Below are 111933 nucleotides of genomic sequence, written 5' to 3'. Positions count from 1 at the left end.
GCCGACGTCGTGATCGAGGCGTTCGCCTGCGAACTGCCGCCCGTCTATATCGCGGCGATGGCAGAGCGCGCGAGCGTGCCGCTCTGGTTCAACCTCGAATATCTGAGCGCCGAGGACTGGATCGCCGATTTTCATCTGCGGCCATCGCCGCATCCGCGCTACGCACTCAGCAAGACCTTCTTTTTCCCCGGACTCGGCCCCGGCACCGGAGGTGTCCTGAAGGAGCGCGATCTCGACGCGGCGCGCGCCGCGTTCGAAGCGTCGCCCGCCGCGCGCACCGACTGGTGGCGCAACATCACGGGCCACGCGCCGCCGCCCGCCGACGCGACGGTCGTGTCGCTGTTCGCCTACGAAAACCCGGCCGTCGACAGCCTGCTCGAACAATGGCGCGACAACGCAAGCCCAATCGTGCTGCTGGTGCCCGAAGGACGCATTTCCGGCGCGCTGGCGCGCTTTTTCGGCCTACCGTCGTTTGCAGCGGGCACCCATGCGACGCTCGGCAACCTCAGCGCGCACGCGCTCGCGTTCACCGAACAGCCTGGCTACGACGCACTGCTCTGGGCGAGCGACGTCAATTTCGTACGCGGCGAGGACTCGTTCGTGCGCGCGCAGTGGGCCGCCAAGCCGTTCGTCTGGCACATCTACCCGCAGGCCGACGACGCCCATCTGCCAAAGCTCGACGCCGCACTTGCGCACTACACCCGCACGCTCCCAGCTGACGCGCGCGCCGCGCTCGAGCGCTTCTGGCACGCTTGGAACGGCGCTGGTCAGCCGGACTGGGCGGAATTCCAGCGCCACTATCCGGCCCTGAAAGGGCGCGCCGCCGGCTGGGCGGTCGAACTCGCGCAAGTCGGCGATCTCGCCGGAAATCTGACCTCGTTCGCAAAAACTCAGTTAAAATAAGCGGTTATCCAACGGCCGACGACGCAAGCGCGGCCCGATTAGACCAACTACCCCATGGTCAGCCCGTCTGACCGGTCCCCTCGAAAAACACAGCACGCGTCCCCAATCTTCCGGTCGGGCACGCGAATGTCAAAAAAGGGACGTATGTTTGGGCGTGTTGCAGATCGGCGCCCCTCGTGTACACGCCCGAACAGGGTAAAAATCAGGTAACGGACAGGTGGAACGCCGAGGCATCACGCTCCCGGGTTTTCGCCGCGAGCCGATCCCGTTTCACGCATCCGGGCTGCGCGGCCGCTTCACGCGGCGCGCGGCAGGCGGTGGGCGAAACGCCGAAGCCGCTTGCGCCGTATGCCGTTGAGCAACAGTTAAGCTATTTATCTCGTACAGGACAGTTTTATGAAGACCGCACAGGAACTCCGCACCGGCAACGTCGTGATGATCGGCGCAGACGCAATGGTCGTGCAAAAGGCCGAATACAACAAATCGGGCCGTAACTCCGCCGTCGTCAAGATGAAGTTCAAGAACCTGCTGACCGGCGCAGGCATGGAAACCGTGTACAAGGCGGACGACAAGTTCGACGTCGTCGTGCTCGAGCGCAAGGAAGTGACGTACTCGTACTTCGCCGACCCGATGTACGTGTTCATGGACGCCGACTACAACCAGTACGAAGTCGAAGCCGAAATGATGGGCGACGCGATGCACTACCTCGAAGACGGCATGGCTTGCGAAGTCGTGTTCTACAACGAGAAGGCGATCTCGGTCGAACTGCCGACCACGCTGGTTCGCGAAATCATCTACACGGAACCGGCCGTCAAGGGCGATACGTCGTCGGGCAAGGTGCTGAAGAACGCCAAGCTGAACACCGGCTTCGAACTGCAAGTGCCGCTCTTCTGCAACATCGGCGACAAGATCGAAATCGACACGCGTACGCACGAATACCGCAGCCGCGCCTAAGCGCCCGCCTGCGTCACCCCGCCAGCGCCGGCGCCCTGCCGGCCTGCACAAAAAGCGCTCAATTTTTGGGCGCTTTTTCTTTTCTGTCGCGCCGTGTATGGTTTAGGAAAACTTTACCGGCAAATTTCTCAAAATTACCATCGCGACATCCGGATTTCGCGTTGGGCGCGCGGCAAGCCCTTGATCGATTTCATCCACGCTCTTTGGCACGATCTCTGCTAGGTGGAGAGAGTTACGCGAGTATCGCTCATTTTCCACTGCTGGGAGAGGCACCATGAACAACGACATCGCTGAAGGTAAATGGAGACAGATGATCGGCAAGGCGAAGACCGCATGGGGCGAACTGACGGACGACGAGTTGACCAAGGCCGAAGGCCGGGCCGACAAGCTCGCTGGTCTGATTCAGGAACGCTATGGCAAAACCCGTGAACAGGCGGAACTCGAAGTGCGCCGGTTTTTCGATAGCAACCGGGATTTCTGACAGGACCAGTGAAGGAACCACAGGCGCCGGCCCGCGCGACTCAAGGCGCAGTGCCGGCGGCTGTCGTTTTTTCACCGCCCAAGGACCGTTGGTTTAGCCCTGTCATCGAGCCCTCAGAGCCCGGAGTGCGCGCCATCAGCGTTGGCGGCGCACCGGGCATTCAACCCATTCATAAAATTGCGCTCGCCATGCCACACGCCCTGATTGTTGAAGACGATCCCAATAGCCTGTCCGGCCTGTCGGCAATCCTCGCCGCCGACGGCTTTTCAGTCGACACCGCGACCACGCTCGCCGAGGCCCGCGGCGCATTGACGCGCTTCATCCCCGACGTCGTGCTCGTCGACCTGAATCTGCCGGACGGCAGCGGCCTCGATCTGTTGCAGCATCTGCCCGCGCATCCGCCGGGCGGCGCGCTTCCGGTGATCGTGATGACCGGCAATGCGACCGTCGAGAGTGCGATCGAGGGCTTGCGGCACGGTATCTGGGACTATCTGCTGAAGCCGGTCAACATTCCGCGCCTGCGCAGCCTGCTCGCGCGCATTCCGCGGCCTTATGAGCTGACCGAGGAGGTCCAGGCGCTGCGCGCGGCGCTGCGCCAGCTTGGGCGCTTCGGCTCGATGCTCGGTCGCAGCGGCGCCATTCAGCACGTGTACGACACGATCGAGCGTCTCGCGCCGACAGAAGCCGCGGTGCTGATCTCCGGCGAGGCTGGCACCGGCAAGCAGATCGCCGCGCGCACGCTGCACGACATGAGCCGCCGCCGCAAGGGCCCGTTCGTCACATTCGATTGCCGCGGCGCGACCGCGGGCGGGCTCAATCGCTCGCTCGACAGCATGCTGCTCGGTCACGAACGCGGAGCGTTCGGCGGCGCCGAGCAGCGCGAGCCGGGCCTCTTCGAACAGGCGAGCGGCGGCACGTTGTTCATCAACGAAATCACCGAGCTGCCGCGCACGCAGCAGGAAGCGCTGTTGCGCGCGCTCGATTCGCAGACCTTCATGCGCGTGGGCGGTACCAGCCAGATCGTGACCGACTTCCGGCTCATCGCGTCGACGCGCAAGTCGCCGCGCGCGGCGGTCGCGGACGGCTCGCTGCATCAGGACCTCTCGCTGCGCCTCGAAGCCGCCGCGGTCATGCTGCCACCGCTGCGCGAGCGTGGTGAAGATCCGCTGCTGATTGCGCAGGCAGCCGTCGACGAACTGAATGTGGAAGCGACCGCGCGCGGTACGGCCGAGGTCGCGAAGCAGGCGGCGCCGAATTTCCTGCGCGAATGCCTCACGTACGACTGGCCGGGCAACGTGCGCGAACTGCAGGAGCGCGTGCGGCGCGCTTATCAGGCATCGGGCGACGTGATCGAGTCGTTGCGCGCCGACGAAGCCAGCACGGCGAACGGCCGCGATCTGAACGGCAGTCGCGTGCAGGTGACCGTCGGTACGCCCCTCGCGGACGTCGAAGAAATGCTGATCCGCGCGACGCTCGACGCGGTCGGCGGCACGCGGCATCGAGCGGCGTCGTTGCTGGGAATCAGCCCGAAGACGCTGTACAACAAGTTGCAGCGCATGCGCTTGAACTGAGCGATCGGATCGCGCGTGCTGCGGTTGTCAAGCAAAGCTCGACGGCGGCTCGCACCGTTCGAAGCTGATAAAAAATGGCGCCTTGAATTGCTTCAAGGCGCCATTTCCGTTTATGCAAACGTACTGCGCAGCAGCCTCTGCGCTTCGGCGTACCGTGGCTCGGCCATCAGCTTGCTCCACGTGAGCGCTTTACCGCGCGGCCGCATGCGCTTCAGCCGCCGCTGCGATTCCCTCGCCGGCGTGACGCGCAGCGCGTCGAGCACCTTCTCCGCTTCGTCCGGCTGGTTGCAGATCAGCACCATGTCGCAGCCGGCCTCCAGGGCCGCTTGCGCACCTTCGGTCAGCGTGCCGCCCTGGCGCGCGGCTTCCATCGACAGATCGTCGCTGAAGATCGCGCCTTCGAAGCCAAGCTTGCCGCGCAGGATGTCCTGCAACCAGATGCGCGAGAAGCCGGCCGGCTTCGCATCGACCCGCGGATAGACGACGTGCGCGGGCAGCACCGCGCCAAGCGACAGACCGAGCCAGTCGTACGGCGCGACGTCGTTGCCGAGGATTTCGTCGATCGGGCGTTCGTCGACGGGCATCGCGACGTGCGAATCTGCCTGCGCGAATCCGTGCCCTGGAAAATGCTTGCCGCAATTGCTCATGCCGGCGAGCGCGAGGCCGTGGTTCAAACTCTTCGCGAGCAGCGCGACCACGCGCGCATCGCGATGGAACGCGCGATCGCCGATCACCTGCGAGTGTCCATAGTCGAGGTCGAGCACCGGCGTGAAGCTCATGTCGATACCGCACGCGCGCAGTTCCGCGGCGAGGATATAGCCGACCGCGGTCGTCACCTTGGTCGCGTGCAGCACGTCCTGGTCCCACAGCGCGCCGAGCTTACCCATCGACGGCAGCACCGTGAAGCCGTCGGTGCGAAAGCGCTGCACGCGGCCCCCTTCGTGATCGACGGCGATCAGCAGATCCGGGCGAATCGCGCGGATGGCAGCGGTCAGCCCGACCAGTTGCGCGCGGCTCTCGTAGTGGCGCGCGAACAGGATCACGCCGCCGGTCATCGGGTGAGCGAGACGCCTTTTGTCATCGCGGTTCAGCGTTTTGCCGACCACGTCGAGCATCACCGGTCCGGGTGTGGTTTTCATCGAATTCCGCGGGAAAACTGTGAGACAACACAAACGCGACCGCCAGCGGCCGCGCTCAACCTTTTCATTCTGTGGCGGAACGGGCGGACGAAGCTCGCGACGCCGCCGCCGCCAACGAACCTTCCGTATCGCCCGGCCGCTGCGTCTCCGCGATCACGAACGACACCGCGTAGTCGCGCTCGTCGCTGATCGTCACGCGCGCCGTGATGCCGCGCGCGTCGAGCCAGTCGGCCAGCTCGCCAGAGGCGACCACCATCGGCTCGCCGCTCGGCCGGTTCAGCGTTTGCAGCGCGCGCCAGCTCATCGGCCAGTGCATGCCGAGGCCGATCGCCTTCGAGAACGCCTCTTTCGCCGAGAAGCGCGTCGCGAGAAACGCGAGACCGCGCGCCGCCGAACGGGCGTGGCGCGCGTGGTACACGCGTAGTTCGTCGGGACCGAGCACCTTCTCCGCGAAACGGCCATTGGTGCGAGTCATCACCGCTGCTACGCGGCTGACCTGAACGATGTCGGTGCCGATTCCGTAGATTGCCATGCGTGCGTCCGTCGCCAGGTTGCGTTACGCGCGCGCGCCGAGACGTGCGGCGACCATGATCGCCTTCATCTCGCGCACCGCGTTGTCCCAGCCCGCGAAGATCGCATGCGCGACGATCGCATGGCCGATGTTGAGTTCGACGATGCCGTCGATCGCCGCGATCTGCTGCACGTTCGTGTAGTGCAGGCCGTGGCCCGCGTTCACTTTGAGGCCGAGCGTCGCGCCGAATTCGACTGCTCGCACGATGCGCTCGTATTCGCGCTGCTGTTCCGCGGGATCATGAGCTTCCGCGTAACGGCCTGTGTGCAGCTCGATCACCGGCGCGCCGGCTTCGTGCGCGGCGCGAATCTGCGTCTCCTCGGGGTCGATGAAGAGCGACACGCGCGAGCTCGCGTCCGCCAGTTGCTTGCATGCGGCGCGCACCGCCTCGAACTGTCCGGCGACGTCGAGACCGCCTTCGGTCGTCAGCTCCTCGCGCTTTTCCGGCACGAGGCAGACGTCGTGCGGTTGCACTTCGCACGCGATGTCGAGCATTTCCGGCGTGACCGCGCATTCGAGATTCATGCGCGTTTTCAGCAGCGGACGCAGCTTGTGTACGTCGGCGTCGACGATATGCCGGCGGTCTTCGCGTAGATGCAGCGTGATCGCGTCGGCGCCGGCTTCTTCGGCCATCAGCGCGGCGCGGATCGGATCGGGATAGGACGTGCCACGCGCGTTGCGCAGCGTGGCGACGTGGTCGATGTTCACGCCGAGGTCGATCGCGGTCGGCGAAGTCAGGAAGAAGCTCATAGGTTCTGCAGGTCGATCAGGATCTGGCGGGTGGCAAGCGGCGCGCCGCCGAGATAGGTGTTGAGCAGGAAGCGCATCAGCGTTTTGCTTTGCGCGACGGTCTGCGCTCGATGGTAATCGTCCTTTTCCATATCGAGCAAGGTTTGTCCCGTCACTACCGGCCACTGCGCGGGCCATTCGTCCGATGCCTCGCGTACCCCGCGCTCGGGATCGAACACGTAGCGGCCGTCGGCGAGCACCGCTTTGCGTGCGACCGTGCGGTCGAGCGCCATCGCGTAACCGGTCTCGCGTAGCAGCACGCGTTCGAACGAGCGCAGCACCTGCACCGGCGGCTCATCGTGCGCGAGCCGCGTCAGCGTGACGACGTAGTGATGGAACAACTGAGGATGCGGGTCTTCGCGCGCGCAGAAGCGCACCAGCAGTTCGTTGACGTAGAAACCGCACAGCAGCGCGTCGCCGGTCAGCGGCAGCATGCCGCCGACCCATTCGGCGCCGGTCAGCGTGCGCATTTCGGACTTGCCCGACCACGCGAGCGACAGCGGCTGGAACGTTTGCAGCACGCCGCGCAGCGCGGAGTGCGGGCGCTTCGCGCCCTTTGCGACCAGCGCGAGACGGCCGTGATCGCGCGACAGCACGTCGATGATCAGGCTGGTCTCGCGATACGGATAGCTATGCAGCACGAACGCGGGCTGCTCGGTGATCCGATATTCGGATGTGGAGGTGCGCGGCGCGCGGCGTGCCGGCGTTTTGCGTGGCTCGCCATCGTCGGCGGGTGCGCTTTTCGCGCTTTTTGGGCTTTTTGCGTCGGCCGACGATTTCCTCGCGCTACGCGCGGGCCGAGACGGTTCGTGCTCCGGCTGATCCGAAGCCTCGTCTGAATTGAGCGTCATCCACGCGTCATTCGTACCCATACGCACGAAGCCCGGCTTCATTGTCGGCCCAGCCGCTCTTCACCTTGACGAAGGTTTCGAGGTACACCGGCCCGTCGAACAGCTTTGCCATGTCGAGGCGAGCCTCGGTGCTGATCTGCTTCAGCTTCGCGCCCTTCTGGCCGATGATCATCGCCTTGTGCATGTCGCGATCGACGAGGATCGTCGCGAAGATACGGCGCAGCCGCCCTTCGGTTTCGAACTTCTCGATCAGCACGGTGCTCGTGTACGGCAGTTCGTCCCCGGTCCAGCGGAAGACTTTCTCGCGCAGGATTTCGGCGGCAAGAAAGCGCTCGCTGCGATCGGTCAGGTCGTCCTCGCCGTAGATCGGCTCGCCTTCCGGCAGGAACGGCTTGACGGTGGCCAGCAGACGTTTGATGTCGTCGGAATTTTTCGCCGACAGCGGCACGATCTCGTTGAACTCGCGCAGCGTGCTCATCTGCTGCATGAACGGGAACAGCGAGTCTTTATCCGACACGCGATCGAGCTTGTTCGCGATCAGCAGCGTCGGGACCTTCGCCGGGATCAGATCGAGTACCTTCTGGTCGTCAGGGCCGAAGCGGCCTGCTTCGATGACGAACAGGATCGCGTCGACCGAGGTCAGCGTCGACGTAACGGCGCGATTCAGCGAGCGGTTCAGGGCGCCGCTGTGTTTGGTCTGAAAACCGGGCGTGTCGACGAAGATGTACTGGGCGTCTTCGAGCGTATTGATGCCGGTAATGCGATGGCGCGTGGTCTGCGCCTTGCGCGACGTGATGCTGACTTTCTGGCCGACCAGCGCGTTCATCAGCGTGGACTTGCCGACATTCGGGCGGCCGACGATCGCGACCATGCCGCAGCGAAAACCAGTGGGAGTGGGAGCGTTCATATTCGGACTACGGCAGGTTCAGTTCGGCGCGCGCGACGCGCACGCCGATGGCAATCAATGGCCCGCATCGGCGACGCGCGTTTGCACCGCGTCGGCGACGCCGGGTTCGTGTTCGGCAGGTGCCGGGGACACCGAGACAACCGACGCGGGCGCGGCGCTCACGCTCGACGCAGCAATCCCCGGCGCGGCTTCGCGGCTGCGCTGACGGTCTGCGCTGCGAGCGTGTGACGACGTGTCGGCTTTGAGGTCGGGGGTTTTGTCCGCTGCTGGTTTTTCGGCCGGCTTGTCGACAGGTTTCTCGCCCGCGTGGATCGAAACCTTGTCGGCCCTCTCCGTCTTTTCGGACTTTTCGGCGCGCTCCGGCTTGTCCTGTCCGCTGTACTCCACATGCGCGGCACGAATTACAGCCAACGGCGCACCGGCGGGACCCGGCGCGGCACGCTCGGCCGCCGGTCTTTCAGCGGCTGATTTTTCCACGAAAGGTTTGTCGGCGTGCGCCTCCAGCGCGACAGCCGCGCGCCCTTCACCGCGCGCGCTCTTGCGATCCGGTGCGCGCAAATCCAGTGCGGCCTGGACGCCGGTCACGCCCGGCACGATTTCCTGCTCGGCATTTTTCGCGGCACGCGCGCCCTTCGAGCGCTTCGGCTTCGCGACCACGGCAGGCGCCGCGGCCATCACTTCGTCGAGCGCCTTCTTTGCGGCCGCCTGCTCCGCCGCGCGACGGCTCGCGCCGGAGCCAGACACCTTGACGTCCAGCTTCGGCACCGTACATTCCACTTCGAACTGCTGATTGTGCGCCGCACCATGCGTGGCGACGACCGTATAAGTAGGCAACGCAATCTTGTGGCCCTGCAGATACTCCTGCAGCAGCGTCTTCGCGTCCTTGCCAAGCGTGCGCGGGTCGATATGGTCGAGAATCGGTACGTAAAGGCGCTTGATGACCGTCTGCGCAGCCTCGAATCCGCCGTCCAGAAATATCGCACCGAGCACCGCCTCGAGCGTATCCGCGAGGATCGATGGGCGGCGGAAGCCGCCGCTGCGCAACTCGCCCTCGCCGAGGCGCAGGCCCTCCGAAATATTGAGTGCCTGAGCAATCTCGTAGAGGGACTGCTGTTTGACCAGATTGGCGCGCACGCGAGACAGGTCGCCTTCGTCGAGTTTGCCGAAACGTTGGAACAAAAGCGCAGCCACCGCGCAGTTCAGAACGGAGTCGCCGAGAAATTCGAGCCGTTCGTTATGCGTGGAGCTATGACTGCGGTGTGTTAGAGCCTGGCGCAGCAATTCCGCATTGCGAAATTCGTAGCGCAAACGGCTTTCCAACGGAGATAGGGGCATGGGCAGAGTATAACGCGGGCGCCTGACCCGGCGGAAACACGGGGGCGCCAGCGGAAAAAGCGTGGTGAAACGACGTTACCGCGAGTTCTTAAAGTAGCATGACAACACGCCGCGGCCGAGATAACCGGGCGCCGGTTATTCGCGCGGCGTGTGAGAAGCGCTCATGAAGCGATCGATGCACGCGACTCACTGGAAAGGGCCGATGCGCCGCAGATCGCTGAAGTTCATCCAGATGAAAAATGCGCGGCCGACGATATTGCGTTCAGGCGCAAAACCCCAGTACCGGCTATCCGCGCTGTTGTCGCGGTTATCGCCCATCATGAACAAATTGCCCGGCGGCACTTTGCAGATCACGCCACGCGCGTTGTACTGGCAGTTGTCGCGATACGGATAATCTTCCGCACCGACGATGAACGGCGGCACCGCCGGATTATTCAGAATCGCGTTCTTGCGGCCGTCGATATCTTCCTGGAACTGCTTCGCATAACCGAGACGCTCTTCGTCGAGATAATCGGGCAACGGCGTTTCAGGCACCGGCTTGCCGTTGATCGTGAGTTTCTTGTCCTGATACTCGATCACGTCGCCGGGCAGACCAATGACGCGCTTGATGTAGTCGACCGATTCGTCTTTAGGATAACGGAACACCACCACGTCGCCGCGATGGACCGGACTGCCCTGCGTGATCCTCGTGTTGGTAATCGGCAAACGTAGACCATATTCGAATTTATTCACGAGGATGAAGTCGCCCACCAGCAGCGTCGGCACCATGGAGCCCGATGGGATCTTGAACGGCTCGATCACGAACGAGCGCACGGCGAACACCACCAGAATCACCGGAAAAAAGCTCGCCGTATATTCGAGCCACCACGGCTGACGCAGCTTGTCGTCGCGCAGACGCGCGCGCGTTTGCGCGGCGTTTTCATCGGCGAAACGCTCGCCGATGCGTGCCTGCTGACGATCGAATTCGGCGACTGCGGCTTCCGCCTCGCGGCGCCGTTTCGGCAGGAAAACCAGTTTGTCCGCGACCCATGCGACACCCGTCAAAACGACGAGCACAAAAAGAATCAGCGCAAAATTCATAGGGTTCCGTTATTCAACTTATTTGTCTTCGACACGCAGAATAGCGAGGAAAGCCTCTTGCGGGATTTCAACCGAGCCCACCTGCTTCATTCGCTTCTTGCCTGCCTTCTGCTTTTCAAGCAGCTTCTTCTTACGCGTGATATCACCGCCGTAGCATTTTGCCAGCACGTTCTTACGCAACGCTTTAATGTTTTCGCGCGCAATAATGTTCGAACCGATCGCGGCTTGAACCGCTACGTCGTACATCTGACGCGGAATCAGCTCGCGCATTTTCGCCGCCACTTCGCGGCCGCGGTACTGGCTTTGCGAACGGTGCACGATAACCGACAGCGCATCGACCTTGTCGCCGTTGATCAGCATGTCGACCTTCACGACGTCCGACGCGCGGTATTCCTTGAACTCGTAATCCATCGACGCATAACCGCGCGAAATCGACTTCAGACGGTCGAAGAAATCGAGCACGACTTCACCCATCGGAATTTCGTACGTAAGCTGAACCTGACGACCGTGATACTGCATGTTGATCTGGTTGCCGCGCTTCTGCGTACACAACGTGATCACCGCGCCGACGTAGTCTTGCGGCATGTACAGGTTCACGGTGACGATCGGCTCGCGCACTTCCTCGATCTTCGACGGCTCCGGCATCTTGGCCGGATTCTCGACCATCAGGGTCGTGCCGTCGCGCTGCAGGACTTCGTAGACCACGGTCGGCGCCGTCGTGATCAAGTCCATGTCGAACTCACGTTCGAGACGTTCCTGCACGATTTCCATGTGCAACAAACCGAGGAAGCCGCAGCGGAAACCGAAACCGAGCGCCTGCGACACTTCCGGTTCGTACTGCAGCGACGCGTCGTTCAGCTTCAGCTTTTCGAGCGAATCGCGCAGCGCGTCGTACTGATTCGCTTCGACCGGATACAGACCTGCGAACACCTGCGGCTTCACTTCCTTGAAACCCGGCAGCGGCACGGCCGCCGGCTGGTTCACGAGCGTAACCGTGTCGCCGACCTTCGCCGCCGCGAGTTCCTTGATGCCGGCGATGATGAAGCCCACCTGCCCCGCCGACAGTGATTCGAGATCCTTCGACTTCGGCGTGAACACGCCGATATGTTCAACCGGATACTGCGCGCCGGTTACCATCAGCCGGATCTTGTCCTTCGGACGCAGCGTGCCGTTGACGATGCGCACCAGCATCACGACGCCGACGTAGTTGTCGAACCACGAGTCGATGATGAGAGCCTGCAGCGGCGCTTGCGGATCGCCCTTCGGCGGCGGCACTTTCGCGATCAGCGCTTCGAGCACGTCTTCGACGCCGAGGCCCGTTTTCGCGCTGCAATGCGTCGCGTCGGTCGCGTCGATGCCGATCACGTCCTCGATCTCGGCGATCGCGTTTTCGGGGTTCGCCGCCGGCAGATCGATCTTGTTCAACACCGGCACCACTTCGACGCCGAGTTCGATGGCCGTGTAGCAATTGGCGACGGTTTGCGCCTCCACACCCTGGCTCGCGTCGACGACGAGCAGCGCGCCTTCGCACGCGGACAGCGAGCGGCTGACTTCGTACGAGAAGTCGACGTGCCCCGGGGTGTCGATCATGTTCAGGTTGTAGAGCTGCCCATCGCGCGCGCGATACGACAACGCGGCGGTTTGCGCCTTGATGGTAATGCCGCGCTCGCGCTCGAGATCCATCGAGTCGAGCACCTGAGCTTCCATCTCGCGGTCGGACAAACCGCCACAAATCTGGATGATGCGATCGGCGAGCGTCGACTTGCCATGGTCGATGTGCGCGATGATCGAGAAGTTACGAATATGATCCATTCAGTGCCGATCAAGCGAAAAGGCGCGCCCCGGACAATAGCGGAGCACGCCTTGTAAGTAGGTGAAAATCCTATCTATTTTAGCCGAAAAGCCCATCGGCCGGCGCATCTTGCGAAGCGCGGGCCTCAAGACGGCGTAGAGGATGCGAGAAAATTACCGCGCGCATCGCAGTGAGCCGCGGCAAAAATGCGCATGGATCGCGCGAAACCAGATGCCCCGCGGGGGCGTATCAGGATGCCGCCGCGACACGCGACGCATGTGCAGCCAATGCTGCCCGCACGGGCGCTTCGTCGAGATGATAGTGGCACAGTTCGACGCCATCGCAAACCAGCACCGGCACCAACTCGTTGTAACGCGCTTCGAGCAACGGATCGCTGTCGACGTCGATGACCGCCAGCTGCGCTCCGAACTCGGCCAGCATTGGCTCGAGCGCAGCGCGCATGTCCTCGCACAGATGGCACCACGCGCGCCCATAGAGCGTGAGCGATGCCGTCTTCGTCATTTCTGCGCGCTGCGCGGACGAATCGGCACGAACTGCGTGTTGTCGCCGCGACGAACCAGCAACGCGACCATCTTCTGCGAATCGAGGTGTGAGGTCAGCTCGTCGAACTGTTTCGTGCTCGTCACATCCGTATCGCCAATCCGCAGGATGATGTCGCCCTTTTGGAGCCCGACACGCGCGGCCGGACCGTCGACCGCGTCGATCTGCACGCCGTTCTGAATCTTCAGCGCTTTCTGCTGATCGGCGGGAATGTCGCTGACCGCGATGCCGAGCGCGTTGGTCGCGCGCTGCTGCGGCGCTTGCGGCTTCTTCTGATCCGCCTTCGCGACCTTGTCCGGCTGCATTTCTGCGATCGTGACCGGCAGTTCGCGCGTTTGACCCTTGCGCCAGATCGTGATCGACGTCTTCGTGCCCGGCTTCGTATCGCCGACCATGCGCGGCAGGTCCGTCGCCGTGTCGACCGAATGACCGTTGAACTTCAGGATGATGTCGCCCGGCTGCACGCCGGCCTTATCGGCGGGTCCGCCCGGCTCCACGCTGCTCACGAGCGCGCCCTGCGCCTTCGGCAAACCGAGCGACTCGGCGACGTCCTTCGTCACTTCACCAATCGCCACCGCGATGCGGCCGCGCACCACCTTGCCCGAACTCTTCAGCTGATCGGCCACGCGCATCGCCTCGTCGATCGGAATCGCGAACGAAATGCCCATGAACCCGCCGGTGCGGCTATAGATCTGCGAATTGATGCCGATCACCTCGCCCTGCATGTTGATCAGCGGACCGCCCGAATTGCCCGGATTGACGGCCACATCAGTCTGGATGAACGGCAGGTAGTCGCCGGTATCGCGTCCCTTCGCGCTGACGATACCGGCAGTCACCGTGTTTTCGAGACCGAACGGCGAACCGATCGCGACGACCCATTCGCCGACGCGCACCTTGTTCGAGTCGCCGATCGTGATGGTCGGCAGGTTCGACGCGTTGATCTTCACGACCGCGACGTCGGTACGGTCGTCGACGCCGATCAGCTTCGCCTTGAATTCGCGCTTGTCGGTCAGCGTCACGTAGATCGTGTCCGCGTCGTCGATGACGTGCGCGTTGGTCATCACGTAGCCGTCCGCCGACAGGATGAAGCCCGAGCCTACCCCGCTGTTCTGTTCGGCGTCCGAGTTGTCCGGTGAATCCGGGCTGCCGCCACTACCGCCGCCGCCGCCCCCGTTATCACCCCCGTGCGGCGATTGCGGTGACTGCGGCAACGGAATCCCGAAGAAGCGCCGGAAGAACTCCGACATGTCGCCGTCGTCCATACCCGGCGGCAGGCCGCCGCGGGAACTACCGTTCGACACGCGCGTTGTCGTGCGAATGTTGACGACCGCCGGGCCAACCTTGTCGACGAGGTCGGTGAAGTCGGGCAGGTTGGCAGCGGGAGCCGCCGATGCCATATGCGGCACAAGCGGCAAACACGCCGCCACCACTACGGCCGCGAGGAATTTGCGCACCGAGAAAGTCGTCATATCGTAGCAAGCCGAGGGATTTCAGGATTCGGAAGGGTTACTTCGGAGCTTTGTATTCTATGGCAGACGCGAACTGCTGCAATGTGGTTTGGGGCACTTCACCGAGCAGGGTAATCCAGAAGTCGCCCTGACGCTTGACCAGTACGTGCGTCGCGCCGCTATCGCCCGTGCCTTCCTTACGCGTATTTTTCTCGACGGGCTCGACGAACACCGAAATCGCTGCGAGGCCGTCGGAAAACACGGCCTGGTCGACCGGGATCGGAGGCTGCCCCGCCTCGCGCGACGCCATCGGACGACGCAACTGGCGGATCATATGGAAGCCCGGTACCGACGGCGTGATTTGCCAACCCTGCGCGGCCATGTCGACCGGCTCGAGTGGCGGACGCACTACCGTCCAGCCCGTGAGATTGCGGATGCCGTTGACGATGCCCGTCTTGTCGACCGGCACGCCGATGCGGACTTGCGAAAACGACAACTGCTCGAGCACCTGACCGCTCGGGTCGAGCGTCTGCGCGCGCAACAGCAGACCGGTCTTTTTGTCGGCCCACAGCTTGTACGCGAACCGGTACGCGTCTTTCGGTTCGAGCTCCATCACGAGGCTGTCGACGCCCGCGACGCGGTCGTCGCCAAGCATCTTCGGCTCGTAGACGGACAGCACCTGCTCGCCGTTCACCGACAGCAGCGCAGGGAATGAGTCCTTGTTCTGCCGTTTTTCGAAGACCACGATACGCCGCTCCGGCAAGAACGTGTACATGTCGTCGTTGTGACGCAGCATTTTGCGCGGCTTGCCGTCGAGGCTTTCGAGCTGCTCGAACTCGCCGTCCGTACGCGTGGAGTAATGTGCGATGCGCGACGTCTGCACGAAACTGCCGCGCTGATAGACGAACGCGCCCTCGTAGTTCTGCTGCTGGGCGGCCTGATGGATGCGATCGAGCAGTTCCGCGGCCGCGCGACGGGCGACGGCAGGATCGTCTTGTGCGAAGACCCGCGGTGCAGCGGACAACAACACGGCTGCGCAGAACAGAAATGCTGGCAACCGCCCCCAGATAGTCGTTTTATTGAACCGCGGAGTCTGCATCAAACTATTGGCCCTGCGTGGAGACTGAGGCAGCGCGAATCACCGGCATCGAGCCTGCCATCGCCGGTTGTTGCGCGAATTGCTGATGAGCTTCGAGGTACTGATCGAGGCTCGCGTCGCGAATGATGTTGGAGTCTTGCGCGGGCACCGAGGCCATGGCGACACGCTGCACCGCGTCGCCGTGCGATTGGAGCGAAGCGAGCTGGGCACCCGGACCACCCGGCACGCCCTGCAGCTGCGGCACGACGATCCAGGTCAGCGTAGCGGCCGCGGCAGCGACGGCAAGAGCCGGCACGACTCTGCGGCGCAGCCCGAGCAGGCGGCGCGCGACCGATGCAGACGCGGCGGCGGGCGCCAGCACATGCGGCTCGCTTTCAAGACGCACGGCAAACCCGCTCAGAAAGGCACTGCTCCGTGCGGGGCTGACTGCCAGATCGTCGGAACGTAGCGCGTCGCCGATCAGGTGGTAGCTCGACCAGGCAGCGCGATCATCGCCGCCCAGCTCCGCAAGAAACTTGTCCAGATTCAGATGCTCTTCGCCGAACAACTCACCGTCGACGAAAGCGGACAGACGCTCGCCGTGCGAGCCTGCTTGCGATTGCATCGAGACCGACCCCATGATGCTCCCCATCTTCCAAATACCCCGTAGTGACACCACTAATCCAGATATTGCACCGCTGCCCCGCCAAGCCAGCTGGACGTTCGGAAACGTCTACCAACGCTTGCCTTCGGGTGTGTCAAGCAACGGTCGCAATTTTGCCGCAATGGCTTCGCGAGCGCGGAAAATTCGTGATCTGACTGTGCCAATCGGGCAACCCATCATCTCGGCGATTTCCTCGTAACTCAAACCCTCAATTTCTCGGAGAGTAATGGCGGTGCGCAATTCTTCCGGTAAAACCGCCATCGCAGCATTGACCGTCTCAGCGATCTGCTTGCTCATCAACATCGACTCAGGCGTGTTGATATCCCTTAGTTGGTCGGCATCGGAGAAAGTTTCAGCTTCTTCAGCATCCGCTTCGGTTGAGGTCGGCGCGCGCCGGCCCTGGGTGGCAAGGTAGTTCTTCGCGGTATTGACCGCAATCCGGTACAACCACGTATAAAACGCCGACTCGCCGCGAAACTGCGGCAACGCGCGATACGCCTTGATAAAAGCGTCTTGCGCGACGTCTTCGACTTCGGCGGGGTCCCGCACGAGACGCGAGATCAGCCGGAGAATCTTGCGGTGGTATTTGGAGACCAGAAGCTCGAACGCGGCCTTGTCGCCCTTCTGGACGCGCTCGACCAGCACCTGATCAATTTCTTTTTCGCTCACCTGATAAATCCGTTAACTTAACTATAGGGCGCATGGCGGGGGACCATTGTAGCGTCCCCCTCGTGAGGGCACGTTACTACGGTAACAGCGGTTACAGTCGTTACAGTCAGGCGCCGGCCGCACGCCGGCCCAGCACGGAAAGTTCGCGGAAAACAGTGGACGGCAGCGCGTCCGCGGCGAGCAGCAGGGAGCGCCTGCGACCCGTCGGTGCGCGGATGAGGCCGCGCCTTCGACCACCCTCGGGATCGAGCTCAAGCACCAGCAAACGGCCGCTCCACTGCGCGCAACCGACCATGCGGCCCCGCGCGAGCAACTCACCCGCGTGGTTCCAGGCGGAAATCTCGCCCATCGCGACATGCAGCGCGATGGCCTGCGCCGCGTCATGCCTCGCCGCGCAGAGCATGAGCAGTGCTGCGACGGCGAGCGTCAACGGAGCGGCCTGCCAAGCGCCCACTCGCGGCGCGAGACAGGTATAAACGGCTAACGTCGCAATCAGCACGAACGCTCCCACCGCGGCACGCATTGCGATGGAGCGACGCAGCGTGATCCGCTGCGCTGCCCTACCCAACGTTGCCGGTGCGGGGGAAAGCGCCGGCGAAGCCGGCGTCGTGAACCGACGCGTCACCCGAGATCAGGCGATCCGGCGCGCTTGAACACCAGCGTGCCGTTCGTGCCGCCGAACCCGAACGAGTTCTTCAGCGCGACGTCGATCTTCATTTCCCGCGCGGTGTTCGCGCAGTAATCGAGATCACAGGCCGGGTCCTGGTTGAAAATATTGATGGTCGGAGGCGACACCTGGTGATGCACGGCGAGCACCGTGAACACCGACTCCAGACCGCCAGCGCCGCCCAGCAGGTGACCCGTCATCGACTTGGTCGAGTTGACGACCATGTTCTTCGCGTGGTCGCCGAACGCCCGCTTGATGCCGGTCGTTTCCGCCAGATCGCCGAGTGGCGTGGACGTGCCGTGCGCGTTCAGGTAGCTCACCTGATCGCCGTTGATGCCCGCGTTCTTCAGCGCTGCGAGCATGCAGCGGCGTGCGCCGTCACCGTCTTCGAGCGGCGCGGTCATGTGATACGCATCGCCGCTCATGCCGTAGCCGCCGATTTCCGCGTAGATCTTCGCGCCACGCGCCTTCGCGTGCTCGTATTCTTCGAGCACCATTACGCCGGCGCCTTCGCCCAGCACGAAGCCGTCGCGGTCCATGTCCCACGGACGGCTCGCGGTAGCCGGATCGTCATTGCGTTGCGACAGCGCGCGCGCCGCCGCAAAGCCGCCGATACCGAGCGGCGACACGGTCGATTCCGCGCCGCCCGCGATCATCACGTCGGCGTCGCCATATTCGATCAGGCGCGAAGCCTCGCCGATGCAGTGCAGACCGGTCGTACACGCGGTAACGATCGACAGATTCGGACCCTTGATGCCGAACTTGATCGACAGGTGGCCGGAGATCATGTTGATGATCGAAGCCGGCACGAAGAATGGCGAAATGCGACGCGGGCCGCGATTGAGCAATTCGGTTTGGGTGATTTCGATCATCGGCAGACCGCCGATGCCCGAACCGACCACTACGCCAATGCGCTCCGAATTCTCGTCGGTGACTTCGAGGCCGCTGTCCCGCATCGCCTGGATGCCCGCAGCCACGCCGTAATGGATGAACGTATCCATGTGGCGCGCTTCCTTACCGGGGATGTAGTCCTCGATATTGAAGCCCTTCACCTCGCCGGCGAAACGAGTCGAGAAGTTCGACGCATCGAACTTCGTGATATTGGCAATCCCAGACTTGCCGGCGACCAGATTGGCCCAGCCATCGGCAACATTATTGCCAACAGGCGAAATCAGCCCCAGGCCTGTAACAACAACACGACGGCGGCTCACGGTAACCCCTTTTTCATAGATGACAAAAAGCAAAAGCCACAGCGGCCACAGGAATCGCCCTGTGTGCCCTGTGGCTGTTTAAGTCGGCAATCGCGCGGAAAGTTGCGCTGTCAACATCGCTGGCTCCTGCGTGGCAAGCGGCGCGACGTATGGTGTGCCAATGGACACGCCCGATAGCGTCGACCCTGCTGGCGCCGGCAAGCGGCACGGCAGGGCGTCATGCGCGGCCCGTGCAGAAACGCAGGCGCGAATGACCTTAGGCCTTGACGTTTGCGCGAGCGTAGTCGATCGCTTGCTGAACGGTGGTGATCTTCTCGGCTTCTTCATCTGGAATTTCCATGCCGAATTCGTCTTCGAGGGCCATCACGAGTTCAACGGTGTCGAGCGAGTCGGCGCCGAGATCGTTCACGAACGACGCTTCGTTCTTGATTTCCGCTTCCGCAACGCCCAGTTGTTCCGCGACGATCTTCTTGACGCGCTGTTCGATATTGTCCATTACCCCTCCAAGGGAAAAGAAGTTCAAAAATACAGGTGCGCGCATTTTATCAGGTTTGACCCGGCAAAAAAGCGGCGCATCGGGTTCCTGTCAACGCATGCGCCTCGTGCTTTCCGCAAACGCATCAAGGCGCGGATAGTAACCGAAATTGGTTACTGCATATACATGCCGCCGTTCACGTGCAGCGTCGTGCCGGTGATGTAGCCCGCTTGCGGCGACGCGAGGAACGCGACCGCGTGCGCGATGTCTTCCGGGCTGCCTAGACGGCCGAGCGGAATCTGCGTTTTCAGCGCGGTCTGCTGCTCTTCGGGCAGCGCCTTCGTCATGTCGGTATCGATGAAACCAGGTGCCACGCAATTGACCGTGATGCCGCGGCTGCCGATCTCGCGCGCGAGTGCGCGCGTCATGCCCGCGACGCCGGCCTTCGCGGCCGCGTAGTTGATCTGCCCCGGGTTGCCGGCCGAGCCGACCACCGACGTAATATTGATAATCCGACCGCCCTTCGCTTTCATCATCGGACGCAGCACCGCACGCGACAGACGGAACACCGACTTCAGGTTGGTGTCGACCACGGCGTCCCAGTCGTCGTCCTTCATGCGCATCGCCAGTTGATCCTGCGTGATGCCGGCGTTGTTCACCAGCACGTTCAGCGCGCCGAATTCCTTGACGGTGCCGTCGATCAGCGCTTCGGCCGCGGCCGCGTCGTTGACGTCGAGCACCGCGCCGCGCCCGTTCACGCCCGCCGCCTTGAACGCTTCGGTGATCGCCGTCGCGCCGCTTTCGCTCGTCGCGGTGCCGATCACCGTCGCGCCCTGACGCGCGAGTTCCATCGCGATCGCACGGCCGATGCCGCGCGATGCGCCCGTCACGATTGCGATCTGCTTGTCGAGAGTCTTTTCCATCTGTCAGTCCGGATGCCCTTCAAATAGGGCTCATTGATTCTTGTTGATTCGTCTGTCGAGGGATGCCGCGCCAGCGCGGCATTGCGTTCGCGAATGCTCGCTCAGTCTGCCGTCACGAGCTTCAGCGTTTCTTCGAGCGACGCCGGATCGAACACCGACGCGCCGACGAGATTGCCGTCGATGCGCCTCGTCAAACCCGCAAGGACCTTGCCCGGGCCGCATTCGATCACGTGCGTGACGCCCTGCGCTGCCATTGCCTGTACGCATTCGACCCAGCGCACCGCACCAGCCGCCTGGCGCACGAGCGCGTCCTTGATTTTGGCCGGCTCGTTGACCACGGCGACGTCGACGTTGTTGATGACGGGAATCGACGGCACCTGCACGTCGATGCTCGCGAGGTATTCGCGCAATTGATCCGACGCCGGCTTGAGCAGCGACGAGTGGAACGGCGCCGACACCGGCAGCGGTAGCGCGCGCTTCGCGCCCTTCGCCTTCGCGACTTCGCAGGCTTTCTCGACCGCGGCTTTGTGGCCCGCGATCACGACTTGCGCCGGCGCATTGAAATTGACCGCTTCGACGACGCCCGCCGCCGACGCTTCCGCACAGACCGCGCGCACCGTGTCGTCGTCGAGGCCGAGAATCGCGGCCATGCCGCCTTCGCCCACCGGTACCGCGGTTTGCATCGCCTGCGCACGGAAACGCACGAGCGGCACCGCGTCGCGGAACGCAAGCGCGCCGGCCGCGACGAGCGCCGTGTATTCGCCAAGGCTATGGCCGGCGACAAGCGCCGGCGCCGGGCCGCCCGCCTGCTGCCACGCGCGATAGATAGCGTAGGCCGCGGTCAGCATGACCGGCTGGGTATTGGTGGTGAGATTGAGATCTTCGGCGGGGCCTTCGGCGATCAGCTTGCCGAGGTCCTGGTTGAGTGCGTCGGAGGCTTCCTGAACCGTCTCACGCACGATCGCGTAATCGGCGAATGCGTTGAGCATGCCGACCGCCTGCGAACCCTGCCCAGGAAAAACGAACGCGAATTTCATATCGTCCCCAAAATCTGTTTAATCGGATGTGGCGGCCGGCCGCGGCTGCCAGATGGCGCGCGGTGTTATTCCGGCCGCACGGGCGCCGCCAGCGACGCCCCGGAATGCGTCGTCCCGCTCAGTAGCGGATGACCGACGCGCCCCACGTGAAGCCGCCGCCGACGCCTTCGATCAGCACGTTATGGCCACGCTTGATGCGGCCGTCGCGCACCGCGACGTCGAGTGCAAGCGGAATGGACGCCGCCGACGTATTGCCGTGCTCGCCCACCGTGACGACCATGCGCTCCTGCGGCAGGCCGAGCTTGCGGCAGGTGCTTTGCATGATGCGGATGTTGGCCTGATGCGGAATCAGCCAGTCGATCTGCTCGGGCTTCAGATCGGCTTTTTCCAATGCTTCGATCGCGACCTTCTCGAGCACGTTGACGGCAAGCTTGAACACCGCCTGACCGTCCATGTGCAGGAAGGCGCTGCCGGCGACCACGCCGCCATTCACGTTGCCCGGCGTGCACAGAATGTTCGAATGGCTGCCGTCCGCGTGCAGCGCGCTCGAAAGCACGCCCGGTGCGTCGGACGCTTGCAGGATCACTGCGCCGGCGCCGTCGCCGAACAGCACGCAGGTGGTGCGGTCGTTGAAATCGAGAATGCGCGAGAAAGTTTCCGCGCCGACCACGAGCGCCGTGCGATGCTGGCCGCTGCGAATCAGGGCGTCCACCGTCGCCACCGCATAGGCGAAGCCGGAGCAGACCGCCTGTATGTCGAACGCGGCACCGTGATTCTTGATCCTGAGCTTGTTCTGCAGCAGGCAGGCGGTGCTCGGGAACACGAAGTCCGGCGTGGAGGTGGCGACGACGATCAGGTCGATGGACTGCGGATCGATGTCCGCCGCTTCGATCGCTCGCTGCGACGCGATCAACGCGAGGTCGCTGGTCGTGACGTCCGGCTCGGCGAAGTGACGCGCATGGATCCCCGTGCGCGCGACGATCCATTCGTCGCTCGTTTCAACGCCTTGCCTGGCGAGACGCTCAGCCAGATCCTGATTGGTGACGCGGTTGGGCGGCAGACAGCTGCCGGTGCCCAGCACGCGGGAGTAGATTGTGGATTGAGCCATTATGCCTTCGAGGATTGCGCAGCGTAGGGCTCGGCCGGCTGGCCTGCGATCGGGCTTGCGTGACCCGCACCGCTTGCGTCGCGCGCCGCCTGTTCGAGAGAACTCGCATTCTCTTCCATCGCTCGCGCAAGGCGCTCCAGCACGCCGTTTTTGACGGCATCATACCCGCGTTTGATAGCCCACTCAAACGCGTAGGCATCGGCTGAACCGTGGCTTTTGATCACGAGACCGCGCAAGCCGAGCAGCGCGGCGCCGTTATATTGCCGATGATCGACGCGTTTCTTGAAGCGCATCAATACCGGCAGCGCGAGCACCGCCATCACCTTGGTCAGCCACGAACGGCCGAACTCTTCCTTGATGATGTTGGACAGCATCTGCGCGAGACCTTCCGACGTCTTCAGCGCGACATTGCCGACAAAGCCATCGCAGACGATCACGTCGACGGTGCCCTTGTAGATGTCGTCGCCTTCGACATTGCCATGAAAGTTGAGTGTACTCGCACGCAGCAGTTCGCCGGCGCGCTTGATGATGTCGTTGCCCTTGATGACTTCTTCGCCGATGTTGAGCAGGCCGATGGTGGGCCGCTCTTTTCCTTCGAGCGCGGACACGAGCGCGTGCCCCATCTCGGCGAACTGCAGCAGATGCTGCGGCTCGCAGTCGACGTTGGCGCCCAGGTCGAGCATCATCGTATAGCCGGTGGGATTAGGCAGGGCAAACGCGATGGCCGGGCGTTCGATGCCCGACAGCGTTTTCAGCACATAGCGCGAGACCGCCATCAACGCGCCGGTATTGCCGGCGGAAATGCAGGCTTGCGCCTCGCCTTCCTTGACGCGGTTCAGCGCCACGCGCATCGACGAATCTTTTTTCTTGCGCAGCGCGACCTCGACCGGGTCGTCCATCGCGACGACCTCGGTAGCAGGTACGACGGTCAGCGCCGGCAGATCCTGAGCCTTGAGCTTCTTCAGCTGCGCACGAATCGCACTTTCAATGCCGACGAGCAGCAACTGCGCGTCGGGATGCGAACGAACGAAGTTGACGGCAGCGGGAACGGTCACGGACGGGCCGTGGTCGCCTCCCATGCAATCTATCGTGAGCTTTACTGTCATGGAGTGCGACGAATTTCAGACACAAAAAAGCGGCAGTTGAATGCCGCCTTTTTGCCGAACCGGGAAAATGTCAAGCGAGCCGATCGCTACGCGAAACGCCACAGGGCGCATCGCAGTCAACGATTAGTCGTTCTTCGTCTTGACGACTTTCTTGCCGCGATAGTAGCCGTTCGGGCTAATGTGGTGACGTAGATGCACTTCGCCCGTGCTCGGCTCGACGGCCATCGGCGCTGCCGTCAGGAAATCGTGCGAACGGTGCATGCCGCGCTTCGACGGCGACTTCTTGTTTTGTTGAACTGCCATGACTAAAACTCCAAAAAATTTTCCGAATTCTAACACAGCCCGACACGGACTTAACCACTGGCCGAATGGCCAATGCGCCCGCATCGCGCCCCCTGCAACTGTTTAGCGCTTCTTGCCGCCCGGTTCGTCGCGTTTCAGACGTTCGAGCGCCGCGAACGGATTGCGCCGCTCGCTGGACTGGTCCGGCTTGCTGGCATCGCCAGCTTCTTCCTGCGCGGCTTCGTCGCCCTCGCCTTCGCTACCGTCCGTGCCCGAGACAAGGCTCTCGTGCACTTCGGGACAGACCTCGTGTTTGGGCACGAGCGGCAAGGAAAGCAGCAACTCTTCTTCGATCAAGTCGATGAGATCGAACTGGCGCGAGCCGACGACCACCTCGACTTCATCCTCGTCCAGCGGAAACTCTTCGGCTTCCGCCTCCGTATTGACGATCCGGTAAGTTGCATCGACGTTGAACGCCTGCGAATACGGCGTCAAGCACCGCTGGCATTCGAGCCACGCGGCACCGTGAATCGCCAGCCGCAGATAAGGCTGGGAACCTTCGGTGCCATCGTCCTGCAATTCCGGCTGCATCGTCCCTTCGGCCTGCCATGTGAACGCGGTGTCGCGATCTGGCGCTTCCGCCGGGACTTCGTTTAACATGCGCGGCAGTTGCGAGACGCGCACGACACCCGCGGCCTGACGCCCGCTCCGCGCAAACTCGAACAGATCGAGTTCATGCGGGTCGGACAGACCTGCAGGTTTGCCAGGATGTTGAGTCATGTGCGCTCCTGCGTCGGCAAACATGTTGCCGGGGTGATTCGCGAAGGATGATCAGATCCGCCGCGAAGATAATCCGGTGTGCGGGGCAGCCAGTGGGGCCCGCGGCCGTTGCGTTCACCCTGCCGGGCTTTCTTCAACCTTCCGACTGCCGAAAGCCGCTGAACGCGCCGAGACCCTTCAAGTGCAAGCATACCGTGAAAAGCCCAAAATCATATCCGTTTTGTCTTTTCGAGTCAAACACTTAAGCCCGTACGTACGGGAGCCTCGCGCGACCCCGTACGACCCGCCGCTCCCGTTGCCCGCAAACTATGCCTGAATCCTCCAAACGCCCGCCACGCCTGATTCTGGCGTCGAGTTCGCGGTATCGCCGCGAGTTGCTCGAACGCCTGCGCGTGCCGTTCGACGTCGTCGTGCCTGCGATCGACGAAACCCCGCTCGCCGCCGAAACGCCCGAAGCCACTGCGCTGCGCCTCGCCGAAGCCAAAGCGCGTGCGGTCGCCCAAGGCCTCGCCGCCGACGCACACGCGCTCGTGATCGGCTCCGATCAGGTCGCCACCTACGACGGCCTGCAGATCGGCAAACCCGGCACGCACGACAGGGCGCTCGCGCAATTGCAGGCGATGCGCGGCCGCGACGTGTTGTTCCACAGCGCGCTGTGTCTGTTCGACAGCGCGACGGACAGCGCGCAAACGATCGACGTGATCACCCGCGTGCGCTTTCGCGATCTGCCGGACGCGACGCTCGACGCCTACCTGCACGCTGAAACGCCGTACGACGTGGCCGGCAGCGCCAAATCCGAAGGGCTTGGCATCGCGCTGCTGGAGGCCATCCATTCCGACGACCCGACCGCGCTCGTCGGCCTGCCGCTTATCGCGCTGTCGCACATGCTGCTCGCGGCCAACTACCCGCTTTTGGGGGCCCGATGACCGGTACGCTCTATCTCATTCCCAACACGCTCGGCGAAGGCGACGCAAGCGCGCTCGATCTGGTACTGCCCGCGCCCGTACGCGCCCGCGCGGCGTTGCTGCACTATTACATTGGCGAAAACGCCAAAACCACGCGCGCGTTCCTGAAGAAAGTCGGCCCCGATCGGCCGATTCAAGAAATCGAGATTCGCGAACTGAACGTCAATACGCCGGCCGGCGAAATCGACAAGCTGCTCGCGCCGCTGCTGTCGGGCACCGATGCGGGCCTCGTCTCCGAGGCTGGCTGCCCGGCAGTCGCGGACCCGGGCGCGCTGCTGGTGCGACGCGCGCACGAGCGCGGCGTAAAGGTTGTGCCGCTGGTCGGGCCGAGTTCGATTCTGCTCGCGCTGATGGCATCGGGGCTGAACGGCCAAAGCTTCGCGTTTCACGGGTACCTGCCCGTCGACTTCACCGAGCGCGCCAAACGTCTGCGCGATCTCGAGCAGCAGTCGCGCAAGAGCAAGCAAACGCAGATCTTCATCGAAACGCCGTACCGGAATCGCGCACTGCTCGATACCTTGCTCGCAACCTGCGCGCCGTCGACGCTGGTCTGCGTGGCGGTCGATCTGACGCTGCCGAGCGAAGTGATCGCAAGCCGGAGCGTCGCCGACTGGAAAAAGAAGGCGGAGATCGACCTGCATAAGCGGCCGGCGATTTTTCTGATTCTGGCGGCCTGAACGTAGACACCGGCCAGGCAACTGAGGGCGACCAGGGCCTGAAACTCAAAACGCAAAGTCCGCGCGATCGGCCAAAACCGACCGCGCGGGCGTCTTTTTAAAACTGTGGATTCAACGCAGATTCATTTTCGCGCCGAGCGCCATCGCCCGAACCGCGCCGGCGCCGATGGCCGCGCCGAACTTGCGGGCAACGCGATCCGTAATGCTCTCTTTCACCGTGTAATCGACGATATCCGGCGCCTTGAAGATCTCACGCGCGACGTAATCTGCATCGCCGAAACCGTCCGCGAGTCCAAGTTCGACGCTCTTCTGCCCCGTCCAGAATAGACCCGAGAACATGTCCGATGTCTCATGCAGACGCTTGCCGCGCCCTTGACGCACCGCGTCGATGAACTGCGCGTGGATCTGATCGAGCATAACCTGCGCATGTTCGTCCATCTTCGGCGTTTCGGGCGAAAACGGATCAAAAAAGCCTTTGTTCTCACCCGATGTGTGCAGTCGGCGCTGAATCCCCAACTTGTCCATCAGGCCGGTGAAACCAAAGCCGTCCATCAGCACGCCGATCGAACCGACGATACTCGCCTTGTCGACATAGATCTTCTCCGCCGCCGCGGCCGCGTAGTAGCCGCCGGACGCGCACATGTCGCCGACCACGACATACAGCGGAATAGACGGATATTTGCCACGCAATCGCCGAACTTCGCTGTTGATAATGCCCGCTTGCACTGGACTGCCGCCCGGGCTGTTGCAATAAAGAATCACGCCGGCTGTATCGGAATCCTCAAACGCGGAATCGAGTGCAGTGTTGATATCTTGGGCGTTCGCACTCGCATCCGTCGCGATCTCGCCATCAAGCGAAACCATTGCCGTATGACGCCCAGTCGTGGCGACCCGCTCGCCCGAGAAGTTCAGCGCACCCCATACCGCCAATGCGAGCACTGCGAGGAACAGGAAGCGGAAGAAAATCCGCCAACGTCGCGAGGCGCGTTGCTCGTTGATCGCGGCCAGCGCGATGCGCTCGAGCGCGGCCCTTTCCCAGCCGGACTGCTCGGCGGGTGCACGGGAGCCGCCTCCCGAGGCAGGGTCTTTTTCGGGGGTCAAGTTGTCGGACATGCGGACAGTGGAAAATTGGAAGAGGAAATCAGCGCGTAACCGGCAGCAAATCGCCGTCAGGCAGCCAGAATACCGCACGGCCCTCGAGCGTATCGCGTTCCTCGACCTGCACGCGACGCAATCTGCCCCCGCGACACGGACCACCGACGCATTTGCCAGTATCCGGCGCGTAAATCGCGCCATGTGTCGCGCACATCAAGTATAAGCCGGACGATTCGAAGAACTGCCCTTCCTGCCAGTCGAGCTCCATCGGCACATGAGCGCAACGGTTCAAATAGCCGTAGGCGCAGCCATCATAGCGAACGAAAAACACCACGGCATCCTGCCCGCCGAGCCGCGCGTCGCGCCGGATGCCGTCGCCACCGTCGACCAGTTCGTCGGCCGCGCAAATGCGCACTGCCTGCGCAGCCGCGGCAGTAGCAGTATCCACGCCGTCGGCGCTCATGCGTTCTCCCGCAGCCAACCGGACAGATCGCTGATGCTCGACGCCACGAACTTCGGTGACATCGCATTCAGCGAATTCGCCGGATGCGCGCCATAAGTCACGCCAATGCCCGCCACGCCGGCGTTGAGCGCCATCTGCAGATCGTGTGTCGTATCGCCGATCATGACCGTGCGCGCCGTATCCTGCCCCAATTCGCGGGTGAGCTCGTGCAGCATGGCCGGATGCGGTTTCGAGAAGGTTTCGTCAGCGCAGCGTGTGCCGTCGAACAGGCTCGTCAGGCGCGCCTGGTCAAGCGCGCGATTGAGCCCGACGCGGCTCTTGCCGGTCGCGACCGCGAGCAGATAGCCGACGTCGCGCAACTCCTGGAGCATCTCGCGCACGCCGGGGAACAGCTCGGTAGTCTGGTCTTTTACAAGAAAATGAAAGCGGTAACGCTCGGAAAGCCGCGGGTAGTCAGCCGGATCGAGCGTCGGCGCGGCAATCTGCAGCGCGTCGCGCAGGCCGAGGCCGATGACGTAGCTCGCGGCTTCGTCCGCGGGAACCGGCAGGCGGAGATCGCGGCACGCCGCCTGGATGCTGCGGGTGATATGCGCGGTGGAATCCATCAGCGTGCCATCCCAGTCAAACACGATCAGATCGAATTGCTCTCTAGCCATGCAAGGTCGTCTCCGGGTTGAACCCAGTGCGTAGTTCGTTGAGTTGTTCTATAAAGCCGCGGCAGTCGGCAGGCAGCGGTGCCTCCAGCTGCAGCGGCGCGCCCGTCGCAGGATGCGTGAGCTTGAGCCGGTAAGCGTGCAGAAACATCCGCTTGATGCCGGGCTTCGCGTTGGCGCGCGCAAGCGCCTTGTTCAGCGCGAAATCGCCATATTTGGCGTCACCGACAATCGGTAGTGCCAGATGCTGCAGATGCACGCGAATCTGGTGCGTACGCCCCGTCTTCAGTTCCGCCTCCAGCAGCGCATATTCCGGCCAGCGCTCGACCAGATTGAAGATCGTGTGCGAAGCGAGGCCATCGGCCTGCACGCGCACGCGGCGCTCGCCGTCGGCGGTCAGGTACTTGTGAAGTGGCTCCTTTACCGCGCGGCGGCGACCCCAGTCGCTCGCCCATTCGCCGTGCACGCACGCGTAGTAGCGCTTGTCCATCCGGTTATCGCGAATCTGCTCGTGCAGATTGACGAGCGCCGCGCGCTTCTTCGCGAGCATCAGGATGCCCGAGGTCTCTCGATCCAGCCGATGCACGAGTTCCAGGAATTTCGCCTGCGGCCGCGCCTCGCGCATCTGCTCGATCACACCGAACGCGACACCGCTGCCCCCGTGGACCGCAACGCCGGCCGGCTTGTCGATCACGAGCAGATGCTCGTCTTCGAACAGGATGTGAAAGCGCGGCGCGGGCACGGGCACGCGGGCTGCGGCCTGATTCGGCTGCGCGACGCGGATCGGCGGCACACGCACCAGATCGCCCAGTTCGAGCCGGTACTGCGCGTCGATCCGGCCCTTGTTCACGCGCACTTCACCGCTGCGCAGGATGCGATAAATATGGCTTTTCGGCACGCCCTTGCAGACGCGCAGCAGGAAATTATCGATGCGCTGACCAGCCGACCGGTCGTCGATTTCGATCAGCGAAACCTGGTCGCTTGAAACCGAATCTTCGACCGCGCCTGCAACCGATCTCTGGGATGTTTTGCCTAACTCTTTCATTCTGAATATAATTTGCCCAGCAGTCCGCGACGGCCGGCGCAGTGTCCGGAATGCGGCGGATTGCGCGAGCGCAAGCGATAAACCGTTATTTTACTTGCGCCGGGGTCTGGTTGCTCGCCCTGAAAATGAGATGCAACAAGTTGCACGCACGAAGTCAGCTCCCGGCAGGGACGGCGCCCGCAGGCGCGTTCGGTCAAGGTCGGCTTCGACGGTAACGGAATTTTGGTAAAAAAGAATTTAGCTTTCAGCTTCGTGATCCGGGTGGTATGACGCCCAGCTGGACGAAGCTGCAAGTCGCGAAAATACGGCGTGCGCCCAAGGCGTCTTGTAGAAAGTACAAGACATGGCGACGTCAAAAGAAGGCGAGACACCCCCAGCAGGAAAAGACGCGCCGCCTGCGCGAACTTCCCGTTGCGGCATGACCGCGGACTTCGGCCCTTTGCTCGCGCGCCCATTTGGCGCGCCGGCTTCAGAGGGCGAAGACTTATGAAGGTCTGCTGGCTAAACGCGGCGTGTCAGGCCATGATTTGAAGCCGTGTTCGCATGTGCCCTGCGGCACCGTGCCCTTTTTTTATCGGGCTGGGCCCTCTCAGGCAATTCTCCCGCCATCTTTCCCGCTCCAGCGTGTTTGTGAAAACACAATAAGACGCGGCACGCCTACTCTCCCCGCTCTCGCGACTGACAACCGCGCGGCTGGGCCGGCGAGGCCGCTCTGGAGCCGTTCAATGAAACGAATGTTGTTCAACGCGACGCAGCAGGAAGAGCTGCGCGTCGCCATCGTCGATGGGCAAAAACTCATCGACATCGATATCGAAACCGCCGGTCGCGAACAGCGCAAAGGCAATATTTACAAGGGCATCATCACGCGCATCGAGCCGTCGCTCGAGGCCTGCTTCGTCAACTACGGCGAAGACCGTCACGGCTTCCTGCCGTTCAAGGAAGTCGCCCGCCAGTACTTCCGCGATGGCGTCGACATGCGTTCCGCACGCATCCAGGACGCACTGAAGGAAGGTCAGGAACTGATCGTCCAGGTCGAAAAGGAAGAACGCGGCAACAAGGGCGCAGCCCTGACCACGTTCATTTCGCTCGCCGGCCGCTATCTGGTGCTGATGCCGAACAACCCGCGCGGCGGCGGTGTGTCGCGCCGGATCGAAGGCGACGACCGTCAGGAACTGCGCGAAACCATGGCGCAGCTGCAACTGCCGGAAGGCATGAGCATCATCGCGCGCACGGCCGGCATCGGCCGCAGCGCCGAAGAGCTGCAGTGGGACCTGAACTACCTGATGCAGCTGTGGCGCGCAATCGAAGCCGCGTCGCAAAGTGGCACGGCCGGCCAGCCGATGCTGATCTATCTCGAATCGAGCCTCGTGATCCGCGCGATTCGCGACTACTTCCAGCCCGATATCGGCGAAATCCTGATCGACACGACCGAAATCCATGACCAGGCCCGCGCCTTCATGGACATCGTGATGCCGGACAACGTCGGCAAGGTAAAGCGCTACCACGACGACGTGCCGCTCTTCTCGCGCTTCCAGATCGAGCACCAGATCGAAACCGCGTACTCGCGCACCGTGCCGCTGCCGTCGGGCGGCGCGATCGTCATCGACCACACCGAAGCGCTCGTCGCGATCGACGTGAACTCGGCGCGCGCCACCAAAGGCGCGGACATCGAGGAAACGGCCGCGCGCACGAACCTCGAAGCCGCCGACGAAGTCGCTCGCCAGTTGCGTCTGCGCGACCTGGGCGGCCTGATCGTGATCGACTTCATCGACATGGAATCGGCCAAGAGCCAGCGCGAAGTCGAACAGCGCCTGAAAGACGCGCTCAAGCACGACCGCGCCCGCGTCCAGATGGGCAAGATCTCGCGCTTCGGCCTGATGGAGCTGTCGCGTCAGCGTCTGCGTCCGGCGCTGTCGGAAGGCAGCCACGTCACGTGTCCGCGTTGTAACGGCACGGGCCACATCCGCGATACCGAATCGTCCGCGCTGCAAGTGCTGCGGATCATTCAGGAAGAAGCAATGAAGGAAAACACCGCGGCGATCCACTGCCAGGTGCCGGTCGAAGTGACCGCCTTCCTGTTGAACGAGAAGCGCGCCGAAATCAACAAGATCGAGTCGCGTTTCAAGGTCAACGTCGTGCTGATCCCGAACAAGCACCTCGACACGCCGCACTACAAGCTCGAGCGTCTGCGTCACGACGACGCGCGCCTCGACGAGCCGCGCGCATCGTGGAAGATGGCCGAAGAAGCGGCCCGCGAACTCGAATCGGAAACCGGCTACAGCAAGCGCGCTGAGGAAGTGAAGCCGAAGCAGGAAGCGGCGGTCAAGGGCATCACGCCCGAGAAGCCGGCTCCGAGCGCGCCGGCCCGCCCGGCGGCTATCCCCGCTCCGGTCGCGGTGACGCCGGCCAGTGGCGGCTTCATCGGCTGGCTGAAGAATCTGTTCGGCATGCAGCCGGCTGCTCCGGCGCCCGCCGCGCCGGCCACCACCGACAAGCAGGCCCGTCCGCAACGCGGCGAGCGCACCGAGCGCGGTGAGCGCACGGGCGAGCGCGGCGGCGATCGCAACCGCAATCGCCGTGGCGGCGCAGGCGGTCGCGACGCGGCAGCGCGTGGCGAAGGCGTGACCGGCGGCCGTCAGGCGCAAGGTCAGCAGCCGTCGCCGCGTCGCGAGGAACGCGAAGGCCGCGAGGCACGCGAGGGCCGCGAACCGCGCGCGCCGCGTGAGCAACGCGAACCGCGTGAGGCCCGTGAAGGCCGTGAACTGCGTGAGGCTCGCGAGCCGCGTGAAGCGCGTGAACCGCGCGAGGCTCGCGAACGCGACACCCGCAGCGCCGAGCGCGCGGAAGCCGTCGAAGGCACGGCACGCGGTGAGCGTCGCGAGCGTGGCGAGCGCGCTGAACGCGTCGAGCGTGGCGAGCGTCGCAAGCCGCAGGCGGAAGCCGCCTCGGCGCTGACGCAAACCGACACGCCAGCTGCCGACGAACTGGCGCGCAACCGCGCCGCAGCGGGTGAAAACGGCGTGCCGGTCGATCAGGAAACAGTCGCACGTGACGGCGAAGAGCGTCGTCGTCGTCGCCGCGGCCGTCGTGGTGGTCGTCGCGAGCGTGAAGAGGACGTGAATGGCAATCTCGCGGCGGATGTCGCGGAAGCCGAAGGCGACAACGTTGCCGCCAGCGACGAAGCGCCGGTGCGCACCCAGCAGCCGGTCGAGCACACGCCTGCAGCCAGCGAAGCGAAGGAAGTGACCCCGGTCGAAGTGGTGGTCGCCGCTGTCGCAACGGAAAGCGCCGTCGTGGCCGAACTGCATGCGGCAGCCGAAACGCCGGCTCTCGCCGCGGAAAATGCCGCGAAGACCGAAAAGGTCGTGCCGGTCGAAGAGGCCCCGGCCGCGTCCATCGAACCCGTGGCGGCGGAGCCGGCTATCGAAGCGCCAGCGCAGGCAGAGCAAGCCGCGTCGGCCGTGAGCGAACCGGTTACGCCGGCCGCTTCGGTCGAATCCGCCGCGCATGCCGAATCCCCGGCAGTCGAGCCGGCCCTGGAAGTGCAGCCGACCGTCCCGACCGAACCGCGAGCCGTCCCGGCTGCGCTCGACACCGCGGCTCCGGCCACGATCGTCGAGGCGCCGGCAGCCGTGCCGGCACCGCAGGCCGAAATCGTCGAGCCGCAACCGGTCGTCGCAACGGAACCGGCCGTGGTCGAACCGGCGCCCGTCGCCGCGGCCCCGCAGCCGGCCCCCGTCCGCAGCGCAGCCCCCGCCGCCGCATCGGCCGACGCCTTGCAGCCGATCCTCGAGCAGGCTGGCCTGATCTGGGTGAACACCGACGCCGACAAGCTGCGTGCCGCGCAGGAAGCGGCGGCGCAGACGGTCAAGCCGCCGCGCGTGACCCGTGAGCGCAAGGCGCTGCCGCCAGACGACCACACGCCGATGCAACAGGTCGAAACGATCAAGCATCCGCAGTAAGCCGCGTCGTTGTTCGTGAAAAAGCCCGCCCTTTCCGGCGGGCTTTTTCTTTGGGCGGTCATTTGTCGCCGCGAGCCGCGCCGCTCCGCTCCCCGTATACCCCGATAACGTCCGTCGCGCATCTGCCGCCACCGGCATTTCCGATAGAATCAAATCATCCCCGTCCGTTAAAGCACCTGACGAAGCATTTCATGTCACGACGCATCATCCCTGTTGCCGATCTCAGCGCGGCGCCGGTCATCACCGGCCCAGTGCAGACACCTAGCGGCGTGCTGCACGATGCGCTCGCGCGTCCGCTGCACGATCTGCGCATCTCGGTGACGGACCGCTGCAACTTCCGCTGCGTGTATTGCATGCCGCGCGCAGTGTTCGACAAGGACTATGCTTTCCTGCCGCACAGCGCGTTGTTGAGTTTCGAGGAGATCGAGCGGCTCGCGCAGTTGTTCGTCGCGCATGGCGTCGAGAAAATTCGCCTGACCGGCGGCGAGCCGCTACTGCGCAAAAACCTCGAATTCCTGGTCGACCGGCTCGCCCGGTTGACCACGCCTGCGGGCCGTCCGCTCGATCTCACGCTGACCACCAACGGCTCGCTGCTCGCGCGCAAGGCGCGCAGCCTGAAGGACGCCGGCCTCACCCGCGTGACCGTCAGCCTCGACGCGCTCGACGACGCGCTGTTCCGCCGCATGAACGACGCCGACTTCGCAGTCGCCGACGTGCTCGATGGCATCGCCGCCGCGCACGCGGTCGGGCTCGCGCCGGTCAAAGTCAACATGGTCGTCAAACGCGGTACCAACGACGGCGAAATCGTCCCCATGGCGCGTCATTTCAAAGGCACGGGCGCGGTGCTGCGCTTCATCGAGTACATGGACGTCGGCACCTCGAACGGCTGGAACATGACCGAAGTGCTGCCTTCCGCCGAGGTCGTCACGCGCATCGCCGAGCATTTCCCGCTGGTGCCGCTCGAAGCGCACAGCGCCGCCGAAACTGCGCAACGCTGGGGTTATGTCGACGGCGGCGGCGAGATCGGCGTCATTTCTAGCGTCACCCGCGCGTTCTGCGGCAATTGCACGCGCGCGCGTTTGTCGACCGAGGGCAAGCTATACCTGTGCCTGTTCGCATCGACCGGACATGACCTGCGCGCGCTGTTGCGCGGCGGTGCGAGCGATGCCGGGATCGCCACCGCCATCGCCGAAATCTGGCAGGGCCGCGGCGACCGCTACTCGCAGCTGCGCGGCAGCCAGCCGGCCGATCAGGGCGAGCCGGCCAAGCGTCGCGTCGAAATGTCCTACATCGGCGGCTGAGCGGCCGACGCATGTCCATCCCCCGCGAACAGATCACTGGCCTCGTGCTCGCGGGCGGGCGCGGCACGCGCATGGGCGGCGTCGACAAGGGGTTGCAGCCGCTGCACGGCGAACCGCTCGCCGCTCACGTGCTGCGGCGCCTCGCGCCGCAGACCGGCCCGCTGATGATCAGCGCGAACCGCCATTCCGACACCTACGCGGCGCTCGGCGCGCCATATCGCGCAAGGCTCGTCGCCGACACCCTCCCCGACTTTCCCGGCCCGCTCGCCGGCATGCTCGCCGGACTGCGCGCCGCCGGCACGGCGTACCTGCTGAGCGCGCCCTGCGATTCGCCGTGGCTACCGGCCGACCTCGCCGCGCGCCTCGCGGATGCGCTCGACGCGAACCACGCCGACATCGCAACGGTCACCACCGTCGACACCGGTGGAGAAACCTCCCTGCACCCGGTATTCGCACTGATGCGCACCGCTGTCGCGGACGACCTGGCCGCGTTTCTGGCCTCCGGCGAGCGCAAGGTCCGCGCGTGGTACGCGCGCCACAAGACGGTCGAAGTCATCTTTGCCGACGAGCGCGCGTTCTACAATGCCAACTCGTTACAAGAACTCGCCGACCTCGAACGCAATCGGGGCCCCGGCTGACATCCGCTCCGGCCGCACGGCAACAGCCGCGCCCGTCACCGGTCGCGACGCCCAGCCATTCATGACCACGCTCAACGACTTTTCCCGCTGCGTCGCGCAGTACGATCCTCATGCGCTACCCGTCCCGGCCGCTCAGGCGATCGTCCGGCAGTGGGCGACGCCGGTCGCGGCCGTCGAGCGCCTGGCGTTGCGCGATGCACTCGACCGCGTGCTAGCCGCCGACATCGTGTCGCCGATCGACGTGCCCGCGCACGACAACTCCGCGATGGACGGCTACGCGTTCAATCACGCGGCGCTCGCGGCCGCTATGCGAGGCGGCGCGGACAGCGTCGAGCTGACGGTCGCCGGCAAGGCGCTCGCCGGTCATCCGTTCGCGGGCCGCGTCGCGGCGAACCAGTGCGTGCGCGTGATGACGGGCGCCTGCATGCCCGCCGGTTGCGACACCGTCGTGCCGCAGGAACAGGTGGAGCGCGACGGCGCGGATTCCACGTCGATCCGCTTCGCCGCCAGCGCGGTGGCGGCGGGCGCGAACCGCCGCCGCGCCGGCGAAGACCTCGCGCGCGGCCACGTCGCGCTGCATGCCGGCCGCATCGTGCGCGCGTCGGACCTCGGCCTGCTCGCGTCGCTCGGCATTGGCGAAGTCAGCGTGCGGCGGCGTTTGCGCGTCGCGTTCTTTTCGACCGGCGACGAACTGCGCTCGCTCGGCGAGCCGCTCGACGCGGGCTCGGTCTACGACAGCAACCGCTACACGCTGTTTGCGATGCTGCGGCACCTGAACATCGACGCGCTCGATCTCGGCGTCGTGCGTGACGAGCCGGCCGCGCTCGAAGCCGCGCTGCGCAGTGCCGCGGCCAACGCCGACGTGGTGCTGACTTCGGGCGGCGTGTCGGTGGGCGAAGCGGACTTCACGAAGCAGCTGCTACAGACCTTCGGCGACGTCGCCTTCTGGAGTCTCGCGATGCGCCCCGGCCGGCCGCTCGCGTTCGGCCGCCTGTGGTCCGGCGCACAGCCCGGGCTCGGCAAACCTGCGCTATTCTTCGGCCTGCCCGGCAACCCGGTCGCCGTGATGGTGACGTTCTATCAGATCGTGCGCGAAGCGCTGCTGCTGATGGCCGGCGCGACGCCGCGGCCGCTGCCGGTGATTCACGCGACGAGCCGCGTGGCGGTGGGCAAGCGCGCGGGCCGCACCGAATTCCAGCGCGGCATCGCCGAACAGGACGCGCACGGATACTGGCACGTGAGCCCGACCGGGTCGCAAAGCTCAGGCGTGCTGAGCTCGATGAGCGAAGCGAACTGCTTCATCGTGCTCGGCCACGACGAGGGCGACATCGACGTCGGCGATCGCGTGTCGATCATGCTGTTCGACGGTCTCATCTGACGTTCCAGGCGGCGCATCGATCGCACGACATCGGCACCACAGCAGCACTTCATCGACACGCCACCCACTATCACTACTACGACACACGGGTTTGACTTACATGAAAAAACAGATCTCGTTCATCGCACCGGGACAGACGGCCAAAGCGCTGATCCTCGTGTATCTGACATTCTCGGTGCCGATCGTGCTGCTCGGCGTGGTGGTCGCGTTCGTGCGATATGGCTCGGTCGAGCTGAGCACGGTGTTCAGCGCGCTGCTGCTGAACGCGATCCTCGGCTTCGTGCTGTTGTGGATCGCGTGCCACGCCTACAACTGGGTCGCGTCGCGCTTCGGTGGTATCGAAATCCATCTGGCCGACGCGCCGGAAGAAGCGTAATGCCCGCGACGATCCGCGCCGCCAAGCCCGCGGATACCGGCGCGATCTTCGCGCTCACCTACGAACTCGCGCAGTTCGAGAACCTCACGCACATCTTCGTCGCGACGGAACATAGCCTGCGCGACGCGCTGTTCGGCGCGCGGCCGTCGATCGAAGCGCTGGTTGCCGAAGACGCGGGGAGCATCGTGGGCTATGCACTGTTCTTCCACAATTTTTCGAGCTTCGCGGGCCGCCGCGGGCTCTATCTCGAAGACGTCTACGTGCAGCCCGCGCAGCGGGGCAGCGGGCTCGGCACCGCGCTTCTGCGACACGTCGCGGCGCTGGCGGTGGAGCGGCAATGTGCGCGCTTCGAGTGGACCGTGCTCGACTGGAATCAGCCGGCGATCAGCTTCTATCAGAAGATGGGGGCGACGGTGTTGCCGGACTGGCGCGTCGTGCGCGTGACGGGCGATGCGCTGGTGCGGCTGGCTGCGAGGGCCTGAATTCCAGCGCCTCGCCCCTCATTGCTCATCAGGCTCCACATTCGACAGCGCATCGCCGAGCAATCCGCTCGCCTCGTCGCCCGGTAACGCCTCGACGTCGCGCAGCTTGCGGTTCATCATGCGCGTGCGCGTTTCCGCGGCCTCGATCGAACGCGTGACGGTTTCGAGCTGCGCCTTGGTCTTCGCGAGCACGTCGCCGAATTTGCCGAACTCCGTCTTCACCGCGCCGAGTACCTGCCACACCTCGCTCGAACGCTTTTCGATCGCGAGCGTGCGGAAACCCATCTGCAGACTATTGAGCAACGCGGTCAGCGTGGTCGGCCCCGCAATCGTCACGCGATAGTCCCGCTGCAGCAGATCCGTGAGTCCCGGTCGGCGCAGCACTTCCGCGTACAGGCCTTCGGTCGGCAGGAACAGCAGCGCGAAGTCGGTCGTATGCGGCGGCGCCACGTACTTCTCCGCGATCGTGCGCGCCTCCGCGCGAATTCGCACTTCGAGCGCGCGCGATGCTTCCTCGACCGCGACCGGATCGGCGCGCTCCTGCGCTTCGATCAGCCGCTCGTAGTCCTCGCGCGGGAATTTGGCGTCGATCGGCAGCCATACCGGCGTATTCGCGCCGCCGGGCTCCGGCCGCCCCGGCAGACGAATCGCGAACTCCACGCGATCGGCGCTCTTCGGCACCGTCGCGACGTTCTTCGCGTATTGATCGACGGTCAGCACTTGTTCGAGCAAGGCTTCGAGCTGCACTTCGCCCCACGTGCCGCGCGTCTTCACGTTGGTCAGCACACGCTTCAGATCGCCGACGCCGGCCGCCAGCGTCTGCATTTCACCGAGGCCGCGATGCACCTGTTCGAGCCGGTCGGACACGAGCTTGAACGACTCGCCGAGACGCTGCTCAAGCGTTGCGTGCAGTTTTTCGTCCACGGTGCGGCGCATTTCCTCGAGCCGCGTCGCGTTGTTCGCCTCGATGTCCTTCAGACGCTGCTCGATCGTCGCGCGCACTTCGGCGAAGCGCCGGTCGTTCGCCTCGGTTAGTTGCCCGAGTTGCAGGCTCAGCGTGTCGCCGAACTGCTTCAGCGAGCGGCCCTGCTCGTCGCGCGCCTGCTGCGCCTGTGCCTGCAGGCTGTGACGCACGGCGTCGAGCTGTTGCGCGAAGCCGTCGATCTTGCCGCCCTGCACCGTCGTCATGCTGCTGAACTGCGCGGCGAGCGTCTGCTGAAAATGCGCGAAGCCGCCGCTTTGCTCGGTGCGCGACACGCGCGCGGTCTCGGCGATGTCGTTGCGCAGTTGCCGCTCGAGCCGCTCGGCGGTATGCGCCTGCGCGTCGACGACGGCATCGACGCGTTCGTTCAGCATCTCGAACTGTTCGCGCTGCTCCGTGCGGTCGTGACCGCGTAGCAGCAAGGCCAGTGCGATCACGAGGGCAACCGCCAGCACCGCGACGGCCGCCACCAGAATCATTGTCATGAACGCGCCTTGCCGATCACGTCGGGGTTGATCGGATTCGGCGGCTGACCGGCGCGCGGTCCTGCGCCGAGGCCGGCGATCAGGTTGTCCGCGGCGAGATTCGCCATGGCGCGGCGCGTGGTTTCGGTCGCGCTCGCGATGTGCGGCGTCAGCACGACGTTCGGCACGTTCAGCAGCGCCGGGTGCAGTTGCGGCTCGCCTTCGAACACGTCCAGACCGGCCGCCGCGATGCGCCTGTCACGCAGCGCATCGGCCAACGCCGCATCGTCGACGATGCCGCCGCGCGCGATGTTGGTGAGCGTCGCGCTCGGCTTCATCAGCGCCAGTTCGGCCGCGCCGATCGTGTGGTGGTTGCCTTTGTTGTACGGCAGCACCAGCACGACGTGGTCGGCGCGCCGCAGCAGATCCTCTTTCGACACGTACTCCGCGTTCAGCTCGGCCTCGATTTGCGGCGCGACGCGCGAGCGATTGTGATAGATGACCCGCATGTTGAAGCCCTGCGCGCGCCGCGCGAGCGCCTGGCCGATGCGGCCCATGCCGATCACGCCGAGCGTCGAACCGTATAGGTCGCTGCCGAGGAAGCCGTCGTAGCTCCACTTCTGCCAATGTCCGGCGCGCAGCCAGTGCTCCGATTCGGCGATGCGGCGCGCGGCGGCCATCATCAGCGCCCAGCCGAAATCGGCGGTCGATTCGTTCAGCACGTCCGGCGTGTTGGTGCCGAGTACGTTCGCCGCGTTGAACGCGGCCATGTCGAAGTTGTTGTAGCCGACCGCCATGTTCGACACGACGCGCAGACGCGGCGCCGCGGCGAGCACGCCCGCGTCGATCATCTCGCCGGCCGTCAGCGCGCCGTCCTTGTCCGCGAGACGGCGCTTCAGTTCGTTGGCGGGCAACACGTCGCCCTCGTTCCAGTCGACGTCGAAGTACTGCTTGAGCCGGTCGATCACGTCGGGAAAGATCGAACGGGCAACGAGGATTTTCTGCAATGCAAGTCTCCGTATCGCACGTCGAGGGATTGTCTCGGCGTTGCAGAGTCAGCGTTCAAAAAAGAGCCAGCCGGTCAGCGCGAACAACGGCAGCAGCACCGCGCCGGACCAGCCCAGATACGCAAAAAAGCTCGGCATGCGCACGCCGCGCGATTGCGCGATCGCCTTCACCATGAAGTTCGGCGCGTTGCCGATGTAGGTGTTCGCGCCCATGAACACGGCGCCGGCCGAAATCGCCGCGAGCGTGGTCGCGCCGGTGGTCATCAAGGTCTGCGCATCGCCGCCGGCCAGGTTGAAGAACACGAGGTAGGTCGGCGCGTTGTCGAGAAACGAAGATAGCAGGCCGGTCGCCCAGAAGTACATGATGTCGCGCGGCTCGCCTGACGGATCATTGACCAGATGGACGATGCCCGCGAACGCGCCGGCTTCTCCCGCGCGCAGGATCATGATGACCGGCACGATCGTCACGAAGATGCCGGCGAACAGTTTGGCGACTTCCTCGATCGGCGCCCACTTGAAGTCGTTGCCCGCGCGGGCCGCGCGCGGTGTCCACGCGAGCGATAGCAGCGTGACGACGATCAGCGCGGCGTCGCGCACGATGTTTTGCAACGCGACGTGCGTGCCGAGCACGTCGAATGTGATTTGCGGGCGCCACAGTCCGCTCATCAGCACGAACGCGATCAGCGCGGCGAGCAGCACGAAATTGATCTTGCCGTCGATGCCGAGCGGCGCGCCGTCGGGCGTCGGATCGAGGAAAGCTGAACGCACCTCCTCGCGCTTGTGAAAGTAGTACGAGTCAAGCGCATAGAACGCGGCGAGCAGCATGCCGCTCACGAACAGCATCGGCCGCGCGAGATGCGTGGTGGTCCAGAAAAAGCTCACGCCTTCGAGAAAACCGAGGAACAGCGGCGGGTCGCCGAGCGGCGACAGCGAGCCACCGACGTTCGCGACGAGGAAGATGAAGAACACGACCACGTGGGTCACGTGGCGGCGATTGTCGTTTGCGCGCAGCAACGGGCGGATCAGCAGCATCGCCGCGCCGGTCGTACCCATCACGCTCGCGAGCAAGGTGCCGAGCGCGAGAATCGCGGTGTTCAGACGCGGTGTGCCATGCAGGTTGCCGCGCACGCAGATGCCGCCCGCGACGGTATAGAGCGCGGTCAGCAGGATGATGAATGGGATGTACTCGTCGAGCATGGCATGCGCGAGCGCGCCGAGCGCCGCGCTCGCGCCGAAGCTCACGGCAAGCGGCACGATGAACGCGAGCGCCCACGCCGCGGCGATCTTGCCGAAGTGGTGATGCCAGAGGGCTGGCGCGATCAGCGGAAGGATCGCGATCGACAGCAGCACACCCGCGAAGGGCAAGCCCCACAACGCCGACAAGCGCGCGCCGTCGAGGAGCGTCTCAGCCTGCACGGACGGCGAGCACAGCGCAAGCATCGACGCAACGGCGAGCCACCGGCCCGCGCGGCCGGCCTGCGAATTCATGCCGATACAGGCCGCGCGACGGCTTGCAACCGCACGCACGACAGATAACGCGTGTGTCGCGTATGCGCTGGCACGCCGCCGCGCGACGCGTTCAAGCATCCTGCACGACGATCGCATGCACCCGGTAGGGGCCGTGCGCGCCCAGCACGATGGTCTGCTCGATGTCGCCGGTGCGCGATGGTCCCGACACGAAATTGACCGCGCGCGGCAGCTCGCCGCGTTCCTTGCGGATCAGGTCGAACGCCTCTTCATGACCCGCGACGATCCGCGAGCCCGGCACGATCGCGATGTGCGTCTCCGGCAGCAGCCCGGCCGACGCATACGTCTCGGGACCGGACAGCAACACGAGCGTGCCGGTCTCCGCGGTCGCGCAGAAACAGCCGGTGAGACCGACCACGTCATTGTCTTGCGGTTTGCGAAATTCGACGGCGAGGCCGGCTGCGGCCCACGGCAGATCGCGCAGCGTTTGCCACGCGATGGCCTGCAACGGCAAACCGTGTTGCGTCAGATAGCGATGCGCGGCGGCGGGTACATCGGCGAAGGTCTGAACGGTGTCGACAGTACTCGCCATTTTCTGCGCTTCCTCGATGAAGCGCGCGCGCAGATCGGTGGGCATGTCCGGACGCGGGCCGGCCGGATGACGCGCGAGATAGTCCGCCGCGGCTTCGCGCTCGGCGGCGCTCGGTTCGGGCTCGCGCCCTTGCGCGGCGCGGATGCGCGTCAGGATGTTGCGGCGGGCAATCGATGTGTCCATGGGCGAAATCCTCGTGTCGACGGCCGTGCGATATGGCGAGGATTATACCGGCCGCGCTCCGCGCGAACACCCTGGCCGAACGGCATATTGCCGCCAGTCGATAGCGCGGCGACACTGTTCGCCGTGCCCCCGAACACGAGCAGATCATGGTCAGGCGACGAACCGAAAAGCAGTCCGCAAAGCGCGCTACCTGGCCGCCTCTTCTTCCGGCTGCGCGATGCCGAACACCTGGCGCAGATACGCGAGATACGCCTTGTCCTCGCACATGTTCTTGCCCGGCGAGTCCGACAATTTCGCGACCGGCTGACCGTTGCAACGAACCATCTTGATCACGATCTGCAGCGGGTTGTAGCCGAGGTCGTTGGTCAGATTGGTGCCCACGCCGAACGCGAGCTTGCAGCGGCCGCGGAAGCGCTCGTATAGCTGCAGCACCTTCGGGATGTCGAGCGCGTCGGAGAACACGAGGACCTTGGTGCGCGGGTCGCAACGATTCGCCTCGTAGTGTTTGAGCAGGCGCTCGCCCCAGTCGAATGGGTCGCCGGAATCGTGGCGAGCACCGTCGAACAGCTTGCAGAAGTACATGTCGAAGTCGCGCAGGAACGCCTGCATGCCGTACACATCGGAGAGCGCGATCCCGAGGTCGCCGCGATATTCCTTCGCCCACATCTCGAAGCCGAAGATCTGCGAGTCGCGCAGCCGCGGACCGAGCGCCTGGCAAGCCTGCAGGTACTCGTGCGCCATCGTGCCGAGCGGTGTCAGGCTGTGCTTCATCGCGTAGAAGACGTTGCTCGTGCCGGCGAACTGCTCGCCGAGACCGTCCTTGAGCGTGAGGATCACTTCCTCGTGCCACTGCTTCGAGAAGCGGCGGCGCGTGCCGTAATCGGCGATCTTGCAGTCGGCGAACTCCGGACGAGCGCCGAGCAGTTGAATCTTGTCGAGCAGACGGCCACGGCCTACGTGATAGTCGGGCGTTTGCTGGGTGTTGCGGAAATAGACTTCGTTGACGATCGCGAGCACCGGAATTTCGAAGAGGATCGTATGCAGCCACGGCCCCTTGATGTCGATGTCGATTTCGCCATTGCCCTTCGGCGACGGCGTGATCGAAATGTACTTCTCGTTCAGATGGAACAACGCGAGGAACTCGATGAAGTCGCCCTTGATGAAGCGCATGCGGCGCAGGTAGTCGAGTTCGTCGTCGGCGAAACGCAGTTCGCAGAGCTTGCGCACTTCGTCGCGAATCTCGTCGACGTACGGCACCAGATCGACGTTCGGCGTGCGGCAGCGGAAGCGGTACTCCACGTTGGCGGCGGGGAAGTGATGCAACACCACCTGCATCATCGTGAACTTGTACAGATCGGTATCGAGCAGCGAAGTAATAATCATGATGGTACGAACTGGACCGCTGAAAAACGAAAAGGGCTCACTGCACCCTTGCAACGGACGCGCTGAGCCGAGCGGCGCGCCAACCTGATGCATGTTACCCGAATGCGTCCGCATCCAGCGTGCCACCGGGCCTTCGCCGCCATTGCGCGGCCGCTCGCGGCACCCCATAAACTAATCACAAAAACATATAAGACGCACGGCCCGATGCTTTATGCGCCTGTTGACGTTACGTTACAATAGTGCTTTTGGCGTCCGCGCCCTCCCCGATTCCGCATGCAGGAGCTGCCTGAATGACTCACGTTGTGACCGAAAGCTGCATCAAGTGCCGCTATACCGACTGCGTCGATGTGTGCCCGGTGGACTGCTTTCGCGAAGGTCCCAACTTCCTCGCGATCGACCCCGATGAATGCATCGACTGCGCCGTGTGCGTGGCCGAGTGCCCGGTGAACGCCATCTATGCCGAAGAAGACGTGCCGGGAGACCAGCAGGACTTCATCGCGCTGAACGCCGACCTGGCGAAAGCGTGGCCGAGCATCACGAAGACCAAGGCACCGCTGCCGGAAGCCGAGGAATTCAAGGATGTGAAGGAAAAGCTCGCGCTGCTCGCGCGCTGAGCGCGAGCCGCCTGTCACCTGCCTTGGCCGTTCAGATTCAGTATCAGGATGAACGCCGAGGTATTGACAGACGTTTCAGCTGCCTCTAAAATTTCGTTTCTCTGCTGTTGTTGTTCTGTTCCTCGATAGCTCAGTCGGTAGAGCGCCGGACTGTTAATCCGTAGGTCCCTGGTTCGAGCCCAGGTCGAGGAGCCAAGAATTGCAAAAGCCCGTTAATCAGACGGGTTTTTTTATGTAGATCAAGTTGTACTGCTGTTCCTCGATAGCTCAGTCGGTAGAGCGCCGGACTGTTAATCCGTAGGTCCCTGGTTCGAGCCCAGGTCGAGGAGCCAAAAATTTTGAAAGGCCCGCATCCATGCGGGCCTTTTTGTTTTTGTGCCACGACGGACAGCCTCACGCGCGCCGCGCGCCGTTATACGATGGCGCCTTCACGGCGCACGTTTCGCCCCGCTCTGGCGCCGGCCCACTCCAGACACTCAACCGGCACGCTCATGAAATCCACCTCGCTACGCATCGCGCTCGCGGCCGCCGGCGCCCTGCTGCTTTCTTCGGCGCGCGGCGAAGAAATCGCCAGCGTCAATACGAATTTTCACGTTACCGGCTCCGACCGCGTGGTCGTGGAGGCCTATGACGATCCCATCGTGCAAGGTGTCACCTGCTACGTGTCGCGGGCGCGGACGGGCGGCGTCAAAGGCACGCTCGGCATCGCCGAAGATCCGACCGAGGCGTCGATCGCGTGCCGCCAGATCGGGGAGTTGCATTTCACCGGCCCCGTCAAGCAGAAGGACGACGTGTTCTCGGTCAGCATGTCGCTGATCTTCAAGTCGCTGCACGTGGTGCGCGTGGTCGACACGAAGCGCAACGCCCTGGTCTATCTGACCTACAGCGACCGCGTCGTCAGCGGCAGCGCGAAAAACAGCGTGAGCGCCGTGCCGATGCCCACTGGCACGACGATTCCGGTCAAGTAAGGCAAGTCAGGACAAGTACCGGCAATTGACGGCACCCGCGGCACGCGGCGCGGCGCTGCACACCCGCCGCCGTCCCCGACAACGACGCGTTAAACTGACCGGTCCAGCCAGACTTTCGTCATGACCGCCACCCCTCGTTTCCGCGATTCCGCCCGCTACTGGCGCACGCCGCTACTGCCCGGCGCGGATCTGCTCACCGCCGAATATCACGATCACGAGTTCGCGCCGCATTGGCACGACGCCTACACGATCCCGGTGATCGTCGCGGGTGCGGAATGCTATCGGTATAACGGCGAGCACCATGTCGCCGAAGCGGGCAGCGTGCCGGTCATCAACCCGGGCGAGTTGCACACGGGGTCGAAGGCGGTCGAGGCGGGCTGGCGGTATCGCGTGATGTACGCGCCGGTCGGGTTCCTCTGCGCGCTGGCCGACGAAGTCGCCGGCAAGCCGCAGGCCTTACCGTGGTTCGCGCCCGGCGTGATCCGCGATGCCGATCTCGCGACGCGGCTCGCGCACGCCCACCGTCTGCTCGAAGCCGGCGACGACGCGCTCGCCGCCGAAACCGCGATGCTCGACGCGCTGTCCACGTTGCTGGTCCGCTATGCGCGGACGCGCCCCGCCACCGCTCGCGTCGCCACCGACGACACTCGCGTCGCACTGATGCAGGAGCGTCTGACCGGCGACCTCGTCGAACCGGTGACGCTCGCCGAGGTCGCGAAGGCAGCGGGTCTGTCGCCGTTCCACGCGGCGCGGCTATTCACCCAATCGACCGGCCTGCCGCCCCACGCGTGGCGCAATCAGGTGCGCCTGCAGCGCGCGCTCGCGCCGTTGCGCGCCGGCGTCCCGGTGACCGACGTCGCCGCCGCGAGCGGCTTCACCGATCAGAGCCATTTCACGCGGCATTTCCGGCGCATGTTCGGCGTGCCGCCGGGCCAATGGCAAGGAACGCAGCGCGGTTCGTAACGCGATGCGGCACCGCCGGCGCCTGCACCGCGCGCCGCGAGCGTGCCGCCGCAATCCGTCAGCCGGTCATCAGCCATCCCCCCGCTACACCGTAGCACCCCATCCGCAACCCGCCGCAAGAACGTACAAGTCCGAACGCCGGTCAGCCGCTATGCTTCCGACATCAAGGAGGCTTAGATTGACCGATTCCACCCAAGGCCAGCCCACCCGGGGCGGCCATCTCAAAGAATTCGCCGCCGGCGCGCGCGACATCATCCCGATGATGGTCGGCGCCGCGCCGTTCGGCGTCATTTTCGGCACGCTCGTGACCTCCAGCCCGCTGCATCTGTGGCACGGCCAGTTGATGTCGCTCGTCGTTTTCGCGGGCTCCGCGCAGTTCATCGCGCTCGGCCTGATCGCCGGGCATGCGAGCTTCGCCGTGATCTGGGCGACCACGCTCGTCGTCAATCTGCGTCACGTGCTGTATAGCGCGACGCTCGCACCGCACGTCGCGCATCTGCCGAAGCGCTGGCGTTGGGCGCTCGGCGCGCTGCTCACCGACGAAGTCTTCGCGGTCGCGTGGGAGCATTACCGGCATCGCGAGCCGGGCACGGTCGGCCCGTACTACTTCTTCGGCGCCGGCGTCGCGATGTATCTGAACTGGCAGCTATGGACCGTCGCCGGCCTGCTGTTCGGCGCGGCCTTCCCCGGCCTGCAGTCGCTCGGTCTCGACTTTGCGATGGTCGCGACGTTCATTGCGATCGTCGTGCCGCAACTGGTCGCGCTGCGCTATATCGCGGCGGCCGTCACCGCCGGCGCGCTGGCGTTTTTCTGGCAGGCGTGGCCGTATAAGCTCGGCCTGCTCGGCGCGGTGTTCGCGGGAGTCGCGGTTGGCGTGCTGCTGTCGATGTCGCGTCTGAACCTGCGTGGCGCGCGCCGTCCCGTGGAGGCCGCGCGATGAACTACGTCGTTCTGATCGTCGGCATGGCGGCGATTACATGGTTGATCCGCGCGGCCGTGTTCGTGCTCGGCGACCGGCTCGTGTTCCCGCCGCTTCTGCGCGCCGCGCTTAGCTTCGTGCCGGTCACCGTGCTGACCGCGATCATCGTCCCGATGGCCGTGTCGCCGCACGGCAACAACGCCGAGCTGAGCTGGCGCAATCCGCAACTGGTCGGCGCGCTCGCCGCGATCGTCGTTAGCGCGCTGACGCGCCGGCCGCTGCTGACGATCGCAGTCGGTCTAGGCGTGTTCTTCGTCTGGCAGTGCGTGGTGCTGAAGTAAGCGCGCCCTGTCTCTACGCTCATCGACTCATCAGCGGTCCCGTCGACACCTCGCCGCGTCGCGGGCCGCGCACTCCCGTTCAAGCGACTCCCAAGCGGGCCATTGCCCGAAGCTTCCCTCCGAAGCGCCCGCGCGTCGCCGGGCCGCCCTCAAGTTTCCCGCCACCCCGCCGATATGCAGTCGAGGTCCGCTCATCGGGAGTCGTCCCGCTGGTTACGCGGCAACAGGCTGGAATCAAGCGCGTCGGCAACCGGCGTCGCATCGCCTCGGTCCGCGAGCGGCCGGGCGATCTTGCGACGGCGCGCCGCGCGCGGCCGCATTAAACGGGATAACACATGGGTCAAATCACCCTGAAGCTCAAGGACGAGACCGTCGCGTCGCTGCGCAAGGACTTCGAGGCCTTTTTACGGGTCTCGCTGAAGCTCGATCCGCAGTTCGCGACGCCGTCGTTCGAGGATTTCTTACGCGCCAAGCTGCTCGACAACATGGTGCCGCTCACCGAGCACGCGGTACAGCGGATGCTGCAAGGCGGCCAGTACGCGTGGGCCAAACGCACGCTCGACAAGGAATTCCCGGACGTCGTGTCGATCCTGATGCGGCAGGCGGGCGAGTTCGGCTTCGGTTTCGCGGCGCGCTCGGAATGGACGCCCGAGGAGCTCACCAAGCAATGCCGCGACTGGGCCGCCGCAATCGTCAAGGAAGCGGAAGGCGACGCGACGCTGGTCGACCCCCTCGCCTCGCAGATCAAGAGCACGGTGCAGGACATTCAGGCGCTCGAGGAAGTGATGCAGACGCCGGCATGGCGGCTCGTCGAATCGCTGCGTCAGCGCGTCTACGAGGCGAAGGTCGCGTGCGAGATGAGCGTGGGCAGCACCGCGCGCGAGAAGCTCGGCGAACTGCGTGGGCTGTTGCGGCTAGGCATTTCGCACGGCACGTTCCAGAAGCAGGAAGCGCAGCAGATCATGGAGTATCTGCGGCTCTTGAAGCCGGAGATTTTCGTCGAGGAGCCGTACGACGTGTTCTCGCGGCTCGCGGCATGGCTGCGCAATTTCTTCGTGCCGGCGCCTCCGGTCGCGCAGCAACAGCAGCGGCAGTCGCGCTGAGCTTCCACTGACCCGCGCGGCGCGCGTCCCTTCGTCGGATCAACGCGCCCCCTGCCCGCGCGTCGATCCCAACGCGCGGTGCTAGCCGCTCAATCCCACATCTTCCTGAGCTTCGCCGCGATCTCGATCTTCGCCTGCGCGGCCGCGGCGAGCCCCGCCGCGCTCGGCGCGCTCGCCACCGCAATGCGCGGCCACGCATAGGCGTCGAACAGCGGCAGCATCGGCGTGGCGATGAAGCGCGTGCGCGACGCCCACACATGGCGGTCGCCCAGATGCGTCTGGTTGTGCACGTAAAAGCGCTGCGGCACGACGATGTGCAAGTCTTCCTTCGCGCGCGTCATCGCCACGTAAAGCAGGCGCCGCTCCTCGTCGATTTCCTCGTCGCTGCCGGTGCCGAGATCGGAAGGAATGCAGCCGTCGACGCCGTTCAGCACGAACACGTTGCGCCACTCCTGACCCTTCGCCGAATGGATCGTCGACAGGATCAGGTAGTCCTCGTCGATCAGCGGCACGCCGGATTCGTCGCTGGTCGCGTCGGGCGGATCGAGCGTCAATTCGGTCAGGAAGCGTTCACGCGACGGATACGTACCCGCGATGCTTTCCATCTGCAGCAGGTCCGCGTGACGGATCGCGGCGTCCTCGTGATTACGCTCCAGATGCGGCTCGTACCAGCGCCGCACCATCTCGAACTCGGCGGGCCACGGCGTTTGCCGGCCGTACACGCTCGACATCAGCTTGACGAACGGATGCCAGTCTTCCTGCGTGCGCGCGGGCGCCGCAAACGCGGCCAGCACACCGCCCGCAGTCGCGACCGGATCGCCGCCGTCCGCGCGCGCGACGATGTCGTCGAGCACCTTCGCCGCAGTGGCCGGGCCGACGCCCGGCAGCAGCTGCACGACGCGAAAGCCGGCGACGCGATCGCGCGGATTCTCGGCCCAGCGCAGCACCGCGAGCACGTCCTTCACATGCACCGAGTCGAGAAATTTGAGCCCGCCGAACTTGACGAATGGAATGTTGCGGCGCATGAGCTCGATCTCGAGCGCGGCGCTGTGATGCGCCGCGCGAAACAATACCGCCTGCGACTTCAGCTTCACGCCCTGCTCGCGCGCCTCGAGCACCTGCTCGACGACGTAGCGAGCTTGCGCGGCATCGTCGGCGACCGTGACGAGGCGCGGGCGCTGCGCCGACGCCTTGTCGGTCCACAGATTCTTGGTGTAGCGCTCGCTCGCGAGTTCGATCACCGCGTTCGACGCGGCGAGAATCGGCTCGGTCGAGCGATAGTTGCGCTCGAGCGTGACCTGCCTGGCGGGCGGCTCGAACTGCGTGGGAAAGTCGAGGATATTGCGCACCGTCGCGCCGCGAAACGAATAGATCGACTGCGCGTCGTCGCCGACCACGGTCAGGCCACGGCCGTCCGGCTTCATTGCGAGCAGGATCGACGCCTGCAGGCGGTTGGTGTCCTGGTATTCGTCGACCAGAACATGATCGAAACGCGCCGACAGATCGGCCGCGATGCTGGGCTCGGCGGCCATGTGCGACCAGTAGAGCAGCAGATCGTCGTAGTCGAGCACGCTCTGCTTCTGTTTGGCGTCGACGTATGCGGCGAACAGCCGGCGCAGATCGTCCTCCCACTCGCGACACCACGGAAACGCGCGGTCCAATACCTGGCCGAGCGATGCGCCGGTGTTGACGACACGCGAGTAGATCGCGAAGCAGGTGCCCTTCGCCGGAAAGCGCCGCTCCTTCGCGGACAGTCCAAGCTCGTGGCGCACGAGGTTCATCAGGTCGGCGGAGTCTTCGCGGTCGTTGATCGTAAACGCGGGCGCGAGGCCGATCAGATCCGCGTATTCGCGCAACAGCCGCGCGCCGACACTATGGAAGGTACCCGCCCACGTGAGCCCTTGCGCGAGCGCGGCGCGTGGGCCGACGGTAGTGGCCGCGGCGCCCGCGATGCGGGTCACGCGGCGGATCATTTCGAGCGCCGCGCGGCGCGAGAAGGTCAACAGCAGGATGCGCTGCGGATCGGCACCCTTCACCACCAGATTGGCGACGCGGTGCGCGAGCGTGTTGGTCTTGCCGGAGCCGGCGCCCGCGATCACGAGCAGCGCGCCGGGCAGCGCGTCTGGCGTGTCGGTCCCGTATTCGACGGCTTCGCGTTGGGCGTCGTTGAGCTTCGCTAGCCAGGCGGCGGTATCGAACGACGGAGCGGATTCGGCGACGGTGGACACTGATCGGTTTCGCGGGTTGGATGGATCTTCAGGATGCGACGCACACTGTATATCCATACAACCTCATGCGACAAGCGCCCCTTTTTTCGGGCGCCTATCCGCCGGTTTACGCCGCGGCATCCAGCAGGGCTTAGTGCTTGACGTCCGCGCCATCGCCCTGCGCGGCACCCTGCCCTTCCATGTTCATCTTCATTTCGTTATTGGCGGTCTGTTTGTCCGCCTTCTGGTTCAGCTTCGCGCCGCGCACCTGCTCCTTGTACTGGTCCTTCGCGGCCTTCTGCTCCGCCTTCAATTCCGCTTTCGAGGACTTCCTGGCCGCGCGATACTCGGCGTTGGCCTTCGCATCGGCGTCGCGCTTCTGCACGAGCGGGTCGGTGGAGCCCGAAGCCGTCAAACGGGCCGGCGGCGGCGCCTCGACCCCTTGCGCGGCGGGTGCGCCCGGGACTTGCTGCATGCCTTGCGTCGAAGACGCCACCTGCATGCGCTGGGCGCCAGCCGCGGACGGCGGCGCCATGCCGGCGGCGCCCTGGCTCTGGATCTGCGCCTGAGCGCCGATGCCTGCTGCCGGCTGCGCGGTCTGCGCAATGGCCGCCGTCGCGGCAAAGGCAGTGAGGGCGGTACCGATCAGGAGCGAACGAATCTGGGTCATGGCTATCCTCTCTGGATGGAGTTGTTGTGACACGGGCGGACTCTCTGGCGTCGTGATGACGGAACGTCGCGCGCGCCTCGTCCGGTCTGTGCGTCGCTGGATGGGCGGCCGGGGAGCGATCCCGGAAGCCAGCGGGCTTTGCTGCTGAACTGCACTCTAGGAGTGAAATCCATTCGGTGCGACCAGCGTTACGGAACGTTTCACTTTCCGACAACTGAATAACATCTACTTTCATTTGCTTGCGCGAAGGGCTCGCTGGATGGCCGCGCCGCCGCTCCGGGTGCGCTTGCCTTATGATGCGAACCCCAACGCGACCCCGTGCCCAAAGGTGCAAACGCCATGCCCAACCTCAATTTCACGCTGACCGGCGAATACGTCGAACTCCACAATCTGCTGAAGATCACGGGCCTCGCGGATAGTGGCGGCTCCGCGAAAATGATGGTTGCCGACGGCGCCGTGATGGTCGATGGCCGGGTCGAGACGCGTAAGACCTGCAAGATCCGCGCGGGCCAGGTCGTGCTGCTCGGCGATACGCGGATCGCGGTCCACGAAGGCTGACGGCAGTCCGGAAAATCGCAGGACGGCACGCACCAGAATTGTGCGTCGTCCATCGACAGCGGCCGGGGGAGGCAATAAGCTGTCGGTTTCGACAGGTAAACGACGGACCGCGCCACGGGCGAGGAGTCGGCTGACCGGCTCGGCGCCGTGTCGCGGTTTTTTCCCGCCCGCTGCCCGGCCGCTCCAACGCCCGTCGGCGCGCGCGGCGAGATGCAATGCGGCGCCGCTTGCGCCCGCCTTTCGCTGTTGCCACCGCTGTTGCCACCGCTGCCACTTTTCGCCGTCAGGCATTCGATGACTCAACCCAGCTTCGCTCGCGTGGCCAGCCGGCCGCCGACCCTATCCCGCCACGCGGCCGACACCGCGCGGCTCGCCGCGCCGCTCGCGATCGCGCAACTGTCGCAAATGGCGATGAGCGTCACCGACACGATCCTGCTCGGCTCGCTCGGCCCCGATGCGCTCGCCGCCGGCGGCCTCGGCGCGAACCTCTTTTTCGTCGTCGTCACGCTGCTGCAGGGCGTGCTGACCTCGGTCAGCGTCAGCGTCGCGCACGCGCGCGGCGCGCGGGACGACGGCCGGGTACCGCATATTTACTGGACCGGTTTCGTGCTGTCGGTGCTGCTGTCGGTGCCGGCGTTCATCCTGCTGTCGTTCGCGTCGAGGATCCTGCTCGCGGTCGGCGAGCCGGGCCTGCTCGCGCACAACGTCGGCCGATACGCGGCGGTGTTGCGCTGGGGCGCACCCGCGAGCCTGATCGGCGTCGGCCTGATGCGCTCGTTTCTGCCGGCGATCGGCGCGGCACGGCGCCTGTTGTGGGTGTCGATCGCGAGCGTCGGCGTGAACGGCTTCCTGAACTACGGGCTCATCCACGGCGCGTACGGGCTGCCGCGGCTGGGTTTTCTCGGCTCGGCGGCCGCGACCACGATCACCGTGTGGCTGACCGCGCTCGTGCTGATGGCGCTGCTGCATCTGCGGCCGCGCTTCCGCCATTTCGTCGTCGCGACGCGGCCGAAGCTGCCGTTGATGGGCGAATTGTTCGGCATCGGCTGGCCGGTCGCGATCACCTATGGCGTCGAGTCGACGCTGTTCCTCGCCACTGGCCTGATGGTCGGCCTGCTCGGCGAATCGCAACTGGCCGCGCATCAGATCGCGCTGAACGTCGCGTCGGTCGCGTTCATGGTGCCGCTGTCGATCGGCCAGGCGGCCAACGTGCGGGTCGGCTACTGGGCCGGCGCCGGTCAGCCGCTCGCCGCGCGCCACGCGGGCTTCGTCGCGCTCGCACTCGGCGTCGGCTTCATGTCGATGTCGGGCCTCGTGCTGATCACCGCGCCGCACTGGATCGTCGGTCTGTATCTGCATCTGGACGACCCGGCCAACGCCCCGACCATCGCGCTCGCCAGTTCGCTGCTCGGCGTGGCGGCGATTTTCCAGATCGTCGACGGGATGCAGGCGGTGGGCTCCGGTTGTCTGCGCGGCCTGAAGGACACGCGCGTGCCGATGATCGCCGCCGCGTTCGGCTACTGGGTGATCGGTTTTCCGACCGGCTATCTGCTCGCGTTTCACGCCGGCCTCGGCGCGCGCGGCTTGTGGTGGGGGCTCGCCGCAGGTCTTGCGAGCGTCGCGCTGCTGATGACGCTGCGTTTTCACAGGCTGAGCCGGCGGCAGGCGCCGACGGCGGCATCGGCCACGCCGCCCGCGCGCTCGGTTTGAGCGAAGTAGCGGCAAGCCCCACTCCTGAAGCACTCCCTGTAAAAGGTAAAATGGCCGCCGCGGCACGCGAGCGCTAACCCGCGCTCACGCGCCACGAACCGCACGACGGCGCGCCTCACGAAGGCAGGCGCCGGACTGGCGCCGCTCGCGCGCTCACCATTGCCCGCTTCGCGTGCGGCTTCAATTGGCCGCCCGTTTTTGCCGCGCTTTCGCCACGGCGCTTGCCGTAGCCGCTTCACCCGCTTTGGCGCGGCAAACGCCGCAACGCCAGCCGCCAGCCGACAACCGGCCGCGCCGCAGCCCCACTTTCCCGCGATACAACATAACCAAGGACCACCCGCCATGCTTGCCCGCGTCACCCGCCTGTTCCCGCTCTGGGCCGTGCTCGTCTCGGTCGCCGCGTACTTCTCGCCGGCCTCGTTTTCCGGCGTTGCGCCGCACGTCACCACGCTCCTCACGATCATCATGCTGGCGATGGGCGTCACGCTGTCGGCCGGCGATTTCCTGCGCGTGTTTTCGCGGCCCGCGCCGGTGATCGCCGGCATCGTGCTGCACTACCTCGTGATGCCGCTCGCCGCGTGGGTCATCGCCAAGGCGCTGCGCATGCCGCCCGAGCTGACCGCCGGCATGGTGCTGGTCGGCAGCGTCGCGAGCGGCACCGCGTCGAACGTGATGATTTATCTCGCGCGCGGCGACGTCGCGCTGTCGGTGACGATCAGCGCGCTGTCGACGCTCGTCGGCGTGTTCGCGACCCCGCTGCTCACGCGCCTTTACGTCGACGCGTCGATCGTCGTCGACGTGCACGGCATGCTGATGAGCATCCTGCAGATAGTCGCGCTGCCGATCGTCGTCGGTCTCGTCGTCAATCATCTGTTCGGCAAGCTCGTGCGCAAGATCGAACCGATCCTGCCGCTCGTGTCGATGGTCGCGATCGTGCTGATCATCGGCGCGGTGGTGGGCGGCACGCAGAAGAGCATCGCGTCGGTGGGCCTCGTCGTGATGGTCGGCGTCATCCTGCACAACGGCATCGGCCTGCTCGGCGGCTACTGGGGCGGCCGTCTGCTCGGTTTCGACGAAGCCGTCTGCCGTACGCTCGCGATCGAAGTGGGCATGCAGAACTCCGGTCTCGCCGCGACGCTCGGCAAGCTCTACTTCACGCCGCTCGCCGCGCTGCCGGGTGCGCTGTTCTCGGTCTGGCACAACCTGTCGGGCTCGCTGCTCGCGGGAGTGTGGGCGGGTCGCCCGGCGAAAGGCTCGACCCATCCCGATGGCGAGCGCGCGCTGCGCGCCGGGCGCGTCTGATAGAGCGTCCGCGCGCCGCGGTTCGCATCAGTTGATGGATCACCGAACCGCGGCGTCCTCCCGACCGACGCGCGGCACGCTGCTGCGTTTGCAGACGAACGACGAACACGCGCCCCAATTCCCTTAGAATGGTTTTCTCGACAGCGTGCGCAGGCCTTCGCTGTCGCCACGCGAAAAGCTTGCAAAACAAGGGGGAAACGGCGTGCAGGGCCAATTCGAACAACATCGGCGGGCCGCGCGCCGCCATTCGATAGTCAGCACGACGAGGCAATTTTTCCTGCTCTGTTGCGCGGCGGCATTGGTGACCGCCTGCGCGACGAAGCCGCCCGCCACCGCGTTCGACCGCCAGCTCACGCACGCACTCCCCGCCACCGCGGATACGCCGCTGCGCGAAGCGCTCGCGCCGTTCGAGGCGAAGCATCCGGAGCAGTCGGGCTTTCGCGTGCTGGCGAACGGCACCGACGCGCTGCAGATGCGCATCGCGCTCGCGCGCGCGGCGACCAAAACCCTCGACATGCAGTACTACATTGCCAACGAGGACACCACCGGCAAGCTGCTGCTCGGCGCCGCGCTGTATGCGGCCGATCACGGCGTGCGCGTGCGCATGCTGGTCGACGATCTGAACTTCAAGGACATCGACCGCATCATGGCGGGGCTGAACTCGCACGACAACATCGAGATTCGCGTCTTCAATCCGTTCGGCAGCGCCCAGCAGGGCATGTTCGAGCGCACCACGAACGTATTCACGCAGATCGGCCACTTCACGCGCCGCATGCACAACAAGGCGATGATCGCGGACAACCAGCTCGCGATCGTCGGCGGGCGCAATCTTGGCGACGAGTACTTCAGCGCCAGCGAAACGCTGCAGTTCCGCGACATGGACGTGCTCGCGGCGGGCCCGATCGTCGCCGACGTCTCAGCGAGTTTCGACGACTACTGGAACAGCGACCTCGCCTATCCGCTGCGTGCGCTGAACAAGCAGAAATTCGACCAGAAAGAACTCGACCAGACGCGCGACGACCTGCGCCACCACTGGCGCACCCATGCCGATCCGTACAACGCGAAACCGCTGAACGCGACGCCGCTCGCCGCGCAGATTACGAGCGAGCAGCTCGGCCTCACGTGGGCGGGTGCGGAATTCAGGGCGGACCTGCCGGAGAAGATCGCGCATCCGTCGCCGGACTACGTGAGCCCGCCGCTCGCGCGGCTGCGCGAACTGATGCGCGACGCGCAGCACGACTTCCTGATCGTGTCGCCCTACTTCGTGCCGCACGCGTCGGGCGTGCAGGCGGCCGGCGAGCTCACGCGCCGCGGCATCCGCATCGCAGTGCTGACCAACTCGCTCGCGGCTACCGACGCGGTCGCCGTGCAGGCCGGCTACAGCCCGTTCCGGGTGCCGCTGCTAAAGGCAGGCGTCGAACTGTACGAATTCAGGTCATACCAGGACACGCCGAACGTGGGGCTGGTCGGCTCGCGTTCGCGCGCGAGTTTGCATGCGAAGACTTATGTGATCGACCACCAGATTCTCGTCATCGGCTCGATGAACCTCGACCCGCGCTCGGCCAATCTGAACACCGAGCTCGCACTCGTGATCCACAGCCCCGAACTCGCGAATCAGGTCGCCGGCATCTTCGAGCGCGCCATCCAGCCCGATCACAGCTACCACGTGACGCTCGCCGACGCGGCCCAGCTCGCCTATCTGCGCTCGATCGGCGCGCCCCTGTCGCCGCTCGTCTGGACCGACGTCGAGAACGGCCAGACACGCACCTACATTTTCGATCCGCAGGCCGGTTTTTACCGGAATGCGCTAACGGGTCTATTCTCGTTATTGCCTGTCAACTCGGAACTTTGAGAAGCGGAGTCAACCATGACTGAAGACGTACGGATGGAGCGCGACACGTTCGGCGAAATCGCGGTGCCGAACGCCCGCCTGTGGGGCGCGCAGACGCAGCGCTCGCTGCAGAACTTCAGGATTTCGACGGAAAAGCAGTCGCCCGAGCTGATCACCGCGCTCGCGGTGATCAAGCGCGCGGCCGCCGAGGTCAACCTCGGCCTCGGTGTGCTCGACGAGCAGAAGGCCCACGCGATCATGCAGGCGGCCGACGAGATCATCGACGGCAAGCATCCGGACGAATTTCCGCTGGCGGTCTGGCAGACCGGCTCGGGCACGCAGACCAACATGAACCTGAACGAGGTGATCGCGAACCGCGCGAGCGAGCTGCTCGGCGGCGAGCGCGGCGAAGCGCGCAAGGTGCATCCGAACGATGACGTGAATCGCGGGCAGTCGTCGAACGACGTGTTTCCGACCGCGATGCACGTGGCTGCCGCGGATGCCATCGTCAAGCATCTGCTGCCCGCGCTGAAGACGTTGCGCGACACGCTCGACGGCAAGGCGAAAGCGTTCACCGACGTCGTCAAGATCGGCCGCACGCACCTGCAGGACGCGACGCCGCTCACGCTCGGCCAGGAATTCTCGGGCTATGTCGCGCAGCTCGAGCACGGCATCCGGCACGTCGAGTCGGCGTTGCCGCATCTGTACGAGCTTGCGCAGGGCGGCACCGCGGTCGGCACGGGACTGAACGCGCACCCGAAGTTCGCCGACGGCGTCGCCGCCGCGATCGGCAAGCTGACCGGTCTACCGTTCGTGTCGGCGCCGAACAAGTTCGAGGTGATGGCAGCCGCCGACGCGCTGGTATTCGCGCACGGCGCGCTCAAAACGGTGGCCGCGAGCCTGAACAAGATCGCCAACGACATCCGCTGGCTCGCGAGCGGCCCACGCTGCGGTCTCGGCGAGCTGTCGATCCCCGAAAACGAGCCGGGCAGCTCGATCATGCCGGGCAAGGTCAATCCGACCCAGTCCGAAGCGTTGACGATGCTGTGCGCGCAGGTGTTCGGCAACGACGTCGCCGTGAACATCGGCGGCGCGAGCGGCAACTTCGAGCTCAATGTGTTCCGTCCGATGATCGCGCACAACGTGCTGCAGTCGGTGCGCCTGCTCGCCGACGGCGCGCACAGCTTCAACGACAACTGCGCGGCCGGCATCGAGCCGAATCACGAGCGCATCGATACCTTGCTCAACGAATCGCTGATGCTGGTGACGGCGCTCAATCCGCACATCGGCTACGACAAGGCCGCGCAGATCGCGAAGAAGGCGCACAAGGAAGGCACGACGCTGAAGGCGTCGGCGCTGGCGCTCGGCTATCTCACCGAGCAGCAGTTCGACGAGTGGGTGCGACCGAAGGATATGGTCGGACGCACCGCATGATGATGCGCGCTTAGATCTTTCCCTGCGCGACTTCTTCCGGCTTCAGCTCGACGATCGCGTCGAGCGCTTCCTTCACGTCCATCGCGTACCTGGCGAGGCGTTTCTGTTCGTCGGTCTCTGGCAGGAAGGCGGGCACCGGCACCGGATGGCCGTTCTCGTTGACGGCGACCATGACGACGAGACAGTCGGTGGTCTGCAGCAGCTCGCCGCCCTTCGGGTCGCCCGCGTGCACCGACACGTGGATGTGCATGCTGGTGCGGCCCGTCGCGACGACGCGCGCGCGCAGCTCGACCAGATTGCCGACGAGGATCGGCCGACGGAAACGGATATTGCCGACGCTGACCGTCACGCAATAGCGCCCAGACCATACCGCGGCGCATGCGTAGGCGGTTTCGTCGATCCACTTCATCAGCGCGCCGCCATGCACCTTGCCGCCGAAGTTGACCGAGGTCGGCTCGGCGAGAAAGCGGAAGGTGGTTTCCGAACGGTCCAGCGGTGCGGTGGGAACAGTGCTCATCTTGACTCCGGTCAATCGGATGCATTGAAAGGAGGCGATTATACGAGCGCAATATTGCGCGCGGCGCGGCGTCGATTGGGGACGCGGCGCGAAGCGCGCCGATGGGCCGAGGATGGGCCTAGTTGTGGACGCTGATCCCTGTGTCGACGGTGCCGTACATGTTGATGCTGCCGCTGCCGGCCGACCCCGAGCCGGCTCCGCCCCCCGCGCAGGCGCTGGACAGCAGAACCGCCGCGGCGACGGCGAGAAGAGTTTTCATCACATCGATTTCCTGCAAGGACAGGCTTCGATTCTAGCCTGGCGGCTCGCGACGACGCGCAAACGCGGACCGAGCCGGACACGTCCGTCGCATCGATTGTTCACGCGAAGCTGAAACATCGAATACCCGATGCGCGTAGAGTAGGAATCGTGGCGGCGGGCTTTGCGATTGGACCGCGCTGCCCTGTGCCGCCCATTCAGGAGACGCGCCATGACCGCCCCCCTCTTAGACGACCAGAACCACTTCCCCGGCCTGAGCCGCATCGGCGCGCTACTCGCCGATCCCGGCCGCGCCGCGATGCTGTGGGCGCTAATGGACGGCAGCGCCCGCCCAGCCGGCGAACTGACGATGATCGCGGGGCTGTCGCCATCGGCGGCGAGCGCCCATCTCGGACGGCTCACCGACGGCGGGCTGCTCGCGCTCGAAGTGCGCGGCCGGCATCGCTATTTCCGTATCGCGTCGGCGGACATCGCCGCATCGATCGAAGCACTCGCCAACGTCGCGCAGGTCAGCGCGCCACAGCGCTCCGTGCCGCGTCCGGCACGCACCGTGCCACTGGAAATGCGCTATGCGCGCACCTGTTACGACCACATGGCAGGCGAGCTGTCGGTGCGCATGTTCGAGCGCATGCTCGAGCGCGGACTGCTGACGCAAGACGGCGCATCGCTCGAAGCGACTGCGCAGGGCGTCGCCCGCTTCGCCGACTGGGGCATCGATATGGCCGCGCAGAAGACCCGACGGCGGCGCTTCGCTTGCACCTGCCTCGACTGGAGCATGCGCCGGCCGCATCTGGGCGGCGCGCTCGGCGCGGCGTTGCTCGATGCGTGGTCGGCGCATGGCTGGGTCGAGCGGACCGAGCGGCCGCGCGTGCTGCGCGTCACGCCGGCCGGCCATCAACAGTTCGATGCGTTTCTGGCCGGATAGACCGTTCACCTGGCGGCGGCCCGACGTGGCGAGACCTTTTGTTACACGCCAGCGAATCCACCTTACAAATGAGCGAGTCTTGAAACATAGGCGGCGGGTACAGTGAGTGAACGGACCCGGCCCATTGCCACGTCCGTCGGAGATCAGTCATGACACACGCCAAGCAACCCGTGCAGCATGCCGGGATCCGACGCCGGATGAGCGGCTATACGCTGATCGCGGCCGCCGTCGCGCTCGCGGCGCAGAGCGCCCTGGCGCAGCAAGCGACACCCACGCCACAAGCCGCGGCGGCCGTCGGGCCGGGCGGCGATCCGTCGGGCGGCGCTCCGTCGGGGGGCGATCCGCCGGGGCGCGTCGCGCGGCTGAACTACACGGCCGGCGCTGTGACCACCGAGCCCGCCGGCGCGACCGACTGGTCGTACGCGCAGATCAACCGGCCGCTGACGACCGGCGACCAGCTATGGAACGACCAGAATGCACGCTCCGAGCTGCACATCGGCTCGACCGCGGTGCGCCTCGGCCAGAACACGAGCCTCGACGTGCTCAATCTCGACGACACGACCGCGCAACTGAAAGTCGCGCAAGGCACGCTATCGACGCGCGTGCGCGAGCTCGCGCCGGGCTCGTCGTATGAAATCGACACGCCGAACCTTGCGCTCGGCGTAAATGGTCCCGGCGACTACCGTGTCGACGTCGCGCCGGACGGCAGCAGTACGACCGTCACCGTGCGCAGCGGCAGCGCGATCGCATACGGCGACGGCGGCCAGGTGCCGGTCGCGGCGGGTCGGCAGATCCGCTTTGCCGGCACCAGCCTGCAGCAGCTCGCCGACAACCGCGCCCCTGCTCTCGACGAACTCGACCAGTGGGCCGCCAGCCGCGACGCCACCGAAGACCGCTCGCTGTCGGCGCGCTACGTGTCGCGCGACATCCCCGGCTACGAGGACCTCGATGCCAACGGCACATGGCGCGAGACGCCGCAGTACGGCGAAGTGTGGGTGCCGAGTGCGACGCCGGCCGGCTGGGCGCCGTATAACGACGGCCACTGGGTCTGGCAGGCGCCGTGGGGCTGGACCTGGGTCGACGACCAACCTTGGGGCTTCGCGCCGTACCACTACGGCCGCTGGGCCGAGCTCGACGGCACGTGGGCCTGGGTGCCAGGTCCGCTCGAAGCGGACGCGACGCCGGTCTATGCGCCGGCGCTGGTCGCATTCGTCGGCGACGACGACGGCGGCGTCGACTGGGGTGTGAACCTGGCGGTCGGCGGCGTCATCGCGGCGGGCGTCGCGTGGTTTCCGCTCGGGCCGGGCGAGCGGTGGCATCCGCATTGGGGCGGTCACGACCGCTGGAGCGCTGGGTACTACGACCGCGTGAACCGCACGACGATCGTCAATGACTACCGCCGCAACGTGAACATCCACAACACATACGTGAACTATCGCGTGCCGGGCGGTGTGACAGCCGTGCCGGCGACAGCGTTCGTGCACGGTCAGCCAGTCCGACGCTTTTCGCAGAAGGTCGATCCGGCGCAGTGGCGCAACGCGCGGATCAACCCGGGCGCACCGGGGATCGCGCCGGTGCGCGAAAGCTTCGGGTCGGATCTGCGGCGCGCGAACTACCGGCCACCGGCGAGCGTCGTCGGCCGGCCGGTCGTCGCGACTCGCAATCCCGTCGTGCCGGCCGCTTATCACGACGAGCTCGCGCAGCGCTTCGCGCAAAGCGGCGGTCGGGTGCCCGGCGGCGGCCAGCCGGTCGTGCGCACCGCGGTGCCGGCGCATATGACCGGCGCACCGAGCGCGCTGCCGATGGCGAACGTGCGGGTCGTGCAATCGCATGTGCCGGGACGTCCGCCGGGGATGGCCGCGGGGGCGCCTGGCGCGCCCAGCGCAATGGGCGGTAACGGCCCGCATGGCGTCGAGCAGGCTGGCCAGCGGCCCGGCGAAGCCGGCGTCGTGGGGCCGCATGGCGAAGCGCCGCAAGCGCGTCAGGGCATGCCGCCGCAGATGGTCGGCAAGCCGCGTCCGCCACAGCCTGCCGAGAGCGGGCTCGCGGGCAATATGGGCCATCCGTCGAATGGTGTGCCGCGGCCGCCGCAAGCAGCCGGTGGGAATTCAGCCAACGCGGCGGCGTACGCACGGCAGCGCGGCGCGCCGCAGGAATGGGGCGCGGTCGGTAGGTCTCAGCCGGCATGGACGCAGCCGCATACCCCGATGGCGCAGCAGGCACCGCGCATGGCGCAACCGGGCGGCCCGCAACAGCCGAGCTTCGCGCAACAGGCCGGTGTGCCCCATCCGCCGGACAACCCGGCTGCGCAGCAACAGGCGCGTGTGCCAAACTCGCATCCGCCTGTGACGCAACAGGCGCCGCACGCCCTCCCGCCGCAGCAACCGCGTCCCGAACCACAAATGCAGCAGGCGCAACAGCGGCGTGTCGAACCGCGTCCGCAGCCGATGCCGCAAGCCCCTCGCCCCGAACCGCAGTTCCGGCAGGCGCAGCAGCCGCATTTCGAACCGCGTCCGCAGCCGATGCCGCAAGCCCGGCCCGAGCCGCGTCCGCAGATGCAGCAGCCGCGCCCCGAACCGCGGCCCCAGCAGGTGCAGCAGCCACGTCCGCAACCCCAGCCGCAACCGCAACATGCCGAGCAGCACCAGGGCGGAGGCAATCGCGACGAGCATCACAAGAGCTGAGCAGCACGCCTGCCGTCCCGGCAACAATAAAGCCCCGCGATGCAAACCCTCGCGGGGCTTCTGTTATTCGACGACGACGCGGGCGAGCGCTACCGCCCCGCTCCCACCGACATCAGATCGCCATCGGCGCCGTCAGCGGCTCGTGATGCCGATAGCCGACCAGAGAGAAATCCGCAGGCTCGATCGTCTCGAGCCATTCCGGCTCGTACACGCCGGTCTTCGCGTAGTCGGGCACGCGATCGGAAATCGCGAGCCGCGGACTCTCGTACGGCTCGCGCTCGAGCTGCTGGTGCAGCATATCGAGCTGATTCTCGTAGATGTGCGCATCGCCGATGAAATAGCTGAACCAGCGCGGCGTATAGCCCGTCAGCCGTCCGACCAGATGCAGCAGCGCCGCGCCCTCGGTCAGATTGAAGGGCGTGCCAAGCCCGACGTCGTTGCTGCGGATATACAGGCACAGCGAAATTTCGCGGCGCGTAACGTTCGGCAGAAACTGGTACAGCAGATGGCAAGCCGGTAGAGCGATCTGGTCGAGCACGGCTGGGTTCCAGGCATGGAACAGAATGCGTCGATCGGCGGGGTTCTGCATGATCGTGTCGAGACACTGGCGCAGCTGGTCGATCGCCTTGTAAAGCAGGACCTTCAAGCGGCCTTCTTCGTCGAACTGCGTGATCACGCGAAAACCGCGCGCCTGCGCGTCAGCGAGTTGCGCACTTGCGCTGGCGTCGAGCACCTTGTAGGCCGGCCACTTGCGCCATTGCACGCCGTAGACATCACCGAGATCATCCGGGCCCTCGCGATACGGATTGGCGAGCCACTGCGCGTTCTGATTCGCGTTCCCGTCCCACACCTTGCAGCCGAGCTCGCGGAAATCCGCGGCGCTGCGCGAAGCACGCAGAAACCCGACCAGCTCGCCGATCGCCGACTTGAACGCGAGCTTCTTCGTCGTGACCGCTGGAAAGCCTTGTTGCAGATCGAAGCGCAGCATCGCGCCGGGCATGCTGATGGTGCGGATGCCGGTGCGGTTTTCCTGCCACGTGCCGGTGTCGAGAATCGTACGGACGAGGTCCAGGTATTGTTTCATGCAGTTTCCTTCGGCGCGGCGCGAACCCGATCAGGCGCGCACACGGAATTGAGCAAAACCCGATTCTAGCAAGCGCGACCGCACGCCGCCGGGGCATGGCGCGCCGCATGGGGAATATCGAGGGATATATCAGACGGAAAGGAAAACACCGCGGTACGCGATATACGGGCGGCAAATACGTGCATGCAAAAGTGCTTCGACGCGACGCTTGGCCGATGGGCGTCGCTGCGCCCGGAAGGCACAGTCAATCCGTCCGAACCGGCACAGCCCGAGACCCCCGGCGACGCGCCAGACCTTCACATGCCACGTCGCCCGTCTCGCCGCTCGCCCGCGCCACCTACAGATGCTGCACCGACGCCGGCAAATCGCCGTGCGGCGGCGCCATCGGCTCACCTTCCATATGACGCATGCCGTGCGAGCACAGCAGCCGGTACAGCGTTACTCGCGAGATGCCAAGTTCCTGCGCCGCGTCTCCGAGCCGCCCGCGATGCCGCAGCAACGCAAGCTCGATCGCCTGACGCTCGGCCGCTTCGCGCGCCTGCGCGAGCGACACCGGCACGATCTCGACGTATTCGGCAAGTTCGAGGTCGCGCGCGGTGATCGCGCGTCCCTCCGACATCACGATCGCGCGCCGCACCCGATTGATCAGTTCGCGCACGTTGCCGGGCCAGCCGTAGTTATGCAGCGCGGCGATCGCGTCGGGCGCGAAGCCACGCAGGCGGCGGCTCGCATCCTTCTTGAAACGTTCGAGCATGTGCCGCGCGAGCAGTTCGATGTCCTTGCCGCGCGCGCGCAGCGGCGGCTCGTCGATCTGCAGCACGCAGAGGCGGTGATAGAGGTCGGAACGGAAGCGCCCTTCGATCATCGCTGCGGTCATGTCCACGTGCGTGGCCGAAATGATGCGCACGTCGACGTCGATCGCGCTATGGCCGCCGAGCCGCTCGACCTTGCGCTCCTGCAGGAAGCGCAATAGGCTCGCCTGGCTTTCGAGCGGCAGATCACCGATTTCGTCGAGAAACAGCGTGCCGCCGTTGGCCGCCTCGACCCGGCCGATCTTGCGCTGGTTCGCGCCGGTGAACGCACCGCGCTCATAGCCGAACAGCTCCGATTGCAGAAGATGCGGCGGGATCGCACCGCAATTGATCGGCACGAACGGCGCGTTGCGCCGCGCCGAGCGTTCATGAATGGCGACTGCCGTCAGCTCCTTGCCGGTACCCGATTCGCCGGAGATGAACACCGGCGCGTCGGTCATCGCGACCTTGCGGATCGAGCGGAACAGCGCGAGCATCGCGTCGCACGAGCCGACCATCTCGCCCTCGGCGCCTTGCGAGCCGTCGTGCGACGCCGTTTCGCTCAGCGAGATCATGCCGTACGCATGACCGACCGAGTCGACAATACGGTCGCCAGAAGACGGCACAGTCACGTAATCGAAACAGTAGTCGCGCACGAGCCGGCGCAACGCGGCGTCCTGGAGTTGGCCAGGCGTAGTGGCAGCGACCCAGCCGACGTTCGGCATGGTCAAACAGGATTCAAAAGCGGCGATTTCGTGCGGCTGGAAATCACTGGACAGATCGAGCAGGCCGCCAGCAGCCGTGCCGGTGCGCACTGCCCGGCGCGCGTCGCGCGCCGATCCCACGACTTCGACATGCCAGCCACGCTGCATAAAACGCGTATTCAGTTCCGCGCTCGGGTCACGCGAAACGTAAATCAGTTGCCGCGTTGCGGGTTCCATTATTCAGATCCTCTCGCCAACGAACGTTAAGGACGACGCATGCACCTGAAATTGCGGTTCAGACACGCTGACTCGTCCAGGATTCGCGAATCGCAAAACCCGAACGGCCATTCCATTCCGTGCGGACAGCTGATCCCCAAGAAAGCGGCGTGTGTGTTCGAGACGGCCCGATATGGGCCTTTTTTAAATCTGAAGCTGTTTTCGAGAGCTTACTATACGCGCGCCGCTTCGAAAACAATTATGCGAATTTAATCGATTGATCCGTTGCCCATCAAGGCTTAGCGGCCGATCGCGATTTATTCAGCCGACAAATCAAACATTAGTGGAAGCGCTTTTCGTGGCGTTCTCGCGACAGTATTTCGTACCTCGCGGATTAACGAATTATAGGTATTTTCTGCTGATCCGTTTCAGGGTTGCAACGTTTTTTCCCGATTTGGAACGCATTAGTCATGTTTGCGCTGGTTGGCGCCAGACGTATCAATGGATTGCGAGCGATGGCACACGTTTCGCTAATTGGCGTGCACCAGGGAGACACATCATGCGACTCGCATTGCGCATCGATCTGATAAGCCGCCGCGCACCATATTTCGCGATCTGCGCAGCTCTCGCGTTCAGCGCCCTGCCGGCGAGTGCCGGCACGCCGACAGCGCAAGCCGCCCCGGCGCGATTCGCCACGCTGACGGATTCCAGCGATGCCGCCGACCCCGCCTCCGCCAGCCTGCAAGCCACCACGCCGGTTGCCGCGGAGGACGACAGCCAGGTTGCCGCCAACCCGTCGACCCCGGCTGCCGATGCTGCATCCATGAACGATATTTCGCTCGACGACCAGATGCTGTCGCGGCAACGCGGCGGCGCGCTCGGCATGTTGATGGTCGCCGCGACGCCCCGGTTGATGCAAAGCGGCGGCAACCAGGTGACGTTGTGGGACGAGATCGCGCCACCCTCGCCGCTGCCGGTGCCCGTCGATGCCGCGCGCGCCGCCCAGGGCAACGTCGCGACATACCAGCGCAAGTAAGCAGGACAAAGCCACGAACAGACGGCAAATAACCAGGCAATGCAGGACCGGTGGCCGCGCGAGCAGTGACGCGCCCCACGACGGCGGGACACAGGCAACAAGAGAGAAGGGACCGGGACATGAGTACGAACCAACAGACGCCGCACGCCCTCGGGCTGCCGGCGGCGTCGTTCAGCAACGCTCCCGTCTTGCCGCGCGCCGCCTCGGCCGGCACCGCCCTTCTCGCCAGCGTCCTCGTCACCGTCTGCTTCACGAGCCATGCCTATGCCGAGCAGGTTGCCAATCCGGGCGACCTCGTCGTCGAGCGCAGCGTCACGCCGCGCGACGCGTTCGTCCCCGTGCCGCGCGACCAGGACCCGGTCGCCGTGCGCGCCACCACGTTCCCAGCCAACTCGTTCGATCCGACGATCGCGACGCTCGTCGGCGACACCGATCTGACGAACGCGCACGGCTCGAACGGCGTCGCCGCCGGCGGCGTACTCGGCGGCACCGGCATGCAGGCCGTCACGCAGATCCTCTCCGGCAAGGCGACCGGCAACACGATCCCGCTGAACTCGGGCGGCATCGGCGGACCGGCGACGGGCGTCGGCGGCACGATCAGCTCGTCGGTGACGGGCGCGCTCGCGCCGCTATCGAACGTCCTCGGCGGCGCGCTCGGAGGTCTGAAATGAGCACATGCCTGCGCCCCTCGCTGCACTCGCGGCAAATCGCTGCGGCACGCCCGGCCCTGCGCGTCTGCGCGTGCCTGTGCATGGGCGTCGCTGCGTTCGTCGCCGGCGCGGCTCACGCGCAGGCGCAAGCGGTGCCCATCGTCGGCGCCATCGCGACGATCGGCACCGGCGCGGGCATGGGCGCGACGGGCGCGCTCACGGTCAACGAAACGGCTGGCCTCGACAACGCGCAGGCCAACCAGATCACGGTGACGAACGGCGCCGCGGTCGGCAACGCGAACGCGAGCGTGCAAAGCGCGTCGGTGGCCGCGAACGTGCCGCGCGCGCAGGCGTCGATCGAAGCCAATGCGTTTTCGAACACATCCGGCGCGGTGCTGGTGAACCAGTCGGCCGGAGCAGGGAATCTGCAGCGCAACAGCACCCAGATCGGGACTGCGGCGCTCGGAGTCGAGACCGTCTCGGATGGGGAGCTATCCGCGACGGCCCCGAAAAACGGCAGTCCGGGGCAGTCGAACGCGATTCACGGCGTGCGCGAGGCAAGCATTTCCAGCGATGCCTTGCGCAACGCGAACGGAATCGTGCAGATCAACCAGGCAGCCGGCGCCGGTAATGCCACGGCAAACAGTTTTGTGCTCCGTCCCCCGGCGGGCACTTTTTTTAACTGACCACACTTAAGTATCGGAGCGAATCATGAAGCGCACTCTTATTGCCACGGCCGTTCTCGTTGCCGCGTCCGGCAGCGTGCTTGCCGCGCCGCAGAAGGCCTACCTGTTCAATACGACGGTCGTCGGCGAGATGGTCGGCGTCGAAGGTCTGGTCGGACTGTTTGGCTGCGTGCATGTCTCCAGCACGGCTAACGCGGTGATCAACAACAATCAGACCGTCAACGTGAATGCGACGCTCGATCCGCAGGCGCAGACCTACACCAGCGGCAACGTGACCACGACCCTGAACAACAGCAGAACGTCGGTCAGGGGCGGCGGCTCGGCATTCGCGTTCACGACGCAAAACCATACGTCGTCGAGCTCGGGCTCGCAGGGCTTCGAAGCCTCCGGCGGCTATGCGTACGGCAGCCAGAGCGCGAGCGTGACGAGCGGCGGCTATGAAACCAGCCAGCAGGCAGCCGGCATTGCGGGCAGCTTCTCGCACACAAGTCAGAACTCGGGCGGCCATCTGTCGGCCGGCGGCTCGATCGGCGGCAGCTACAGCTATCAGGACCACAACACGTTCTCGCACGGCAGCGGCTCGTTCAGCGCCCGCGGCGGCCTGCAGGCCGGTTATCGCGAATCGAGCTACGCGAACTCGTCGGGCGTCGCCGGCGGCTTCGAAGCGAGCGAAGCGTCCGGGCAAAGCCGTTCATGGGGCTTCAGGGCGAGCGAAGGCTCCGGCTATGCGATGGTCGGCGAGCAATCGTCGGGCTACTCGCGCAGCCGCTCGTCGTCGAGCGACTCGTATGGCGCCGCCTGGGGCATCGACGCAGGCATGTCGACGACCGACGTGACGACGCGCGGCTCGATCACACAGCACATCAACAACGAAGCTGCCGCCACGCTGAATGCAACCACCGGCACCAACGCAGCCAGCAACGTGTCGGGCAACCTCGGCATCAACATCGCGGAAGGCATCGACAACGCGCAGAGCAACGACGTGTCGCTCGCCTCGGTCGACGTCGGCAACGTGTTCGGCAACGCGCAGGCCTTCAACGTGCAGTCCTCGGGCGGCAGCGCGACGATCCACAACTTCAATCTGAACGCGTCGGTCGGCAACGGGTCGCTGTCGGGTGTGACGGGCAACGTCGGTGTGAACATCGCTTCCGGTATCGGCAACGCGCAGGACAACGCGCTTGCCGGCGCCGTGACGACGACCTCGCCGGGCAAGGCGCTGACCACCGCGATGGATGCGACGGACGACAACTCGCAATCCGCGACGATGACCGTCCACGGGCAATTCCAGGGCACCGCGAGTCTGGGTGCCGATACGCTGAAAGGCGCCTCCGGAAACATCGGCGTGAACATCGCCGGCGGCGCGGGCAACTTGCAGCACAACGGCCTTGCCATCGCGGCGCTGAACAGCGGCAAGTAAGCCGACGACGCGGCGAGCGCGGGCAAGCAGAAGAAGCACAAAGCAGTCGGAAGGGCGCGCCGGCAGCCATCGAAGCTGCCGGCGCGGATCGGGCAGGAGACCAGCATGACCGGGTTCAAGGGGTTCCCGGCGCTACCGTTCGCCGTAGCGCTGGCAGGGTGCGTGCTGTGCGCGGATCACGCCGCCGCACAGTCGAGCATCGACACGTCCACGTTCGTCGGCGTGCCGTTGACGAAGACGGTCCGTTCGATGAAGGACCTGCGCTACAACCACATCGTCAATCAGCAATTCGATTACAGCTGCGGCGCGGCGGCGCTCGCCACCCTCCTCAAGTACGGCTACGGCATCGATATTCCGGAAACCGAACTGATTCGCCGGATGATGGTCTTTTCAACCCCCGAAGTCGTCGTCAAGAACGGCTTCTCGATGCTCGACATGAAGCACTTCGTCGAGACCATCGGACTGCGCGGCCGTGGCTTTCGCGTCAACGTCGAAGCGCTCCACCATCTTCAGATCCCCGTGATGGTCCTGATGAACATCGACGGCTACGAGCATTTCGTGATCGTCAAACATGCGCAGGACGGCCGCGTGTTCATCGCGGATCCGGCGCTCGGCAATCGCATCGTGCTCGAAGAGGACTTCGCGAAGACCTGGAACGGTCTCGTGTTCGCGGTCCTCGGCAAACCCTTCAAGGAGGATTCACCGCTGTTGCAGGACAACGAGTCGCTCGCGCTGAAGCTGCGCGCCGCTGCGCTGGCAGCCGGCACCGCCGCGACTCCCTTTTTCGAGTACGGCTTGAACAAGGCAGACATGTTCTGATCCCGCCATGAAGTCACACTTCACACAGCTTGGGTTCGTGCTCTGCGCCGTCGCCTGCGGCGCAGGCGGCCTTGCCCACGCTTCGGAGGGCGCCGCCTCGCCACCGGCTCCCGAACTTTCGATACCGCCCGAGCCAGGCGCCGCGCCCCTGCGGGTGCAACTCGTCGGCGACGACGTGCTCGCGACCCAGACCGGCAAATACGCCGGCGCGACGATGATCTCCGGCTTCGTGCTGAACGTCATTTCGCAATGGCAGTTGCCCAACGGCGCGAGCGCGCTCGCCCAGGGATCGCTGAGCGCGGTGCAGAACGGCGGCGGCCAGCTCACGAGCTCCGTCAGCACGTTCGCCAGCGTGAGCGGCGGCGCGCACGGCCAACCAGGCGATTCGGGCGCCAACCCGAATGCCCAGGCGCGCGGCGGCCAGAGCGTCGGCGTCAATGGCGTGTCGCAGATCACCCAGGTCGCGGGCGATCGAAACAGCGGCACCAACACCGCGCTAATCGACTTCAACAACAGCGCCGTGACGCTGACGGGCTCCGCCAACGCGCCGTCGGCATCGGCCAGCAATTCGACCGGCTCCGTGAAAGCCGGCATTTCGTTCGGCAGCAACGGCGTGAACGTGGCGCTGCAGACACCCGCTGGGCTCGCCACCCAGACCATCGCGCCGAGCAACGGGCAGATCGCCCAATTGCTGCAGATTGCAGGCAATAACCAGCAAGTCGCCAACGCCCTGCAACTGCATCTGCAAACCCAGCAGATGTCGGCTTCGATGCTTCGTCAGTTAGGCGTACTGCAGGCACTGCAAAACAGGAGATGACGAAGCGGGCCGCCACCCGCCAGTTGCAGCAAAAGCAGTAAAGAAACGGCCGCGCAGTCGGCACCGCGCGGCCGGACCACCGGGGGAGCAAAAATGAAAAAAGTGTCATCGACCAAGGCACCGCGCATGGCTCTCGCGGCCATTCCGGCCGCCGTCATGCTGTGGGCTCTTTCTCAGACGGCGAGCGCGCAGGCGCTCGCCGGTCAATCCGTGGAGGACCGTCTGAACACGCTGATGCGCGTCGTCGATGAGCAGCAGCGGCAGATCCATTCGCTCGAACGGCAGGTCACCGAACTCGAGATGGCGCAGCGCGGACGCGGCGTGCCGGGCGCCGGCGCCCCGGCGGGCAGCGACACGGTGGCCGAGCAGCCCGGCGCCGACGGCCTGCCGGTGCCGCTGCCGCCGCTCGCGCAGATCGCCCCCGGCGCGCCCGCGCCGGCGGGCACCACCGGCACCGCGACCGGCGTGCCGGTCAATCCGCCGACGCCGAACGGCAGCAATGCAGGCAACGCCAGCGCCGGCGGCCTGCCCGCCGCCACGGACGGCAGCGGCGCGGTCGGCCGGACCCAGCGCGCGAACGAACCGGTGCGCACGCAGGCCGAGCAGGCGGTCGTGCAACGCGAGCATGCGCCGCTCTTCGACCACAAGCTGACGATGGACTTCGGCATCAGCGACACCTACTACGACCGTCGCCAGTTGCAGTTGTCGGGCTTCCTCGCGCTCGACGCGATTTTCCTCGGCAACATCAACCTCGGCCAGACCAAGTCGCACCAGGTGATGGCGGACCTCGACACGCGCTACGGCGTGTCCGACCGCATCAATGTCGACGTCGACGTGCCGTACGTGTATCGGCGCAGCACCTTCATCGTCGGCGGCGCGGGCGGCGCGGCGAGCACGCTGTCGGACGCGACGGTGTCGAGTCACGACATCGGCGACGTGAACTTCGGCATCTACTACCAGTTCGTCAGGGAAACCAATGCCTTGCCGGACGTGGTCGGCAGTCTGCGCGTGAAGGCGCCGACCGGCAGCTCGCCGTTCGGCGAAAAAGTCGTGCAGGTCGACGCGGACAACACCAACCTCGTCGCGCCGACCAGGCTGCCGACCGGCACCGGCTTCTGGAACATCACGGCGGGTCTGTCGGTGCTGAAGACCTACGACCCGGTCGTGCTGTTCGGCAGCGTTTCCTATACCTACAACCTCGCGCGTTCGTTCGCGGACATCTCGTCGGTGCAGGGACAAACCGAACCGGCGACGGTCAAGCTCGGCGACATCGTGCAGTTCGGCGGAGGCGTCGCGCTCGCGTTCTCCGACAAGGATTCGGCCAGCGTGTCGTTCACGATGGCGCTCGAACCCGCGTCGCAGACCAAGTCGCCGGGCGGCAGCTATCAGAAGGTGCCGGGCAGCGAAACCACGGCCGCGGCGATGAATTTTGGCCTGAACCACGTCGTGAACAAGCATCTGACCATCAACGGCTCGGTATCGATCGGACTCACACCCGACGCGCCGAACTTCGTGGTCGGCATGCGCTTTCCGTACACCTTCTGACGTGCCAACGATACGAGGTCGAACGTGCGTGAATCACCTCATCTGACCAGTGTGGCTTCCGTCGCGGCAGCGGGATCGCATCTGTCGCTCGCGGTGCCGAAGCAGCGCGCCGCAATGCCGTCCGCCGAGTCCGCGGCGGCGCCGGGCGTTCCCCCACCGGCAAGCAACGAAGCCGGCGCCCCGGCGAGCGCCGCGGTGCGCGGCGTCGAGCGACAGTTGCTGTACGTCGCGCGCACGCCCGACGAAACGCTGATCGCGCATCTGAAAAGCCGCGGCTGGCAGGTCGCGGCGGCGCGCTCGGCGCACGAACTCGGGCGGCTCGTGAAACCTGACATCGCATGCGCGGGGATCGTCGATCTGGCGAGCTTCGCGCCGCGCGACATCGGCGGGCTCGAGGCGAGCCTGCGTCAGCAGCAGATCGGCTGGATCGCGCTGGCGACCAACGAGCGGCTCGACGATCCGCTCGTGCGACGCCTCGTGCGCCACTACTGCTTCGACTTCGTGAAGCTGCCCGTCGCGCACGCCACGATCGACTATCTGGCCGGCCACGCGTTCGGCATGGTCGCGCTGTGCGACCCGGAACTTCCGCCCCCCGTCAGCGAAGCGGGCGACGAGGAAATGGTCGGCACCTGCGAGGCGATGCAACAGCTTTTTCGCACGATCCGCAAGGTCGCGAACACCGACGCGAGCGTGTTCATCGCGGGCGAATCGGGCACTGGCAAGGAGCTGACCGCGCTCGCGATCCACGAGCGCTCGCCGCGCCGCAAGGCGCCTTTCACGCCGATCAACTGCGGCGCGATCCCGCCTCATCTGCTTCAATCCGAACTGTTCGGCTACGAGCGCGGCGCCTTTACCGGCGCGAATCAGCGCAAGATCGGCCGCGTCGAGGCGGCAGACGGCGGCACGCTGTTTCTCGACGAGATCGGCGATCTGCCGCTCGAAAGCCAGGCGAGCCTGCTGCGCTTTCTGCAGGAAGGCAAGATCGAGCGGCTCGGCGGACGCGAATCGATTCCGGTCGACGTGCGCATCATCTCGGCGACCCACGTCGATCTCGACGGCGCGATGCGCGAGGGCCAGTTCCGTGCGGATCTGTTTCATCGCCTGTGCGTGCTGCGCGTCGATGAGCCGCCGCTGCGCGCGCGGGGGCGGGACATCGAGATTCTCGCGTACCACATGCTGCACAAGTTCAAGACCGACAACGCGCGCAAGATTCGCGGCTTCACGCCGTCGGCGATCGAGGCGCTCTACAACTACAACTGGCCCGGCAACGTGCGCGAGCTGATCAACCGCGTACGCCGCGCGATCGTGATGGCCGAGAACAAGCTGATCTCGGCCGACGACCTCGACCTCGCGGGCTACACCGAGCAGGAAAGCATGACGCTCACGCAGGCGCGCGAGGCTGCCGAGAAGCGCGCGATCGAGGCCGCGCTGCTGCGCCATCGGCACCGGTTGAACGAGGCGGCGGTGGATCTGAACATCTCCCGCGTGACGCTGTATCGGCTGATGGGCGTGCACGGCTTGCGCGAACCGGGCAGCGCCGACGACAAGGGAGCGCTCCCCGCGGACGGGCCGGCGCGGGCGTGAGCGGCGGGTACGCGTCGGTGTGGATCGACGGCTCGGGTAGAATCGCCCGGTTACCCTCCTCTTTCCATTCGATGACGACGCTCACCCTGATCGTCGCTCGCGCCAGCAACGGCGTGATCGGCCGCGACAACCAGTTGCCCTGGCGACTGCCCGAAGACCTCAAATTCTTCAAGCGCACGACGATGGGCGCGCCCATCATCATGGGCCGCAAAACGCATGAATCGATCGGCCGGCCACTGCCGGGACGCCGCAACATCGTCGTCACGCGCGATGCCTCGCGACGCTTTCAGGGCTGCGACACCGCGACCAATCTCGACGAAGCGCTCGCGCTCGCCGCGCAGGACCAGGCGCCGCAGGCGTTTCTGATCGGCGGCGCAGAGCTCTACGACGAAGGGCTGCGCCATGCGGACAAGCTGATCGTCACCGAAATCGCCGCCGACTTCGACGGCGACGCGACCCTCCCCGCGATCGACCCGCAAGTGTGGGAAGAAATCGCGCGCGAAGCGCATCACTCGAATGCGCCCAACGACTTCGATTACGCATTCGTCACTTATCAGCGCAAGGACGTCTGAGGGCGCGCGCCGCGCAAGCGATAAAAAACGCCACGCAACGTTCAGTTGCGTGGCGTTTTCGTTTGATACGGGGCTGCGTTGGAACGCGCCGTGCGGCTTACTGCCCCGCGATCGTCATCCGCTCGATCAGCACCGAGCCGGTCTGCTTGGTACCGCGCGTGATCGTATCCGCGCCGATCGCGACGATATGGCGGAACATCTCCTGCAGCGTGCTCGCGACCGTGATTTCCTCGACCGGATACTGGATCTTGCCGTTCTCGACCCAGAAACCCGACGCGCCGCGCGAGTAGTCGCCGGTCACGTAATTGACGCCCTGCCCCATCAGCTCGGTCAGCAGCAGACCCGTGCCGAGCTTCTTCAGCATCGCCTCGAAGTCGTCCTCGGGGCGCGTGTTCGAACTGAGCAGCGACAGGTTGTGCGAGCCGCCCGCGTTGCCGGTGGTCTTCATGCCGAGCTTGCGCGCCGAGTAGGTGGACAGGAAATAGCCCTCGACGACGCCGTCCTTCACGACCGAGCGCTGGCGCGTGCGCACGCCTTCCTCGTCGAACGGCGCGCTGCCCATCGCGCGCGCGACGTGCGGGTCTTCGACCACCTGCACGTGCGGCGCGAACACCGGCTTGCCGAGGCTGTCGACCAGAAACGAAGTCTTGCGATACAGCGCGCCGCCGCTCGTCGCCTGCACGAATGCGCCGAGCAGGCCCGCCGCGAGCGGCGCCTCGAACAGCACCGGCACCTTGCGCGTGTCGAGGCCGCGCGCGCCGATGCGCGCGAGCGCGCGCTGCGCCGCGTAACGACCGACCGCTTCGGGATCGGCGAGTTCGTCGGCGCTGCGCGTCGACGTGTACCAGTCGTCGCGCTGCATGTTGCGGCCGCTGCCGGCGATCGGCGCGCACGCGACGTAGTGGCGCGAATACGGATAGCCGGAGAGGAAGCCGCGCGAGGTCGCCAGCACGAACTGCGAGTGCTGTGCCGACACGCTCGCGCCTTCCGAGTTCTTGATCTGCGGATCGGTCGCGAACGCGGCGTCTTCGGCGCGGCGCGCGATTTCGACCGCTTCGTCGGCGGACAGATTCCACGGGTGGTACAGATCGAGGTCGCGCGGCGCGGTTTCGAGCAGCTCCGCTTCGGCGAGGCCCGCGCAATTGTCTTCGGCGGTGAAGCGCGCGATGTTGTAGGCGGCCGCGACCGTGTCCTTCAATGCCTGCGGCGAGAAGTCCGAGGTGCTCGCGTTACCGCGTTTGTTGCCGATGAACACCGTCACGCCGACCATCTTGTCGCGGTTGTGCTCGATCGTCTCGACTTCGCCACGCCGTACCGAGACGGACAGGCCGTCGCCTTCGGAGATTTCGGTCGCGGCGTCGGTGCCGCCGAGCGCCTTCGCGTGACGAAGGATGTCCGAGGCGATTTCCTTCAGCTCATCCTGGGTATGCGGAAAAAAGCGCTGCTTGACGTCCATGTCTGCTGCCATTGTGGTTGCCGTCCTGTTGGGGCCGCGCGGCCCTGGGTATGCACACCGTATTCGGGGCAGGCGCGCGGGTGCGGGATAGATGCATCCCGCGATCATAGCAAGGTACGCGCCGCCGCGGGTCGGGCCGGCGCGGCAAGTTACAATACCGGCATGACACGCAAAACCCGCATTCAACCGATCGAATCCGTCGTCACGGAAGTCGACGAAAACGGCTACGATCGTCCGAGCAAGTCCCAGGTCAAACGCGAAATGCAGGCGTTGCAGGATCTGGGCTTGGAACTCGTCGCGCTGCCGAAAGACGCGCTCAAGCGCATGCCGATGCCCGAAAAGCTCGACGAAGCCGTGCGCGAAGCGCGCCGCATCACCGACCACGAAGGCAAGCGCCGCCAGATCCAGTACGTCGGCCGCGTGATGCGCTCGCTGCTCGACACCGAAACCGCCGCGCTGCGCACCGCGCTCGACACCTACAAGGGCATCAACAAGTCGGAGACGGCGAAGCTCCATTGGATCGAGCGCACCCGCGAAAAGCTGCTGGCCGACGACGCCGCGCTGACCGAGTTCATCCGCCAGCACCCGAGCGCCGACCCGCAGCAGGGCCGCACGCTGATCCGCAACGCGCGCAAGGAAGCGGAGCAGAGCAAGCCGCCGCGCTACTTCCGCGAGTTGTTCCAGTGGATCAAGAGCGCGGCCGGCACCGACGACGAAGCGCAAGAAGCGCACGACCCCAACCTCGCCGCGGAAGACGACGATGACGACCGCGACGCCTGATCGACGTAAGCAACGTCAGCACCCCGACGAAATCGTGATCGGCCTCGTGTCGATCAGCGACCGCGCGTCGACGGGCGTGTACGAGGACAAGGGCATTCCGGCGTTGCAGGAGTGGCTCGGCGCGGCCTTGAGCTCGCCATGGCAGGTGGTCACGCGGCTGATCGCCGACGACGCGCCGACCATCTCGGCGACGCTGATCGAGCTGGTCGACGAAGTGGGCTGCGATCTGGTGCTGACGACCGGGGGCACCGGACCGTCGCGCCGCGACGTGACGCCCGAGGCGACGCTCGCTGTCGCGACCAGGGAGATGCCCGGCTTCGGCGAGCAGATGCGGCAGATCAGCCTGAATTTCGTGCCGACCGCGATCCTGTCGCGCCAGGTCGCGGTGATCCGCGAAACCGAACGACACGCCGCGCTGATCATCAACCTGCCCGGCCAGCCGAAATCCATCAGGGAAACGCTGGAAGGCCTGCGCGATGACGGCATGGTCAAGGTGCCAGGGATTTTCGCGGCGGTGCCGTACTGCATCGACCTGATCGGCGGCCCTTACGTAGAAACGAACGTCGACGTGGTCAAGGCGTTCCGGCCGAAAAGCGCGCAACGCGCGCCGCGGCAAGACTGAGGTTCGAGGTTCGGGGCCTGCCCGTGCAGGCCCGCGCTTTACTGAGCGCTCGCGGCGGCGTCCGGCGCCGACGGCACGAGGAAATGCTCGCGGTAGTACTTCAGCTCGTCGATCGACTCGTGGATATCGGCCAGCGCCGTGTGCATCGCGCGCTTCTGGAAGCCCTTGTAGATGACCGGCTGCCAGCGCCGGCACAGCTCCTTCAGCGTACTCACGTCGAGGTTGCGGTAGTGGAAGAAGCTCTCCAGATCCGGCATCCAGCGCGCCATGAAGCGGCGGTCCTGGCAGATCGAGTTGCCGCACATCGGCGACTTGCCCGGCGGCACGTACTGGCCGAGGAACTCGCGGATCTGTGCGGTCGCGTCGGCCTCGCTGACCGTCGACGCCTTCACGCGATCGATCAGCCCCGAGCGGCCATGCGTGTTCTGGTTCCACGCGTCCATCTTCGCGAGCGTTTCATCGCTCTGATGAATCGCGAGCACCGGACCTTCGACCATCCTGTCGAGCGTCGAATTCGTCACCACCACCGCGATCTCGATGATGCGGTCGGTGTCGGGCTCGAGCCCGGTCATTTCCATGTCCAGCCAGACGAGATTCATGTCGCTGCGCACGAGCGGCGGCTGTTCGGTGGATGCGAGGATGTCAGTCATGAAGGCAACCCTGAGGGCCGCGCGGCGGGCTTCGCTGGAAACCCGCGCGGCGCGGCATGTGTTCGTTTGAAATCGATTGGCGCGGTTCGAGCCGGGCCGGCCGCGCCAAAGCGCCGCCCTGAACTGCTACCCGGAGCTCTTGCGCTGAACCGTCGCTTTAAACCGTATCTCCGCCGCAAGGCGGGAAGAAACATATAATTCTCGCATAGATACCACGGAATCCCCGGATGCCTACCCTGTACTTCACCGCCCTGTTCGTCGTCGCCGTCGTCGCGATGGTCGGCACCAAACTCTGGCTCGCGTCGCGGCAGATCCGCTTCGTCGTCGCGCATCGCGAACAGGTGCCGAGCCAGTTCGCGAACACCATCGCGCTCACCGCGCATCAGCGCGCGGCCGACTACACGGTCGAGCGCACGCGGCTCGCGATGGTCGAGATCGTCGTCGGCGCGGCCGTGCTGATCTGGCTCACGCTGCTCGGCGGCGTGCAATTGCTCGATCTCGCGATCTCCGACTGGCTCGGCCGCGGCTACGTCGGTCAGATCGCGCTGGTTGCCGCTGTGATCGCGATCACGAGCGCGATCGACCTGCCGTTCGATTACTACCGGCAGTTCGTCGTCGAGCAACGCTTCGGCTTCAATCGCATGAGCAAAAGCCTGTTCTTTTTCGACCGTCTGAAGGGCGCGCTGCTCGGCATCGCGTTCGGCCTGCCGTTGTTGTTCGTCGTGCTGTGGCTGATGAACCGCGCGGGCAACCTGTGGTGGCTGTGGGCATGGGTCGTGTGGGTCGCGTTCCAGATGTTCGGCCTGCTGATTTTCCCGACCTTCATCGCGCCGCTCTTCAACAAGTTCGAGCCGCTGAAGGATGAAGCGCTCGTGACCCGCATCGAGGCGCTGATGAAGCGCTGCGGCTTTGCCGCGAAGGGCCTGTTCGTGATGGACGGCAGCCGCCGTTCGGCACACGGCAACGCGTACTTCACCGGCTTCGGCGCGAGCAAGCGCATCGTGTTTTTCGACACGCTGCTCGCGCGCCTGTCGGGCCGCGAGATCGAAGCGGTGCTCGCGCACGAGCTCGGCCACTTCAAGCGTCGTCACGTGATGAAGCGCATGCTGGTGACGTTCGCGATCAGCCTCGCGATGCTCGCGCTGCTCGGCTGGCTGACGCAATGCGTGTGGTTCTACGAAGGGCTCGGCGTGCGGCCGTCGCTCGTCGGCGGCAATAGCGGACTCGCGCTCGTGCTGTTCTTCCTCGCGCTTCCCGTGTTCATGTTCTTCGTCACGCCGCTTGGCAGTCTCAGCTCGCGCAAGCACGAGTTCGAAGCCGACGCGTTCGCGGCGACGCAAACCGACGCGCACGATCTCGTCAACGCGCTCGTCAAGCTGTACGAGGACAACGCGTCGACGCTGACGCCCGATCCGATCTACACCGCGTTCTACTATTCGCATCCGCCGGCCTCGCAGCGGATCGACCGACTGCTGCAGCACGCATGAGCGGCCGCGCTCCGAAGAAGGCGTCGCGCGGCGCGTCGGCCACCGCATCCGGCATGTACGGCGTGCGCACGGGCGGCCTCGTGGTGGCCGCGCACGGCCGCCACTATCTGGTCGCTCCTGAAGACGGCGGCGCGTTGCTGCAATGTTTCCCACGCGGCAAGCGCAGCGAGGTCGCGGTCGGCGATCGCGTGATCTATGAGCCGACCTCGGCGGATCAAGGCGTGATCGTCGAGATCGGCGAGCGGCGCAATCTGCTGTATCGCTCGGATCAGTACAAGTCGAAGCTGTTCGCCGCGAACCTCGACCAGTTGCTGATCGTGCTCGCCACCGAGCCGCATTTCAGCGAGGATCTGCTCGGCCGCGCGCTCGTCGCCGCCGAGGCGAACGAATTGAAGCCGCTGATCGTGCTGAACAAGATCGACGTCACCGATGCTCTGGACGGCGCGCGCAAGCGGCTCGAGCCGTATCGCGCGCTCGGCTATCCGGTGCTCGAAGCGTCGATCCGCATGCAGCCCGAGGCGGCACGCGCCACGCTGACCGAACATCTGCAGGGTCACGCGACGCTGCTGCTCGGCCAGTCCGGCATGGGCAAATCGACACTCGTGAACCTGCTGATTCCCGATGCCGAAGTCGCGACGCGCGAGATCTCGACCGCGTTGAACAGCGGGCGCCATACCACGACGTTCACGCGTCTTTATCCGCTGCCGCAGTCGGAGGGCACGACCGGCGTGAATGGCGTCAACGGCGCGGCCGGCGCGCTGATCGACTCGCCGGGCTTTCAGGAATTCGGCCTGCATCACCTGACCGAAGGCCGGCTCGAACGCGCGTTCCCCGAGTTCCGGCCGCTGCTGCCAAACTGCCGTTTCTATAACTGCCATCATTTGCACGAGCCTGGCTGCGCGATCCTCGAAGCCGTCGCCGACGGGCGTATCCGCCGCGAACGGCATGCGCTTTATGCGCAGCTCGTGCACGAGGCGAGCCAGATTGTCCGCTGACATGAAACTGATGCGCGCGCCGAACCTGATCATCGGACAGCATTGGGTCAACGTGCTGGAGACCGCGGGCATCGCTTGCGAGCTGCACAACCGCTATCTGAACGGTGCGCTCGGCGAGATTCCGGCCGACCAGTGCGCGCCGGAGTTGTGGCTCGTCGATGAACGCGATGAGGCGATCGCGCGGCGGCTGATCGAAGCGGCCTCGCGAGGACCGGCACCGGGCGCGCCTCCATGGCAATGTCAGCAGTGCGGCGAGGTGCTCGAGGCGCAGTTCACCGTGTGCTGGCAATGCGGGACCGTGCGCGATCCGTTGAAGGGGTGAAGCGGAGTCGGGAATTGAAGAAGCCGGGCATTGCCCGGCTTCTTCTTGTGCTGCGCGCGTGGCCTCGCCGCTTCAGGCGAGCCACACCGCGATGGTCAGCATCAACAGCAGGATCATCCACAGTACGACTGCACGCCACACCAGCCCCACTGCCGATTGCAGCGTGCGCGGCGTGCAGTCGTCGCCGACCTGCATCGGACCGCCGTCGCCGGTGGCGAGCGCGTCGAGGCTCGACGGCTCCGCGAGTGGCCCGGCCAGGCGCGCGCCGAGCGCCCCGCTGCCCGCGGCGAGCAACACGCCGTCGTTCGTATCGGGCCACTGCCGCGCATGATTGCGCCACGCGTAAATCGCATCCTCGAAATTGCCGACGATCGCAAAGCCCAGCGACGTCAGCCGCGCCGGCACCCAGTCGATCACGAAGAACGCGCGCTGCGCGAAGCTCGAAAACGCGACGGTGCGGTCGTCGGCCGGCCGCGCCCATGCGCGCGCGAGATATTCCGCGCAACGGTACAGCACCGCGCCAGCGGGACCGGCCGGAATCAGGAACCAGAAGAACACGCCGAACACATGACGATGCGACGCGACCACCGCGTGGATCAGCGTGTGACGCACGATCTCGCTGACCGGCATGTCGACGGTCTCGAGCCCCGTCCATTCGTTGAGAATTTCGCGCGCGCGTGGCACGTCGTCGTTGTTCAACGCGAGATGGATGTCGGTGAAGTAATGGCTGAACTGCCGGAAGCCGAGCGTGAAGTACAGCACCACGACGTTCCACAGGAACGCGAGCATGAAGTGAATGTGATACAGCACGTAGTAGACGAGCGCGGCCGCGAGCGTCCAGGGCACCACCACGACGAGCCACGCGAGCAGACCGTGACGTTGCTTGCCAGCATCGAATCCGTGCGCCGCCGACTCCGCATGGTATTGAAGCAACGCGGACAACGGATTGTTCGGCGACAGCGCGCGTACCTGTTCAATGATCAGAGCCAGCAATACGGAGAAAAAAGTCATGCGATGCGCCGTGCTTTTTAAGTTTTTTACGATTGTTTTATAACGATAGCACAGGGTCGGATGAGTCTGAACGCGGACGCTGACAAAGCGCCGACAAGTGCGTCGTTCGCGCAACTGTGCATCGTCGACGCGGCGATGCGAGTCACGTAATTTATGCGGCGAGGAACCGATACAGGTTGCGCAGCATCGCCGCCGTCGCGCCCCAGATGAAATGATGGCCGCCTTGCACGGCTGCTGGCGTGACCGTCTGCGCGTGGTGCGCGCCGCGCTGCTCGGCGGCCTCCGGAGCCGCCGTCAATTCGCCGCGCGGATACGGCATCGCGAAGAAGCGGCGCTCTCCGCCCTCGTAGCGGAACAGGCGCTCTTCGTGGTTGGACGGGTCCATCAGGAACGCGAGCGGCACTTCGAAGACCTCGGCCACTTCGAGCGTATCGATCTCCAGCGAGAACGGCGGGTGCACAAGAGCGACGACCGGCGACACGCGAAAGCCGGTGCCAGTGAGATAGTCGGGCAACGCGCCGAGAACTTCGACGCGCGACGCGTCGAGGCCCACCTCTTCGCGCGCTTCGCGCAGAGCCGTAGCAGTCGCATCAGCGTCGAACGGTTCCTGGCGGCCGCCGGGAAAACTCACCTGACCGGCGTGATCGTTCAGATGGTCCGCGCGCTGCGTGAGCAACACGGTAAGACCATGCGCGCGCACGACGAGCGGCACCAGCACCGCGGCCACGCGCGGATCGAGGTCGGTATTGCGCCACGGCGCATCGGCAATTTTCTCGGGTGTCCAGGCAAGCTGCCGATCAAAGCGCGCCCGCAGTGCATCGGGCGTCAGACGCTCGCGCGCGACCGGTGGCAGATCGGCGCCTGTCGCGATGACAGGCAGAGTTTCGGGCTCAAAGACGGGGCGGATCAACGGGTCTCTCTGATGAGCGTGGACATGCCGCTATTTTGACCTGGCCAACAAAAAAGCACCCGCGAGGGGTGCTTTTTCTTACAGCATTTACGCTTGGGAAGCAGCGCGGTCTTTCGAGACCAGCTTTTCCTTGATTCGAGCCGACTTGCCCGAACGCTCGCGCAGATAGTACAGCTTCGCACGACGCACATCGCCGCGACGCTTGACGACGATGCTAGCCAGCAGCGGCGAATACGTCTGGAACGTACGCTCGACGCCTTCGCCCGACGAAATCTTACGGACGATGAACGACGAATTCAGACCACGGTTACGCTTGGCGATCACGACGCCTTCGTAAGCCTGCACACGCTTACGCGTGCCTTCAACCACGTTCACGCTTACGATGACCGTATCGCCCGGACCAAAATCCGGAATGGTCTTTTCGCCGAGAACGCGCGCGATTTCTTCCTGCTCGAGTTTTGCAATCAGATTCATCACTGACTCCTAGATCCATCTTGTCGGCGTTCGTACCTGCCTCACGCGCTTACTGCGTTCGGCTACGGCCCCGATAGAGGATGGGTTCACATCTGGTACCGCACACGCATGCACGGCACCGCCTTGTGTCCGCTCGAAAGACCGGGGCCTCAGGCCTTCGGCTCTTCCTTCGCGAGACTCGCGAGCCACGCCTCGTCGGCACGGCTCAGCATTCTGTTCTTTCTGGCCTTCACGATCAGATCGGGCCGCTTGTTCAACGTGTTGCGCAATGCTTCGCGCCGCCGCCACGCTTCGATTTCCGCATGATGGCCGCCGAGCAGCACATCAGGCACCCGCACGCCCTCGTATTCCTCGGGACGCGTGTAGTGCGGACAATCGAGCAGCACATCGACGAAGCTATCCTGCACCGCCGACTGTGAGTCGTTCAGCACGCCAGGCAACTGACGCACGACCGCATCCATCAACGCCATCGCGGGCAACTCGCCGCCCGACAGCACGAAGTCGCCAAGGCTTACTTCTTCGTCGACTACACGGTCCAGCAGACGCTGGTCGATCGCTTCGTAACGCCCGCACAACACGATCAGACCGGGTTCGGCCGCGAACTTCATCACGCGCTCGTGATTCAGTGTGGCGCCTTGCGGCGACATCATCACGACGCGCGCCGCGCCGATGCCCTGCTCCGACTGCGCCGCTTTCGCGGCACTGATCGCGTCTTCGAGCGGCCGGGCCAGCATAACCATGCCGGGGCCGCCGCCGTATGGGCGATCGTCGATCGTGCGGTAGTTGTCGGTCGTGAAATCGCGCGGATTCCACGTACGCAACCCATAGCGCTGCTGCTTCGCGGCCCGGCTGGTGATACCCCAGTCAGTCAGCGCGCGGAACATTTCTGGAAAGAGCGTCACGACATCGAACTGCATCGCTCTCCCCGCTCAACGATAGATTTCAATAGTCAGCTTCCCAGTCGACGACGATATGCTTTGCCGCCTGGTCCACCGTTTTGACAAAGACGCCGACGAACGGGATCAAACGCTCGCCTGCGACCGGCTTGCCGTTTTTGTCGGTAGCCGGATATTCGATGCGCAGCACCGACTGCGCGCCGTTGTCGATCATGCTGGCGACTTTGCCGAGGTTGAGCCCGGCGAGATTCACCACGTCCAGGCCGATCAGATCGACCCAGTAGAATTCGTCGGCTTCGAGCGCCGGAAATTCGCTACGGCCGATGTATACGCGGGAACCGCGCAAAGCCAACGCCGTATCGCGGTCAGCGACGCCACCCAGACGGGCGACCACGCTGTCGCTATGTGTTTTGGCCTGCAAGGACGGCGCCGATTTGCGCTCCTGGCCTTTCACCAGCCACCAGCGTTTCGCGCTCAGCAAGACGTCGCCGCCTTGCCCGGCATCCGCATGCGCGGCTACCTTGACCCAGCCTTTGAGACCATAGGCGTCGACGATTGCGCCGACTTCGACCGCATCGGCCGGCCAGCTTGCCGCCGTTTCGATGCGCATTTCTGCCGCTTCGAAATCGGCGTTCGCGGCATTGGCTTGCGCCTCTTTCGCCTTGCCGTCGGTTCGTTCGACCGGCTTGCGGACGAATGCACCGAACGACGCCTGACCAGACGCCTTTGCGCGCGAAGCTGCCTTGACGCTACCAGAACTGCCGGAATCACGCTCAGACATCGAATAACCTCGACAACAACTTCGCAGCCTGCTTTGGCGTCTGCTTCAGTAAAACAAATTGCGCATCGGACTGCTCACGCGAGTTGCGCGAGCCGCCGGCCGAACCGACGACGATACGCCTGCGGGCCGCCATATCAAGCAGCCGGCTGCGCCTTTTGCGCTTCCTTCACGAGACGTTCGACGGTCGGCGACAGTTGCGCGCCAACACCTTGCCAGTACGTCAGGCGATCCTGAGCGATACGCAGGGACTCGCCCTTCGTAGCGACCGGGTTGTAGAAACCGACGCGCTCGATGAAGCGGCCGTCACGACGGCTGCGCGAGTCGGTGGCGACGATGTTGTAGAACGGGCGCTTCTTGGAGCCGCCGCGAGCCAAGCGGATGATGACCATACTAGAATCCTTGAAAACCGGGGTTCGGAACGACTGAAACACGCGATTATAGCGGGAAACCGACGCCATAACAAACACTTACCGGGATAAACTGCGGAACCGGGCTGCACCCACCTTCTACAAGAGGTGCGAGAACCCGTTCAAACGCCCGAATTACCTGAAGGAGCGCCTGTGCAACGCCAGCCGAAACTCCCGTTTCCGTTCGCCTTTTGTGCCTTTTTCGTACGCTTTGCTGGACTTTCGCGCACCTCGTGCAGCCGGATTCTACGTGCGGTAGCGGCCGCGGTTATCGCCGCGCAGGCGTTGACGGCAATCGCCGCGCTGCCCATCGAGAAAATCAAGCTGCCGCCGGGCTTTCACATCGAAGTGTTGTCGGACGAGGTGCCGAGCGCGCGCGCGATGACGTTGTCGCCCAAGGGCATTCTCTACGTGGGCAGCGACGATGGCCATGTGTATGCGCTCGAGCTGCGGAACGGCCGCGTGACGGGTCACCACGTGATCGCGTCCGGGCTGCAGATGCCCGCCGGCGTCGCGTGGCGCGACGGCGCGCTGTATGTGTCGGCCGTGTCGAAAATCGTGCGCTTCGATGCGATCGACTCGCACCTGAACGATCCGCCGAAACCGGTCGTTGTCACCGACAAGCTGCCGACGGACACGCATCACGGCTGGAAATTCATTGCGTTCGGCCCGGATGGCAAGCTGTACGTGCCGCAAGGCGCGCCGTGCAACATTTGCCAGAGAGATCCGGACCGCTTTGCGATGATTGGCCGCATGAACCCGGACGGCAGCCACTACGAGGTCGTCGCGCGCGGCATCCGCAATTCGGTCGGCTTCGCGTGGCATCCGGTCACCCACGAACTGTGGTTCACCGACAACGGTCGCGACCTGCTCGGCGACGATATTCCGAGCGACAAGCTCAACCGCGCGCCGCATGTCGGCATGAACTTCGGCTTTCCGTACTGTCACGGCGGCGACACGCCCGACCCCGAGTTCGGCAAGGATCATCCGTGCAGCGAATTCACGCCGCCAGTGGTCAAGCTTGGCGCGCACGTGGCGGCGCTTGGCATGCGCTTCTACGACGGCCCGATGTTTCCAGCCGACTACCGCAACAATATCTTCATCGCCGAGCACGGCTCGTGGAACCGCAGCAAGAAGGTCGGCTACCGCGTCGTGCGCGTGATCACCGACCCTGACGGCAGCCACGCACGCCAGCAGGTCTTTGCCGAAGGCTGGCTGCAACCCGGCGAATCGGTCTGGGGCCGCCCCGCCGACGTGTTGCCGCTGCCAGACGGTTCGCTACTGATCAGCGACGATACCGCCGGCGCAATCTATCGCATCACGTATTCAGCGCCGTAACGCGCGGATGCACGCATGCCCGGCTGAACTCACCCTGAGCCAGGTCCGGCGCATCTCGCCGCCCCGCTTTCAGCCTGGGCGATCGTCCTCCACGTGACCACCCGCGCGCCGCAGGCGTAGAATGCGCGTCGGTCCGCGCCCCCCGCGGCGCGCCGCTCCTTTCGACCGCCCGTCACTCTGCCCACGCGTTCATGCCCACCGCTGCCTCGACTTCCCCGCGCTTCAGATCCAAGACGCTCACCGCCGCGTTGGCGTTCCTGTTCGGCAGCCTCGGCGCCCACCGCTTCTATCTGTATGGCACCCGAGACATCTACGGCTGGGCGCATCTACTCGGCACGCTGATCGGCATTCCCGGCGTGATGCTGCTGGTCGCGACCGAGCGCGCGTCGATCCTGGGCTGGGTGCTCGCGCCGATCGGCGCGGTTTCGCTGTTTGCCGCGTTTCTGGCGGCGCTCGTCTACGGGCTGCGTCCTGATCAGAAATGGGATGCGCAATTCAACACCCACACGCAACGCAAAAGCCGCTCCGGCTGGACGGTCATTTTCGTCGTGATCTTTTCGCTGCTGATCGGTGCGTTTCTGCTGATGACCGGTCTCGCGCTCGCGTTCCAGACCTACTTCGAAAGTCAGGTCGAAGCGGCCAAAGCGATTTCGCAGTAATGCCCCGTGGCGGGACCCGCAGACGTTCCTGCGCGCTAGAAAAGCCTCAGTTGCGGATTGTCGCGCGCCGGTGCGCTCACCTGTTCGGCGCGCGGCGGCTCGATCCGGCGGAAATGCGACATGTCGAGAATGCCGCGGTCGCGCCCGTTCAACCCTAACCGGCGCACGGCCTTGTGAAAGCGCTGCCTGAGCAGATCCGCCCATAAGCCCTCTCCCTTCATGCGGGTCGAGAACGAAGAATCGTAATCCTTGCCGCCTCGCATGTCGCGCACACGGCTCATCACGCGCTCGGCCCGATCCGGGAAATGTGCGCCCAGCCAATCCTTGAACAGCGGCGCGACCTCCCACGGCAGCCGCAGCACGATATAGCTCGCATTGCTGGCGCCCGCTTCGGCGCATGCTTCGAGCACGCGCTCCATATCCGGTTCGGTGACGAACGGGATCACCGGCGCGATGCTGACGCCGACCGGAATGCCCGCCTCGCTGAGCGTACGGATCGTGCGCAGCCGGCGCGACGGCGTGGCCGCGCGCGGTTCGAGCGTGCGCGCGATGTCGGCGTCCAGCGTGGTGATGGTGATCGCCGCCATGAATTGCCCGCGCTCGGCCATCGGCGCAAGCAGGTCGATGTCGCGCTCGATCAGCGATGATTTGGTGATCGCCGCGAACGGGTGGTTGCGCTCGCTGAGCACCTCGACCACACGACGCGTAAGACGCAAGTCACGTTCGGCCGGCTGCCATGCATCGGTGGCGACGCCGAGCGCGATCGGCTCGGGTACATAGGATTTCTTCGACAGTTCCCGCTCGAGCAGTTCGGGCGCGTTGATCTTCGCGTAGATGCGGCTTTCGAAATCGAGCCCGGGCGACAAGCCCAGGTAGCTGTGCGTGGGCCGCGCGAAGCAATAGATGCAGCCGTGTTCGCAGCCCCGGTAAGGATTCAGCGACACATTGAACGGAATGTCCGGCGACGCATTGCGTGTGAGGATGGTTTTTGCGCGCTCCTCGAACACCTGCGTGCGCAGGACCTTCGGCTCCCCGTCTTCGTCGGCCGTCTGCCAGCCGTCGTGGACGGCTTCGCGCTGGTCGACTTCGTAGCGGCCTTGCAGGTTCGTGACCGCGCCGCGCCCCTTGCGAGGCGCCGGCGGCGCGATCGGAAATTCGGGAATGTCAGGGGTGTCGGGGTCATCCACGGCGGGCCACGCAAAGCAAACACAAACGGGAAGCGCCAAAGGAAAGCGGCGCAAAATACCTGTATAAATATACAGTGTTTACGCCGTTTGTCGAGCACTTCGTTGGTCGCTTGATGCGCGTCCAACCCCGTCAGTGAACCGGCACCTACTCGCCCACCGCGATCGTCAGCGTCTCCTTGATTTCCTCCATCACCACATAGCTCTTCGACTGCACCGCGCCCGGCAGTTGCAGCAGGATATCGCCGAGCAACTTCCGGTAATCGGCCATTTCGCCGATGCGCGCCTTGATCAGATAGTCGAAATCGCCCGACACGAGGTGGCACTCGAGCACCTCGGGGATCTTCTGCACCTCGCGCCGGAACAGATCGAACATGTTGCCACTCTTGTGATCGAGCGTGATCTCGACGAACACGAGCAGCGCCGCGCCCAGCTCGGCCGGGTTCACGCGGGCGTAGTAGCCGGTGATCACGCCGTCGCGCTCCATCCGCTTGACGCGCTCGATGCACGGCGTCACCGACAGACCGACCTGCTCCGCCAGGTCCTTCATCGCCATACGGCCGTCCTGCTGCAGGAGCCGCAGGATCTTGTGATCGAGCTTGTCGAGAGCCCGCACGGGCTGGCGCTGGGTACGCATGGTGTTTTTTCTAAAAATGATGAAAATACAATAACAAAACCTGCCTCACTGTTAATAGTATAGCGGTTAACACTGGGCAAACGGCATTTCACCTCACATTGCAGCTCGCCGAATCGAATCAGATCGAAGCTCCGACGAGCGCCTTGCCTTCACTCAATTTTTGGATATCTGGAGCAGCTATGCGAGTCGTCGTTTTGGGCAGTGGCGTCGTCGGCGTGACGAGTGCGTATTACCTCGCGCGCGCCGGTCACGAAGTGACCGTTATCGATCGCGAGGCCGGCCCGGCGCTCGAAACCAGTTTCGCCAACGCGGGCCAGATCTCGCCGGGCTACGCTTCGCCGTGGGCCGCCCCGGGCGTGCCGCTGAAGGCCGTCAAGTGGATGTTCCAGAAGCACGCGCCGCTAGCGATTCGCGTCGACGGCACCGCGTTCCAACTGCAATGGATGTGGCAGATGCTGCAGAACTGCACGGCGCCGCGCTATGCGGTGAACAAGGGCCGTATGGTGCGGCTGGCCGAATACAGCCGCGACTGCCTGCAGGCGTTGCGCGCCGACACCGGCATCGAGTACGAAGGCCGCACCGGCGGCACGCTGCAGGTATTTCGCACGCAACAGCAGTTCGACGGCGCCGCGAAAGACATCGCCGTGCTGCAGGAAGCCAACGTGCCATACGAACTGCTGACGGCCGACGAACTCGCCAAGGCCGAACCAGCCCTCGCCGCGGTGTCGCACAAGCTCACCGGCGGCCTGCGCCTGCCCGGCGACGAAACCGGCGACTGCCAGATGTTCACGACGCGCCTCGCGGCGCTCGCCGAGGATCTGGGCGTCAAGTTCCGCTACAACACGTCGATCGACGCGCTCGCGATGGCGGGCGGCCGCATCGCCGGCGTGCAGTGCGGCAGCGAACTCGTGCGCGCGGATTCGTTCGTGGTCGCGCTCGGCTCGTATTCGACGCGCTTCCTCGATGGCATAGTGAAGATTCCGGTCTATCCGCTGAAGGGCTATTCGATCACTGCGCCGATCGTCGACGCGGCTGCCGCGCCGGTGTCGACCGTGCTCGATGAGACCTACAAGATCGCGATCACGCGCTTCGATGACCGGATTCGCGTCGGCGGGATGGCCGAGATCGTCGGCTTCGACAAATCGCTGCGCCAGGCGCGCCGCGAGACGCTCGAGCTTTCTGTGAATGACCTGTTCCCGGGCGGCGGCGACACGTCGAAGGCGACGTTCTGGAGCGGTCTGCGGCCGATGACGCCGGACGGCACGCCGATCGTCGGCCGCACGCCGGTGCCGAACCTGTTCCTGAACACCGGCCACGGCACGCTTGGCTGGACGATGTCGTGCGGCTCGGGCCAACTGCTCGCCGACTTGATGTCGGGCAAGCAGCCCGCGATTCGCGCGGACGATCTGTCGGTGCATCGCTATCTCGGCGAGACCGCGGGCGAGCATCGGCCGGCGTATGCGTGAGTTTGAGTGCGTGCGCTGACGCGGCCCTGGCCGCGGCGCAGGCCGCAACAAACAGCAGCCGTACAAACAAACGGCGCCTCGCGGGGCGCCGTTTGCATTTCAATGTGCTGCCGCGATGGCGGCCGGCATCGAGGCATGCTCAGAACTGGTCTTCCGACAAAGCCAGCACGCCCTCGCCCCCCTTCGCGCTGACGATCGCCACTTCGAGCGCCGTCGCCTGTGGCAACACGTGCTCGGCGTAGAACCGCGCGGTCGCGATCTTCGCGTCATGAAACGCTCGGTCCTCGTCGCGCTTCGTCGCCGCGGCAAGCTGCGCACGCGCCATCTGCCAGCCGCCCAGCACGATGCCCGCGAGCTTCAGATAGGGCACGCTGCCCGCGAACACCGCATTCGGATCGCCCTTCGCATTGGCGACGACGAAATCGACGACTGCGCCAAGCGCGCGCTGGCCCTGCGCGAGCTGTGTGCGCATCGATGCGAACGCCGCGCCCTGCTGCGCGCCAAGCGCTTCAACCGTTTCGGCGACGCCAGCGAGCAGTTCCTTCGCGACCTTGCCGCCGTCGCGCAGCGTCTTGCGACCGATCAGGTCGTTGGCCTGGATCGCGGTCGTGCCTTCGTAAATCGGTAGAATGCGCGCGTCGCGGTAGTACTGGGCAGCGCCGGTTTCCTCGATGAAGCCCATGCCGCCATGCACCTGCACGCCGAGGCTCGTCACGTCGATCGACAGCTCCGTGCTCCAGCCCTTCACGATCGGCACGAGGTATTCGTAGATCGCCTGATGCTTCGCGCGCGTCGCATCGTCCGGATGACGATGCGCGATATCGCAGTGCGAGGCCGCGAGGTAGGCGAGCGCGCGCGACGCCTCGGTGAGGCTGCGCATCGTCGACAGCATGCGGCGCACGTCCGGGTGCTGGATGATCGCGACCGACTGCTTCGCGGAGCCGTCCACGGGACGGCTCTGCACGCGCTCTTTCGCATACGCGACCGCCTTCTGATATGCGCGATCCGAGATCGCGACACCTTGCATGCCGACCGCGAAACGGGCGGCGTTCATCATGATGAACATGTATTCGAGGCCACGATTCTCTTCGCCGATCAGCTGACCGAGCGCGCCGCCGTGATCGCCGAACTGCAGCACGGCGGTCGGGCTCGCCTTGATGCCGAGCTTGTGTTCGATCGATACGCAGTGAACGTCGTTGCGCTCACCGAGCGAACCGTCTTCGTTGACGAGAAACTTCGGCACAAGGAACAGCGAAATGCCTTTCACGCCATCGGGCGCGTTCGGCGTGCGTGCGAGCACCAGATGCACGATGTTCTTCGCCATGTCGTGCTCGCCCCACGTGATGAAAATCTTCGTGCCGAACAGCTTGAACGAACCGTCGGCCTGCGGCTCGGCGCGCGTGCGTACGAGCGCGAGATCGGAGCCGGCCTGCGGTTCGGTCAGGTTCATCGTACCGGTCCATTCGCCGGAAATCAGCTTGGGCACATAGGTCTGTTTTTGCGCTTCGCTGCCAGCGGTTAGCAGCGCTTCGATGGCGCCGTCGGTCAGCAACGGACACAGCGCAAAAGAGAGGTTAGACGCGTTGAGCATTTCGATGCAAGGCGTCGCGATCAGCTTCGGCAGGCCCTGGCCTTCGTAGTCGAGCGGATGTTGCACGCCCTGCCAACCGCCTTCGGCAAACTGGCGGAAGGCTTCCCTGAAACCCGGCGTCGCAGTGACCACGCCATCCTTCCAGCTGCTCGGATTGCGATCGCCGTCGACGTTCAGCGGCGCGAGCACTTCGCCGCATAGTTTCGCCGACTCGTCGAGCACGGCCCGCGCGGTGTCGAGGTTCGCGTCCTCGAAGCCGGGCAGCTTCGCGATGTCTTCGAGTCCGGCCAGTTCTTTCATCACGAACAGCATGTCCTTGATGGGCGCCGTATAGCTCATTTCGGTTCTCCTCCCTTGATATGAAAAAAGGGCGCGGGACTTGGTCGGTCCTGCGCCCTTCGCTTGCTTTCGGCGGCCTCTTTCAGGCGCCGCGGCGCTTAGCCGAGTTCGCGCACGAGTTCCGGCACGAGGGTGAACAGATCGCCAACCAAGCCGTAATCGGCCACGCTGAAAATCGGCGCTTCTTCGTCCTTGTTGATCGCGACGATGACCTTCGAGTCCTTCATGCCGGCCAGATGCTGGATCGCACCCGAGATGCCGACCGCGACGTACAGTTGCGGCGCCACGATCTTGCCGGTCTGACCGACCTGATAATCGTTCGGCACGAACCCCGCGTCGACCGCCGCACGCGATGCGCCCAGTGCCGCGCCGAGCTTGTCGGCCAGCGGTTCCAGCACCTTCATGTAGTTCTCGCCATTGCCCAGACCACGGCCACCCGACACGATGATCTTCGCGCTCGTCAGTTCCGGACGATCGAGCTTCGTCACTTCGCGGCTCACGAACTGCGAGAGGCCTGCGTCGGCTGCCGCTTCGATCTTCTCGACCGCTGCGCTGCCGCCTTCGGCCGCGACGGCATCAAAACCGGTCGAGCGCACGGTGATGACCTTGATCGGATCAGCCGATTGCACGATCGCGATCGCGTTGCCCGCGTAGATAGGACGCTCGAACGTGTCGGCGCTATCCACTGCCGTGATGTCGCTGATCTGCGCGACGTCGAGCTTCGCGGCGATACGCGGCGCGATGTTCTTGCCGTAGGCGGTAGCCGGCGCGAGGATGTGCGTGTAGTGCTTCGCCGCATCTTGCACAAGCGTCAGCACCGTCGCTTCGACGTTTTCCGCGAGGCCTGCGGCCAGTTGCGGCGCATCGGCAAGCAGCACCTTGCTGACACCCGCGATCTTCGCGGCCGCATCGGCCGCGCCCTGCGCGTTATGTCCCGCGACCAGCACGTGAATATCACCGCCGATCTTCTGTGCCGCTGCGATCGTGTTCAGCGTCGCGGCCTTGATCGACGCATTGTCGTGTTCTGCAATTACCAGGTTCGTCATTTCTCGGGTCTCCTCACAGCACCTTCGCTTCGGTCTTCAGCTTCTCGACCAGCGTCTTCACGTCCGGCACCTTCACACCGGCGGAACGCTTCGGCGGCTCGGCGACTTTCAGCGTCTTCAGACGCGGCGTGACATCGACGCCGAGGTCTTCGGGCTTGAGCGTTTCCAGCGGCTTTTTCTTCGCCTTCATGATGTTCGGCAGCGTTACGTAACGCGGCTCGTTCAGGCGCAGATCGGTCGTGACCACGGCCGGCAGCGTCAGCGACAGCGTTTCCGCGCCACCGTCCACTTCACGCGAGACCGTCGCCTTGCCGTCCGCCACGACAAGCTTCGACGCGAACGTCGCCTGCGGCAGATTCGCCAGCGCGGCGAGCATCTGGCCGGTCTGATTGGAGTCGTCGTCGATGGCCTGTTTGCCGAGGATCACCAGTTGCGGCTGCTCCCTGTCGACGAGCGCCTTGAGCAGCTTCGCGACGGCGAGCGGCTGCAGGTCTTCGTTCGATTCGATCAGGATCGCGCGATCCGCGCCGATGGCGAGCGCGGTGCGCAGCGTTTCCTGCGCCTGCGCAACACCGGCCGACACGGCGATCACTTCGGTCGCGACGCCCGCTTCCTTCAGACGCACCGCTTCTTCAACCGCGATTTCGTCGAACGGGTTCATCGACATTTTCACGTTCGCGATATCGACGCCCGTACCGTCCGATTTCACGCGGACCTTCACGTTGTAGTCGACCACTCTTTTCACTGGCACCAGAATTTTCATGCACACGCTCCAAAGTTACGAATACGTCAACCCGATGAACATTATAGCGACTGCCCTCATGACAGCCGTGTCGCGGGCGCTTTGCGGGAGGATATCGCTCCTCAGCGGCGTAATGGCAATATCGAACGATCGTTCTATTTTAATCTCCAAAAAACCCGGGAGACAACCCCGGGTTCCGACTCAGACCTCTAATTTCGCATTGCCGTCGTGTTCTGCGAGGTCCGCGGGCGTTGCATCACCAGGAGGTGATTACCGAGCCGCCGAATTTGCTGTCGACGAACTGCTTCACTTCCGGCGAGTGGTACGCCGCGACGAGCTTCGCGACCCACGGCTTGTTCTTGTCCGCTTCGCGAATCGCGATCACGTTCACGTAGGGACCTTTCCGGTCCTCGATCGCAATAGCGTCCTGAGTTGGCTTGAGGCCCGCTTCCATCGCGAAGTTGGTGTTGATCGCGGCGGCATCGACATCGTCCAGCGAACGCGGAATCTGCGCCGCGTCAAGCTCGACGATCTTTAGTTTCTTCGGATTGTCGACGATGTCGAGCGGCGTCGCCTTCAGGCCCGCCTCGGCGCGCAGCTTCAGCAAGCCCTGCTTCTGCAGCAACAGCAGCGCGCGGCCGCCGTTGGTCGGGTCGTTCGGCACGGCGATCTTCGCGCCCGGCTGCAGTTCGGCGAGCGACTTCACCTTCTTCGAGTAGATACCCATCGGGTACGTGACCGTATCGGCGATACGGATCAGCTTGTAGCCGCGATCCTTCACCTGCGCCTGCAGGTACGGCTCGTGCTGGTAGCTGTTCGCGTCCAGATCGCCGCCCGCGAGCGCCGCGTTCGGCTGCACGTAGTCGGAGAATTCGACGATCCTGATGTTCAGGCCGTTCTTCGCCGCGACCATCTTCACGACGTCCATGATCTGCGCGTGCGGGCCGCCGGTGACACCAACCTTGATCGTGTCTTCGGCATGCGCCGCGGTGGTGGCGAAGAGCGTTGCCGCGCCGAATGCGGCGGCCAGCTTGAGAATGAAGCGACGTTGCATGATGGACCTTTTCCGAATCTTTATTAGCGGGCTTCCGAACGCCCTTGTTTATTTGTGGCTCAGACGACGCACGAGCCAATCCCCAAACGACTGCACCAGTTGCACGAACACGATCAGTATCAGCACGACCGCGAGCATCACTTCTGGCAGGAAGCGCTGATAGCCGTAGCGGATGCCGAGGTCGCCAAGACCGCCGCCGCCGATCGCGCCGGCCATCGCCGAATAGCCGACCAGCGACACGAACGTGATTGTCAACCCGGCGACCACCCCCGGCAGCGATTCCGGCAACAGCACCTTGAAGACGATCTGGCTGGTGGTCGCGCCCATCGCCTGGGCCGCCTCGATGAGCCCGCGATCGACCTCGCGCAGCGCCGTTTCGACCAGACGCGCGATGAACGGCGCCGCGGCGATCGTCAGCGGCACGATCGCGGCCGCGGTGCCGATTGACGAACCGACGACCAGTCGCGTAAACGGAATCACCGCGACCAGCAGGATGATGAACGGCGTCGAGCGCACCGCGTTGACGATCACGCCCATCACGCGATTCAACGCGACGTTTTCGAGCACGCCCTGGCGGTTGGTCAAATACAGCAGCACGCCGAGCGGCACGCCGACCACAGCGCCAATCAGTCCGGAGATGCCCACCATGATGAGCGTCTCCCAGAACGACTGGACGAACATATCGAACATTTCACTCAACATGCGAGAGCTCCTCCACTACGACACCCTGCTCGCGCAGAAACGTGATCGCCTGCGCGACCTTGGCCGGATCGCCGCCCGCGAGTACCGCGAGCGAGCCGAACGCCTGCCCCTGGATTTCGTCGATCTGGCCGTGCAGGATGTTGAAGTCGAGCTCGTAGCGGCGAATCGTCTCCGACAGGATCGGCTGATCGACGCCCGAACCGGTGAACGCGAGGCGCAGCAGATGGCCGCTGCCGGTCTTCAACCGCTGCGCGACGCGCGCCTTCATGGCGGGCGGCAGCTCCTGCGCGATCACGTCGCCGATCAGCGCGCGCGTGACTTCGTGGTGCGGCTGCAGGAACACGTCGATCACCTTGCCCTCTTCGACGACGCGGCCCGCGTCGAGCACCGCGACGCGATCGCAGACCTGCTTGATCACGTCCATCTGGTGAGTGATCAGCACGATCGTCAGGTTCAGTTCGCGGTTGATGCGCTTGAGCAGATCGAGGATCGCGCGGGTGGTTTCGGGGTCGAGCGCGGAGGTCGCCTCGTCCGACAGCAGTACCTTCGGCTTGCTCGCGAGCGCACGCGCGATGCCCACGCGCTGCTTCTGCCCGCCGCTGATCTGCGCCGGATAGCGGTCCTTCTGCGCCGACAGACCGACGAGCTCGAGCAGCGGCAGCACGTTCGCCTCGATCTCGTCGCGCTTCATGCCGGCCAGTTCGAGCGGCAGCGCGACGTTCTCGTACACGGTGCGCGACGACAACAGATTGAAGTGCTGGAAGATCATGCCGATCTCGCGACGCGCGTCGCGCAGTTGCGCGGCGGGCAGCGTCGTCAGATCGCGGCCGTTGACGAGGATGTTGCCCTCGGATGGGCGCGTCAGCAGGTTGATCGTGCGCACGAGCGTGCTCTTGCCCGCGCCGCTGCGGCCGATGATGCCGAACACCTCGCCCGCCGGAATCGTCAGATTGACGTTGTGCAGCGCCTCGACCCACCCCCGGGGCCCGGCAAACCGCTGGGAAACATTGCGTATTTCGATCATGGACAAACGAAAACGGCGGAGGCTGCCGGCGAGCATCGTGCTCCCGACAAGCGGCCGCCGTTTCTTTTATTGGGATTTGAGGTCGTCATTCTACCGCAGCGACGACATGCCCTTTAATAATCAATTTCGATCTTTTCATAACCTGCGGGCATTAGAGCCGCACCTTATGCACGAAGCTCACGCGCTTCGCGCCGCGACGACTATGATCGAGCCACCCTTCCTCAGCACAGGCCGCCGCCATGCAGACTTCTCCGAGCCACACCGTGCGCGCGAGCGCCGGCAGTCTCAATAAAGATGCGCCGCAGCGCGGGTCGGTGACGACCGGCGATGGCATCGAGTTGCCGCTGTATCGCTGGCGGCCGAACGGGCCCATACGCGCGACGGTCGCGCTGCTGCACGGCCTCGCCGAGCACGCCGGCCGTTACGCCGCCGTTGCGGGCCGGCTCAACGCGGCGGGCATCGAACTCGTCGCGATCGATCTGCGCGGCCACGGCCACGCGCCCGGCAAGCGCGCCTATGTGAAACGCTTCGACGACTACCTGCTCGATGCGCAGGCGCTGCTCGATGCCGCCGCGCAAAGCTGTGCGCCGTTATTCCTGATGGGTCACAGCATGGGTGGCGCGGTGGCGGCGCTGTATGCGATAGAGCGCCTCGACGCGAGCGGGCGGCGCCTCGCCGGCCTGATCCTGTCGAGCCCCGCGCTCGCGCCGGGCCGCGACGTGCCGAAGTGGATGCTCGCGCTAAGCCAGGTGATCAGCCGCGTCTACCCAACCTTCCCGGCGATGAAGATCGACCCTGCGCTGCTCTCGCGCCTTCAGCCGGTGGTCAAAGCCAACCTCAACGATCCGCTCGTGCATCACGACGCGATTCCGGCGCGCACGGGCGCCGAGCTGCTGCTCGCGATGGCGCGCATCGAACGCGGACGCGCGAGGCTGCGCATGCCGCTGCTCGTGTTTCATGGCACCGACGACAAAGTGACCGAGCCCGACGGCAGCCGCGCGTTCGGCGAGCACGCGGGCTCGCCGGACAAGACGCTCACGCTGCACGAGGGTAGCTACCACGAGACGATGAACGACCTCGATCGCGATCGGGTGATCGAGGCGTTGGTCGAGTGGATCGAAAGGCGGGCGGTTGGACCGGGTTGACAAGACGCGGCGCTTGCTGGCCGTCGACTAGCGCTTCCACTCCGGCGCGCGTTTGTCGATGAAAGCCTGCACGCCTTCGAGCGCCGAGTCGTCCATCATGTTGCAGACCATCGTCTGCCCCGCGAGCTGGTACGCGGCTTCGATACCCATTTCGAGCTGCCGGTAGAACAGACCCTTGCCCGCGCTGACAGCTTCGACCGGCTTCGCGCAGATGCTCGCGGCGAGCCGCGCGACTTCGTCGTCGAGCGCATCGGCTGGGGCGACGCGGTTCACGAGCCCCTGCTTGCGCGCTTGGGCGGCGTCGATGAAATCGCCGGTCAGCAGCATTTCGAGCGCGGCCTTGCGCGACAGGTTGCGCGACAGCGGCACCGACGGTGTCGCGCAGAACAATCCGAGGTTCACGCCCGATACGGCGAAGCGCGCGGTATCGGCGGCGACCGCGAGATCGCACATTGCGACCAGCTGGCAGCCGGCGGCGGTCGCGATGCCATGCACGCGCGCGATCACCGGCTGCGGCATGCGCTGGATCGTCAGCATCAGCTTCGTGCAGCGCGCGAACAGCTGCTGGTAATAAGCAAGCGATGGCGCCGCGCGCATTTCCTTCAGGTCGTGCCCCGCGCAGAACGCGCGGCCAGCGCCGGCGATCACGACCACGCGGGCATCGGTCTTCGCGATCCCGGTCAGCGTCTGCAGCAGTCCGTCGAGCAACGCTTCGGACAGCGCATTGAACGCATCGGGCCGGTTCATCGTCACACGCACGACGCCCGCTACGCGATATGCGTCGTGTTCGATCGTGACCGGCGACGCGTCGCCGGTGCTGGCGGGACTGGTGTTCATGGCTCGCTCCTCGGTGCGTGAATGTCGATTTTCGCTCGCTGGCTTTCGAGCCACTGTCGCCGCGTGCAGTCGGGCAACCTCAGATCTCCGCCAGCGACCGCACGTGCGCGACCACGCTGCGCCCGAGCGCCGACAGGTTGTAGCCGCCCTCGAGACAACTGACGATGCGCCCACGCGCATAACGCCGCGCGATCTCGCGCATCTGGTCGGTGATCCACGCGTAATCGTCTTCGACGAGGCCCATGTTGCCGAGGTCGTCCTCGCGATGCGCGTCGAAGCCGGCCGAGATGAACAGCATCTCCGGCCTGAATTCGTGCAGGCGCGGCAACCACAGCATATCGACCGCTTCGCGCACGGCCATGCCGTTCGAACGCGCCGGCATCGGCACGTTGCACATGTTGGACGCCTGGTTGTCGGCGCCCGTGAACGGATAGAACGGGTGCTGGAAGATACTGCACATCAGCACGCGCGGGTCGCCCGAGAACGCGGCCTCGGTGCCGTTGCCGTGATGCACGTCGAAGTCGATGATGGCGACGCGCGCGAGACCATGCACGTCGAGCGCGTGGCGCGCGGCGATCGCGATGTTGTTGAAAAAGCAGAAGCCCATCGCACGCGCCGGCTCCGCGTGATGGCCCGGCGGCCGCACGCTGCAGAACGCGTTGTCGTAGCGGCCTTCGATCACCGCGTCGGTGGCGGCGACCGCCGCGCCCGCCGCGCGCAACGCGGCCTGCCACGTGTGCGGATTCATCGTCGTGTCGGGATCGATCTCGGCGACGCCCTCGACGGGCGAGCGACCGCGGATGTAGTCGACATGCGCCTGCGTGTGCACTCGCAGCAGCGCGGCCTCGTCGACGAGCGGCGGCGATTCGCGCTCGATCAGCGCGTCGATGCGGCTTGCGATCAGTTGATCCTCGATCGCCTGCAGGCGCGCGGGACACTCGGGGTGCCACTGCCCCATGTCGTGCAGCAGACAGTCGGGGTGGGAATAGAAGCCTGTTGCCATAGTTCGTGTTGTGCGTCTCTTCTACGGCGCGACGCATGAACTGCGCGCGCGGCGTGTCTCCGTCGAGCGGCGCGCGCCCCCGCGCGCCTCCATTCGTCAAGTTACCACACGACGCCGCTGTCGCCGATTCAGCACGGTTTTGCGGAAGTCGTCGGATATACTTCCCCGACCCGTTATTCGCCGTTTCGTTCCTGCAGCTTTCCGACTGCTTCCAGCCTTTCACGCATCGCGCTCACTGCTCACCATGACCGTCAAGCTTGCTCTGTCCGCAGGATCCCCACGCAACCGTCTTCGCCTCGGCACCCACGCCGCCTCACTGATCGTCGCATCGTGCATGTTCATCGCAGCAAGTCCCGCGAGCGCGCAAAGCGCCACAAGGAAAGCACCGGTGCAACTCGCGCAGAGCCAGCCGCAGCAGCCGGTACCGCAAGGACAGACGTTCGAGGAAGAGATCATTCCGCAGCGCTATGCGCACAACGCGAACGTCGATGCGTTCATCAACGAGATGGTCGCACGCTACGATTTCGACGAAGCGTCGCTGCACGCGCTGTTCACCGGCGTCAGCTACTCGGCGACCGCAGTGAAGCTGGTCACCCCGTCACCGACGCCGTCGGTCAAGAACTGGCGCTCGTATCAGGCGCGCTTCCTCGACCCGGTGCGCGTCAATGCCGGCGTGCAGTTCTGGCGCGAGAACCGGGCCACGCTGCAGCGCGCGTATCAGGAGTTCGGCGTGCCGCCGGAGATGATCGTCGGCATCATCGGCGTCGAGACGATCTACGGTCGCTACATGGGTAATTTCCGCGTGCTCGATGCGCTGACCACGCTGAGCTTCGATTATCCGAACACCGCGAATCGCGCGGACCGCCAGGCGACCTTCCGCAAGAATCTCGAAGACTACCTGGTGTGGACGCGCGACGCGCAGATCGACCCGAACACGGTGCTCGGCTCGTACACCGGCGCGATCGGCATTCCGCAGTTCCTGCCGAGCAGCATCGTCCAATACGCGGTGGACTACGAAGGCAACAAGCGCATCGATCTGCGCACGAGCGATGCGGATGCGATCGGCAGCGTCGCGAATTATCTGCGCCAGAACGGCTGGGAAAGCGGCCGGCCGGTGGTATGGCGAATCGGCTCGGACGCGGGCAGCCTCGGTGTCGCCCAGGCCGCGGCCAATGGGCAGCCGGAGCCGCACTGGCCGCTCGACCAGTTGCTGCGTGCCGGCCTCGTGCTGAACGAGCCGAACGTCGACATTGCTTCCGAAGCGGGCACCCCGGTCACGGTGGTCGATCTGCCGACACCGGGACGCGGCACCGAGTTCGTGCTCGGCCTGAAGAATTTCTACGTGCTCACGCGCTACAACCGCAGCTTCTTCTATGCGCTCGCGGTGTATCAGCTGGGTCAGAAGGTCAAGGCGCAGATGCAAGCGATCGACGCGGCGAATGCCGCAAAAGCGGCCAACAACGGCAGCGCGTCGCAAGGCCAGGCGGATCAGTCGAACTCAGATTCGCAGTGAGTCGCGGCGCGAGTCGCCGTGCGCGCCTCGCGTTGAAAGACGCAAAAAAAAGCGCCGGCTCGACCGGCGCTTTTCATTCGCTCGTGTGCCCGCGAAGGCGCCCGGCGAACCGCTTACGCGGGAAATACCCCCGTGGACAGATAACGGTCGCCGCGATCGCAGACGATGAACACGATCGTCGCGTTCTCGACCTGACGCGCGATGCGCAGCGCGACTTCGCACGCGCCACCCGACGAAATGCCCGCGAAGATGCCTTCGACCGACGCCAGGCGGCGCGCCATCGCCTCGGCCGCGGATTGGCTGACGTTCTCCACGCGGTCGACGCGGCTGCGGTCGAAGATTTTCGGCAGATACGCTTCCGGCCATTTGCGAATACCCGGAATACGCGAGCCCTCTTCCGGCTGCGCGCCGATGATTTCGATCTGCTGGTTCTGCGTTTTCAGATACGTCGACACGCCCATGATCGTGCCGGTCGTGCCCATCGACGACACGAAGTGCGTGATGCGCCCTTCCGTGTCGCGCCAGATTTCCGGGCCCGTGCCTTCGATGTGCGAGGCCGGATTGTCCGGGTTCGCGAACTGATCGAGGATGATGCCCTTGCCTTCGCGCTGCATCTGCTCGGCGAGATCGCGCGCGTACTCCATGCCGCCTTTGACAGGCGTCAGGATGATTTCCGCGCCGTAAGCGGCCATGCTCTGGCGGCGCTCGACCGACAGATCTTCCGGCATGACCAGTACCATCTTGTAGCCGCGGACTGCGGCGGCCATCGCGAGCGCAATGCCGGTGTTGCCGCTCGTCGATTCGATCAGCGTGTCGCCCGGCTTGATGCGTCCGCGCGCTTCGGCCTTCTTGATCATGGACAACGCCGGCCGGTCTTTCACCGACCCCGCAGGATTGTTGCCCTCAAGCTTCGCGAGGATCACATTGTTGCGGCTACGGATCTCGTCGTCGGGAAGCCGGACGAGTTGTACGAGCGGCGTATTGCCGATCGTGTCTTCAATCGTTTGGTATGCCATATGGGGTCTAGCGATCGATGCGCGAAAGAGTGTCTTCAATCCATCGATTCTAAACCACGATCTCCGGCCGCTGCCCTGCAGCCCTTCTGCCCGCATGGATGCATGGTGTTGCCACGCAAAAGCCCGCGGCTGCGAGCCGCGGGAACACGTGTGTACCAATCGATGCAATGGAACGTTCGCGAACCCTGCGCGCCGCAAGCCGCTCGTCAGCATGGCACGCGCAAGGCTCGCGACCGCTTACTTCTTCACCGCCACTGCGGCGGCGCCCTTCTGCGTGGCGGCGGACGCGGCCGTAGCGGCCGGCTCCTTGCCCGCCGCAGCTGCCGCAACCTGCGTGCTAGCAGCCGCACCAGCCGGTCCGACAGCGAGACCCTCCGCCTGCAGGCGCTCGATGGTGTGCCCGCCCATGCCCTTGACGCGCTTGCCGAAATCCGCCGCGTCCTTGAACGGGCCGTGCGCATTACGTTCCTCGACAATCGCTTTGGCTTTTGCCGGACCGATGCCCTTGATGCCGCGCAGCGCGTCTTCGTTAGCCGTGTTGACGTCGACCGCCGCATATGCGTGGCCGAAAGCGGCGAGCATCGCCGCGGTAACCAGTACTTTTCGAAACATATTGGAATCTCCCTGTTGCCACTGGCCGGCGACCATCACCGGCCAGGAGATTCCAGTTTAAAGAGGATGACGTACGAATCACACCTGGCCGAACAGCCAACGCACGTAACGATCGACACCTTCCTGCACGCTCAGAAACGGCGCGTCGTAGCCGGCCGTGCGCAGTTTCGACTGATCGGCCTGCGTGAAGCACTGATACTTGCCGCGCAGCGCGTCGGGGAACGGAATGTATTCGATCAGCCCGCGTTGCACCTGATCCGCGAGCGACAGCGCCGGCTCGTTGTTCAGCGCGCGCAGCGTGTTGACCACGGTGCTCGCGATATCGTTGAACGGCTGCGCGCGGCCGGTGCCGAGATTGAAAATGCCTGACTTCTCCGGATGATCGAAGAAGAACAGGTTGACCTTGACGACGTCTTCGACCGAGATGAAATCGCGCGTCTGCTCGCCGGCCGCATAGCCGTTGTACTCGCCGAACAGCTTGACCTTGCCCTCGGCGCGGAACTGGTTGAAGTTGTGAAACGCGACCGACGCCATGCGCGCCTTGTGCGTTTCGCGCGGACCGTAGACGTTGAAATAACGGAAGCCCACGATCTGGCTCTTCGCGGTGGGCAGCACGCGGCGAATCACCTGATCGAACAGGAACTTCGAATAGCCGTACACGTTCAGCGGCTGCTCGACCTCGCGCTCCTCGACGAAGCGGCTCGAGCCGCCATACGTCGCCGCCGACGACGCGTACAGGAACTGGACGTTCTGCGCGAGGCAGATGTCCAGCACGTCGCGGCTATAGCGGTAGTTGTTGTCCATCATGTAGCGGCCGTCGGTTTCCATCGTGTCCGAGCAGGCGCCTTCGTGGAGTATCGCGCGCACCTTGCCGAAGTCGCCGCGCCTGAAGCGCTCGACGAATTCGGTTTTGTCGAGATAGTCGTCGATTTCGCAGTCGACCAGATTCCTGAACTTGTCCGCACGCGTGAGGTTATCGACGGCGATGATGCGCTGTTCGCCGCGCTCGTTGAGCGCCTTCACGAGATTGCTGCCGATAAAACCGGCCGCGCCGGTGACGATGACGGTCATGGTGATCCTGCGGTAGTGAGCTTCGTTCAGTCAACGCCGCGCGGGGTCCGCTGGTCCGTCGGACGACGGCGCCCCGCGGGCTGCATCAGGAAAAGAGTTCGTCGTAGTCGACGGTGGCGGTGCCCAGTTTGCCGACCACGATGCCGGCCGCGCGATTCGCGAGTCCAACCGCGTCAACAAGCGAAAGACCCGCGCCGAGCATCGCGGCGAGTGTCGCGATCACGGTGTCCCCCGCGCCCGAAACATCATACACTTCGCGCGCAACGGCCGACGCGTGCAGGATGCCATCGTCGGAGAACAGCGTCATGCCCTCCTCCGAGCGCGTCAGCAGCAGCGCCTCGAACTGGAGCTCGGCGCGCAGCTTCGTGACGCGCGCGATCAGATCTTCCTCGGACTTCCACTGTCCGACGACCTCGCGCAATTCCGCGCGATTCGGCGTGATCAGCGTCGCGCCGCGATAGCGCTCCCAGTCGTCGCCCTTCGGATCGACGAGCACCGGTTTGCCGGCCGCGTGCGCCTTCGCGATCATTTGCGTGACGTGCGTGAGGCCGCCCTTCGCGTAGTCGGACATCAGGATCACGTCGTACGATGGCAGCAGCTCGTCGAAACGCGCGAGGCCCGCGAGCAGCACCTCGTGTGCCGGCGAGTTTTCGAAATCGACGCGCAGCAACTGTTGCTGACGCGACAGCACGCGCAGCTTGATCGTCGTCAGCAAGGCCGGATCGCGTTCCAGATGCGGCGTGACGCCGCTTTCGCCGAGCAGCTGCACGATACGCTCGCCGGGCTCGTCATGACCGACCACGCACAAAAGACCCGCCTGCGCGCTGAGCGCGACCGCGTTGCGTGCGACGTTCGCCGCGCCGCCCAGCCGATCTTCCTGGCGCTGCACGTGCACGACCGGCACGGGCGCCTCCGGAGAAATGCGGTTGACGTCGCCGAACCAGTATCGGTCGAGCATCACGTCGCCGACCACCAGCACGCGCGCCGCGTTGAGCTGCGCGCGCGGCACGACCGTGAGCTTCTGCGCCGTCGTGGACGCGGGCGCCGCGGGCATCGCCTCAGGCATCGACCGGAAGTTCAGAGGGTTGGGCATAGGGGCGTCCAATGGCGTGGTAGTCAATACCGAGCTCGGTCATCGCGTCCGGTTCGTACAGGTTGCGGCCGTCGAAAATCAGCGGTGTCTTCAGCACCGATTTCAGATGCACGAAATCAGGACTCTTGAACTCCTTCCATTCGGTCACGATCACGAGCGCGTCGGCGCCGATCAGCGTTTCGTCCTGAGTGCTCGTGAACGTGAGACGCGCCAGTTGCTCCGGCGCAGCGTGCAGATCCATCGCGAATACGCGACGCGCCTCGGTCACGGCGACCGGATCGTACGCACGCACGTTCGCGCCGCGCGCAAGCAACTCGCCGATCACGCGACGGCTCGGCGCCTCGCGCATGTCGTCGGTATTCGGCTTGAACGCGAGACCCCACACCGCGAACGCGCGGCCGCTCAAATCCTCGCCGAGCTTCGCGGTGATCTTGTTCACGAGCACGTCCTTCTGCTGGTAGTTCACTTCCTCGACCGCCTCGAGAATCCGCAGGTTGTGGCCGCTCTCGCTCGCGGTGCGAATCAACGCCTGCACGTCCTTCGGGAAGCACGAGCCGCCATAGCCGCAGCCCGCATACAGGAAGTGATAGCCGATGCGCGGATCGGAACCGATGCCGCGGCGCACCGCTTCGATGTCGGCGCCGACCTTGTCCGCGAGATTCGACATCTCGTTCATGAACGAGATGCGCGTCGCGAGCATCGCGTTGGCCGCGTACTTGGTGAACTCGGCCGAGCGAACGTCCATGTACAGCGTGCGTTCGTGATTGCGGTTGAACGGCGCGTACAGACGCTTCATCATTTCGCGCGCCCGCACGCCCGGTTCGTCTTCGTCGATACCGATCACGATACGGTCGGGGCGCATGAAGTCGTCGACGGCCGCACCTTCCTTCAGGAACTCCGGATTCGACACGACCGAGAAGCGATGCTGCGCGCTGCCGGCGAGCCCGCGTTTCGCGAGCTCTTCATTGATCACCGCGCGCACGCGCTGCGCGGTGCCGACCGGCACCGTCGATTTGTCGACGATCACCTTGAAACCATTCATCGTGCGGCCGATGTTGCGCGCGGCCTCGAGCACATATTGCAGATCGGCGGAGCCGTCTTCGTCGGGCGGCGTGCCGACCGCGATGAACTGCACGTCGCCGTGCGCGACGCTCGCGGCGACATCGGTCGAGAACGTGATGCGGCCAGCCGCGCGCGTGCGGGCGATCATCTCCTGCAAGCCCGGTTCGTGAATCGGCACGCCGCCTTTGTTGAGGATGTCGATCTTGCGCTGATCGACGTCGAGACAGAAGACGTCATTGCCGATTTCGGCGAGACACGCGCCGGTGACAAGGCCCACATAGCCGGTGCCGATAATGGTGATTTTCATACGCTTTCCGGTGGAAGGTTCCGGTAATGAATGCCGCTCATGAGGCCGGCGATAAACTCGTTGCGAAATTCGCGGAGCGGTTGCGTCGCAATGAACGCCGACGCGGCCAAAGCCGCGCGTGCGGCGTCAACTCGGCGCGGTAATCGGCTCGACGCGGCGCGGTGCATAGGTTTCCCAACCGCTGCATCCGGGGCACTGCCAGTAGAAAAGCCGCGCCCGGAAACCACAATTCTGGCACGTATAGCGTGGCAGATTCTTGGTGCGCTGGCGGATCAGTGTGTGCATCAGTTCGAGCTCGCTGCGCCGCGGCTCTTCGGCGACGGCCTGCTGCGCTTCGAGCAGACGCGTCATGCCGGCCAGATTCGGCGACTTCTGCATCTGCGTGCGCGCGAGCGCATGCGCGGCATCGGCGCCGCGCAGCAACGCGACGTGCTGATACGCGACGTCGAGCAGATCGTTGCTCGGATGATGGTCGACCCACGTGGTCAGCAGATCGGCGCCCTCCTGCGCGCGGCCGAGCGCTTCATACGCCTTCATGATTTTCTCGGCGACGAGCGGCAGATACGCGGGGTTCTGCTCCTCGACGCCGCGCCATTGACCGATCGCCGCTTCGGACGCGCCGCCGGCCGCGTCGACGTCGCCGAACAGGATCGTCGCCCGCACGTTGGTCGGGTTCGCCTTCAGCGCGAGACCGAGCTGATGACGCGCTTCGTCCGGTTTCTTCTGCTGCAGCGCTTCCTGAGCAAGTTCGCAATGGAACTGCGCGATTTCCTTGTCGAGCGACGGTGCGCCCATCGTTTCGAGATGTCGCGCGGTATCGATCGACTTGACCCAGTCCTTCTCGATCTCGTAGATCGTCAACAGCGCGCGTTGAGCACCGAGTGCGTAATCGCCCGCCTGCAGCGAGCGGAAGGTTTCCTCGGCACGGTCGAGCAGACCCGCTTTCAGGAAGTCCTGGCCGAGTTCGTACAGCGCGTGATCGCGCTCACTGACAGGCAGGTCCGCGCGGCTCAGCAGATTTTGATGCACGCGGATCGCTCGATCCGTTTCGCCGCGCCGGCGGAACAGATTGCCGAGCGCGAAATGCAATTCGACCGTTTCAGGATCGAGCTTGACGACCTCGATGAATGCGTCGATCGCCTGGTCGGGCTGCTCGTTGAGCAGGAAGTTCAGGCCGCGAAAATAGGACCGCGGCAGGTTCGCGCTTTCGGACAGCAGCGTCTTGAGGTCGTAGCGCGCCGCCATCCAGCCGAACGCGAATGCGACGGGTATGACCAGCAGCCACCAGAAGTCTAGATCCATGCGATTAATGCAAATGTGCGGGAAAGCGAAAACGAAAAGCCGCGCTCAGAGCGCGCGGCGCAACGGAGTTCAGATCAGCGGCGGCATCGGCGGCTGCTCGACGACGGCTGGAGTTTCGCGCGCCACGCGCAACTCGCGCCTGAGCCGGCCATTCTCCATGCGCAGACGTACGACGGCCGGCACCGCCGACACGAGCCCCGCGAGCAAGCCGATCACGAAAAACGCGAGACCGATCAGAATCAGAGGCGCCGACCAGACGTAGCCGGCGAGGAAATTCAGCGTAGCGGGTTGCGTGTTGGAGAGCGCCAGCACCAGCAGCAGCACGAACACCAGCACACGGATCAGCCAGACGATAAATTTCATGAATAGATCTCTTGACGGCAGTTGCGGGGTGACGCCGGCTCGATGACGCGTCGCGCCAAGGTGTTGCCCGCGCCGAAGTGACCCGTATTGTAATGGATGACCTCGGGGCCGGACAGCAAGTGGCGGGATGGCGCACTGACGGGTGATTCGCGAAATGCAAAGGCCGCACCGGGAAGCGCCCTCTTCTCAAACGATGGACGAAAAAAAAGCGCCCGAAGGCGCTTTTCCTGGTCTTTTGCCGACTGGCTTTGGCCGCTGACGCTAGCTATGCCACGCTGCAAGACGCACAGCGGAGTCATTAAAGGTCGTCATCCGGCTCTTCGGCCTTCAGCGGCTCGCCCGCGCGACGATCCACCCGCTCGCGCAATTCCTTGCCTGGCTTGAAGTGCGGTACGTACTTCTCAGGTACCAGCACCTTCTCGCCCGACTTCGGATTGCGTCCAACGCGGGAGGGACGGCGGTTGAGCCCGAAACTGCCGAAGCCTCGAATTTCGATGCGATGACCTTTGGCAAGTGCCTCCGACATCGCATCGAGCATCGTCTTCACCGCGAAATCCGCATCCTTGAGAACAAGTTGCGGAAACCGCGTAGCCAGCTGGGCGACCAATTCCGATTTGGTCATACTGCAGCAGACCTCTCAGGCTTACTGGTTCTGGCCGTCGAGCTTGGCCTTCAGCAGCGCGCCGAGGTTCGTCGTGCCGGTAGCGGCTGCGCTCGAATCCGAAGCAGCGAGACCGCGGATGGCTTCCTGCTGCTCAGCCGAATCCTTCGCCTTGATCGACAGGTTGATGCCACGCGACTTGCGATCGATGTTGATGATCATCGCGTTGACCTTGTCGCCTTCCTTCAGCACGTTGCGAGCGTCTTCCACGCGGTCCTGGGCGATTTCCGAAGCACGCAGGTAGCCTTCGACTTCACCCGACAGCTGGACCACAGCACCCTTCGCGTCCACCGACTTGACAGTACCGTCGACGACCGAACCCTTGTCGTTCATTGCAACGTAGTTGCTGAACGGGTCGCCTTCGAGCTGCTTGATACCCAGCGAAATACGTTCCTTCTCGACGTCGATGCCGAGAACGATCGCTTCCACTTCGTCGCCCTTCTTGTACTTGCGAACGGCTTCCTCGCCGGTTTCGCTCCACGACAGATCCGACAGGTGAACCAGACCGTCGATGCCGCCCGGCAGACCGATGAACACGCCGAAGTCGGTGATCGACTTGATGGCGCCGCTGATCTTGTCGCCCTTCTTGAAGTTGCGGCTGAAGTCGTCCCACGGGTTCGGCTTGCACTGCTTCATGCCGAGGCTGATACGACGGCGGTCTTCGTCGATTTCGAGAACCATGACTTCGACTTCGTCGCCCAATTGGACAACCTTCGACGGAGCAACGTTCTTGTTGGTCCAGTCCATTTCCGACACGTGGACGAGGCCTTCGATGCCCGATTCCACTTCGACGAATGCGCCGTAGTCGGTGATGTTGGTGACCTTACCGAACAGACGCGTGCCCGACGGGTAACGGCGCGAGATGCCTTCCCACGGATCGTCGCCCAGTTGCTTGATACCGAGCGAAACGCGGTTCTTTTCCTGGTCGAACTTGAGGATCTTCGCGGTGACTTCCTGGCCAACCGACAGAACTTCGCTCGGGTGACGCACACGACGCCATGCGATGTCCGTGATGTGCAGCAGGCCGTCGATACCGCCGAGGTCCACGAACGCGCCGTAGTCGGTGATGTTCTTGACCACGCCTTCGACGATCGCGCCTTCCTTCAGCGTTTCGAGCAGCTTCGCGCGCTCTTCGCCTTGCGTTGCCTCGATGACAGCGCGGCGCGACAGCACGACGTTGTTGCGCTTGCGGTCGAGCTTGATGACGCGGAATTCGAGCGTCTTGCCTTCGTACGGGGTGGTGTCCTTGACCGGACGCGTATCAACCAGCGAACCCGGCAGGAACGCGCGGATGCCGTTGACCATCACGGTCATACCACCCTTGACCTTGCCCGTGATCGTGCCGGTTACGAGTTCGTTGTTGTCCAGCGCCTTTTCCAGCGACAGCCACGAAGCCAGACGCTTCGCCTTGTCACGCGACAGGATGGTGTCGCCATAGCCGTTTTCCAGCGCGTCGATCGCGACGGAAACGAAGTCGCCCGCCTGCACTTCTACCTCGCCCGCGTCGTTCAGGAACTCTTCGAGCGGGATGTAGGCTTCGGACTTCAGACCAGCGTTCACGACCACGAAGTTGTGGTCGACACGCACGACTTCCGCGGAGATCACTTCGCCAGCGCGCATGTCCTGCTTGGTCAGCGACTCTTCGAACAGAGCCGCAAAAGATTCGGTATTCGGGGTAGAGGTTTGCAGGTCGGACATAAAAATCAGAGTTTGCATGGTCTTCGCAACGCCTGGCTCACCGGACTGGTCAGCAACTGCGGCAAATACGCGAACGCCACGCGGGGTTAAAGGGTTAAAAAAACAACGCTTCGCGACCATCGCGAAGCACCTACCAACAACAGGACTGCCGCTGTCTGGTCACTACCGCATGACCGTTTCAGTTACGCATGCGGGACCAGCGCTTCATACCATTGCACCACCTGCTCGACCGCCTGGTCGACCGACAATGCGGAGGTATCAAGCAGTTTTGCATCCGCCGCGGGCTTGAGCGGCGCGGCCGCGCGCTGACTGTCACGCTCGTCGCGCTCACGCAAATCCCGGAGCAAGTCATCTATATTAGCAGAAAATCCTTTTTGGATCAATTGCTTATGCCGGCGCGTCGCGCGGGCCTCGACGCTCGCCGTCATGAACACCTTCAGCACGGCATCCTGAAAGATCACGGTGCCCATGTCGCGCCCGTCGGCGACGAGCCCCGGCTCCTTGCGAAACGCCCGCTGACGCGCCACCAGCGCGGTTCGCACCGGCCCGTGAACGGCGATCGCCGAGGCGCGGCTGCCCACTTCCTCCGCACGAATTTCGGTCGATACATCGACGCCGTCGAGCTGCGCGAGCCCCTCGCGAAACGTGATATGGAGGTCGTCGATCAGTTTGACAAGTGCGTCGACGTCGTCCGCCGCGATGCCGTAGCGCAGGCTCGCGAGTGCCGCGAGCCGGTAGAGCGCGCCGCTGTCGAGCAGGTGAAAGCCGAGGTTGGCGGCCACCATCGTGGCCACAGTGCCTTTGCCGGAGGCGCTGGGGCCGTCGATTGTAATGACGGGCGTCTGGTGAAAGGGACGGATCGGTTTCATCTAAAAATGTCGCACATCGGGCGATTCGCACGCGAATCTGGATTGCATCAGGCTTGCGCGAGCGCCGTGAAGCGCTCGAAATAATCCGGGAACGTCTTGCCGACGCACCTCGGGTCGTTGATGCGGATCGGCACACCGCCCAAGCTCACGAGCGAGAAGCACATCGCCATACGGTGGTCGTCGTAGGTGTCGATCGCGGCATTCGGGATGAGCTTTTCGGGCGGCGTGACGACGAGGAAATCCTCGCCCTCCTGCACCTTCGCGCCGACCTTGCGCAGCTCGGTCGCCATCGCGGCGATGCGGTCGGTTTCCTTGACGCGCCAGCTTGCGATGTTGCGCAGCGTGGTCGTGCCGTCCGCGAACAGCGCGGCGACCGCGATCGTCATCG

At 64.8% G+C, this 111933-nt stretch carries 110 protein-coding genes and 2 tRNA genes (2 of these 112 running past the window's edge); 46 read left to right on the top strand and 66 right to left on the bottom strand.

Annotated elements, in window-relative coordinates:
• The 4 genes from earP to HDG34_RS17175 all read left to right on the top strand — a co-directional run.
• On the top strand, positions 1-903 hold the 3' portion of the coding sequence (gene earP / locus HDG34_RS17190) for an elongation factor P maturation arginine rhamnosyltransferase EarP (protein WP_184061421.1). The gene continues 291 nt to the left of window position 1, outside the view; 903 of the gene's 1194 nt are visible here — the last part of the coding sequence; its start codon lies beyond the left edge, outside the window; the stop codon is at positions 901-903.
• Between the two features lie 396 nt (positions 904-1299).
• Positions 1300-1857: an elongation factor P gene (gene efp, locus HDG34_RS17185; protein ID WP_008919334.1), complete on the top strand. Its 558-nt coding sequence runs from the start codon at positions 1300-1302 to the stop codon at positions 1855-1857.
• Between the two features lie 274 nt (positions 1858-2131).
• Positions 2132-2338, top strand: coding sequence for a CsbD family protein (locus tag HDG34_RS17180; protein ID WP_090801149.1), 207 nt, complete (start codon positions 2132-2134; stop codon positions 2336-2338).
• 188 nt (positions 2339-2526) lie between these two features.
• Positions 2527-3909 (top strand): sigma-54 dependent transcriptional regulator, encoded by a 1383-nt coding sequence (locus tag HDG34_RS17175; RefSeq protein WP_184061420.1) that lies wholly within the window; start codon positions 2527-2529, stop codon positions 3907-3909.
• 110 nt (positions 3910-4019) lie between these two features.
• Here the strand turns inward: HDG34_RS17175 and nagZ are convergent, their stop codons facing one another.
• The 22 genes from nagZ to HDG34_RS17065 all read right to left on the bottom strand — a co-directional run bounded on the left by nagZ (position 4020) and on the right by HDG34_RS17065 (position 24382).
• Positions 4020-5048, bottom strand: a complete 1029-nt coding sequence (nagZ, locus tag HDG34_RS17170; protein WP_184061419.1) for a beta-N-acetylhexosaminidase — start codon at positions 5046-5048, stop codon at positions 4020-4022.
• Between the two features lie 64 nt (positions 5049-5112).
• Positions 5113-5580, bottom strand: a complete 468-nt coding sequence (gene acpS, locus HDG34_RS17165) for a holo-ACP synthase (protein ID WP_184061418.1) — start codon at positions 5578-5580, stop codon at positions 5113-5115.
• Positions 5581-5604: 24 nt separating this feature from the next.
• A complete protein-coding gene (gene pdxJ, locus HDG34_RS17160; protein WP_184061417.1) occupies positions 5605-6369 on the bottom strand; it encodes a pyridoxine 5'-phosphate synthase in 765 nt (254 codons plus the stop codon).
• Positions 6366-7280, bottom strand: coding sequence for a DNA repair protein RecO (gene recO / locus HDG34_RS17155; RefSeq protein WP_184061416.1), 915 nt, complete (start codon positions 7278-7280; stop codon positions 6366-6368). The genes pdxJ and recO overlap by 4 nt, the downstream gene beginning before the upstream one ends.
• Positions 7267-8166 (bottom strand): GTPase Era, encoded by a 900-nt coding sequence (era, locus tag HDG34_RS17150; RefSeq protein WP_184061415.1) that lies wholly within the window; start codon positions 8164-8166, stop codon positions 7267-7269. Before era ends, recO begins: the two co-directional genes overlap by 14 nt.
• A 54-nt stretch (positions 8167-8220) precedes the next feature.
• Positions 8221-9501, bottom strand: a complete 1281-nt coding sequence (rnc, locus tag HDG34_RS17145) for a ribonuclease III (protein ID WP_184061414.1) — start codon at positions 9499-9501, stop codon at positions 8221-8223.
• 186 nt (positions 9502-9687) lie between these two features.
• Positions 9688-10581, bottom strand: a complete 894-nt coding sequence (gene lepB, locus HDG34_RS17140) for a signal peptidase I (RefSeq protein WP_184061413.1) — start codon at positions 10579-10581, stop codon at positions 9688-9690.
• An 18-nt stretch (positions 10582-10599) separates the two neighbouring features.
• Positions 10600-12393, bottom strand: coding sequence for a translation elongation factor 4 (gene lepA, locus HDG34_RS17135; protein ID WP_184061412.1), 1794 nt, complete (start codon positions 12391-12393; stop codon positions 10600-10602).
• A gap of 229 nt (positions 12394-12622) precedes the next feature.
• On the bottom strand, positions 12623-12895 hold the full coding sequence (locus HDG34_RS17130; protein WP_184061411.1) for a glutaredoxin family protein: 273 nt from the start codon (positions 12893-12895) through the stop codon (positions 12623-12625).
• Positions 12892-14403, bottom strand: coding sequence for a DegQ family serine endoprotease (locus tag HDG34_RS17125; protein WP_184061410.1), 1512 nt, complete (start codon positions 14401-14403; stop codon positions 12892-12894). Before HDG34_RS17125 ends, HDG34_RS17130 begins: the two co-directional genes overlap by 4 nt.
• A gap of 37 nt (positions 14404-14440) precedes the next feature.
• Positions 14441-15481: a MucB/RseB C-terminal domain-containing protein gene (locus tag HDG34_RS17120; RefSeq protein WP_184061409.1), complete on the bottom strand. Its 1041-nt coding sequence runs from the start codon at positions 15479-15481 to the stop codon at positions 14441-14443.
• Positions 15482-15485: 4 nt separating this feature from the next.
• Positions 15486-16100: a sigma-E factor negative regulatory protein gene (locus HDG34_RS17115; protein WP_184061408.1), complete on the bottom strand. Its 615-nt coding sequence runs from the start codon at positions 16098-16100 to the stop codon at positions 15486-15488.
• A 93-nt stretch (positions 16101-16193) separates the two neighbouring features.
• On the bottom strand, positions 16194-16793 hold the full coding sequence (gene rpoE, locus HDG34_RS17110; RefSeq protein ID WP_006051939.1) for an RNA polymerase sigma factor RpoE: 600 nt from the start codon (positions 16791-16793) through the stop codon (positions 16194-16196).
• Between the two features lie 106 nt (positions 16794-16899).
• Complete coding sequence (locus HDG34_RS17105; RefSeq protein ID WP_409259406.1) at positions 16900-17292, bottom strand: hypothetical protein; 393 nt, start codon at positions 17290-17292, stop codon at positions 16900-16902.
• Between the two features lie 122 nt (positions 17293-17414).
• Entirely contained in the window at positions 17415-18671 is a 1257-nt protein-coding gene (gene fabF, locus HDG34_RS17100; protein WP_184061406.1) for a beta-ketoacyl-ACP synthase II, read from the bottom strand.
• 256 nt (positions 18672-18927) lie between these two features.
• The gene (acpP, locus tag HDG34_RS17095; protein ID WP_004197638.1) at positions 18928-19167 is read right to left on the bottom strand and encodes an acyl carrier protein; all 240 of its coding nucleotides are present in this window, start codon (positions 19165-19167) and stop codon (positions 18928-18930) included.
• A 152-nt stretch (positions 19168-19319) separates the two neighbouring features.
• Complete coding sequence (gene fabG, locus HDG34_RS17090; protein ID WP_090801174.1) at positions 19320-20069, bottom strand: 3-oxoacyl-ACP reductase FabG; 750 nt, start codon at positions 20067-20069, stop codon at positions 19320-19322.
• A 101-nt stretch (positions 20070-20170) separates the two neighbouring features.
• Positions 20171-21106 (bottom strand): ACP S-malonyltransferase, encoded by a 936-nt coding sequence (fabD, locus tag HDG34_RS17085; RefSeq protein WP_184061405.1) that lies wholly within the window; start codon positions 21104-21106, stop codon positions 20171-20173.
• 118 nt (positions 21107-21224) lie between these two features.
• Positions 21225-22214 carry a beta-ketoacyl-ACP synthase III gene (locus HDG34_RS17080; RefSeq protein ID WP_184028002.1) on the bottom strand — a complete coding sequence of 330 codons (990 nt, stop codon included), beginning with the start codon at positions 22212-22214 and terminating at the stop codon, positions 21225-21227.
• A complete protein-coding gene (gene plsX, locus HDG34_RS17075) occupies positions 22214-23320 on the bottom strand; it encodes a phosphate acyltransferase PlsX (protein WP_090801179.1) in 1107 nt (368 codons plus the stop codon). The genes HDG34_RS17080 and plsX overlap by 1 nt, the downstream gene beginning before the upstream one ends.
• 123 nt (positions 23321-23443) lie before the next feature.
• Positions 23444-23623, bottom strand: coding sequence for a 50S ribosomal protein L32 (rpmF, locus tag HDG34_RS17070; protein WP_027198353.1), 180 nt, complete (start codon positions 23621-23623; stop codon positions 23444-23446).
• A gap of 102 nt (positions 23624-23725) precedes the next feature.
• Positions 23726-24382 carry a DUF177 domain-containing protein gene (locus tag HDG34_RS17065; protein ID WP_184061404.1) on the bottom strand — a complete coding sequence of 219 codons (657 nt, stop codon included), beginning with the start codon at positions 24380-24382 and terminating at the stop codon, positions 23726-23728.
• Between the two features lie 308 nt (positions 24383-24690).
• On the opposite strand from HDG34_RS17065, the gene HDG34_RS17060 reads away from it, so the two are divergent.
• Positions 24691-25308 (top strand): Maf-like protein, encoded by a 618-nt coding sequence (locus HDG34_RS17060; protein ID WP_184061403.1) that lies wholly within the window; start codon positions 24691-24693, stop codon positions 25306-25308.
• Positions 25305-26024, top strand: a complete 720-nt coding sequence (locus HDG34_RS17055; protein WP_184061402.1) for an SAM-dependent methyltransferase — start codon at positions 25305-25307, stop codon at positions 26022-26024. The genes HDG34_RS17060 and HDG34_RS17055 overlap by 4 nt, the downstream gene beginning before the upstream one ends.
• 111 nt (positions 26025-26135) lie before the next feature.
• Here HDG34_RS17055 and HDG34_RS17050 read toward each other — a convergent pair whose 3' ends face one another.
• The 4 genes from HDG34_RS17050 to HDG34_RS17035 are packed head-to-tail and all read right to left on the bottom strand — an operon-like array spanning position 26136 to position 29280.
• The gene (locus HDG34_RS17050; RefSeq protein ID WP_184061401.1) at positions 26136-27137 is read right to left on the bottom strand and encodes a S49 family peptidase; all 1002 of its coding nucleotides are present in this window, start codon (positions 27135-27137) and stop codon (positions 26136-26138) included.
• A gap of 28 nt (positions 27138-27165) precedes the next feature.
• Complete coding sequence (locus tag HDG34_RS17045; protein ID WP_184061400.1) at positions 27166-27582, bottom strand: Rieske 2Fe-2S domain-containing protein; 417 nt, start codon at positions 27580-27582, stop codon at positions 27166-27168.
• Complete coding sequence (locus HDG34_RS17040) at positions 27579-28238, bottom strand: HAD-IA family hydrolase (protein ID WP_184027976.1); 660 nt, start codon at positions 28236-28238, stop codon at positions 27579-27581. The genes HDG34_RS17045 and HDG34_RS17040 overlap by 4 nt, the downstream gene beginning before the upstream one ends.
• Positions 28231-29280 carry an RluA family pseudouridine synthase gene (locus HDG34_RS17035; protein WP_090801189.1) on the bottom strand — a complete coding sequence of 350 codons (1050 nt, stop codon included), beginning with the start codon at positions 29278-29280 and terminating at the stop codon, positions 28231-28233. The genes HDG34_RS17040 and HDG34_RS17035 overlap by 8 nt, the downstream gene beginning before the upstream one ends.
• Before the next feature lie 725 nt (positions 29281-30005).
• On the opposite strand from HDG34_RS17035, the gene HDG34_RS17030 reads away from it, so the two are divergent.
• The 6 genes from HDG34_RS17030 (at position 30006) to HDG34_RS17005 (ending at position 37417) form a co-directional block, all read left to right on the top strand.
• Positions 30006-33242, top strand: a complete 3237-nt coding sequence (locus HDG34_RS17030; protein WP_184061399.1) for an Rne/Rng family ribonuclease — start codon at positions 30006-30008, stop codon at positions 33240-33242.
• Between the two features lie 191 nt (positions 33243-33433).
• A complete protein-coding gene (gene moaA, locus HDG34_RS17025) occupies positions 33434-34543 on the top strand; it encodes a GTP 3',8-cyclase MoaA (protein ID WP_090801193.1) in 1110 nt (369 codons plus the stop codon).
• A gap of 11 nt (positions 34544-34554) precedes the next feature.
• Positions 34555-35181 carry a molybdenum cofactor guanylyltransferase MobA gene (gene mobA, locus HDG34_RS17020; protein WP_184061398.1) on the top strand — a complete coding sequence of 209 codons (627 nt, stop codon included), beginning with the start codon at positions 34555-34557 and terminating at the stop codon, positions 35179-35181.
• A 61-nt stretch (positions 35182-35242) separates the two neighbouring features.
• Positions 35243-36559 (top strand): gephyrin-like molybdotransferase Glp, encoded by a 1317-nt coding sequence (gene glp / locus HDG34_RS17015; RefSeq protein WP_184061397.1) that lies wholly within the window; start codon positions 35243-35245, stop codon positions 36557-36559.
• Between the two features lie 100 nt (positions 36560-36659).
• Entirely contained in the window at positions 36660-36935 is a 276-nt protein-coding gene (locus HDG34_RS17010) for a hypothetical protein (RefSeq protein WP_008923126.1), read from the top strand.
• Entirely contained in the window at positions 36935-37417 is a 483-nt protein-coding gene (locus HDG34_RS17005; RefSeq protein WP_184061396.1) for a GNAT family N-acetyltransferase, read from the top strand. The genes HDG34_RS17010 and HDG34_RS17005 overlap by 1 nt, the downstream gene beginning before the upstream one ends.
• Before the next feature lie 18 nt (positions 37418-37435).
• Here HDG34_RS17005 and HDG34_RS17000 read toward each other — a convergent pair whose 3' ends face one another.
• From HDG34_RS17000 to pncB, 5 genes are all read right to left on the bottom strand, one after another.
• The gene (locus HDG34_RS17000) at positions 37436-38884 is read right to left on the bottom strand and encodes a DNA recombination protein RmuC (RefSeq protein WP_184061395.1); all 1449 of its coding nucleotides are present in this window, start codon (positions 38882-38884) and stop codon (positions 37436-37438) included.
• Positions 38881-39870 (bottom strand): D-glycerate dehydrogenase, encoded by a 990-nt coding sequence (locus HDG34_RS16995; protein WP_184061394.1) that lies wholly within the window; start codon positions 39868-39870, stop codon positions 38881-38883. The genes HDG34_RS17000 and HDG34_RS16995 overlap by 4 nt, the downstream gene beginning before the upstream one ends.
• Before the next feature lie 48 nt (positions 39871-39918).
• Positions 39919-41310 carry a sodium:proton antiporter gene (locus HDG34_RS16990; protein WP_260321205.1) on the bottom strand — a complete coding sequence of 464 codons (1392 nt, stop codon included), beginning with the start codon at positions 41308-41310 and terminating at the stop codon, positions 39919-39921.
• 139 nt (positions 41311-41449) lie between these two features.
• Complete coding sequence (locus HDG34_RS16985; RefSeq protein WP_184061392.1) at positions 41450-42112, bottom strand: lactate utilization protein C; 663 nt, start codon at positions 42110-42112, stop codon at positions 41450-41452.
• 186 nt (positions 42113-42298) lie between these two features.
• The gene (gene pncB / locus HDG34_RS16980; protein ID WP_184061391.1) at positions 42299-43495 is read right to left on the bottom strand and encodes a nicotinate phosphoribosyltransferase; all 1197 of its coding nucleotides are present in this window, start codon (positions 43493-43495) and stop codon (positions 42299-42301) included.
• Positions 43496-43785: 290 nt separating this feature from the next.
• Here pncB and fdxA point away from each other — a divergent pair, with 290 nt between their 5' ends.
• The 8 genes from fdxA to HDG34_RS16940 all read left to right on the top strand — a co-directional run bounded on the left by fdxA (position 43786) and on the right by HDG34_RS16940 (position 48403).
• A complete protein-coding gene (fdxA, locus tag HDG34_RS16975; protein WP_090801209.1) occupies positions 43786-44109 on the top strand; it encodes a ferredoxin FdxA in 324 nt (107 codons plus the stop codon).
• Positions 44110-44228: 119 nt separating this feature from the next.
• Positions 44229-44304, top strand: a tRNA-Asn gene (locus HDG34_RS16970).
• Between the two features lie 61 nt (positions 44305-44365).
• Positions 44366-44441, top strand: a tRNA-Asn gene (locus tag HDG34_RS16965).
• A 159-nt stretch (positions 44442-44600) separates the two neighbouring features.
• Positions 44601-45077 carry a CreA family protein gene (locus HDG34_RS16960; protein ID WP_184061390.1) on the top strand — a complete coding sequence of 159 codons (477 nt, stop codon included), beginning with the start codon at positions 44601-44603 and terminating at the stop codon, positions 45075-45077.
• A 120-nt stretch (positions 45078-45197) separates the two neighbouring features.
• Complete coding sequence (locus HDG34_RS16955) at positions 45198-46040, top strand: AraC family transcriptional regulator (protein ID WP_184061389.1); 843 nt, start codon at positions 45198-45200, stop codon at positions 46038-46040.
• Between the two features lie 178 nt (positions 46041-46218).
• Positions 46219-46980 (top strand): AzlC family ABC transporter permease, encoded by a 762-nt coding sequence (locus HDG34_RS16950; protein ID WP_184061388.1) that lies wholly within the window; start codon positions 46219-46221, stop codon positions 46978-46980.
• Entirely contained in the window at positions 46977-47300 is a 324-nt protein-coding gene (locus HDG34_RS16945; RefSeq protein ID WP_184061387.1) for an AzlD domain-containing protein, read from the top strand. Before HDG34_RS16950 ends, HDG34_RS16945 begins: the two co-directional genes overlap by 4 nt.
• A 335-nt stretch (positions 47301-47635) precedes the next feature.
• Positions 47636-48403, top strand: coding sequence for a DUF4088 family protein (locus tag HDG34_RS16940; protein ID WP_184061386.1), 768 nt, complete (start codon positions 47636-47638; stop codon positions 48401-48403).
• An 89-nt stretch (positions 48404-48492) separates the two neighbouring features.
• Here the strand turns inward: HDG34_RS16940 and HDG34_RS16935 are convergent, their stop codons facing one another.
• Together HDG34_RS16935 and HDG34_RS16930 are read right to left on the bottom strand one after the other, a co-directional pair.
• Positions 48493-50688, bottom strand: coding sequence for an ATP-dependent helicase (locus HDG34_RS16935; protein WP_184061385.1), 2196 nt, complete (start codon positions 50686-50688; stop codon positions 48493-48495).
• Positions 50689-50761: 73 nt separating this feature from the next.
• On the bottom strand, positions 50762-51280 hold the full coding sequence (locus tag HDG34_RS16930; RefSeq protein ID WP_184061384.1) for a hypothetical protein: 519 nt from the start codon (positions 51278-51280) through the stop codon (positions 50762-50764).
• A gap of 339 nt (positions 51281-51619) precedes the next feature.
• On the opposite strand from HDG34_RS16930, the gene HDG34_RS16925 reads away from it, so the two are divergent.
• The 5 genes from HDG34_RS16925 (at position 51620) to fumC (ending at position 58115) form a co-directional block, all read left to right on the top strand.
• Positions 51620-51838: an RNA-binding S4 domain-containing protein gene (locus HDG34_RS16925; protein WP_013090085.1), complete on the top strand. Its 219-nt coding sequence runs from the start codon at positions 51620-51622 to the stop codon at positions 51836-51838.
• A gap of 294 nt (positions 51839-52132) precedes the next feature.
• A complete protein-coding gene (locus HDG34_RS16920) occupies positions 52133-53548 on the top strand; it encodes an MATE family efflux transporter (protein ID WP_184061383.1) in 1416 nt (471 codons plus the stop codon).
• 342 nt (positions 53549-53890) lie between these two features.
• Positions 53891-54850 carry a bile acid:sodium symporter family protein gene (locus tag HDG34_RS16915; protein WP_184061382.1) on the top strand — a complete coding sequence of 320 codons (960 nt, stop codon included), beginning with the start codon at positions 53891-53893 and terminating at the stop codon, positions 54848-54850.
• Positions 54851-55100: 250 nt separating this feature from the next.
• Positions 55101-56702 (top strand): phospholipase D family protein, encoded by a 1602-nt coding sequence (locus tag HDG34_RS16910; RefSeq protein WP_184061488.1) that lies wholly within the window; start codon positions 55101-55103, stop codon positions 56700-56702.
• Positions 56703-56717: 15 nt separating this feature from the next.
• Complete coding sequence (gene fumC, locus HDG34_RS16905) at positions 56718-58115, top strand: class II fumarate hydratase (protein ID WP_184061381.1); 1398 nt, start codon at positions 56718-56720, stop codon at positions 58113-58115.
• Positions 58116-58125: 10 nt separating this feature from the next.
• On the opposite strand, the gene HDG34_RS16900 is transcribed toward fumC, so the two are convergent.
• Positions 58126-58632: an acyl-CoA thioesterase gene (locus HDG34_RS16900; RefSeq protein WP_090801232.1), complete on the bottom strand. Its 507-nt coding sequence runs from the start codon at positions 58630-58632 to the stop codon at positions 58126-58128.
• Positions 58633-58750: 118 nt separating this feature from the next.
• The gene (locus tag HDG34_RS16895; protein WP_167368602.1) at positions 58751-58891 is read right to left on the bottom strand and encodes a hypothetical protein; all 141 of its coding nucleotides are present in this window, start codon (positions 58889-58891) and stop codon (positions 58751-58753) included.
• 210 nt (positions 58892-59101) lie between these two features.
• Here HDG34_RS16895 and HDG34_RS16890 point away from each other — a divergent pair, with 210 nt between their 5' ends.
• Both HDG34_RS16890 and HDG34_RS16885 read left to right on the top strand, forming a co-directional pair.
• Positions 59102-59815 carry a helix-turn-helix transcriptional regulator gene (locus HDG34_RS16890; RefSeq protein ID WP_184061380.1) on the top strand — a complete coding sequence of 238 codons (714 nt, stop codon included), beginning with the start codon at positions 59102-59104 and terminating at the stop codon, positions 59813-59815.
• A gap of 149 nt (positions 59816-59964) precedes the next feature.
• The gene (locus HDG34_RS16885; RefSeq protein WP_184061379.1) at positions 59965-62499 is read left to right on the top strand and encodes a DUF6600 domain-containing protein; all 2535 of its coding nucleotides are present in this window, start codon (positions 59965-59967) and stop codon (positions 62497-62499) included.
• Between the two features lie 112 nt (positions 62500-62611).
• Here HDG34_RS16885 and HDG34_RS16880 read toward each other — a convergent pair whose 3' ends face one another.
• Together HDG34_RS16880 and HDG34_RS16875 are read right to left on the bottom strand one after the other, a co-directional pair.
• A complete protein-coding gene (locus HDG34_RS16880; RefSeq protein ID WP_184061378.1) occupies positions 62612-63583 on the bottom strand; it encodes a thymidylate synthase in 972 nt (323 codons plus the stop codon).
• Positions 63584-63920: 337 nt separating this feature from the next.
• Positions 63921-65315, bottom strand: a complete 1395-nt coding sequence (locus tag HDG34_RS16875; protein WP_184061377.1) for a sigma-54 dependent transcriptional regulator — start codon at positions 65313-65315, stop codon at positions 63921-63923.
• 538 nt (positions 65316-65853) lie between these two features.
• Between HDG34_RS16875 and HDG34_RS16870 the strand changes: the two genes are divergently transcribed.
• From HDG34_RS16870 to HDG34_RS16830, 9 genes are all read left to right on the top strand, one after another.
• Positions 65854-66330, top strand: a complete 477-nt coding sequence (locus tag HDG34_RS16870) for a hypothetical protein (RefSeq protein WP_184061376.1) — start codon at positions 65854-65856, stop codon at positions 66328-66330.
• 119 nt (positions 66331-66449) lie between these two features.
• Positions 66450-67001 (top strand): hypothetical protein, encoded by a 552-nt coding sequence (locus tag HDG34_RS16865; protein WP_184061375.1) that lies wholly within the window; start codon positions 66450-66452, stop codon positions 66999-67001.
• Positions 66998-67666 (top strand): hypothetical protein, encoded by a 669-nt coding sequence (locus HDG34_RS16860; protein ID WP_184061374.1) that lies wholly within the window; start codon positions 66998-67000, stop codon positions 67664-67666. The genes HDG34_RS16865 and HDG34_RS16860 overlap by 4 nt, the downstream gene beginning before the upstream one ends.
• Positions 67667-67691: 25 nt before the next feature.
• The gene (locus HDG34_RS16855; protein ID WP_184061373.1) at positions 67692-69083 is read left to right on the top strand and encodes a hypothetical protein; all 1392 of its coding nucleotides are present in this window, start codon (positions 67692-67694) and stop codon (positions 69081-69083) included.
• A gap of 105 nt (positions 69084-69188) precedes the next feature.
• Entirely contained in the window at positions 69189-69902 is a 714-nt protein-coding gene (locus HDG34_RS16850; RefSeq protein ID WP_184061372.1) for a C39 family peptidase, read from the top strand.
• Positions 69903-69909: 7 nt separating this feature from the next.
• Entirely contained in the window at positions 69910-70719 is an 810-nt protein-coding gene (locus HDG34_RS16845; RefSeq protein WP_184061371.1) for a peptidase C39, read from the top strand.
• Positions 70720-70812: 93 nt separating this feature from the next.
• Complete coding sequence (locus HDG34_RS16840; protein ID WP_184061370.1) at positions 70813-72264, top strand: hypothetical protein; 1452 nt, start codon at positions 70813-70815, stop codon at positions 72262-72264.
• Positions 72265-72288: 24 nt separating this feature from the next.
• Positions 72289-73848 carry a sigma-54 dependent transcriptional regulator gene (locus HDG34_RS16835; RefSeq protein ID WP_184061369.1) on the top strand — a complete coding sequence of 520 codons (1560 nt, stop codon included), beginning with the start codon at positions 72289-72291 and terminating at the stop codon, positions 73846-73848.
• Positions 73849-73919: 71 nt separating this feature from the next.
• Positions 73920-74420 carry a dihydrofolate reductase gene (locus tag HDG34_RS16830; protein ID WP_184061487.1) on the top strand — a complete coding sequence of 167 codons (501 nt, stop codon included), beginning with the start codon at positions 73920-73922 and terminating at the stop codon, positions 74418-74420.
• Positions 74421-74517: 97 nt separating this feature from the next.
• Here the strand turns inward: HDG34_RS16830 and pmbA are convergent, their stop codons facing one another.
• On the bottom strand, positions 74518-75888 hold the full coding sequence (pmbA, locus tag HDG34_RS16825; protein WP_184061368.1) for a metalloprotease PmbA: 1371 nt from the start codon (positions 75886-75888) through the stop codon (positions 74518-74520).
• 150 nt (positions 75889-76038) lie between these two features.
• On the opposite strand from pmbA, the gene yjgA reads away from it, so the two are divergent.
• Together yjgA and mog are read left to right on the top strand one after the other, a co-directional pair.
• A complete protein-coding gene (gene yjgA, locus HDG34_RS16820) occupies positions 76039-76656 on the top strand; it encodes a ribosome biogenesis factor YjgA (RefSeq protein WP_184061367.1) in 618 nt (205 codons plus the stop codon).
• Positions 76637-77278 (top strand): molybdopterin adenylyltransferase, encoded by a 642-nt coding sequence (gene mog / locus HDG34_RS16815; RefSeq protein ID WP_090801264.1) that lies wholly within the window; start codon positions 76637-76639, stop codon positions 77276-77278. The genes yjgA and mog overlap by 20 nt, the downstream gene beginning before the upstream one ends.
• A gap of 38 nt (positions 77279-77316) precedes the next feature.
• Here the strand turns inward: mog and orn are convergent, their stop codons facing one another.
• Positions 77317-77928 carry an oligoribonuclease gene (orn, locus tag HDG34_RS16810; RefSeq protein WP_090801266.1) on the bottom strand — a complete coding sequence of 204 codons (612 nt, stop codon included), beginning with the start codon at positions 77926-77928 and terminating at the stop codon, positions 77317-77319.
• A gap of 227 nt (positions 77929-78155) precedes the next feature.
• On the opposite strand from orn, the gene HDG34_RS16805 reads away from it, so the two are divergent.
• From HDG34_RS16805 to HDG34_RS16795, 3 genes are read left to right on the top strand one after another with little or no spacing between them, the layout of a single operon-like run.
• Complete coding sequence (locus HDG34_RS16805; RefSeq protein ID WP_184061366.1) at positions 78156-79415, top strand: M48 family metallopeptidase; 1260 nt, start codon at positions 78156-78158, stop codon at positions 79413-79415.
• The gene (gene rsgA / locus HDG34_RS16800) at positions 79412-80410 is read left to right on the top strand and encodes a ribosome small subunit-dependent GTPase A (RefSeq protein WP_184061365.1); all 999 of its coding nucleotides are present in this window, start codon (positions 79412-79414) and stop codon (positions 80408-80410) included. Before HDG34_RS16805 ends, rsgA begins: the two co-directional genes overlap by 4 nt.
• 1 nt (position 80411) lies before the next feature.
• On the top strand, positions 80412-80732 hold the full coding sequence (locus HDG34_RS16795) for a DUF2007 domain-containing protein (protein ID WP_184006321.1): 321 nt from the start codon (positions 80412-80414) through the stop codon (positions 80730-80732).
• A gap of 72 nt (positions 80733-80804) precedes the next feature.
• Here HDG34_RS16795 and HDG34_RS16790 read toward each other — a convergent pair whose 3' ends face one another.
• The 6 genes from HDG34_RS16790 to rpsP form a co-directional block, all read right to left on the bottom strand.
• Complete coding sequence (locus HDG34_RS16790) at positions 80805-81743, bottom strand: CobD/CbiB family protein (protein ID WP_184061364.1); 939 nt, start codon at positions 81741-81743, stop codon at positions 80805-80807.
• 151 nt (positions 81744-81894) lie between these two features.
• Positions 81895-82653 (bottom strand): CoA pyrophosphatase, encoded by a 759-nt coding sequence (locus tag HDG34_RS16785; protein ID WP_184061363.1) that lies wholly within the window; start codon positions 82651-82653, stop codon positions 81895-81897.
• A gap of 87 nt (positions 82654-82740) precedes the next feature.
• Positions 82741-83127 carry a 50S ribosomal protein L19 gene (gene rplS, locus HDG34_RS16780; RefSeq protein ID WP_013090115.1) on the bottom strand — a complete coding sequence of 129 codons (387 nt, stop codon included), beginning with the start codon at positions 83125-83127 and terminating at the stop codon, positions 82741-82743.
• A gap of 149 nt (positions 83128-83276) precedes the next feature.
• Complete coding sequence (trmD, locus tag HDG34_RS16775) at positions 83277-84044, bottom strand: tRNA (guanosine(37)-N1)-methyltransferase TrmD (RefSeq protein ID WP_184061362.1); 768 nt, start codon at positions 84042-84044, stop codon at positions 83277-83279.
• Positions 84045-84069: 25 nt separating this feature from the next.
• The gene (gene rimM, locus HDG34_RS16770) at positions 84070-84804 is read right to left on the bottom strand and encodes a ribosome maturation factor RimM (RefSeq protein ID WP_184061361.1); all 735 of its coding nucleotides are present in this window, start codon (positions 84802-84804) and stop codon (positions 84070-84072) included.
• A 134-nt stretch (positions 84805-84938) separates the two neighbouring features.
• A complete protein-coding gene (rpsP, locus tag HDG34_RS16765; RefSeq protein ID WP_013090118.1) occupies positions 84939-85193 on the bottom strand; it encodes a 30S ribosomal protein S16 in 255 nt (84 codons plus the stop codon).
• Between the two features lie 171 nt (positions 85194-85364).
• Here rpsP and HDG34_RS16760 point away from each other — a divergent pair, with 171 nt between their 5' ends.
• The gene (locus tag HDG34_RS16760) at positions 85365-86549 is read left to right on the top strand and encodes a sorbosone dehydrogenase family protein (RefSeq protein WP_184061360.1); all 1185 of its coding nucleotides are present in this window, start codon (positions 85365-85367) and stop codon (positions 86547-86549) included.
• A 191-nt stretch (positions 86550-86740) separates the two neighbouring features.
• Complete coding sequence (locus HDG34_RS16755; RefSeq protein WP_090801282.1) at positions 86741-87208, top strand: NINE protein; 468 nt, start codon at positions 86741-86743, stop codon at positions 87206-87208.
• A 35-nt stretch (positions 87209-87243) separates the two neighbouring features.
• Here the strand turns inward: HDG34_RS16755 and HDG34_RS16750 are convergent, their stop codons facing one another.
• Both HDG34_RS16750 and HDG34_RS16745 read right to left on the bottom strand, forming a co-directional pair.
• Positions 87244-88395, bottom strand: a complete 1152-nt coding sequence (locus tag HDG34_RS16750) for a PA0069 family radical SAM protein (protein WP_184061359.1) — start codon at positions 88393-88395, stop codon at positions 87244-87246.
• A gap of 145 nt (positions 88396-88540) precedes the next feature.
• On the bottom strand, positions 88541-89029 hold the full coding sequence (locus HDG34_RS16745; protein ID WP_090801287.1) for an Lrp/AsnC ligand binding domain-containing protein: 489 nt from the start codon (positions 89027-89029) through the stop codon (positions 88541-88543).
• Positions 89030-89208: 179 nt separating this feature from the next.
• Here HDG34_RS16745 and HDG34_RS16740 point away from each other — a divergent pair, with 179 nt between their 5' ends.
• Positions 89209-90495, top strand: a complete 1287-nt coding sequence (locus tag HDG34_RS16740) for a D-amino acid dehydrogenase (RefSeq protein WP_184061358.1) — start codon at positions 89209-89211, stop codon at positions 90493-90495.
• A gap of 139 nt (positions 90496-90634) precedes the next feature.
• Here the strand turns inward: HDG34_RS16740 and HDG34_RS16735 are convergent, their stop codons facing one another.
• From HDG34_RS16735 to HDG34_RS16710, 6 genes are all read right to left on the bottom strand, one after another.
• Positions 90635-92425: an acyl-CoA dehydrogenase gene (locus HDG34_RS16735; protein WP_184061357.1), complete on the bottom strand. Its 1791-nt coding sequence runs from the start codon at positions 92423-92425 to the stop codon at positions 90635-90637.
• A gap of 98 nt (positions 92426-92523) precedes the next feature.
• Positions 92524-93471: an electron transfer flavoprotein subunit alpha/FixB family protein gene (locus HDG34_RS16730; RefSeq protein ID WP_184061356.1), complete on the bottom strand. Its 948-nt coding sequence runs from the start codon at positions 93469-93471 to the stop codon at positions 92524-92526.
• A 13-nt stretch (positions 93472-93484) separates the two neighbouring features.
• Positions 93485-94234, bottom strand: a complete 750-nt coding sequence (locus HDG34_RS16725; protein WP_184061355.1) for an electron transfer flavoprotein subunit beta/FixA family protein — start codon at positions 94232-94234, stop codon at positions 93485-93487.
• Between the two features lie 235 nt (positions 94235-94469).
• Positions 94470-95267 carry a MetQ/NlpA family ABC transporter substrate-binding protein gene (locus HDG34_RS16720; RefSeq protein ID WP_184061354.1) on the bottom strand — a complete coding sequence of 266 codons (798 nt, stop codon included), beginning with the start codon at positions 95265-95267 and terminating at the stop codon, positions 94470-94472.
• 48 nt (positions 95268-95315) lie between these two features.
• Positions 95316-95969, bottom strand: coding sequence for a methionine ABC transporter permease (locus tag HDG34_RS16715; protein ID WP_184061353.1), 654 nt, complete (start codon positions 95967-95969; stop codon positions 95316-95318).
• Positions 95959-96993, bottom strand: a complete 1035-nt coding sequence (locus HDG34_RS16710; protein ID WP_184027716.1) for a methionine ABC transporter ATP-binding protein — start codon at positions 96991-96993, stop codon at positions 95959-95961. Before HDG34_RS16710 ends, HDG34_RS16715 begins: the two co-directional genes overlap by 11 nt.
• A gap of 239 nt (positions 96994-97232) precedes the next feature.
• Between HDG34_RS16710 and HDG34_RS16705 the strand changes: the two genes are divergently transcribed.
• Positions 97233-98138 carry an alpha/beta hydrolase gene (locus tag HDG34_RS16705; protein ID WP_184061352.1) on the top strand — a complete coding sequence of 302 codons (906 nt, stop codon included), beginning with the start codon at positions 97233-97235 and terminating at the stop codon, positions 98136-98138.
• Positions 98139-98165: 27 nt separating this feature from the next.
• Here the strand turns inward: HDG34_RS16705 and HDG34_RS16700 are convergent, their stop codons facing one another.
• A complete protein-coding gene (locus HDG34_RS16700; RefSeq protein WP_184061351.1) occupies positions 98166-98975 on the bottom strand; it encodes an enoyl-CoA hydratase in 810 nt (269 codons plus the stop codon).
• A gap of 79 nt (positions 98976-99054) precedes the next feature.
• A complete protein-coding gene (locus HDG34_RS16695; protein WP_090801305.1) occupies positions 99055-99978 on the bottom strand; it encodes a histone deacetylase family protein in 924 nt (307 codons plus the stop codon).
• Between the two features lie 334 nt (positions 99979-100312).
• Here HDG34_RS16695 and mltB point away from each other — a divergent pair, with 334 nt between their 5' ends.
• Positions 100313-101491 (top strand): lytic murein transglycosylase B, encoded by a 1179-nt coding sequence (gene mltB / locus HDG34_RS16690; protein WP_184061350.1) that lies wholly within the window; start codon positions 100313-100315, stop codon positions 101489-101491.
• Between the two features lie 113 nt (positions 101492-101604).
• On the opposite strand, the gene cysM is transcribed toward mltB, so the two are convergent.
• The 11 genes from cysM to aroA form a co-directional block, all read right to left on the bottom strand.
• On the bottom strand, positions 101605-102507 hold the full coding sequence (gene cysM, locus HDG34_RS16685) for a cysteine synthase CysM (protein WP_184061349.1): 903 nt from the start codon (positions 102505-102507) through the stop codon (positions 101605-101607).
• A gap of 237 nt (positions 102508-102744) precedes the next feature.
• Positions 102745-103119, bottom strand: a complete 375-nt coding sequence (locus tag HDG34_RS16680; protein ID WP_090805416.1) for a helix-hairpin-helix domain-containing protein — start codon at positions 103117-103119, stop codon at positions 102745-102747.
• A 78-nt stretch (positions 103120-103197) separates the two neighbouring features.
• A complete protein-coding gene (rfaD, locus tag HDG34_RS16675; protein ID WP_184061348.1) occupies positions 103198-104190 on the bottom strand; it encodes an ADP-glyceromanno-heptose 6-epimerase in 993 nt (330 codons plus the stop codon).
• A gap of 85 nt (positions 104191-104275) precedes the next feature.
• Complete coding sequence (gene rfaE1 / locus HDG34_RS16670; protein WP_311734769.1) at positions 104276-105283, bottom strand: D-glycero-beta-D-manno-heptose-7-phosphate kinase; 1008 nt, start codon at positions 105281-105283, stop codon at positions 104276-104278.
• On the bottom strand, positions 105249-106652 hold the full coding sequence (locus tag HDG34_RS16665) for a UDP-glucose/GDP-mannose dehydrogenase family protein (protein ID WP_090801314.1): 1404 nt from the start codon (positions 106650-106652) through the stop codon (positions 105249-105251). Before HDG34_RS16665 ends, rfaE1 begins: the two co-directional genes overlap by 35 nt.
• 126 nt (positions 106653-106778) lie before the next feature.
• Positions 106779-107954, bottom strand: coding sequence for a lipopolysaccharide assembly protein LapB (gene lapB / locus HDG34_RS16660; protein WP_184061347.1), 1176 nt, complete (start codon positions 107952-107954; stop codon positions 106779-106781).
• 69 nt (positions 107955-108023) lie between these two features.
• On the bottom strand, positions 108024-108317 hold the full coding sequence (locus tag HDG34_RS16655; RefSeq protein WP_184027701.1) for a lipopolysaccharide assembly LapA domain-containing protein: 294 nt from the start codon (positions 108315-108317) through the stop codon (positions 108024-108026).
• A 298-nt stretch (positions 108318-108615) separates the two neighbouring features.
• Positions 108616-108939, bottom strand: a complete 324-nt coding sequence (locus tag HDG34_RS16650) for an integration host factor subunit beta (RefSeq protein ID WP_006050255.1) — start codon at positions 108937-108939, stop codon at positions 108616-108618.
• 21 nt (positions 108940-108960) lie between these two features.
• Positions 108961-110694 carry a 30S ribosomal protein S1 gene (gene rpsA, locus HDG34_RS16645; RefSeq protein ID WP_008921410.1) on the bottom strand — a complete coding sequence of 578 codons (1734 nt, stop codon included), beginning with the start codon at positions 110692-110694 and terminating at the stop codon, positions 108961-108963.
• A gap of 164 nt (positions 110695-110858) precedes the next feature.
• Positions 110859-111545 (bottom strand): (d)CMP kinase, encoded by a 687-nt coding sequence (gene cmk, locus HDG34_RS16640; RefSeq protein WP_184061346.1) that lies wholly within the window; start codon positions 111543-111545, stop codon positions 110859-110861.
• A 47-nt stretch (positions 111546-111592) separates the two neighbouring features.
• Positions 111593-111933, bottom strand: the final stretch of a protein-coding gene (gene aroA, locus HDG34_RS16635; protein ID WP_184061345.1) for a 3-phosphoshikimate 1-carboxyvinyltransferase. The gene runs 964 nt beyond the window's last position; 341 of the gene's 1305 nt are visible here — the last part of the coding sequence; its start codon lies beyond the right edge, outside the window; the stop codon is at positions 111593-111595.

The organism is Paraburkholderia sp. HC6.4b, assembly GCF_014200875.1.
Lineage (GTDB): Bacteria > Pseudomonadota > Gammaproteobacteria > Burkholderiales > Burkholderiaceae > Paraburkholderia > Paraburkholderia tuberum.
This window is presented reverse-complemented; position numbering and strand designations above follow the sequence as displayed.

What these genes read in the sequence shown, in the direction of transcription:
- HDG34_RS17005 (WP_184061396.1), top strand. Translation starts at nt 36,935, where the DNA reads ATGCCCGCGACGATCCGCGCCGCCAAGCCCGCGGATACCGGCGCGATC.
- yjgA (WP_184061367.1), top strand. Translation starts at nt 76,039, where the DNA reads ATGACACGCAAAACCCGCATTCAACCGATCGAATCCGTCGTCACGGAA.
- HDG34_RS17000 (WP_184061395.1), bottom strand. Translation starts at nt 38,884, where the DNA reads ATGACAATGATTCTGGTGGCGGCCGTCGCGGTGCTGGCGGTTGCCCTC.
- HDG34_RS17115 (WP_184061408.1), bottom strand. Translation starts at nt 16,100, where the DNA reads ATGGGGTCGGTCTCGATGCAATCGCAAGCAGGCTCGCACGGCGAGCGT.
- HDG34_RS17130 (WP_184061411.1), bottom strand. Translation starts at nt 12,895, where the DNA reads ATGACGAAGACGGCATCGCTCACGCTCTATGGGCGCGCGTGGTGCCAT.
- HDG34_RS16720 (WP_184061354.1), bottom strand. Translation starts at nt 95,267, where the DNA reads ATGCAACGTCGCTTCATTCTCAAGCTGGCCGCCGCATTCGGCGCGGCA.
- fabG (WP_090801174.1), bottom strand. Translation starts at nt 20,069, where the DNA reads ATGGAAAAGACTCTCGACAAGCAGATCGCAATCGTGACGGGCGCATCG.
- cysM (WP_184061349.1), bottom strand. Translation starts at nt 102,507, where the DNA reads ATGGCATACCAAACGATTGAAGACACGATCGGCAATACGCCGCTCGTA.
- HDG34_RS16790 (WP_184061364.1), bottom strand. Translation starts at nt 81,743, where the DNA reads ATGACTTTTTTCTCCGTATTGCTGGCTCTGATCATTGAACAGGTACGC.
- HDG34_RS16730 (WP_184061356.1), bottom strand. Translation starts at nt 93,471, where the DNA reads ATGACGAACCTGGTAATTGCAGAACACGACAATGCGTCGATCAAGGCC.
- HDG34_RS17010 (WP_008923126.1), top strand. Translation starts at nt 36,660, where the DNA reads ATGAAAAAACAGATCTCGTTCATCGCACCGGGACAGACGGCCAAAGCG.
- lepB (WP_184061413.1), bottom strand. Translation starts at nt 10,581, where the DNA reads ATGAATTTTGCGCTGATTCTTTTTGTGCTCGTCGTTTTGACGGGTGTC.
- fumC (WP_184061381.1), top strand. Translation starts at nt 56,718, where the DNA reads ATGACTGAAGACGTACGGATGGAGCGCGACACGTTCGGCGAAATCGCG.
- HDG34_RS16850 (WP_184061372.1), top strand. Translation starts at nt 69,189, where the DNA reads ATGACCGGGTTCAAGGGGTTCCCGGCGCTACCGTTCGCCGTAGCGCTG.
- HDG34_RS17040 (WP_184027976.1), bottom strand. Translation starts at nt 28,238, where the DNA reads ATGGCTAGAGAGCAATTCGATCTGATCGTGTTTGACTGGGATGGCACG.
- HDG34_RS16655 (WP_184027701.1), bottom strand. Translation starts at nt 108,317, where the DNA reads ATGAAATTTATCGTCTGGCTGATCCGTGTGCTGGTGTTCGTGCTGCTG.
- HDG34_RS16925 (WP_013090085.1), top strand. Translation starts at nt 51,620, where the DNA reads ATGCCCAACCTCAATTTCACGCTGACCGGCGAATACGTCGAACTCCAC.
- HDG34_RS16715 (WP_184061353.1), bottom strand. Translation starts at nt 95,969, where the DNA reads ATGTTGAGTGAAATGTTCGATATGTTCGTCCAGTCGTTCTGGGAGACG.
- HDG34_RS16930 (WP_184061384.1), bottom strand. Translation starts at nt 51,280, where the DNA reads ATGACCCAGATTCGTTCGCTCCTGATCGGTACCGCCCTCACTGCCTTT.
- HDG34_RS16895 (WP_167368602.1), bottom strand. Translation starts at nt 58,891, where the DNA reads ATGAAAACTCTTCTCGCCGTCGCCGCGGCGGTTCTGCTGTCCAGCGCC.
- cmk (WP_184061346.1), bottom strand. Translation starts at nt 111,545, where the DNA reads ATGAAACCGATCCGTCCCTTTCACCAGACGCCCGTCATTACAATCGAC.
- HDG34_RS16985 (WP_184061392.1), bottom strand. Translation starts at nt 42,112, where the DNA reads ATGGACACATCGATTGCCCGCCGCAACATCCTGACGCGCATCCGCGCC.
- HDG34_RS17060 (WP_184061403.1), top strand. Translation starts at nt 24,691, where the DNA reads ATGCCTGAATCCTCCAAACGCCCGCCACGCCTGATTCTGGCGTCGAGT.
- HDG34_RS17080 (WP_184028002.1), bottom strand. Translation starts at nt 22,214, where the DNA reads ATGGCTCAATCCACAATCTACTCCCGCGTGCTGGGCACCGGCAGCTGT.
- HDG34_RS17050 (WP_184061401.1), bottom strand. Translation starts at nt 27,137, where the DNA reads ATGTCCGACAACTTGACCCCCGAAAAAGACCCTGCCTCGGGAGGCGGC.
- pdxJ (WP_184061417.1), bottom strand. Translation starts at nt 6,369, where the DNA reads ATGAGCTTCTTCCTGACTTCGCCGACCGCGATCGACCTCGGCGTGAAC.
- lapB (WP_184061347.1), bottom strand. Translation starts at nt 107,954, where the DNA reads ATGGATCTAGACTTCTGGTGGCTGCTGGTCATACCCGTCGCATTCGCG.
- rnc (WP_184061414.1), bottom strand. Translation starts at nt 9,501, where the DNA reads ATGCCCCTATCTCCGTTGGAAAGCCGTTTGCGCTACGAATTTCGCAAT.
- rpsP (WP_013090118.1), bottom strand. Translation starts at nt 85,193, where the DNA reads ATGGTCATCATCCGCTTGGCTCGCGGCGGCTCCAAGAAGCGCCCGTTC.
- HDG34_RS16890 (WP_184061380.1), top strand. Translation starts at nt 59,102, where the DNA reads ATGACCGCCCCCCTCTTAGACGACCAGAACCACTTCCCCGGCCTGAGC.
- HDG34_RS16880 (WP_184061378.1), bottom strand. Translation starts at nt 63,583, where the DNA reads ATGAAACAATACCTGGACCTCGTCCGTACGATTCTCGACACCGGCACG.
- HDG34_RS17180 (WP_090801149.1), top strand. Translation starts at nt 2,132, where the DNA reads ATGAACAACGACATCGCTGAAGGTAAATGGAGACAGATGATCGGCAAG.
- fdxA (WP_090801209.1), top strand. Translation starts at nt 43,786, where the DNA reads ATGACTCACGTTGTGACCGAAAGCTGCATCAAGTGCCGCTATACCGAC.
- nagZ (WP_184061419.1), bottom strand. Translation starts at nt 5,048, where the DNA reads ATGAAAACCACACCCGGACCGGTGATGCTCGACGTGGTCGGCAAAACG.
- HDG34_RS16885 (WP_184061379.1), top strand. Translation starts at nt 59,965, where the DNA reads ATGACACACGCCAAGCAACCCGTGCAGCATGCCGGGATCCGACGCCGG.
- HDG34_RS16960 (WP_184061390.1), top strand. Translation starts at nt 44,601, where the DNA reads ATGAAATCCACCTCGCTACGCATCGCGCTCGCGGCCGCCGGCGCCCTG.
- rsgA (WP_184061365.1), top strand. Translation starts at nt 79,412, where the DNA reads ATGAGCGGCCGCGCTCCGAAGAAGGCGTCGCGCGGCGCGTCGGCCACC.
- era (WP_184061415.1), bottom strand. Translation starts at nt 8,166, where the DNA reads ATGAACGCTCCCACTCCCACTGGTTTTCGCTGCGGCATGGTCGCGATC.
- rimM (WP_184061361.1), bottom strand. Translation starts at nt 84,804, where the DNA reads ATGTCTGAGCGTGATTCCGGCAGTTCTGGTAGCGTCAAGGCAGCTTCG.
- HDG34_RS16805 (WP_184061366.1), top strand. Translation starts at nt 78,156, where the DNA reads ATGCCTACCCTGTACTTCACCGCCCTGTTCGTCGTCGCCGTCGTCGCG.
- HDG34_RS16915 (WP_184061382.1), top strand. Translation starts at nt 53,891, where the DNA reads ATGCTTGCCCGCGTCACCCGCCTGTTCCCGCTCTGGGCCGTGCTCGTC.
- HDG34_RS17125 (WP_184061410.1), bottom strand. Translation starts at nt 14,403, where the DNA reads ATGACGACTTTCTCGGTGCGCAAATTCCTCGCGGCCGTAGTGGTGGCG.
- HDG34_RS16700 (WP_184061351.1), bottom strand. Translation starts at nt 98,975, where the DNA reads ATGAACACCAGTCCCGCCAGCACCGGCGACGCGTCGCCGGTCACGATC.
- HDG34_RS16935 (WP_184061385.1), bottom strand. Translation starts at nt 50,688, where the DNA reads ATGGATATACAGTGTGCGTCGCATCCTGAAGATCCATCCAACCCGCGA.
- HDG34_RS17030 (WP_184061399.1), top strand. Translation starts at nt 30,006, where the DNA reads ATGAAACGAATGTTGTTCAACGCGACGCAGCAGGAAGAGCTGCGCGTC.
- HDG34_RS16860 (WP_184061374.1), top strand. Translation starts at nt 66,998, where the DNA reads ATGAGCACATGCCTGCGCCCCTCGCTGCACTCGCGGCAAATCGCTGCG.
- rfaD (WP_184061348.1), bottom strand. Translation starts at nt 104,190, where the DNA reads ATGACCGTCATCGTCACCGGCGCGGCCGGTTTTATCGGCAGCAATCTC.
- HDG34_RS16855 (WP_184061373.1), top strand. Translation starts at nt 67,692, where the DNA reads ATGAAGCGCACTCTTATTGCCACGGCCGTTCTCGTTGCCGCGTCCGGC.
- HDG34_RS16650 (WP_006050255.1), bottom strand. Translation starts at nt 108,939, where the DNA reads ATGACCAAATCGGAATTGGTCGCCCAGCTGGCTACGCGGTTTCCGCAA.
- HDG34_RS16920 (WP_184061383.1), top strand. Translation starts at nt 52,133, where the DNA reads ATGACTCAACCCAGCTTCGCTCGCGTGGCCAGCCGGCCGCCGACCCTA.
- HDG34_RS16875 (WP_184061377.1), bottom strand. Translation starts at nt 65,315, where the DNA reads ATGGAACCCGCAACGCGGCAACTGATTTACGTTTCGCGTGACCCGAGC.
- HDG34_RS16900 (WP_090801232.1), bottom strand. Translation starts at nt 58,632, where the DNA reads ATGAGCACTGTTCCCACCGCACCGCTGGACCGTTCGGAAACCACCTTC.
- HDG34_RS16680 (WP_090805416.1), bottom strand. Translation starts at nt 103,119, where the DNA reads ATGTTTCGAAAAGTACTGGTTACCGCGGCGATGCTCGCCGCTTTCGGC.
- HDG34_RS16735 (WP_184061357.1), bottom strand. Translation starts at nt 92,425, where the DNA reads ATGAGCTATACGGCGCCCATCAAGGACATGCTGTTCGTGATGAAAGAA.
- pmbA (WP_184061368.1), bottom strand. Translation starts at nt 75,888, where the DNA reads ATGGCAGCAGACATGGACGTCAAGCAGCGCTTTTTTCCGCATACCCAG.
- fabD (WP_184061405.1), bottom strand. Translation starts at nt 21,106, where the DNA reads ATGAAATTCGCGTTCGTTTTTCCTGGGCAGGGTTCGCAGGCGGTCGGC.
- moaA (WP_090801193.1), top strand. Translation starts at nt 33,434, where the DNA reads ATGTCACGACGCATCATCCCTGTTGCCGATCTCAGCGCGGCGCCGGTC.
- rfaE1 (WP_311734769.1), bottom strand. Translation starts at nt 105,283, where the DNA reads ATGCCCAACCCTCTGAACTTCCGGTCGATGCCTGAGGCGATGCCCGCG.
- HDG34_RS16795 (WP_184006321.1), top strand. Translation starts at nt 80,412, where the DNA reads ATGAAACTGATGCGCGCGCCGAACCTGATCATCGGACAGCATTGGGTC.
- HDG34_RS16845 (WP_184061371.1), top strand. Translation starts at nt 69,910, where the DNA reads ATGAAGTCACACTTCACACAGCTTGGGTTCGTGCTCTGCGCCGTCGCC.
- mltB (WP_184061350.1), top strand. Translation starts at nt 100,313, where the DNA reads ATGTTCATCGCAGCAAGTCCCGCGAGCGCGCAAAGCGCCACAAGGAAA.
- rpmF (WP_027198353.1), bottom strand. Translation starts at nt 23,623, where the DNA reads ATGGCAGTTCAACAAAACAAGAAGTCGCCGTCGAAGCGCGGCATGCAC.
- pncB (WP_184061391.1), bottom strand. Translation starts at nt 43,495, where the DNA reads ATGATTATTACTTCGCTGCTCGATACCGATCTGTACAAGTTCACGATG.
- HDG34_RS17035 (WP_090801189.1), bottom strand. Translation starts at nt 29,280, where the DNA reads ATGAAAGAGTTAGGCAAAACATCCCAGAGATCGGTTGCAGGCGCGGTC.
- HDG34_RS16830 (WP_184061487.1), top strand. Translation starts at nt 73,920, where the DNA reads ATGACGACGCTCACCCTGATCGTCGCTCGCGCCAGCAACGGCGTGATC.
- HDG34_RS16865 (WP_184061375.1), top strand. Translation starts at nt 66,450, where the DNA reads ATGAGTACGAACCAACAGACGCCGCACGCCCTCGGGCTGCCGGCGGCG.
- HDG34_RS16940 (WP_184061386.1), top strand. Translation starts at nt 47,636, where the DNA reads ATGGGTCAAATCACCCTGAAGCTCAAGGACGAGACCGTCGCGTCGCTG.
- glp (WP_184061397.1), top strand. Translation starts at nt 35,243, where the DNA reads ATGACCACGCTCAACGACTTTTCCCGCTGCGTCGCGCAGTACGATCCT.
- HDG34_RS16745 (WP_090801287.1), bottom strand. Translation starts at nt 89,029, where the DNA reads ATGCGTACCCAGCGCCAGCCCGTGCGGGCTCTCGACAAGCTCGATCAC.
- HDG34_RS17175 (WP_184061420.1), top strand. Translation starts at nt 2,527, where the DNA reads ATGCCACACGCCCTGATTGTTGAAGACGATCCCAATAGCCTGTCCGGC.
- lepA (WP_184061412.1), bottom strand. Translation starts at nt 12,393, where the DNA reads ATGGATCATATTCGTAACTTCTCGATCATCGCGCACATCGACCATGGC.
- HDG34_RS16955 (WP_184061389.1), top strand. Translation starts at nt 45,198, where the DNA reads ATGACCGCCACCCCTCGTTTCCGCGATTCCGCCCGCTACTGGCGCACG.
- HDG34_RS16945 (WP_184061387.1), top strand. Translation starts at nt 46,977, where the DNA reads ATGAACTACGTCGTTCTGATCGTCGGCATGGCGGCGATTACATGGTTG.
- HDG34_RS16710 (WP_184027716.1), bottom strand. Translation starts at nt 96,993, where the DNA reads ATGATCGAAATACGCAATGTTTCCCAGCGGTTTGCCGGGCCCCGGGGG.
- rplS (WP_013090115.1), bottom strand. Translation starts at nt 83,127, where the DNA reads ATGAATCTGATTGCAAAACTCGAGCAGGAAGAAATCGCGCGCGTTCTC.
- plsX (WP_090801179.1), bottom strand. Translation starts at nt 23,320, where the DNA reads ATGACAGTAAAGCTCACGATAGATTGCATGGGAGGCGACCACGGCCCG.
- acpS (WP_184061418.1), bottom strand. Translation starts at nt 5,580, where the DNA reads ATGGCAATCTACGGAATCGGCACCGACATCGTTCAGGTCAGCCGCGTA.
- trmD (WP_184061362.1), bottom strand. Translation starts at nt 84,044, where the DNA reads ATGCAGTTCGATGTCGTGACGCTCTTTCCAGAAATGTTCCGCGCGCTG.
- HDG34_RS16725 (WP_184061355.1), bottom strand. Translation starts at nt 94,234, where the DNA reads ATGAAAATTCTGGTGCCAGTGAAAAGAGTGGTCGACTACAACGTGAAG.
- efp (WP_008919334.1), top strand. Translation starts at nt 1,300, where the DNA reads ATGAAGACCGCACAGGAACTCCGCACCGGCAACGTCGTGATGATCGGC.
- HDG34_RS16840 (WP_184061370.1), top strand. Translation starts at nt 70,813, where the DNA reads ATGAAAAAAGTGTCATCGACCAAGGCACCGCGCATGGCTCTCGCGGCC.
- HDG34_RS17045 (WP_184061400.1), bottom strand. Translation starts at nt 27,582, where the DNA reads ATGAGCGCCGACGGCGTGGATACTGCTACTGCCGCGGCTGCGCAGGCA.
- HDG34_RS16705 (WP_184061352.1), top strand. Translation starts at nt 97,233, where the DNA reads ATGCAGACTTCTCCGAGCCACACCGTGCGCGCGAGCGCCGGCAGTCTC.
- HDG34_RS16755 (WP_090801282.1), top strand. Translation starts at nt 86,741, where the DNA reads ATGCCCACCGCTGCCTCGACTTCCCCGCGCTTCAGATCCAAGACGCTC.
- HDG34_RS16695 (WP_090801305.1), bottom strand. Translation starts at nt 99,978, where the DNA reads ATGGCAACAGGCTTCTATTCCCACCCCGACTGTCTGCTGCACGACATG.
- recO (WP_184061416.1), bottom strand. Translation starts at nt 7,280, where the DNA reads ATGGGTACGAATGACGCGTGGATGACGCTCAATTCAGACGAGGCTTCG.
- HDG34_RS16740 (WP_184061358.1), top strand. Translation starts at nt 89,209, where the DNA reads ATGCGAGTCGTCGTTTTGGGCAGTGGCGTCGTCGGCGTGACGAGTGCG.
- HDG34_RS16990 (WP_260321205.1), bottom strand. Translation starts at nt 41,310, where the DNA reads ATGCTTGCGCTGTGCTCGCCGTCCGTGCAGGCTGAGACGCTCCTCGAC.
- HDG34_RS16665 (WP_090801314.1), bottom strand. Translation starts at nt 106,652, where the DNA reads ATGAAAATCACCATTATCGGCACCGGCTATGTGGGCCTTGTCACCGGC.
- HDG34_RS17055 (WP_184061402.1), top strand. Translation starts at nt 25,305, where the DNA reads ATGACCGGTACGCTCTATCTCATTCCCAACACGCTCGGCGAAGGCGAC.
- orn (WP_090801266.1), bottom strand. Translation starts at nt 77,928, where the DNA reads ATGACTGACATCCTCGCATCCACCGAACAGCCGCCGCTCGTGCGCAGC.
- mobA (WP_184061398.1), top strand. Translation starts at nt 34,555, where the DNA reads ATGTCCATCCCCCGCGAACAGATCACTGGCCTCGTGCTCGCGGGCGGG.
- HDG34_RS16870 (WP_184061376.1), top strand. Translation starts at nt 65,854, where the DNA reads ATGCGACTCGCATTGCGCATCGATCTGATAAGCCGCCGCGCACCATAT.
- mog (WP_090801264.1), top strand. Translation starts at nt 76,637, where the DNA reads ATGACGACCGCGACGCCTGATCGACGTAAGCAACGTCAGCACCCCGAC.
- HDG34_RS17120 (WP_184061409.1), bottom strand. Translation starts at nt 15,481, where the DNA reads ATGCAGACTCCGCGGTTCAATAAAACGACTATCTGGGGGCGGTTGCCA.
- rpsA (WP_008921410.1), bottom strand. Translation starts at nt 110,694, where the DNA reads ATGCAAACTCTGATTTTTATGTCCGACCTGCAAACCTCTACCCCGAAT.
- acpP (WP_004197638.1), bottom strand. Translation starts at nt 19,167, where the DNA reads ATGGACAATATCGAACAGCGCGTCAAGAAGATCGTCGCGGAACAACTG.
- HDG34_RS17065 (WP_184061404.1), bottom strand. Translation starts at nt 24,382, where the DNA reads ATGACTCAACATCCTGGCAAACCTGCAGGTCTGTCCGACCCGCATGAA.